Below are 115,343 nucleotides of genomic sequence, written 5' to 3'. Positions count from 1 at the left end.
TCTCGGACATCGAGACGTACGAGGACGGCCTGTACGCCTCGGTCCTCAAGGAGGCCGCGGAGGCCGCCGGCTACGACGCCGCCGACGTGACGGGCGATATCAGCGTGCTCGTCATCAACCAGATCGTCGCCGGCGTGAACGAGGGTTTGCCGGAGGACATGCAGATCCCGCTCATCGACGCCGCGGCCTCGGCGTCCTTCGATCGGGGCATCGCGTACGTGGATCTCGGCAAGTTCAGCGCCCACGGCGCGGTCGGGGCGCGCTACCTCGCGGTCAAGGACACGTTCGAGCTCTACGCCGCCTTCCGTTACAAGGAGACGCAGGGCGCGAGCGAGGACGTGATGGGCGCCGAACAGGAGGCCTGGTTCCTCGAGACCATGGAAGGCTCGAAGGCGACCTGGAAGATCTGGGGCAACGAGTTCTGCCTGCTCCCGCTCGCCGTCGATCTCTCCCCCTACGCCATCCCCGAGCAGTTCAAGCGGCGCTTCACCATGAACGTCGACGCCTGGGACGGTTTTCCCAACAAGCGGAACGAGCTCCTGGAACGGCTCGTGGACGTGGGCGGCGTCGTGGCGATCACCGGCGACATCCACGCCTTCTACGCGGGGACCGCGGGCCTCGCCGGCGACCCCTCGAAGAAGATCGTCGAGCTCGTGGGCGGCGCGGTCTCGTCGGGGGCCTTCCGCGAGCTGCTGATGAGCCAGGTGACCGGCGATCCGGTGCTGGGCTCGGTCCCGGGGGCCGCGCTGCTCGCCGCCGGCATCGACGATCTGCTCACGTCGGCCGAGACGAAGGTCAACCCGCACCTCGCGCACGCCGACAGCAACGCCCACGGCTACGTGGTGGTCGAGGCGAGCGGGGAAGAGCTCGTGGCCGAGATGCGGCGCATCGGCGCCGCCGACGCGCTGATCGACTACTCGGACAAGCGCGACGAGCTGGAGATCGGGAGCAAGCGCTTCCGCACCCTGCGCGGGGAGAGCGAGCTCTACCTGCACGACCGCGGCGCCTGGAAGCGCTGGGATCCCGACACGCAGACGTGGATCTGAGCCGGCGCGCGCGGAAGGCGCTGGCGCCGCGGCGGGATCACGGCGGGACGAGGGGGATCTGCGTCTCGATCGGATCGATCCCGCGCAGCACCGCGGCGCCGTGCGGCCCGGCGCGGCGACAGGCCTCCTCGACCGGGAGGCCGTGGGCGAGGTGGAAGGTGAGGGCGCCGGCGAAGCTGTCGCCGGCGCCGTAATCGCCGAGGACGCGGTCGGGCGCGGGCGGCGCGTCGACCAGCGCGGCGCCCCCGGGGCGGGTGACGCGGACCGGGCGCGGGCCGTCGGTGAGGACCAGCGCGCCGGGGCGAGGGTCGTAGGCGTCGAGCGGGGCGTTCTCGCGCGGGTCGGAGGCGCTGCCGAGGACGACGTCGGGCGCGACCGCCGCGGCCCGGAGCGCGGCGCCCCTGCGGGCGGTCACCACGAGGCGGCGGGCGGCGCGCGCGAGGCGCAGGCTCTCCGGGTCGGCGCCGGTGAAGTAGACGGCGTCGCAGCCGGCGAGGATCGACCAGGGGAGCGGGTCGGCCGCGGCGGGCTGGAGCGGGGCGCCGGTGACGATGATGGTGCGGCGGCCTTCGGCGTCCACGACGACGACCACGCGCGGGTGATCCACGGCGCGCACGGCGGCGTGGACGTGGACGCGGCCCGGCGCGACCCGGATGCGCGCCTCGACGGCGCGCGCCGCGGCGTCGTGGCCGAGCGCCGTGAAGAGGTGGATCTCGGCGTCGCTGCGGCAGAGCTGCGCGAAGGCGAGGCCGCCGCCCCCGCCGGGGACGAAGCGCGCGTCGAGCAGGTGAACGATGTCGCCCGGCGCGGGGACGCCCTCGGCGCGGCCGAGCGTCACGTGCTCGACGTGGCCCACGACGGCGATGCGCGGCGCTGGCATGGGGGGCGACATACCACGGCGGCGGGGGCGCGGCGGGAAAGGACGGCGAGGGCTGTCAGAAGCCGGAGGGACGCGGCGTAGGAAAGGGGGTGGCCCGAGAACTCATGTGCAGAGGAGATCATCCCCATGTCCCAGGACGCATTCGACAGACCCATTCCTCACCCAGCGTCACGCCTCGCCGCCGCGATCGTCGCGGGCCGCGAGAGGACGGACGCGTCATGAGGCGGCTCGGCAAGAGCGCGCTCCCAGCGGTCCTCGCCGCGCTGGGCATCTGCGCGAGCACGGGCGACGCGCGCGCGGCCGAGGGCGCCACCGCGTTCTGGAACAACGCCTTCGAGGTGCAGGTGGGCGACGGCGCGCTCACCCGCGGCCCGGGCTGGGGGTGGAGCGCCGGCGCGTCGTCGGTCCAGCAGATCGAGGCGGGCGACGGGTTCGTGGAGTTCTCCACGAACGAGGCGGACCGGACCAAGATCGCCGGGTTGAGCCACGGCGATGACAACCAGGCGTTCTGGGACATCGATTACGGGCTGCTCCTGCGCGCCGACGGGGGCGTGGAGATCCTCGAGCAGGGGTCCGGGAAGGGCTACTTCGGGACGTACCAGGCCGGCGACGTCTTCCGCGTCGAGGTGTTCGGCGGCCAGGTGCGTTATCGCAAGAACGGGGTGGTGTTCTACACGAGCGCCACGGCGCCCACCTACCCGCTCGGGCTCGACGCCAGCCTGCACGACGAGGGCGCGACCGTCACCAGCGCCCAGGTTTCGAGCTGCGCTGCCGGGGACACGAGCTGCATGCCGCCGGGGTTCTGGAAGAACGTCCGCTACGCCCCGGCCAACGGGACCTTGCTGACGCGCAGCCCCGGCTGGGGCTGGCACGCCGGGGCCTCGTCGGTCGAGCAGATCGAGGCGGGCGACGGGTTCGTGGAGTTCTCCACGAACGAGGCGAGCCTCCAGAAGATGGCGGGCCTCGGCAACGGCGACGCCGATCAGGGCTTCGGAGACATCGATTACGCCGTCTACCTGCGCGCCGACGGAGGCCTGGAGATCTTCGAGCAGGGAGCTGGGAAGGGCTATTTCGGGACCTACCAGGCCGGCGACGTCTTCCGCGTCGAGGCGTTCAATGGCCAGGTGCGCTACCGCAAGAACGGGCTCGTGTTCTACACGAGCCACACGCCGCCCACCTACCCGCTCGGGCTGGACACCAGCCTGCACGACGAGGGCGCGACCGTCACCAGCGCCCAGGTCGCGAGCTGCGCGGCCGGCGACACGAGCTGCATGCCGCCGGGGCTGTGGAGGAACGTCCGCTACGTCACCGCCAACGGAGGCTTGCTGACGCGCTCCGCCGGCTGGGGCTGGCACGCCGGGGCCTCGTCGGTCGAGCAGATCGAGGCGGGCGACGGGTTCGTGGAGTTCTCCACGAACGAGGCGAACCTCCAGAAGATGGCCGGGCTCAACCACGGCGACGGCGATCAGGGCTTCGGAGACATCGATTACGCGGTCTACCTGCGCGCCGATGGAGGCCTGGAGATCTTCGAGCAGGGGGCCGGACAGGGGTACTTCGGGACGTACCAGCCCGGCGACGTCTTCCGCGTCGAGGTGTTCAACGGCCAGGTGCGCTACCGGCAGAACGGGATGGTGTTCCACACGAGCAACACGGCGCCGACCTACCCGCTCGGGCTCGACACGAGCCTGCACGACGAGGGCGCGACCGTCACCAGCGCCCAGGTCATGAGCTGCGCGGCCGGCGACGCGAGCTGCATGCCGCCGCAGGAATGGAAGAACGTCCGCTACGCCACGGCGAACGGAGGCCTGCTGACCCGCGACGCCGGCTGGGGCTGGCACGCAGGGGGCTCGTCGGTCGGTCAGATCGAGGCGGGCGACGGCTACGTGGAGTTCTCCACGAACGAGGCGGATCTCCAGAAGATCGCCGGCCTCAGCAACGGCGACGTCGACCAGGGCTACGGGGACATCGATTACGCGATCTACCTGCGCGACGACGGGGGCGTGGAGATCCTCGAGCAGGGGGTCGGACAGGGATACTTCGGGACCTATCAGGCCGGGGACGTCTTCCGCGTCGAGGTGTTCGATGGCCAGGTGCGCTACCGCAAGAACGAGCTTGTGTTCCACACGAGCAACGCGGCGCCCACCTACCCGCTCGGGCTCGACACGAGCCTGCACGACGAGGGCGCGACCATCGCCAGCGCCCAGGTCATCAGCTGCGCGCCCGGCGACACGAGCTGCATGCCGCCGGGGCTGTGGAGCGACGTCCGGTACGTCACCGCCAACGGGGGCTTGCTGACGCGCAACGCCGGCTGGGGGTGGCACGCCGGGGCCTCGTCGGCCGAGCAGATCGACGCGGGCGACGGCTATGTGGAGTTCTCCACGAACGAGGCGAACCTCCAGAAGATGGCGGGCCTGAGCCACGGCGACGCCGACCAGGGCTATGGGGACATCGATTATGCGATCTACCTGCGCGCCGATGGAGGGCTGGAGATCTACGAGCAGGGGTACGCACAGGGCTACTTCGGGACCTACCAGGCCGGCGACGTCTTCCGCGTCGAGGTGTTCAATGGCCAGGTGCGCTATCGCAAGAACGGCCACGTCTTTCACACGAGCCTGACGGCGCCGACCTACCCGCTCGGGCTCGACACGAGCCTGCATGACGAGGGCGCGACCGTCGCCAGCGCCCAGGTCGTGAGCTGCGCGGCCGGGGACACGAGCTGCATGGCGCCGGGGTTCTGGAAGAACGTACGCTATGCCCCGGCGAGCGGGAGCTCGCTGACGCGCGCCGCGGGCTGGGGGTGGCACGCCGGAGCCTCGTCGGTCCAGCAGATCGCGTCGGGCGACGGCTACGCGGAGTTCTCCACGAACGAAACGAACCGGTACAAGATGGCGGGCCTCGGCCACGCCGACACGGATCAGGGTTACGGGGACATCGATCACGCGATCTACCTGCGCGGCGACGGGGGCCTGGAGGTCGTGGAGCACGGCTATGTCCAGGGCTACTTCGGGACCTACCAGGCCGGCGACATCTTCCGCGTCGAGGTGCAGGGCGGCCAGGTGCGCTACCTGAAGAACGGGACCGTGTTCCACACGAGCAGCGCGGCGCCCACCTACCCGCTCGAGCTGGACACAAGCCTCCACGACGAGGGCGCGACCATCACGAACGCGACGGTCTCGGGCGTCGGCGGCGGGGGGGACCCGACCACCGGCTGCGGCGAGGTGGGGCCCGGCGACGAGCTCAGCGACACGAAGACGCCGACGTTCTGCAATCACCCCACCACGATGCCGAACGGCGATGCGCCCCCCATGGGCCAGTACTTCGGCCACACGTGCACCTCCGTCGTGCTCCAGACCGTCTATTACACGCACACCTCCGGCAACCACAGCGGGCTCGATTTCTCCGTCCCTGCGCGCAGCCCCCTGTACTCGGTCGGCTATGGCAAGGTCATGTGCGCCGGGCCGAACGCCTGCACGAACCGGTACCCCACCGCCCGCGGCGCGCCCTCGCAGATCGATCTGACGATCCGCTATGGCTCGGTGTACGTCATCTACGGCCACGCCGCGTCGAGCCTCGTCGCGGAGGGTGATCTCGTCGTCCCGGGGCAGGAGATCGGCGAGTCGTCGGACTGGCCGAACAACGACCACCTGCACTTCGAGGTCCGCCGCGTCGCCGACAACAAGGCGCCGAATCCGGTGCCGTTCTTCTCTCAGGACATCCGGACTTATCTCGAGGGCACCGTCACCGACGCGCACTTCTGCACGGGGCACTTCGACGATCAGGCGGACGTGGGCTTCACGTCGCACACCCAGCTCGACGAGCGGCCGTGCACCGACGCGAACGACGGGACGACCGGCCCGATCCGCTGCGAGGGGGTGTGCACCCGGTACAGCCCCGCGAACTGCGAGGACCACGAGTACTGCAGCGTCTTCGACTGCGGCGGCGGCGCCTTGGTCTGCGGGCTCCGCCGGAACACGGCCGCCCAGGCGTGCCAGTGACGCCCGCGCCGTGACGCCGCCCCCCCACCCCGCCCGCTGAGCCGAGCTCGCCGGCGCCGCCGCCCCAGGGCCACGCGGCGCCGGCGAGCGAGCCGCTCACCGGGCCCGAAGCACAACGGCGCCGCTGGACAGCTCGCGCGCCGAAACGGAGGATCAACGCATGCGCCCCCGCACCTCTCGCATCCTTCAGCTCTCCGTCGGCGCCTTCGGTCTGGCGGGCCTGCTGCTCTCGGCCAGCATCCTCAACCGGGTGATGCGCTCGCCGGGGGACGACAACCCCATCGGCATGCTCGCGGCTTTCGGCGTCTATCTGTCGCTGATTCCGAGCTGGGGGCTCGTCCGCGCCGCCCTTGGACTGCCGCTCGGCTCCGGGAAGCTCGGGAAGCTGTGGGCGGCGGCCGCCGCGCTGTCGCTCGTGCCGCTCGGGCTCCTCATGACGATGTTCGCCGCGATCTGGATGGCCTGAGCAGGGCGACAGGCGCGCGCTCCGCCGGCGGCGAGGAGGCGGCCGCCCCCCTCCCCCGCCCGTGACATTCCGGTGACCTTCCCGTGCGATCCTGCGCCCGTGCTCTCCCCTCGGGCCAGCCGCCTGCGCGACTGGGCGCTCTTCGCCGCCGCCGCGAGCGTCCCCGCGATCTGCGTCGGCGTCCTCGGCCTGCGGGCCGTCTCCAACGAGGCTGACGGCGCCCGCCGCGAGGTGGCGCTCGGGCTGGCCACCGCCTCCGCGCGCCTGTCGCGCGCCATCGACCAGGAGACCGACCGCGCCGAGGCCGCCCTCGCCGCCCTCCCCCTCACCGGTCCCCTCACCGACCCCCTCACCGCCCCCCCCACCGCCCCCCCCACCGGCCCCCCCGAGGCCGCCGCGGCGGCGCTCGCCGAGATCGCGCCGCCGTTCGCCGCGCCGGTGCTGCTCGCGCCGGATCGCTCCGTGCTGCTGCCGCCCCAGGCCGCGCCGCCGGCCGCGCCCGCGCCCGACGGGTGCGCCGCGCTCGCCCGCGCCGCCGCCGGGCCCGACGCCCAGGCCCGCATCGCCGCGCGGCGCGACTTCCTCGCGCGCTGCGCCGAGGCCCGCTCGCCCGCGGGGCGGTGGCTCTGGCCCGTCCTCGCGCTCGACGCCGCGGCCGACCGCGCCGTCGACCAGGGCGCCGTCGCCGCGTGGCTCGAGGCGCACGCGGCGGGGCTCTCCGAGCCGGAGCGGAAGGCCGCCGCGCTCGAGGTCGACGCCGCGCTCTCGGGCGAGCCGCGCGAGCGGGCGCGCGCGGCCCTCGCGGCCCCGCGCCCCGAGCGGGACGCGCTCGTCGCCGAGCTCCGGCGCGGAGGCCTCGACGCCGCGCTGCGCGCGCGCCCCGACGCGCGCGGGCTCGTCTCCTTCCGCGCGGGCGCCGCCGCGGGCGCGCTGCGGGCGCTCCCGGACGGGCGCTCCGTCGGCTTCGTCATCCACGCGAGCTCGCTCGCCGGCTGGCTCCGCGGCGACGCGCGCCCGCTGCCGCCCGACGTCCGCGCCGACGTCCTCGCCGGGGCCGCCGCCGGGGCCGGCCGGGCGCCCGTCGCGCCCGAGCTCGGCGGCGCGCCCGCGACCCTCCTGCCGATCGCGCCGGAGCTCGCCGTGCGGCTCTCGCCCGCGGATCCGGCGGCCGTCGAGCGGCACGCGGCGCGCGGCAAGCGGCTGCTCGTCGGCGTCGGCGCCGCCGCCACGGCGCTCGCCCTGGGGCTCGCCGCGCTGCTGTTCGCGCGCATGCGCGCCGCCCGGCGCTCCAGCGAGCTGCGCACCGACTTCGTCGCCGCCGTCTCCCACGAGCTCCGGACGCCGATCGCGTCGGTGCGCATGCTCTCGGAGCTGCTCGAGGAGGGGCGGCTCGCGCCCGACGAGCACCGCGAGGTGTTCGAGGCGCTCGGCCGCGAGTCGCGGCGGCTCGGCGAGACCGTGGAGCGGCTGCTCGGCTTCAGCCGGATGATGGCCGGACGCGCGGCCGCCGAGCGCGCCCCGGCCCGCGTCGCCGACGCGGTCGCGGCCTCGATCGACACGTTCGAGGAGCGGAACCCGGAGATGCCCAAGGTCGTGCGCGATCTCGACCCGGCCGCGGAGGCGAGCATCGACGCGGGCCAGATCCAGCTCGCGGTCGACAACCTCCTCGCCAACGCCCTGAAATACGCGCCGCTCGCCGCCCCCTACCGCGTGCGCGTCGCCCGCGAGCGGGGCGGCGTCGCGATCGCCGTCGAGGACCGCGGCCCGGGCATCGCCCGGCGCGACCAGCGCCGCATCTTCGAGCCGTTCGAGCGCGCCGACGACCGGCTGAGCCGCGCCGTCTCCGGCAGCGGCATCGGGCTGTCGCTGGTCCGGCACGTCGCCCGCGCGCACGGCGGCGGCGCCCGCGTCGACAGCGAGCCGGGCCGCGGCGCCGCGTTCACCCTGTGGATCCCGGGACCCCGAGGGCCGAAGGAGCAGACGCCATGACCCAGAAGACGCCCGAAGGCAGGCTGGAGACCGTCCTCGTCGTCGAGGACGACCCGACGCTGCGCCTCGGCCTCCAGAAGACGCTGCGCTCCGCGGGCTTCCGCGTCGAGGTGGCGAAGACCGGCGCCGAGGGGCTGTCGATGGCGCTCGCCGCGCGGCCCGACCTCGTGCTGCTCGACGTGATGCTGCCCGGGCTGAACGGCTTCGAGATCTGCGAGGAGCTCCGCCGGCACGACGCCGACCTGCCCATCCTGATGGTCACCGCCAAGGGCGAGGAGCAGGACAAGGTGCGGGGGCTCCGGCTCGGCGCGGACGACTACATCGTCAAGCCGTTCGGCGTCTCCGAGCTCCTCGCCCGCGTCGACGCGGCGCTGCGGCGGCGGCGGCTCGGCGAGGCCGAGCGCGCCGTCGTGCGGTTCGCGGAGGTCGTCATCGACTTCCGCGCCCACCGCGTGGAGCGGCGCGGGGCGCCGGTCGAGCTCACGGCGCTCGAGATGAAGCTCCTCCGCTTCTTCGTCGAGCGCGAGGGCGCGCTCCTGCCGCGCCAGCGCATCCTCGACGCGGTCTGGGGCGCGGACTACTTCGGCACCGATCGCACGGTCGACAACTTCATCAACCGGCTGCGCGCGAAGCTCGAGCCCGACCCGAGATCGCCGCGGCACCTCGTGACCGTGCGCGGCGCCGGCTACCGGTTCACCCGCGCTCCGGCGCCGGAGACAGAACGGTGACATGGCGAAGACGGAGCCAACAAGGCCAGTGTGCAGACTCCCCTCACGCGCCGCCGCAAACGGGCCGCGCGCAGGAGGACATCGATCGTCATGAACATCATCCATCGCTCCGCCGCCGCCGCCGTCGCCCTGGGCCTGATCTCGCTCGCCTCGTGCGCGGAGGGGCCGGAGACCGCCGCGCCGGGCGCCGAGGCGCGCGTCGACCTCGCCGCCGGCGCGGACAGGCGGCCCGACGCCTCGCTCGCGATCGAGCAGGCCGAGCGCCGGCTCGACGCGGGCCGGGAGATCGCCGCCGCGCGGCAGGCGCTCTCCGAGGTGCTCGCCGATCCGGCGCTGACGCGGGATCAGCGCGATCAGGCGAGGCTCGCGATGAGCCGGGTGCTCGAGGCGGAGGGCGACCGGGAGGCCGCGATCGCCGCCGTGGAGTCGATGCTCGGCGAGCACGCCGTCGACGAGCCCTGGCCGCTCCAGCGGGCCGCCGAGCGGCGCCTGCGCCTCCTGGTCACCGGGAGCGAGGAGAAGCCGCTGCCGGACGAGCCGGCCGACGCGGAGCAGGCGTCGCCGTTCGCCCGCGCGCTCGCGCGGTATTTCCCCGTGCCTGAGTCGGGCCCCCGGGAGCTCACGGTCACCGTGCTCACGTTCGGCGGGAACCGGGAGGCGAGCGAGCGCCTCAAGACCTTCGCGATCCCGACCGCGATCCGAGCGCTCCGGCAGGAGGCCTGCCCGCGTTGCGACAAGGTGTCGATCAACCGCATGTCGCACGGGACCGACGGCTGGACCCAGATCCCGGCGGCCCGGCCGCTGCTCGGGTCGAGCCTCGCGGTCTTCTACTTCGATCTCGGCAACCAGCGCATCCCCGCGCGGTACGACGCGGACCTGCCGCTGCCTACGGCGGACATCGTCGCGCGGCTCGAGAAGGGCGAGGGGCTCATCGCGGTGCGCGAGCGCGCCGGGGCGCCGCCCGCGATCCTGATCGCCGCGCCGCGGAGGGCGCAGCTCCCCGCGGTCGAGGAGGCGCTCGCCGCGATGGCGGAGGTGCCCGCCGGGCCGATCGCGGTGCCGCTGCCGGACGGCCTCACGCCGGCGGAGATCCAGGCCGTGGTGCGGAGCGCCTTCCCGGCGTACCGGACCTGCTACGACGCGCTGCTCGCGCGGCGCCCGGACGCGGCGGGGAAGATCCCGCTCTCGTTCGCGATCCACGGCGACGGGACGGCGGCCGACGTCCAGGTCGACGCGGCGGCGGCGACGCTGCGCGACGCGACGACGGACCGTTGCATGGTGGAGGCGACGAGGGGGCTGCGGTTCCCGGCGATCGGGCAGAAGACCACGGTCGTCTATCCGATCGAGTTCTCGCCCGGCGACTGATGAGAGAGGGCCGGTGACCGAGGCGGGCGCGCCGGCGTCGATGCGCCGCGGCGCCGGCCTCGCGAGCGCGGCTGGGCGCGGCGCACCGCGCATCGACGCCGGCGCGCCCGCCCGCCCTCCAGCTTATTGCGCGAACGCGCCGATGGTGAGCTTCGCGCCGTCGCTGCGCCGCTTGGCCTGCTGGTGCGGCTCGTACTGGTAGTCGACCGCCGGGAGGCCTTCGAGCGCCGCGCCGGCCTCGATGAGCGGCGCGCCCGAGGCCGGGATGAAGTCGTGGCTCGCCGCCGAGGCGAACGCCGGGTCGACGCCGAAGATCGAGCTCTCCAGGCCGTCCACCCTCCCGATCACCTTCGGGCCCGGCACGGGGTCGAACGCCGTCCACCCCTTCCTCACCCAGTTGCCGGCGAGGACGAGCACCCCGGCCGCCACGTCGTCGCGATCGCCGAGGAAGGTGACCGCGCGGATGTCCGTCGGCTCCTGGGTGCTGGCGAACACGTTGTTGCGCGCGTGGATCCGCTCGTCGTTGGTCGAGGCCTCGAACACCGCGGAGCGCTGGTAATCCCGGTAGGTGTCGTTCTTGACGAAGACGGTGTTGGAGAAGAAGTGGAGCGTGCCCTTCCGGTAGTACTCCTTCTCCCCGCTGTCCCCGCCGTAGTGGATCATCGACGCGCCGTAGCCGGTGCGCAGGAGCACGTTGCCGTAGATGAAGGTCTCGTGGAACGACGGCAGCGCGACCGAGTCGGTCGCCTCCTGCGCGTCGACGAGGTCGATCAGGTGGGCGCCGTCCTCGATCCAGTTGTACCGGATGACGACGCCGGCCGAGCGCTCCTTGATGTTGTTGCCGTTCCCGCCGCGCGTGGGGCCGAAGCGGTTGAACTGGTAGATGACGTTCGACGCCTCGTTGTAGACGTTGTGCTCGTTGTAGTCGCTCAGGCTGCCGTTGTCGTGGATGTAGTTCGACTCGATGAGCACGTTCTCGGTGAGGATGTCGCCGCCGGCGGTGCCGACGAAGAGGCCGTTGGCGTTCTCGTGCACCTCGCAGGCGCGGATGGTCACGTGGTCGCCGCGCTCCACGAAGATGCCGGCCGCGTTGCCCGCGTAGGACGCCGCCGACCCCGACTTGTCGGTGAAGCGGTGGGGGGGCGAAGCGTTCTTGATCTCGAGCCCCTCGATGACGATGTGGCTGGGATCGAGATCGTACGGGTCGTCATGCTTGTGCCCGACGATGATGAGCCCCCGCACCTGGTGGCCGTCGAAGGGGAAATCGAGCTCGGGCCGGGTGGTGGCGCCCTCGCCGTCGATCACCGGCAGCTCGCCGTTCGGCCCAGGGACGCCGCACAGCCGGATCGGCTGCTCCGCCGTCCCCTGGCCGCCCAGCATGATCTTCTCGTGGTACCCCTCGGCGCGCCAGAAGACGCGCACCGTGTCGCCGGCGGCGAGCGTCTCGAACGGCACGTCGCCGAGCGCCTCGAACGCCTTGCCAGGACCGACCTGGAAGTCCCGGCCGCTCCCGACGTGCGTGCAGTCGATGCTGACCGGAGGGATGTTGACCGGCGGAGGCAGGGTCACCGGTCCGTCCTCCGCGGCTCCACCGAGCTCGCCGGTACACCCGGCCGTGAGGAGCAACCCGATCGCGCAAGCTCGAATTTTCACAGAAGCGTCCTCCTCGTCATGGGCTACAAAAGCTCCACTGTAATTTTTCAGAGACACGGTGAGGCATTCTCGCCGTGGCGAGGCAAGATGACACAACATTGCCCGTTGTCATGCGACCAGACACTGCTGTGGTGGCAGATCCTGCGCTTCCGGTAGCAGGATGTAATCCAGCCTGGGCGCTACGCGGCTTCCGCGGCCTCGTCACGGCGCGCCGACCACCGAGGATGGCAGTGTGCTGGCGACGAGCTGTCGAATCACCCAGAGCGAGAGGACACCGAGAGAGGAATATTCCTGAGCGCTCTCGGCGCCCCTGACCTCTCGGCGGCTCGCATCATCGGCCGCTTGTTCACTGGTTTCGAGGCGATGACGTGCGCCATGCACGGTGTGCATGCATCGCATGCGGCCTATGAGTTGGCTCGCACCGATGAGCTGGTTAGTTATCCAACCACGGAGACGAGCCCAGGCTCGGCGCTCGCTCGAACCCTGCCTCCGGCGGACCGACGGGCGCGCCGCGCAGCGCGGCTCGACAATTCCTGAGAGAATCCGTTAGGAGGACCATGCGCCCGAGTCCGCTGTTTTCCGCGCCCGTCGTGCTCACCGCGCTCGCCCTTGGGGGCGTCGCGCTCGCCTCCGCGCCTGGGTCGATCTTCACGACCCAGACGCCTGCCGTCTTCGCGAACGACGGTTTTTACGAGCTGGGCACCCGTTTCCACACGCTCCGCGACGGCAACATCACCAAGGTACGGATCTACACGAACGCCGCCGAGAGCGGCGCCCACGGGGTGCGGATCTGGGGCCTCGGCGCGGACGCGCCCCTCGCCTCCCACACGTGGAACATCCCCGGTGGAACCGCTGGATGGCAGGAGTTCACGCTGCCTGCACCGGTGCGGGTCGCGGCCAACAGGACCTATACGATCTCGGTGTCGACAAGCGGAGATCACTGGTACGCTGCCACGAACGGAGGGTTCAACGCCCCGATCGTGAACGGCGATCTCGTCACCGAAGTCGGCAGCGGCGTCTACGGCACCTCGGCCGGCGAGAGGCCCTGGATGGTGTACAAGAACAGCAACTATTTCCGCGACGTCGTGTTCGAGCCGGAGCCGCCGAGCGCGTTCGCCGACGATTTCGAGGACGGCGATCTCGACGGCTGGGACCAGTCCTACGCGGGCTTCCTCATCACGACGGACGGGAGCAACAAGGTGCTGTCGTACTCGACAACCACCTCGAACGCCAAGCTCTTCCCCGAGGCGACCAACTGGCAGGACTCGGTCGTGGAGGCCAGGATCAAGATCCCGAGCTGGTCGGGTCCGGGGAGCGTGGGGCTCAATTCGAGGTACAACATCTATGAGCTCGACCGGTATACCTTCATGTACAAGAGCACGGGCGAGCTCGAGATCGCCGTGCGCGATCTCGATGTTGTCGTGTCGTCCGTGTCGAAGCCGCTCACCCTGGCCCCGGGGACGTGGCACACCTTCAAGGCGGTGACGGTCGGAACCACGCTCGAGTTCTATATCGACGGGGTGCTGGAGCTGACCACCACGGACACGACCTACGCCGCCGGCACGTCCGGGGTCGAGGTCCTCCGGCAAGGGGGCGCGGCGTATTTCGACGACGTCTCGATCACCGCGCCGTGATTGGGCGCCGCGCCGTGAGGGCGCGGCGCTGCGATCCCGTCCCTAGCTTTCTCTTGCTCTGACCGCGCGAGGACCGAAGCCATGAAGCGAACGAAGCCGGACGGCGTGATCCCCCTCGAAGAACTCCGACGCTCGGACGCGCGCCGGCGGCGCGGGGCGGCGCTCCTCGGCGCGGCCGCCCTCGCGGCGTCGGGCGCGCTCTCGGGCTGCGTCGGCGACGTCGGCGGCGACCGCGACGGGCGCGACGGGGCGCAGGGCGACAGCGGGCTCATCGACGTCGCCAGCGCGGGCCTGCGCCGGATGACGCCGGAGCAGTTCACGAGCTCGATGCGCGACCTGTTCGGCGATCCGGGGCTCGAGCTCGACCTCGACCCGGACGCGGGCGAGGTCGCCTCGCTCCTCGCCGTGGACAAGCTCAACGCCGCGGCGGAGGCGATCGTCGCGCGGCGCGCGTCGTGGGGGACCCCGGTGTTCCCGTGCGACACGCGCGGCGCCGACGACGAGGCGTGCGTGGACGGCTTCGTGCGGACGTTCGGGCGCCGCGCCTTCCGGCACACGCTCGACGAGGCCGAGGTCGCGATGCTCAAGGGTCAGTTCGCCCGCGCGCGGGAGGAGCAGTCGTTCGAGGACGCCCTCCTCGTCGTGCTCAAGACCATGATCCAGTCGCCCAACCTCTATTATTTCGTCGAGCTCGGCCGCGACGGGGACGGGGGCGACGCCCTCGCCTCCGGCGTCCGCCCGCTCACGGGGTGGGAGCGGGCGTCGCGGCTGTCCTATTTCCTCTGGAACACGACGCCGGACGACGCGCTGCTCGACGCCGCCGAGTCGGGCGCGCTCGACTCGGCGGAGGGCGTGCGCGCGCAGGCGGAGCGGCTGCTCGCGCACGACCGCGCCCGCGCCACGGCGAAGCGCTTCTTCGCCGACTGGCTAGAGCTCGACGGCACGAACAAGCACGCTTCGCTCGAGAACGCGCCGAAGAGCCCCGAGCTCTACCCCGAGGACTCCCCCGCGCTGCGCGCCGCCATGCGCGCCGAGATCGAGGCGCTCGCCGAGCGCGTGCTCTTCGAGGGGGACGGCCGCTTCGAGACGCTGCTCACGACGACGGACGCGTACGTCAACGGGCCCCTCGCCGCCCTCTACGGGGTGGAGGGCCCCGCGGGCGACGGCGCGTTCGCGTGGGTCTCGCTCCCGGCCGATCAGCGCGCGGGGATCTTCACGCGGGCGGCCTTCCTGAGCGTGTTCGGCAGCGTCGAGGTCAAATCGCCGATCCGCCGCGGCGCGTACATCCTGAAGGAGGTGCTCTGCCGCCCCCTCGGCCCCCCGCCGCCCAACGCGAGCGACGTGCCGGTCAAGGGCGGCGCCGTCGAGGAGGACGGCGCGCTGGTGCACAGGACGATCCGAGAGGACGTCGAGGCCAAGACGTCGAGCGAGACCTGCGCGAGCTGCCACAAGGCCATCAACCCGATCGGGTTCGCGTTCGAGCATTACGACGCGCTCGGGCGCTGGCAGGCGCGGGAGACGGGCGGGGACGAGGAGAGCCCGTACGCGCTCGACATCGACGCGCGCGGCGTCCTCCCGGCGCTCGGTCCGGACGAGGAGAGCGTGGAGGTCGACGGCGGGGTCGAGATGTCGGCGGCGCTCGCGGCGAGCGCCGCGGCGCGCGCTTGCCTCACGAGGCACTTCTTCCAGACGGCGCTCCGGCGCGTCCCCGTCGACCAGGATCTCGCGTCGGTCGAGGCGGCCACGCCCGCGCCCGAGAGCGGCGGCAGCCTGCGCGACCTGATCCTCGACCTCACGACGAGCAATGCCTTCTTGCACCTGCGAAAGCCCGAGGGGTGAGCCCATGAACCGCGCCGCATTCAGCCGAAGGAATTTCCTCCGAACCGCGACCGGCCTGTGCATCGCGCTGCCGTTCCTCGAGGCGACCCACGGCGCCGTCTGGGCCGCGGACGGCAGGGCCAGGCGGTTCATCGTGTTCTTCAGCCACGGCGGCACGATCACGTCCCGCCACAACTCGGGGGAGCTGGGCGATCCGTGGAAGCCGGGCGCCTGGAGCATGCTCGACCTCTGGCGCCCGGGCGGCGAGGGGCAGGCGCTCGAGGTCCTCGGCGAGGAGATGGCGGCGCTCGAGGGCCACAAGGGCGATCTCACCTTGCTCCGCGGCGTCGACGACGCCGCCGGGTACGTCCAGGGAGACTACGGCGGGCACCACGGCTGCTCGAACGCGACCGTGCTCACGTGCGCCGACACGACCTCGGGCGGCGACGACGCCAGGGCGCGCGGCCCGTCGATCGATCAGGTGCTCGCGGAGCGGCTCGCGGCCGAGCGCCCGACGCCCTTCTCGTCCATCGATCTCATGGTCGACGGGCACAACTACGGAGAGCCGCTGTACCGCGCCTCGGGCGAGCCGGTGTCCACCGAGAAGGACCCGACGAGCGCCTTCGACCGGCTCTTCAAGGACGTCACGGAGACCGGTTCGGGTCCGACGCCCGAACAGCTCCGGATCCGCGCTCAGCGCAAGAGCGTGCTCGACGGGGTGAGCGAGCACCTCGCGGCCTTGAAGGGGCGCGTGAGCGCGAGCGACAGGCACCTGCTCGACGCGCACGCGGAGCACATCCGCAGCCTGGAGAAGAAGCTCGAAGGCGTCGCCAACCTGGCGGCGTGCACGAAGCCGGACGTCGGCGGCGCGCCCGTGTACCAGGGATACGGGTCCTACACGGGCGGAGGGATCAAGGACGCCGCGCCGCTCCTTGTCGACATCCTCCTGCACGCGCTCCGCTGCGGGCTCACGAACGTCGCCACGTTCCAGATCGCCGACGTCCTGACGAGCTGGCTGCCCCAGCCCTACAACACCGACCTGGGCCACAGCCTCGGCCACGCCGGCCTCGACGTCGGCCCGAACGGCGCGGAGCCCGACAAGCTCGAGGACTGGCGCGCGACCATCCTCGCGAACCGCGGCTGGCGCATGGAGATCTTCGCGCGCCTGCTCGACGGGTTGAAGAGCACCCCCGAGGGCGACGGCACGATGCTCGACAACAGCGTCGTGCTGTTCACGAGCGAGTTCGGGTGCGGCGGCGCGCACTCGCCCCGCGACATCCCGGTCCTGCTCGCCGGCAAGGCCGGCGGCAGGTGGCAGGGCGGACGGCACGTCAATTACAACAAGCGCGCGGGCGAGGATCCTGGGCAGTCCGCGTACGAGACGGACGTGTCGATGCACAACGTCTACACGTCGATCCTGCGCGCGTTCGGCTACGAGGACGCGCACTTCGGGAACGACACCGCGTACAAGAAGGGGCCTTTGGCGGAGCTGCCGTGAGGGCGCGCCGCGCGCTTCGCGCGAGGCGCGGACGTACCGGCCGCGCCTGGCTCCTTAGCTCCGTGCGTCAGAAATCCCGCTCGGACCCCGTACCTGCTCTTCCACCGCGCGGCGCGCGCAGCTCACGTCAACGGCTCAGGGCGCCCAGGTGCCGCCGCCGAGCTCGGTGATGTCGATGCCCTCGCACCCGCCGCCGGGGTTCGAGGCGGGATCGCTCACGCACTCGGGCACGGTGAGGCCGAGCACCTTCAGCGCGCCGGTGCTGCTGCCGCCGGTGAACGTGCCGCGCACGGTGGACGACGCCTCGTCGTAGCCGCTCACGTCGAAGCCGGTGATCCCGTACGTCGCCTCGAAGTCGTCGGGCGCGACGCCGCGCAGGTGCACGCTCTGGAACGAGGCGTCGACGAGGCGCCCCTCGGCGTCGGCGAGCGCGTACACGTCGACGTCGGTCTCGAGATCCACGCGTCCGTCCTCGGTCACGAGGTGGAGGCGCGCCGGGATGCGCACGCCCGCCTCGTCGAACTCCCCTCCGAGCGACACGCACGCGACGTCGTCCGCCGCCTCGAGCGACAGCGCGATCCGCGTCGTCGTCCCGGGGTCCCAGGTGAACGTCGCCGCGACCTCGGCGTTCTCCGCCAGCACGTCGGCGGCGGAGAACGCGAGCAGCGCGGTGTCGAGGGGCAGCGGCAGGCCGCCTCGGGCGCACGTCTCGGCGGTCGGCCACGACGCGAACGAGCGGAACCCCGCGCCTGTCACCTCGCCGTCCGAGTACTCGAGCCGCGCGCCGATCGATCCCCACGAGGCGCCGGCCGCCATGCCGCCGCGGATGGTGAGATCGGCCAGCGCCCAGCCCTCCCTCTGCGGCGTGAAGACCAGCGATCCGGAGAGCGCGTCGGGATCGAGCTCGGCCTCGAGGGCGACGTGGCGCGGATCCGACGACGAGAGGATGGCGGGCACCGTCTCCGCGAGCGCGCCGCCGCTCGTCGCGATCGTCAGCTCCACGTCGATCTCGATGCGGCTCTTGCACAGGTCGCCGGCGATCGCGGGGCCGCCCTCCGTTTCGTCGTTCGACCCCCAGGGCCGCGACTCGACGAACCGCGACTCGACGAACCGGATCGCGCCGCCGCCGTGGGCGACGTCGATCGTGATCTCGCCTTCGCCCTGCTCGGGGCCGGCGTTCACCATGTCGCCGGGTGGCGCCCACACGATGGGGCTCTCGAACGTCCCCTCGGCCTGGGCCAGCACCTCGCCGGCGGTGAAGCCGAGCGCGGTGGCCTCCTCGAGCGAGCCGACGACGATGGATGTCTCCTCGCAGGCGCCGTCGCCGGTCCCGAGGCCGTCGTGACCGGTCTGGCTGCCGCCCTGGGGGGCGGTGCACGCCGCCGCGAGGAGCGCGGCGACGACGAGGAGACCGCGCCCACCGGCGCGAACGGACGAGTGACGAAGCGAAGACGAGCGACGAAGCGAAGACGACACGGCGACCTCCCGGGCGCGCGCGTCACGCGGCGCCTCATGCGGTTCGAGACCAGCTGCGATCACGATGCTGTGCCTCGACCCCGTCTGTCGCAAGGGCCGTTTCGCACATATCGTGTGGTCATTCGGCCCTCCAGTGTGCAAACCTCCAAGACATGAACAACCTCGATCTCGACGTCCTCGCGAGCGAGCTCCTGCGCGCCGTGCGGGGAAAACGCTCGCAGCGCGCGTTCAGCCGCCGGCTCGGGTACCGCACGAACATCGCGTACACGTGGGAGTCGGGGCGCAGCTTTCCGACGGCGGCGAAGGCGTTCGCAGTGGCGGAGCGGGCGGGGGTCGACACCGCCGCCGGGATCGCCCGCTTCTTCGGCGCCGCGCCGCCGTGGCTCGCGCGGGCTTCGCTCGGAACCCCGGAGGGCGTGGTGCAGCTCCTCGGCGAGCTGCGGGCCGGGCGCACCATCGTGGAGATCGCGCGGAGCGCGGGGCGGAGCCGCTTCGCGGTCGCGCGCTGGCTGCAGGGCGACGCCGAGCCGCGCCTGCCGGACTTCCTCCGCCTCGTCGACGTGTGCTCGCTGCGCCTCCTCGACTTCCTGGCGACGCTCGTCGACCCCCGGGCCCTGCCGAGCGCGCGCGCGGCGTGGAAGCAGCTCGAGACGCGCCGGCGCGCTGCCTACGAGGTCCCGTGGTCGCAAGCGGTGCTCCTCGCGCTCGAGCTGCGCGCGTACGAGGAGCTGCCGCGGCACCGCGACGGCTGGATCGCCGAGCGGATCGGCATCACGCCCAAGGAGGAGCGCGAGTGCCTCGCGCTCCTCGAGCGCACCGGACAGATTCACCTGGTCGGCCGCAAGTACGCGATCGCACCGTCGCGCACGGTGGACACGCGGCGCGATCCGAAGGCGGCGCACCAGGTGAAGGTGTGGTGGAGCCAGCGCGCGGTGGAGCGGCTCGAGCTCGGCGCGCCGGGGCCGAGCTCGTACAACCTGTTCACTGTCTCCGCGCCCGACCTCGAGCGCCTGCGCGAGCTGCACCGCGCGTACTTCCAGCAGATGCGCGCCATCGTCGCGGCGTCGCAGCCGTGCGAGCGGCTCGTGCTCGCGTGCGCGCAAATGCTCGACCTCTCGGTCCAGCCGGCGCCGGCGATCAGCGGCGGATCGCCAGCACCGGCGTGAAGACCGCGCGCCGCCGGGCGACGGTGAGCCCGGTGCCCTGGCGGGCGTGCTTCCACTTCACGGCCCCGCCCTCCTTACGACTCCATAGACGGGCAGATCCGCCAGACGGCGGGACCGCTGTCACCCTTGATGCTTGATTCGAGTTGAGGCTGCCGCCGAGGGTGGCTCCGGGGTGGCCGAGCGGGGCGCCCTGCGCCGCCGCGTCGCCCGCGCCGCAATCCTGCCCGGCGCCGACGCGGTTGCCAGCGACATGATTAGCATGCTAATTGGTTGGCGTGAGCTTCCAGATCGACAGGAGCCTCGGGTTTCTGCTGAACCGCGCCGCCTCGACGATGCGGCTGGCGCTCGAGGACCGCCTCCGCCCGTACGATCTGACGGCGCCGCAGTGGGCCGTGCTCGAGCGGCTCGCCGAGGACGAGGGCCAGACGATGAGCAGCCTGGGGCAGAGCCTCGGGTTCGACCGGCCCACGACGACCGGCGTGGTGAAGCGGCTAGAGCTGAAGGGGCTGGTGGAGCGGACCGCCGACGCCTCGGACGGCCGCGTGGTCCGGCTCGCGCTGAGCGAGCGCGGGCGCGCCCAGGTCTCGGAGCTGCCGCCGCTCGCGGCCGAGGTCAACCGGAAGGCCGCGCGCGGCCTCTCCCGCGACGAGCGCGCTGCGCTGGAGCGGCTGCTCCTGCGCGTGATCGCCAACATGAAGGGCTGAGGGAGCGACGCGCCTCCGCGCCGCATTCACCAGGTTGTACCGTCGCCATCTAGTTAGCATGCTAATTATCGTGAAGGAGCACTCCATGCGTTCGACCCTGAAGCTTGTCCATTTCATCGGGCTCTCTGCGTTCCTGGGGAGCATCGCCGTGTACATCGTGGTCTCGAGCGTGTGCCCGCCCGGCGACCTCGCGGCGCTCGCGACCGGGCGCGCGCTGATCCGGACCGGGACGCTGTTCATCACCGTCCCGGGGCTGTGGGCGCTGCTCGTGTCGGGCGCCGCGCTCGCGGCGCGCCTCCCGGCCGCGCCGCGCTGGCTGAAGCTCAAGCTCGGGCTCGTGGCGCTCATCGCGCTGAACACGCACCTCGCGATCGTTCCCGCGACCGGCCGCGCGCTCGATCTGGCGCAGGCGTCCGTGCGGGCGCAGGCGCTCGATCCAGCCTACCGCGCGGCCTACCTGACCGAATCCGGGTGCGGGGCGGTGAACGTGCTGCTGTTCCTGGCGGTGATCGCGCTCTCCGTGTTCCGGCCGTCGCTGAGCCTGGCCAAGGGGAATCTCCCCGCGATGGATGCGAGGTGACAGGCGGCATCCGCCTCCCGTCTCCCGCCTCCGCCGAACGGGTCGGGGGAGCGAGCGCCGGTCTGCCCCCCTGGCGCGGCCTGCGCGATCGTGTATCCTCTGCGCTGCCGAGGTGGCGCCATGAAGGTCTTCCGGTAGCAGCGCGGTCCCTTTCGCCGGGCGGGTTCTTCTCGCCGCCCGCGTTGCTCGCGATCCGGCGTCCTCGAGGGAGGCGCGGTGGGCGTGCAGCTGCGCAACGCGGCGAGCGCCGTGCAGGGGCTCGCGCAGCAGGGGGACGTGCTCGGAGCCGAGGCGGCGTATGTCACGGTGTCGGGGGACGGGGCGGAGATCGCGGCGATGCTCGGAAGGGGCGGGCGGAGCTAGGGCAGTTTTCGATCGGGTTTCATGCAGACGTCTCTCGTCCCCGTCTCCCGTCTCCCGTCTTCGTGCGCGTCCTTCGTGCGCGTGCGCGTGCTCGCTGATTTCGGGGAATCGCGCACGCGCACGAGCACGGGAGACGGGAGACGGGAGACGGGAGACGGGAGACGGGAGACGGGAGACGGGAGACGGGAGACGGGAGACGGGAGACGGGAGACGGGAGACGGGAGACGGGAGACGGGAGACGGGATATTAGCCCCAGCTGAAAACCGCTCTAGGGCAACACACGGGCTGAACCCTCCTGAAACGAGCAGAATTTCGAACCACCAAGGCGCCAAGAAGAAGACCAGCGCCGTTACTGCATCGTGAGCGTGACGAGCTCCTTCGACGGGGCCTGAATCCGCCGCACCTTCACCTCCTGGTCGCTCACGGAGAGCACGTGATCCCCGGTCACGAAGCTGCGCTTCACCGCGGAGGACGCGCTCGACCACCAGGCGCCACAGAACGCCTGCCCCTGCGCCACGCGGCCGAGCGGCTGGAAGCCGCGCTGCGCGCTCGCCCGGTAGAGCAGGAGACCCGAGAACTGCGAGGTGCCGTGCTGGGGCCCCTGCCCTCCCTCGCAGATCGTCATCGGCAGACTCAAGAGCTCCTTGGGCGCGAAGTAGGTGAAGGCGAGGTGATTGGTGAGCGCCTCGGAGCTCGATCCGCGCGTGCCGATCACCGCGCGATGGAGGAGCCGCGGCTCGCTCGGTTTCTGTACGTCGAAGATCTGGAGGAGCACGCCCTGGAAATAGGCGAATTTGCCCTGATCCTCGGCGTCGTACCCGATCGTGAGCAGGTGCTCCGGGTCCATCAGGTGCATGTAGGTGGAGAACCCAGGGATCTTGAGCTCGGCGAGGACGCGCGGCGCGGTCGGCTGCGACAGGTCGAGCGCGAACAGGGGATCGGTCTTCTTGAAGGTGACCACGAACCCCCGCGCGCCGTCGAAGCGCACCGAGCGGATGTCCTCGCTCGGCGCGAGGCGATCGAGCACGCCGACCGTGGCGAGCTCGGCTCGCTGGCGGCGCAGCACGCTCACGAGGCTGTGGGCCGCCGGGTCCGGCGCGCGGCCGACCGTGGTGGCGACGCGCAGGTGGCCCTCGTGCTCGTCCATGGAGAACTGGTTCAGCAGGCGGCCGCGCACCACCCCGCTCGCCGCATAGGTCGAGGCGCCCCCGGCGAAATCGAAGGCGTGGATCAGCGTGTCGCCGGTGTGCGCCCAGTCGGGGTAGAGATCGCGCCTCGCGAGCTGCGGGACGGCCAGGTAGAGCGCGTCCTTCGAGGCGTACGTGAAGCCGGGCTGGGTCTGCACGATCTCCCGGTGGAACCCGCTGGAGGCGCCGAGATCCAGGCTGATGATCGAGGTGAAGCCCGCGGCGTCCGCCCCCGGCGCGACATGGATCCGGCACGCGCCGGCGCCAGGCTGCCCCGCCTCCCGCGCGGTCGGCAGGAACACGGAGGGGTCTGCGGCGAGGATGGCGCGCCGGTTCTCCTCGCGGAGCCGCGCGAACTCCCGCTCGGCGTCCTCGGGCCCGGCGAGCTCCCGCTCCGGCGAGAAGCGCAGCCCCGGCGGCCCGATCCGGTCGTCGTGGACGACGGTGTGCACGGCGTCGCCGACGCGCCGGGCCGCGATGAACGAGCCCGAGACGTCGATCGTGCGCAGCGTCTTCGGGGCGCCTGGCCGGGAGACGTCCAGCACGCTGATCCGCGTCGCGGCGCCGTCGCCGGCGGGCACGCAGTCGTAGCCGTACGTGCACTCGGGCGTGGCGGCGCGCCCCGCGGGCGGGTCCATGGACGAGTACACGACGAGGCGATTGCCGGCGGCGAACAGCTTGCGCGCGGGGCCGTCGAGCGTGGCCTCGCCGACGGGGCGCGCCCTCGCGGGCGCGGCGACGTCGAAGATGCGCAGCTTCGTCCCGCTGAGCGTGTAGAGGCGCGGGCCGTCGAGCTTCACGAAATCGGGCTCGTCCACCCCCGGCACCTGCACGTTGGTCCCGGACTGGCGCGCGGCCCACCCTTTTTCGGAGACAGGGACCAGGCGCGGAGGCGTGCACTGGAGCCGCAGGTACTCGCGGCGCGACGCCTCGAGCCGATGGTCCGCGGCGCGGAGCGCACCCTCGCGCAGGCGCGGCGCGTGCTCCGCGCAGCCGCGGGTGGACGGCGCCACCCCGGCGCCCGCCGGCCTGTCGACCCGCGGCGGCGGCAACGGCGCCTCGAGCTGCGCCACGAGCTCGGGGCTGCACTGCCAGCGCGGCGGCCCGGCGCCGTAGTCGAGGTCGCGCCGGGGGGCGACCGGCCGTGGCTGCGGCAACGGGCCGCTCGCGACCGCCGCAGGGGGCGCGCTCGCGCTCGCCGCGGGCGCGACCGCGCCGCGCTCCGCGACCCGCGCGCCGCAGGCCGCGGCGGCCACCGCGCTCCCCGCCAGGATCGCCGCGCCGGCGAGCCGCCATGTCCTCCCGTCCACCGTCGCGCGCCCTCTCGCCATACCCGCCTCCCGCAAGCGTCCAACCACGCCGCCCGATGCGGCTCGCGAGCATACTCCGGTGCTGGCCAGCTGCGCCCTGCGCAGCAGCGTTGCGCCGCGGCGCCCGGCGCGACGCCCTCGCCGCGGGGTGCCCCGCCGGAGATGGGGCGGCGGCCACACGCGCCGACGAGCGCCTCTCAAGGGGCCGAGCGAGCTCCGGCGCCGCAGCTCCGTCGCCAGGAGGCGCGAGCTCAGCTCAGAGGTGGACGCGCTCCGAGGGCGCCGCCGCCTCGAGCACCCGGGATGCCCCGGTGAAGGCGGCGTTGTCGCTCCTGAGGGGCATCTTGCTCATCGCCCGCTCGGCCATGGCGGTGATCGTGAGGGACGGGTTCACGCCCAGGTTCGAGGGCACCATCGAGCCGTCGACCACATACAGGTTCTCATGGCCGAACACCTGATTGCGCTGGTCGATCACCCCCCGCTCCGGGCTGTCGGCGATGGCGCAGCCGCCGAGGATGTGCGCGGTGGTCGGGACGTTGAGCACGGCCTCGTTGATGGCGTTGCGCGGGGTGCCGTTCATCAGCGCGCCGAGCCGCTTGCCCACCTCGTTGGCGATGGGGATGTACGCCGGCGGCTTCGGCTGCCCCGGCGGCCGGTGGGTGGTCATGGCGCCGCGCTTCCAGACGAGCTGCATGTAGTTGTCCACCGTCTGCATCACGAGGAGGATCGTGGAGCGCCTCGCGAACTTGAACGGCAGGAGCCCGAAGATCAGATCGATGGGGTGGAGCAGCCGGCGGCCGAGCCAGCGCAGCCAGCGCGGCAATCCCGGCCTGTCGTCGGTGAGCACCGTGCCGAGCGCGCCCATCACGTCGGAGCCGGCCGGGTAGCGCACCGGCTCGATGTGCGTGCGCGCGTCCGGGTAGATGCCGCTCGTGATCGCGATGCCGCGGGAGTAGTCGACCCGGTCGTCTCTGGCGGTCACCCCGAGGATGACCTCGCTGTTGGTGCGCACGTAATTGCCGAGCTGCCGGGAGAGACGCGGTAACCGGCCCTCGGCCCTCGCCTTGAGCAGGAGCTTCACGGTGCCCAGCACGCCGGCGCTGAGCACCACCCCGCGCGCCCGGAGCTTGCGGCGCCGCTTGTCGAGCAGCGCGGTGGAGCGCTCCAGGGTGAGCTCGTAGCCGCCGCCCGGGAGCGCGTCGATGGCGGTGACCATGGTCTCGGGCTGGATGGTGCAGCCCTTCTTCTCGGCCAGATATAGGTAGTTGAGGTCGAGCGTGTTCTTGGCGCCGAAGCGGCAGCCCACCATACAGCCGCCGCAGTGGACGCACGTGGCGCGCTCCGGCCCCTCGCCGCCGAAGAACGGGTCGGGCACGCGCTGCCCCTCCTGCTCGCCTTCCTTCGCGAAGAGCACGGCCACGCTCGTGACGTGAAACGTGTCCCCGCGGCCGATCTCGTCGGCGATCTGCCGGAGCTGCCGGTCCGCCGGCCAGAGCTTCGGGTTCGTGGTCACGCCGAGCATGCGCTTCGCCGTCTCGTAGAAGGGCATCAGCTCGTCGCGCCAATCCGTGGCGGCGGGCCAGCCCGGGTTGGTAAAGGCCTCGGGCGGAGGCACGAGGAGGGTGTTGGCGTAGACCAGCGACCCGCCACCGACACCCGCGCCCGACAGGATGAGCGTGTCCCGGAGCAGGGTCAGCCGCTGGATGCCGTAACACAGCAGCCTGGGCGCCCAGAGGAACTTCCGCACATTCCAGTTGGTCCTGGGAAAATCCTCCTTGCTCCAGCGCTTGCCGCACTCGAGCACCGTGACCTTGTAGCCCTTCTCGGTGAGGCGCAGCGCGGAGACGCTGCCCCCGAAGCCGGAGCCCACGATCGCGAAGTCGACATCGAAGTCCATGCACACCTGCTTCTCGGAGCGGAGTATGGTCCAGCCGCTCTCCGGCGCCTACCGCGCGGACGCAGGTCCGCCCCGCCGGTCGCCCGCGCGCCATCCCCGCCTCCCCTGGCGACCCGGGCTACTCCGGTGCTGGCCAGCTGCTCCCTGCGCAGCAGCGTTGCGCCGCGGCGCTCGGCCCCAAGCCCTCGCGCGCGGCTTCTGGCCCTGGTACGCCGCGTGCACTCCCATGCCAGCCGCCACGCCGTCCTTGCCTTCACCGCAGACCGGGAGACGCGAAGCATGGGCCATCCGACCATCTACCCCACCGGGGTCACCCTCTATGACCCCGAACGAAGCTGGAACGGCTACACGATCTTCCAGGCCGCGGGCCTCGGCGCGCTGCTCATCGACATGAACGGTCGCGAGGTGCAGCTCTGGAAAGGGCTGCACGGGTTCCCCAACAAGCTCCTGCCCGGCGGACAGGTGTTCGGCAGCACCGGCGAGCGCAACCCGAAGCACGGCACGCAGGACCAGATCGACCTCGTGCAGGTCGACTGGGAAGGCAACGTGGTGTGGCGCTTCGACCGCCTCGAGCACATCCACGATCCCGGCGAGGCGCCCCGCTGGTTCGCGCGCCAGCACCACGATTTCCAGCGGCAGGGCAATCCGGTCGGGTATTACGCGCCCGGCCAGGAGCCGCTGATCGACCGGGGGAGCACGTTCCTGCTCGTGCACGAGAACGTGCAGAATTACGCGATCTCCGAGCACCCGCTGCTCGACGACAAGATCATCGAGGTGGACTGGAAGGGGAACATCGTCTGGCAGTGGCGCGCCCACGAGCACGTCGAGGAGCTGGGCTTCGACGAGGCGGCGCGCGCCGCCCTGCGCCGCGATCCAAACCTGCGTACGCCGGGCGCGGGCGCCCTCGGCGGGAGCGCCGCGGCCGGAGGGGTCGGCGACTGGCTGCACATCAACTCGATGTCGCTGCTCGGGCCGAACCGGTGGTACGACGCGGGCGACGAGCGGTTTCACCCGGACAACCTGATCTGGGACGCGCGCGAGGCGAACCTCATCGCCATCGTCGACAAGAAGACGGGGCGGATCGTGTGGAAGCTCGGCCCGCGGTACGACGGCAGCGACGCGGAGCGCCGCCTCGGCTGGATCATCGGCCAGCACCACGCCCACCTCATCCCGCGCGGGCTGCCCGGCGAGGGCAACCTCCTCGTCTTCGACAACGGGGGCTGGGCCGGCTACGGCGCCCCGAGCCCCGGCGCGCCAAAGGGCCTCAAGACCGCCCTGCGCGACCACTCGCGGGTGCTCGAGATCGACCCCACCACGCTGGAGATCCGGTGGCAGTACACGCCCAGGGAAGCGGGCTTCGTGATGCCCCTCGACGCGTCGCGCTTCTACAGCCCCTTCATCAGCAGCGCCCAGCGGCTGCCCAACGGCAACACGCTGATCACGGAGGGCTCCGACGGCCGCATCTTCGAGGTCACCCCGGGGCACGAGATCGTCTGGGAGTACATCAGCCCTTACTGGCGCAAACCGCCGCTCAGCCTCAACCTGGTTTACCGCGCCTACCGCGCGCCGTACACGTGGGTGCCCCAGCTGCCCGCGCCGCGGCAAAAGCCGGTGCCGCGGCTCGACGTCGCCACCTTCCGCGTCCCGGGCGCGGCGCCCCTCGGCCGGGACCGGGTGGTGGAGCTCAAGGGCGCCGAGGGCTACGCCGCCGAGGGCGACTTCTGCGTCGCGCCCGCCCCGGGGAGCGGCGCGACGCGCCCCTGAGCCGGTCATGATAGAAGGGCGCAATGGCGTCCTTGAAGCCTCGTCCGGCGCCGGGGCCCGCGCCCGACGAACGCGCCCGAGCGCTGCGCGATCGCGTGACGGTGGGGCTCGTCACGGCCCTCCCCAAGGAGCTCGCGGCGGCGAAGGCGATGCTCGACGGCCCCGTCGAGCACTCGGCCGGGGGCGAAGGCGCGGGCCGGGACTACGTGCTCGGGGAGATCCCGGCGAAGGGCGGCGGCGCGCACGCGGTCGCGCTGGTGAGCACGGGCATGGGCAACAACCTCGCGTCGATCCGGGTGACGCAGATGCTCGAGCACTTCCCGCAGATCCGCAGCGTGGTGATGGTCGGGATCGCCGGCGGGGTGCCGCACCCGGACAAACCCGCCGAGCACGTGCGCCTCGGCGACGTCGTCGTCGTCGATCGGCGCGGGGTGGTGCAGTACGATTTCGACAAGGAGACCGCCCGCGGCAAGACCCCCCGCCCCTCGCCGAGGGCGCCGGGCGCGTGGCTCCTCGAGGGCGTCGACGCGCTCGAGGTCCTGGCCTACGAGCGGAAGGCGCCGTGGGTGAAGCTGATCGACCGCGGGCGCAGGCTCGTGGGCGCAAAGCGGCCTCCCGACGCGGAAGACGTGCTGCGCGATCCGCTCGACCCGTCGACGGTCCGCCCGCACCCGGCGGATCCGCAGCGCAAGAAGGGGCAGCCGCGCGTCTTCCAGGGGCCGATCGGGTCGGGCAACACGCTGCTCAAGAACGCGCGCCGCCGCGACCAGCTCCGCGACGAGCTCGGCATCAAGGCCGTCGAGATGGAGGGCTCGGGGCTCGCCGACGCCGCGTGGCAGCACGACGTGGGGTACCTGGTGGTGCGCGGCATCTGCGACTACTGCGATGAGCAGAAGGGCGACGCATGGCAGATGTACGCGGCCATCGTGGCGGCGGCCTACGCCCGCGCGGTGCTCGAGCGGATGCGGGCGAGCCGCGCGAGCGCGACGGAGCGCCCCGCCGCGGCCGACCGGGGCCCGCGGGCGCGCGACCACGGCGACCGCGGCGAGCGCGGCGAGCGCGGCCGCGCGAGGGACGACGAGCGCGACGAGGACCTCCTCGACCACGTCGTGCGCATCTGCCGGATGCGCGAGGAGGCGCGCGGCAAGCGCGTCACGATCGCCTGGCGGGAGGCCCCGCCCCCGTTTCATGCGGTCGCCGAGGTGGTCACGGCCGAGCCGCTGGGACCGGCGCTCCTGGGGCCGGCGCTGGCCTTCGCCGTGGGCGCCGTGGCGGGCCCCGTCACCCCCGCCGCGATCGAGCTCTTCCGGACCCGGGTGCACGCGCGCACCCAGCGGCGCAGCGCCGGGACGTTCTCCCAGCTCGTCTACGACGGCCCGCCGGCGCCCGAGGCGCTGGTGCGGGAGGCGCACCGCAAGGGCGTCTGGCTGGCCAGCATCGCCGAGTACCAGGGCCTTATCCACTTCGGGCCCTACGTCGAGCGGCTGATCCACCGGCTGGAGCGCGATCCGATCTACCCGCCGCGGCTCTATGTCCCCCAGCGCGCGGCGCTGACCGCCGCCGGCGGCCCGAGGCAGGAGGTCGACCACGCGCTGGACGCGATCGACGACCTGCTCGCCTCGCCCGCGGCCCGGTTCGTCCTGGTCCTCGGCGATTTCGGGACCGGAAAGACCTTCTTGCTCCACGAGCTGGCGCGCCGCCTCGGGGCGCGCGAGGGGCCGCCGTACCCGGTGCTCATCGAGATGCGATCGCTCGAGAAGGCGCACTCGCTCGACGCGCTGGTCGCCAACCACCTCGCGCTCTCGGGCATGGAGCGGTTCGATCTGCCGAGCTTCCGGTACATGCTCGCCGAGGGGCTGATCGCGCTCCTCTTCGACGGCTTCGACGAGCTGGCGCTCCGCGTGCGCTACAGCCGCGCCGCCGACCACTTCGACACGCTGATCCAGGCGGCGCAGGGCAAGGCCAAGGTCGTGCTCACCAGCCGGACGCAGCACTTCTATTCGGACGACCAGATCCGGACCAAGCTCGGCGAGCAGGCGGAGCGAATCCCGGGCCACCGGGTCGCCACGCTCACGACGTTCTCGCCGGTCCAGGTGCGCCAGTTCCTCGTCAACCTGCTCGGCAGCAGGGAGGCCGCCGACGCCCGGGTGCGGCTGCTCGACGACGTGAAGGACCTCCTGCGCCTGTCCGAGAACCCGCGCCTGCTCGGCTTCATCTCCGAGATCCCCGAGCGAGAGCTCCTCGAGGCGCGCGACCGGACCGGGAAGATCACCGCCGCCGGGCTGTACCAGAGCCTGATCGACCGGTGGTTCCGGAGCGAGGACGCGCGCGTCCACGTGCGGGGCGCGGCGGCGTCCCTGGTCGCGGAGGATCGATGGAAGGCCGTGACGACGCTCGCGCTCCGGCTCTGGTCCAAGATGGAGCCGAGCGTCCACGCGGACGAGCTCCCCGCCGAGGTGGCGAAGGCGATCGCCGACCTGAGCACGCGGCAGATCGATCTCGAGGAGGCGGTCCACGCGGTCGGCTCCGGCACGCTGCTGGTGCGCGATCCGGAGGGCAATTTCTCGTTCCTCCACGCCTCGGTGCTCGAGTGGCTCGTCGCGCGGGAGGCGGCGGCCGAGCTGCGGCGGGGCGGCGAGGCCACGGTGCTCGGCTGGCGCGAGATGTCCGACCTGATGGTCGAGCTCTTCACGGCGATGGCCGATCGCGAGGCGAGCGTCGCCTGGGCGAGGCGGGCGCTCAGCGGCACGTCGGGCGAGATCGCCAAGCGGAACGCCATCGGCGTGCTGAAGCGGCTGAACGTCGAGGCCGAGGAGCGGGTGAACCTCGCCGGCCAGGACCTGCGCGGCAAGGACCTCTCGCGCCGGAACCTCCGCGGCGCGGACCTCCGCGGGGCGGATCTGCGGGAAGCGATGCTGATCGAGACCGACCTCGGCGACGCGTCGCTCGCCGGCGCCGCGCTTGCGCGCGCGGACCTGTCCGGAGCGCGGCTCGCGGGGGCGGACCTGGAGGGCGCCGACGCGTCGTCCGCGCGGCTCCTCGGCGCCGATCTGCGCGGCGCGCGGCTCGCGTCGGCCCGGCTGCGCTACGCCCAGCTCGTCGGCGCGCGGCTCGACGAGGGCGCGCTCGCCGGCCTGGACGCGTTCGGGAGCGCGGCCCCCGGCGCCGCCCACGCCGACGTCGTGACGGCCGCGGCCGCGTCTCCCTGCATGGCCGTGGCGGCGAGCCCCGACGGGCAGCTCATCGCGTCGGCGCACCGGAGCGGCCCGGTGTGGCTGTGGGACGCGGCCACCGGCGCGGCGCGCCGCGCGCTGGCCGGGCACGCGGCGACGGTCCGGAGCGTCGCGTTCAGCCCGGATGGCGCCCTCCTGGCCGCGGGCAGCAGCGACACGACGATCCGGCTCTGGGACGTGGCCACGGGGCGGGAGGTCCGCGTGCTGCGAGGCCACGCGGCCCCGGTCACGAGCGTCGCGTTCGGCCCTGGCGGCGCCGTGCTCGCGTCGGGCAGCAACGACAGGACCGTCCGGCTCTGGGACGTGGCCACGCCGGCCGAGCCGCGCGTGCTGACGGGCCACACGGCCATCGTCCGGAGCGTCGCGTTCAGCCCGGATGGCGCCTCGCTGGCCTCGGCGGCGGACGACCAGACCGTCCGGCTCTGGGACGTGGCCAGGGCCGCCGAGCGGCGCACCTTGATGGGCCATGCGGGCATTTCGAGGAGCGTCGCGTTCAGCCCGGATGGCGCGTGGCTGGCCTCGGGCGCGCACGACAGCACCGTCTGGCTGTGGGATCTGACCGCGGGGGCCGACCCCCGCGTCCTGATCGGCCATGAGGCGTCGGTGAGGAGCGTGGCCTTCGACGGGAGCGGCCATCTGCTCGCGTCGGCCGGCAACGACAACACCATCCGGCTGTGGGACGTGACCCTGGCGGCCCAGCGCGAGGTCCTCCGGGGCCACGCGGCCACCGTCAGGAGCGTCGCGTTCAGCCCGGATGGCGCGACCCTGGTCTCGGGCTCCACGGACAGCGCCGTCGTGCTGTGGGACGTGGCCACGGGGGCGAGGCGCAGGGTCCTCCGGGGCCACGCGTCGACGATCCGGAGCATCGCCTTCAGCCCGGATGGCGCCTCGCTCGCGACGGCCTCGGAGGGGGGCGCCATTCGCCTCTGGGACACGGTCGCGGGGGCGGAGCGCGGCGTCCTCGAAGGCCACGTGGACCACGTGAGGAGCATCGCCTTCAGCCCGGATGGCGCCTCGATCGCGAGCGCCTCCGCGGACGGCACCGTCCGGCTGTGGGATGCGGCGACGCGGGCCGGGCAGCGCATCATGAAGGATTTCCCCCTGTCGGCGATCACCATCGCCTTCAGCCCCGATGGCGCCTCGCTGGCGTGGGGTGGGAAGGACAGGACGGTCCGGCTGTGGGACGTGGCCACGGGCGCCCAGCATCGCGTCCTGAAGGGCCACGCGGACGCCGTCCGGAGCATCGCCTTCAGCCCGGACGGGGCGTCGCTGGCGTCGGGCGCCGACGACGGGATCGTCCTCCTGTGGAGCGTGGCCGCGGGGGCGGTGCGTCACGTGCTGAAATGCCGCTCGGCGCTCGTCAGGAGCGTCGCCTTCCACCCGGACAGCGCCTCGCTGGCGGCGGGCGCGGGCGACGGCGCCGTGCAGGTGTGGGACGCGGCCACGGGCGACGAGCGGCTCGTCCTCCGAGGCCACGCGTCGGCCGTGTCCAGCGTCGCCTTCAGCCCGGATGGCGCCTGGCTGGCCTCCGGCGCCGAGGATTGCGCGATCCGCCTCTGGGACGCGCTCACCGGGGCCGAGCGCCGCGTCCTGCTGGCCCACGCGAGCGCCGTCCAGGGGATCGCCTTCAGCCCGGACGGCGCCTGGCTCGCGAGCGCCTCGGACGACGGGACCGTCCGGCTGTGGGAGGTGGCGACAGGGGCCTGCCGCGCGGTGCTCCTCTCGCGCGCCGAGGGCTGGGCGGCGTTCACGCCCGACGGCCGCCGCTACAAGCTCGGCGGCGCGCTCGCGGGGTCGTTCTGGTACGCGATCGGCCTCTGCCGGTTCGAGCCGGGGGAGCTCGACGCGCTCCTCCCCTCCCTCCAGCGCGTCCCCGACGGCGAGCCGCTCCTCCTGTCTCCGCACCTCACCGCCGCGGGGGGCGCGCCCGACGGGCGGCGCGCGGGCTCGCCGCTTCGACGATGAGCTGGCGCGGTGAGCGTTCAGGCGCCCGTCTTCCCGGACGCCGGCTCACGCTCGACGGCGGCGGCTTGCTGCTGCACCGCCACCGCGCCGGCAGGACGGCCACTTAACCGGTTTAGTTTTGCGAGCTCGGAGAGCAACCTTGCCTCTTCGATCCGGTTGCCGGTCTGTCCCGCGATCTCGAGCGCCTGCGCATAGAGGGTTCGGGCGGCGTCGAGCCGACCTTGGACGGCGTGTGCCATCCCGAGGCTCGCGAGCGTGTCCCCCTCGGTCGCCGGGCTGCCCGCCTCGCGCGCGGCGCGCAGCCCCTCTTCCCAGTACGCGCGCGCGCCATCCGGCTGCTGCATCGCCCAGCACGCGCGGCCGAGGCCGAGCAAGCCGAGCGCCTCCGACGCGCGATCGCCGAGCTTCTGCGCCTCATTGACCGCCTGGCGGTGCTCCTGCTGCGCCTCATGATACCGCCCCATCCGCTCGAGCACATCGCGCGCGAACTCGCAACGGACGGCGACGCTTTCGCGCGTCGGGCCCGGTGAGAGCTTGAAGTAGACGCGGTAGAAGCACGTCGCGTCCTCGTGGGCGTAGCGCGCGGCCGCCCTGCGCGCGCCCGCGAGGAAGTAGCGGCGCGCGTCGTCCACCTTGCCCGCGCGACGACAGTGGTGGCCGAGCGCCACGAGCTGGCCCTCGAGGTCGTCGCCGTGGACGCTCTCGATCGCCTCGGCAGCGAGCCGGTGGAGCTCCTGGAGCCGCGGGCGGGACTGCGAATCGTAGGCCGCGTCGCGCAGGAGCGTGCTGCTGAACTGAAAACGGCGCTCGCCCTTCGCCGACCAGATGCACTCCGCCTCGCCGATGCGCAGGTGCTCCTCCATCACCGACGCATCGGCGAGCATCAGCGCGAGCACGCGCAGGTCGAACTCGCGGCCGATCACCGCCGCGGCGGCGACGGTTTGCTTCACCTTCGCGTCGAGCCGCTCGATCCGCGAGGTGAGCAGCCTGCTCACGCTCCTCGCCGCCGTGAACGTGGTCGAGAGGGAGAGGGTCATGGAGGCGGAGCTCGAGCCCGATCCGTGTCCGTCGCGCCCGTCCTCGACCCAGTGGGCGAGGAACTCCTGCGCGAAGAACGGGTTGCCGCCCGCCCTGTCGCAGAGGGTCGTCGCGAGGATGTCCGGCATCGGGCCGCCGAACAGGGGGAGCGCGAGCGCGAGGAGCTGCTCGCGCGACAGCGGCTTCATCTCGATCGCCCGCACGGAGATGTCTGGGTCGAGCGGGATGCGCACCGGGCTGCCGTCCTCCTTGCCCCGCGCCGTGCAGAGGATCGCGAGGGGCAGCTCCTTGCATACCTGCGCGATCACCCGCACCGCCTCGCGCGAGCCCGCGTCGGCCCAGTGGGCGTCCTCGAGGTGGAGGATCACTGGCTGGAGCGACGCCTCGGCCATGAAAAGACAGCACAGCACCGAGAGCGTGCTCGTGTACCTGTGCTTCGGCTGCAGCCGCTCGTAGGGCGAGTCGTCCCAGCGGACACCGATGAGCGCCGCGAGGACGGAGCGCGCACGTTCGAGCTCCCGCTTCAGCGAGCGCTGGCTCGCTGGCAGCCGCTCGAGGAGGGATTCGAGCGCGTCGTCGAAGCTCGTGAGCCTCTCTTCCTTGCCGAGCTCGGAGGGCGCCCGAAAGTGCTCCTTCAGCGCGAATTCGAGCGCGTTCAGCGAGCCGCGGAGCGTCGGATCGCAGCGCGCGTCGCGCCACAGGAAGGGCCGATCGTGCCGGCGCTCCTCGCACCGGTCGCGGAAGCGCTGAACGAGGTAGCTCTTGCCCATCCCCGCCTCGCCGTCGATGTAGATGATCCCGGCGGGCTTGCCCTCGAAGATCGGCTCGACATGGCGCGACAGGAGCTCGAGCTCGGCTTCGCGACCGAGGAGGCCGAGCTTGTAGAACTCCTTATGAACCGAGATGCGCCGCCGCTGGAGCGAGTAGACGAGGACCGGCAGGTCGAGGCCCTCGAACCGGAAGAGGTTCTCCGTCCTCCACTGATAGCCCGCCTCGCTGACGGAGAAGACCTGCGCGTCGACCCAGACCGCCGACCAGGGGGCCTTCTCGGCGAGGCGCGCGGCGAGCCTCGTCGCGCGGCCGAGGCACGCGAGCTCGCGCCGCCCCGCGCCGCCGCTCAAGCCCACGTACCCGACGCCGCGGGCGATGCCCGCGCGGAGGCGCATCTGCCGCAGGCCGCGCTTCTTCAGCTCGAGCGCGAAGTCGAGCGCGCGATCGTTGTCGTTCCCGAGGGTGATCGGCGCGCCGAAGTGGATGAGCGCGAAGACGCCGAGATCGCCCGCCTCGACGCCGGTGAAGGTGCCGCCGTGGAGGTCCGAGAGCTCGTGCAGCAGGCGCGTGAGCTCCGCGACGCCCGGGATCTGCTCGAACGAGAGAGAGACGCTCGTGACCTCGCGGAGCTCCCCCTCCGAGGGCACGCCGGCGACGCCGCTCGCCACGAACGCGGCGCCATCGCCGGCGGGCGGGCACCTCGGGACCTCGGGCAGCTCGCGCACCGGCGCGTCGCCGACCTTGTAGACTTTCCGCCCGTGGCGCCCGGCTCTCCCGGGCCGAAGTCGCTCGTACAGGGCGCGACCGATGAGGAGATCCGCCTTCTGCGCCTGTCGCTCGAACGCGGCGCACTCGGACAGCGCCTGTCCACGAAAGTGGTAGTAAGCCCGCGCCGGGGAGATGCGCACGATCCCCCATTCGACCGCTCCCCACGCGATCCCCATCCGGAACGAGAGCGGGAAGCTGCCGAACGGCGTCTGTCGCGCCGGGCGCTCGGCGAAGAGGCGGCGCATCGAGAGCGCCGCGGCGAGCGCGTGCTCTGCGACGTCGCGCTCCGGCGCGTCCGGGAACAGCGCGGTGAACCCGTCGCCCGCGAGCCTCGCGATGAAGCCTCCGGCGCGATGCACCGCCTCGATCAGCGGGTCGAAGCAGGCCTGGAGAGCGCGCGCGAGCTCCTCCGCGCCCGCCCGCCCGTGCGGCATCAGCGCCTCGGCGATCTCGACGAGGCCGGCGAGTTCGATCCTCAGCGCCGCCCCCATGAAGCTCCCCTCCGCCCGACCGAGCGCGTCTTGCTGGAGGATGAAGTCGGGGACGAGCGGGTTCATTTCCTTGCTCCTCGGCCAGGCACGCCCTCTGGGCCCAACCCTCAATCCAGCGCTCCCGCGCCGCTGAGGCGAGCTGGACCTCGGATATCCACCCTACAGCAGCGCTCCGCCAGCCGTCCACGCTCGCCGCGGCGCGGCGCCGCAGGAAAGCGACACGCCGCGCAGGACTTCGGCGAAGATGAACCGATACCGATGGACTACCGGCTCGGGAGGGTGCTGTACACCGGCGTGGAGACGCGGGTCGTCGCAGGCGTCGACCTGACCAGCGGGGCCGACGTCGTGCTGAAGATCCCGCGCCACGAGGTGCCGGACGCCCGGGTCGTGGCGCGGCTCCGCGGCGAATACGCGCTGCTCCGCGAGCTCGGCCTGCCCGGGACCGCCCGCGCCCTCGACCTCGTGCCCTACGGCGCCGGGGTGGCCCTCGTGCTGGAGCGCTGGGGGGACTGCTCCCTCGACCTCGCTCTGGCCCACGGGCCCCTGCCGGTCGAGGCCGCGCTGCGCCTCGGCGCGTCGCTCGCGCGCCTGCTCGGGCAGCTGCACCGCCGGGGCGTCATCCACCGCGACGTCACGCCGCAGAACGTCCTCGTCGACGCCGAGCGCGCCCAGGTCCGGCTCATCGATTTCGGCCTGGCCGCGCGGCGGGCGGCGGCCGGCGACGCCGCCGAGGCGGACGGCGCGGTCGTCGGGACGCTCGCCTACGCGGCGCCCGAGCAGACCGGCCGCATGAAGCGCGCCCCCGACGCGCGCGCGGACCTCTACGCGCTGGGCTGCGCGCTCTACCAGATGCTCACGGGCAAGCTGCCCTTCGAGCAGACCGACGAGCTGTCGCTGATCCACGCGCACATCGCCCGGAGGCCGCCGCCGCCGCACGAGCGCGCGCCGGCGCTCCGGATCCCCGAGGCGGTCAGCGCCGTCGTGATGCGGCTCCTGGAGAAGAGCCCGGAGCAGCGCTACCAGACCGGCGACGGCGCGGCGCACGACCTCTCGCGCGCCCTCGAGGAGCTCCGCGCGACGGGCGCGATCCGGCCGTTCGCGCTCGGCGCGCGCGACTGGGAGGACCGCCTCCGCAGGCCGTCGCGGCTCGTCGGCCGGGAACGGGAGCAGCGCGCGCTCCGGGAGGCCCTCGCGCGCGCGCGCGGGGGCGAGACCGAGCTCATGCTGTTCTCCGGGCCGTCCGGCGTCGGCAAATCGGCGCTCGCCGGCGCGCTGCGCGAGGAGGCGCGCCTCGCCGGCGGCCTGTTCGCGCCCGGCAAGTTCGACGCTCTCCAGCGCGGCGCCCCCTGCGCGGCGCTCGCGCAGGCCTTCCGCGCCATCGCCCGCCGCAGGCTCTCGGACAGCGCCGAGGCGCTCGAGGGGTGGGCCGCGACCTGCCGCGCCGCGCTCGGCGAGAGCGCGCGCGTCCTCGTCGACATGGCGCCGGAGCTCGCGCGCATCCTCGGCGAGCCCCCGCCGCTCCTCGAGGTGAGCCCGGCCGACGCGAAGCACCGCTTCCAGCGCGCCGTGCAGCGCTTCGTCCGGGCGACGGCGAGCGCCGAGCCCCCGCTCGTGCTGTTCATCGACGACCTCCAGTGGGCCGACGCGCCGTCGCTCGCCCTGCTCGAGGCGATCGCGACCGACCCGGAGATGAAGCACCTCCTCCTGCTCGGCGCCTGCCGCGACGGCGAGGAGGGCGAGGCGCCCCCGCTGCGCGCGCTGCTCGAGGCGATCCGGGCGAGCGGGCGGCGCGCCGAGGTGCACGCGCTCGGGCCCCTCGACGGCGAGGCGCTCGCCGGGATGGTGCTCGACATGCTGCCGGGCGCCGGCGACGAGGCGCAGGCCCTCTGCGCGATCGTGCGGGCGAAGACCGACGGCAGCCCGTTGTTCGTCGAGCAGTTCGTGCGGGCGCTGCACGAGCAGGGGCTGCTCTCCCGCGACCTCGCCACGGGCCGGTGGCGGTGGGAGGCGGAGCGCATCGAGCGGGCCCCGGTCACCGACAACGTCGTGGCGCTCTTGACGGCGAAGATGGGGCGCCTGCCCGAGGAGCTCCGGCGGACGCTGGCCGCGGGGGCGTGCGTGGGGGCGGGCTTCGAGGCCGCCCTGGTGAGCGCCGCCGCGGGGCTCCCGGCCGCGGCGCTGCGGAGGGGGGCCGAGGCGCTGCTCCACGAGGGGCTGCTGGTGGCCGCGGGGGAGGGCGAGGGCGAGGCGTACGCGTTCGCGCACGACCGGGTGCAGCAGGCCGCGTACGAGCTGCTCGGGGACGGCGAGCGCCTCGACCTCCACCTCGCGCTCGCGCGCGAGCTCGATCGGCGCTGGTCCGACGGCGGCGGGGACGCCGAGCTGTTCGCCCTCGTCGACCACTACCTCCGGGCCGCGGAGCGCCTGAGCGCGCCGGCCGAGCGGCGCCGGGTGGCCGACCGCTGCCTCGCCGGCGGGCTGCGGGCGAAGGCGGCCTCGGCCTACGCCGAGGCGGCGCGGTTCCTGCGGGCGGGCCGCGAGCTGCTGGGCGGAGGCGTGGCGCCGGCCGGGGAAGGCGCCGCGCCGGCCGGGGAAGGCGCCGCGCTGGCCGCCGCGGGCGGCGCCCCGGCCGCCGACGGCGGCGCCCACGATCTCCACTTCGAGATCCTGCTCGCGCTCGCGGAGACCGAGTGGCTCGCCGGGCAGCCCGAGGTGGGCGAGCGGCTGTTCGCGGCGTGCCGGGAGCGCGCCAGGGACGCCGTCGCGCGCGGCCGCGTGGCGCTCGCGCAGGTGCCGCTGCTCACCGTCGCCGGGCGCTACCCCGAGGGCCTCGGCGTCGGGCTCGCCGCGCTCGCGGAGCTCGGCTGGTCGTTCCCGCGCGAGCCCGAGGCGCTGGCCGCGTTCTTCGCCGCCCAGGCCGCGCGCATCGCCCCGCTGATCGCGGCGATGAGCCCGGCGTCGTTCCGCGCCCTGCCCCGCTGCGCCGATCCGGTCGCCCGCGTGGCCGGCGAGCTGATCGGCGCCTCCATCACCGCGGCGGCGCTCAGCGAGCCGCCGCTCGCGGCGAGCCTGATCTTCGCGATGCCGGAGATCGCCCTGCTGCACGGGCTGTATCCGCGCGCGGCCTACGGGCTGAGCATGAGCGCCGTCGTGTTCACCGGCGTGCTCCAGGAGCTGCCCCTGGGGGCCCGGTGCGTCGAGCTCGTGTACGCCGCGGAATCGGCGCAAGGCCTGCTCCTCGCCGGCGCCCTCCACACGGGCAGCATCGCCGCCCAGTGCGTGCACCCGGACCTCGCCGCCGTCCACGAGCGCTGGCGCGACGTGCCCGAGCTCGGCGCCCGCGAGGGGGCCATCACCCACAGCGAGGTCGGCCAGGTCATCCTCCCCGCCGCGCGGATGGCCGCGGGGGCGCGGCTGTCGAGCTGTCCGATCCCCGCGAGGCCCTGGAGGGACCTCATCGCCGGCCAGAGCGCCCCGGCGTGCCGCGCCGTCCACGACCTGCTCGCCGAGGCGGGCGAGGCGGACGTTGCCGAGGCGATCCGCCGCATCGCCGCGCTCCCCGCCGGCTCGCCGATGCTGCGGGTCATCGTGCTCGGCGCCGCCGCGTTCGCCGCCGCGCACCTCGGCGAGGATCGCGAGGCGCTGCGGCTCGCCGCGGAGGCGAGCGCCGAGTGGACGGCCGGCTGGTGCAACCCGCCGGCCCTCTGGGCCCTCGAGATCGTCACGATCCTCGGCGCCGCGCTGCCGCCCGCCGCGGCCCCGGACGCCGCCGACGAGGACCGCGGCGCCCGCGCCGCCTTCGCCGCCCAGCGCGCGCGGCTCGCCCGGCTCTCGGCGTTCAACCCGGCGACCTTCCGCCACGCCCTCCTGCTCACCGAGGCGCGCGAGGCGCAGGCCGCGGGGCGGCACGAGGACGCCGAGCGCCTCTACGACGAGGCCATCGAGCACGCCCACCGGCGGGGCTTCGTCAGCGGCGAGGCCCTCGGCCTGCGCCTCGCGGGCGAGCACCTGCTCGGCCGCGGCCGCGCCCGGATGGCGCGCGCCTACCTCCGCGACGCGCACGGCGCCTACCTGCGCTGGGAGGCCGCCGGCGCCGCGGCGGTCCTGCGCCGCCGGCACCCCGAGGTCTTCCCGGCGGCCGAGGCGGCCCGCGACGAGCCGGCGGGCGCCGCGGCGCCCCCGGCCGGGGCGCCCGCCGCGACGACCGCGGCGGGCGCGGGCCCGGCCAGCAGCCGGATCGACGTGGTCTCGCTGCTCAAGGCCGCCCAGGCCCTGGCCAGCGACCGGGACCCGGGGTCGCTCATCGCGCGCATGATGCGGCTCCTCGCCGAGAACGCTGGCGCCGAGCGCGCCGTGCTGGTGCTCTCGCGCGGCGAGCGCCTCGTCGTCCGCGCGGAGCTCACCGTCGATCCCGAGCGGATCACGCTCCACCCCGACGAGCCGGCCCTGAGCTCGGCGCTCCTGCCCGAAAAGGTCGTGCGCTACGTGGCCCGCAGCCGCGAGCCGCTCGTGCTCGGGCGCGACGGCGGCGACGGGCGCTTCGACGACGACCCGTACCTCGAGCGCCGCGGCCCCGCCTCGCTGCTGCTCGTGCCGCTGCTCCACCAGGGCCGGCTGCTCGGCGTGATGGTGCTGGAGCACGCCGGCGTCTCGGGCGCCTTCCCCGAGGCGCGCGTCCAGGTGGTCTCGCTCCTGGCCGCGCAGGCGGCGACCGCCGTCGAGAACGCCGCCCTCTACAGCGAGCTCTCGAGCTCGCACCACCGCCTGGAGCAGCTCGTCGAGGAGCGCACCGCCGAGCTCAAGGCGGCCAAGGAGGCGGCCGACGCGGCGAGCCGCGCCAAGAGCGATTTCCTCGCGAGTATGAGCCACGAGCTGCGCACGCCGCTCAACGGCATCCTGGGCTACGCGCAGATCCTGGGGCGCCTGGACGGGCTGTCGCCCCGGCACCTGCGCGCCGTGCAGATCATCCAGTCCTCCGGCGAGCACCTGCTCACGCTGATCAACGACGTGCTCGATCTCGCCAAGATCGAGGCCGGCAAGCTGACCATGATCCCCGACGAGGTGCATTTCCCCTCGTTCGTGCAGGCGGTGCTCGGCATCTGCCAGGTGCGCGCCGAGGCCAAGGGCCTGACGTTCCTGTTCGAGCAGGAGGGCGCCGCGCTCGGGACCGTGATCACCGACCAGAAGCGGCTCATGCAGGTCTTGCTCAACCTGCTCGGCAACGCCATCAAGTTCACCGAGAGCGGCCGCGTGGTGCTGCGCGTGACGGCGGGCGAGGCCCCTCCGGGCTCGGGCGCGGGCGCCGCGCGGCCGGTGCGCTTCCGCGTGGAGGACACGGGCCCCGGCATCGCGCCCGAGCACCTCGAGCGGATCTTCGAGCCGTTCGAGCAGGTGCCGACCGAGGGCGCGCCGGTCGAGGGGACGGGCCTCGGGCTCGCGATCGCGCGGCGGATCGTGGAGCAGATGGGCGGCGCGCTCCGGGTCGAGAGCCAGCCCGGGCAGGGCAGCATCTTCGAGTTCGAGGTGCCGCTCGTCGACGCGAGCGCCGCGCCGGCCGCCGCCGCGCCCGCGCCGGAGCGCTGGGCGCGGGCGATCGGCGACGAGGGGCCTGGCCGCGCCGCGGTCGAGGCGCCGGGGCGCGCGCTGCCGCCGGCGGAGACGCTCGCCGGGCTGCTCGACCTGGTGAACCGAGGCCGGCTGAGCGGGCTGCTCCTGGAGATCGAGCGGCTCGAGCGCGAGGACGCGCGCCTCCGCCCGTTCCTCGACGAGCTGCACGGCCTGGCCAAGGGCTTTCAGGTCAACCGGCTGCGCGAGCTCCTCCGCGCCGCCGCCGGCCTCGCCCCGGCGGCGGCGCCGTCCGAGAGCGGCGCCGCGCCCCGGTGAGCGTCACCCGCGCGCCGGACGCCGCCGTGTCACTCGCGCGCCGCGGGCGCCGACGCGCGGCGCGACGGCGCGCGCGTCATACTCATCGCGTAGGCGATGCCGTCCTGGAGCGTGCTCTGCGTCACCATCCCCGTCATCTCGGCGCCGAGCGCCACCAGCTCCCGGGCGACCTCCGGGCGGATGCCGGTGATCACGACGCGCGCGCCGAGCAGGCGCACCGCTCGGGCCGCCCGCACCAGCGCCTCGGACACGCGCGCGTCGACGCGCGACACGCCGGTGATGTCGAGGATCATCACCGCCGCCCTGCGCGCGCTCACCCCCAGCGTCGCCGCGTCGACCATGCCTTGCGCGCGCTCCTCGTCGACCACGCCGATGAGGGGCATGACCAGGATCTGGTCGTTGATCGGGATGATGGGCGTCGACAGCTCGGCCAGCCTCGCCGCCTGCGCCCCGATGATCTGCGCCTGGAGCGCCGAGCGGGCCTCCTCGAGCGACGCCCGCTCGGCGAGCTCGCGCTCCAGCCGCTCGTTCGCGCGCTGCAGCTCGCGGGTGCGCCGCTCCACCGTCTCCTCGAGCGACTCCTTGGCGCGCTCGAGCTCCGCCACCGCGCGGGCGAGCGCCTGCGTCCGCTCCTCCACCCGGCGCTCGAGATCGTCCGTCAGCCGGGCGAGGTCCGCCTGCGCGGCGGCGCGCACCTCGATCTCGTTCTCGAGCTCGGCGTTCTTCCTGGCCAGCGCGGTCAGGGCGCGCCGGAGCGACAGCTGCGTCCTCACGCGCGCGAGGAGCTCGTCGCGCTCGAACGGCTTGGTCACGTAGTCGACCGCGCCGAGGCGGAACCCACGCAGCTTGTCCGCGATCTCGGCGTGGGCGGTCGTGAAGATGACGGGGATATCGGCGGTCGCCGGGCTCGACTTCAGCCGCTCGCAGACCTCGAAGCCCGTCATGCCCGGCATGGTGACGTCGAGCAGGATGAGGTCGGGAGTCTCGTACTCCAGGCGCTCGAGCACCATGGGACCGTCGGTCGCGACGCTGACCTCGATCCCCGCGGACTCCAGCGTGCTTGAGAGCACCTCGAGGTTCACGAGAACGTCGTCCGCGATGAGCACGAGCCCTGGCGACGGCTGCTCAGCCCGCATGCCTCACCTCCCCTGAGCGCCTGCGCAGGAACGCTCGCGTCCCCCCCGGCGTGAGTGCGTTATCCGATCAGCCTCGTCGCTGACCTCGGCCGCATCGTCACGTACCCGGTTTCGGCTGTCAAGCGCCTTACATCGCGGGCCTCATCGGCCGCAGTCTCGCCCTCGCGACGAGGGCGTGAGTCGCGCGCGACATGGGTGCTCGGCGGCTCATGCCTTGATGGATCCGCTGCGGGCCGGCTGACGGCGCGGGGCCCCGCCATTTGCGGCCAGGAGCGGGAGGCCGGTCGACCGGGCGAGCGCGTCGCCGTCGGGGGGCGGCGCCGCGGCGCCGGCGGGCGGGCTGGGCGCGGTGGCCACGATCGTCACCCCGGCGAGGAGCACGAATCCCGCGGCCGCGGTGCGCGCCGACACGGCCTCGCCGAGCTGGATCCACGCGAGCAGCGCGGCCAGGGGCGGCCGGAGGAAGACGTAAATGGCCACCAGCGTCGGCGAGGCGCGGCGGAGCACCCAGGCGTTCACCGCGTAGGCCATGACCGTCGGCACGAGGACGCAGAAGGCGACGAGGAGGGCCGCCGGCAAGGACCACGAGGGCGCCTCGCGGACGACGGCGACGCCGCCGATCGGCGCGAACATCAGTGAGCCCCAGCCGAACACCCAGGCCATGACCGTGACCGTCCCGAGGCGCTGGAGGGCCGATTTCGCGTAGATGACGTAAATGGCGGTCGAGAGGGCGTGGACGAGCGCGAATGCGTCGCCGAGCCGCGGGACGGCGAAGCCGGTGAGCATGGCGGCCCCGAAGAGCGCGACCGCGGTGCCGGCGCCGGCGCGGCGGGAGAGCGGCTCGCGGCCGGTGAGGGCGGCGATGGCGGCGGTGAAGACCGGGATCATCGCGATGAGGAGGGTGGCGGGGCGGCCCAGCGCGCGCTCGCGGAGCCGATCGCTCTACACAAGTATGCCCAGTTCGAGGTCGCGCGGCAGTGGGCGAGCCTGAAGCGCTACGCGAACGAGCGTCGCGTGTCGATCTTCGGAGATATCCCCATCTACGTGGCGCACGACAGCGCGGACGTATGGAGCCGGCCCGAGTGCTTTCAGCTCGATCCCGGAACGCTCGAGCCCGCATACCAGGCGGGGGCGCCGCCGGACGGATTCTCCTCCCAGACGGGGCAGAGCTGGGGGAACCCCGTTTATGATTGGGAGCGACTGGAGCAGGATAGCTACGCGTTCTGGGTCGAGCGGCTGAGGCAGTGCCTCACGCAGTTCGATCACATCCGGATCGACCATTTCCGTGGGTTTGAGGCGTTCTGGGTGATCCCGCCCGAGCGAGCGCCCAGGGATGGTCACTGGATGCAGGGCCCGGGCTCCGACTTCTTCTCCTCGATCCGGCGACAGCTCGGCCGCCTGCCGCTCGCGGCGGAAGATCTCGGGCTCATCACGCCGGCCGTGCACGCGCTGCGGAAGGAGCTCGCTATCCCGGGGATGTTCGTGCTTCAGTACGCGTTCGATGGCCCTGACAATCCCTACCTGCCGTACAAGTGCACGTCAGATTACGTGATGTACACGGGTACCCACGATACCGATACCACGGTGGGGTGGTATCGCGCGCTGCCGGAGAGGAGCCGGCGCGCCGTCGATGCGTACCTGGGCGCGATGGGACCTCACGGCGTGCACTGGGATCTCATCCGGCTGGCGTGGGCGTCGACCGCGGCGTGGGCGCTCACGCCGGTGCAGGACGTGCTGGGCCTCGGGACGAAGGCGCGGATGAACGTGCCGGGGGTGCACGTCCGGTCAAACTGGAGCTTTCGGCTCGGGGAAGGAGCGCTGACCGAGGCGCACGGCGAGCACCTCGCCGAGGTGACGCGGACCTACGGCCGCTGACGGGCGCGCGACGAGCTCGACGCCCCTGGGGCCGGGGTCGTTTTTCGTGTTTACGTCAAAAGTCACCTCGTCCTCTATTCCGACTTGCGCACAAGCCCTCGGCGTTCAGGTGTACACTTGCGACCATGACCTTCCCCTCTATGTTGTACTCGAGTGCCGGCAACAGGCGTTCTCGACGCTGGAAGCACGGCGTTCCGTGGGCGCCTGCTGCCGCACGCACGACATGCAACGGAGGGGGGTTCATGAAAACTCGTTGGATTATGTCGATCGTGATGCTGTCATCCGCCGCATGGATGAGCAGCGCCAGCCGCGCGGCGCAGGGAGATGAGCCAACGGTGAACAGTCCGGCAGTCAGCGAGGCTCCGCCGAACTACGCACCAGCACAAGACGTGATCGATGATTCGCCGGTTGAAGCGCCGGACCAGCATTGTACGCTGGACGGTTGTATCCGCGTTCATGGCCCCTGTCGTTGCAGCAACACCGGATGGGCCGGGTATTGTGGCTACGGCCCGCACCACCCGGGGTGCCTGTACTGCCGCTGCGACTGACAGGGGCCGCGATCGACGGGTTCATGCCGCGCCGGCGCGGGCCGCGGGCGCCGCGCCCCGCCGCCGCCGCGGCCACGCCCGGAGGGCGGCCTGCGCGACGCGCTCCAGCTCTTCCCTCGAGGCGCCGTCGCGCGCCTGCACCGACATGCCCTGGATCACCGCGCCGTAATACTTGGCGAGCGCCGCCGCGTCGGTGTCGGCAGGGAGGTCGCCGTCCGCGATCCCCTGCTCGATGCGCCGGCGGAGCGCGGCCTCGCTCGCCGCCCGGCGCTCGCGCAGCGCGGCCTCGACCTCGGCGGACCCCGGCGTGCAGTTGGCGGCCCCGTGGACCATGAGGCACCCGAGCGGATGATCCGGCGCGCTCGAGAACACCGCGAACTCCAAGAGCACGCGCGCCACCGCGGCGCGGGCGGTCGGCTCCTCGGACAGCGCTCGCGGGACGCTCGCCCCGTACATCTCGGCATACAGCGCCACCGCCTCGAGGAACAGCTCCTTCTTGCTGCCGAACGCCGCATACAGGCTCGGCGGCGTGATCTTCATCGCGGCCGTCAGCTCGGCGAGCGACGTCGCGTCGTACCCGTGCCGCCAGAACACGCGCAGCGCAGCCTCGAGGGCGACACCGCGATCGAAGGCGCGCGGCCGGCCGCGCGCCGCCCGGGGGGACGCGTTCTTCATAGCGATCACTATAGAATGCCTTGACGGGCGGGCTCCTCCAATTTACATAGCATTCACTATGAAATTCTTCCGTTCATCGGGTGTCGTGCTCGCCTCGGGCCTGTTGCTCTCGCTGCTGCCTGCCGCGCTGGCAGGGTGCGCGAGCCCGGCGCCGCCGGCCGCGGCCTCGGCGCCGGCCGCTGCCTCGGCGCCGGCCGCTGCCTCGGCGCCGGCCGCTCCTTCGGCGCCGCCGGCCGTGGCGGCCGCTCCTCGGGGCGATGAGGCGCTTCAACGCCGGCTCGACGAGGTGGTCGAGGCGGCCACGGCCCAGGGGCGGATCGTGGGCGCGGTCGTCGTCGTCGCGCGCGACGGCCAGGTCGTCTACCGGCGCGCCGCCGGCTTCGCCGATCGGGAGGCGCAGCGGCCGGTGCGCGAAGACACGGTGTTTCGCCTCGCGTCGATGACCAAGCCGATCGTGTCGGCGGCGGCCCTCGCGCTCGTGGACGCGGGCACGCTCGGGCTCGACGATCCGGTGACGAAATGGCTCCCTTCGTTCGCGCCGCGGCTCGCGGACGGCCGGGCCGCGACGATCACGGTGCGCCACCTGCTCACCCACACCGCGGGCCTCAATTACACCTTCATGGAGGCCCCGGACGGGCCTTATCACCGCGCGCGCGTGTCCGACGGGCTCGATCAGCCCGGCCTCTCCCTCGAGGAGAACCTCGCGCGGATCGCCAAGGCGCCGCTCCTCTTCGAGCCTGGCAAGGCGTGGCACTACTCGCTGGCCACCGACGTGCTCGGGGGCGTCGTGGCCAAGGCGGGCGGCGCGCCCCTCCCGGACGTGGTGCGCCGGCTCGTGACCGGGCCGCTCGGGATGGACGCCGCGTTCACGGTCGCCGACCCGGGCCGGCTCGCGGTCCCGTACGGCGACGCGGGCGCGCGCCCGGCGCGGATGGCCGATCCGCAGGTCGTGCCGTTCGGGCCGGCCAAGATCACGTATTCGCCGTCCCGGATCCTCGATCCGCGCTCGTATCCGTCGGGCGGCGCCGGCATGGTCGGCACGGCGGACGACTACCTCAAGTTCCTCGAGGCGCTGCGCACCGGCGGGGGGAAGATCCTGCGGCCGGCGACGGTCCAGGCCATGACCTCGAACCAGACCGGTGAGCTCGAGGTGCAGCAGCCGGGCGGGAAATGGGGGTTCGGCTTCGGGTTCGCGGTCCTGAAGGCGCCGGAGCCGGGCACGATGCCGTCCGCCGCCGGCACGTGGCAGTGGGGCGGCGCCTACGGCAGCAACTTCTGGGTCGACCCGAGCGCCAAGCTCACGGTGATCGTCTTGACCAACACGGCCCTTGCCGGCATGGCGGGCGAGTTCCCGGACGCCGTGCGGCGCGCGGTCTACGGCCAGGCGCAGCCGTGACACGGAGGCGCGCGCCGCTGCCGAGCGGCGCGGCCCCCGGCGGGGTGTACCGGCCCGCTACCGGCAAATACCCGTGACGCACATCTGTCCATCGGGACAGACGGTGCCGCAGGCTCCGCAGTTGCCCTCATCGTTGCTCAGGTTCACGCAGCGGCTGCCGCAGTACGCCAGCCCCGCATTGCAGGTGCACTCGCCGGCGGTGCAGAAGGAGCCGCCGCCGCACGCGTTGCCGCACGCCCCGCAATTGAACTGATCGAGGTTCGTGTTGGTGCAGAGCGGATCGCAGTAGGTCTGCCCCGTCAGCGGGCAAGTGCAGGCGCCGGCCTGGCAGGTCGAGCCTCCCGCGCACGTGGTGCCGCAGGCCCCACAGTTCGCGTTGTCCGATTGCGTATCGACGCACACGGGATCGCAGAACGTCTCGGTCGGGGCGCACGGCGATTCGCTCTCGCCGCCCTGTCCACCCGCGCCGCCGAGGCCACCTTGCCCCCCGGCGCCGCCGACGGCGCCCTCACCGCTCCCTCCTTGGCCTCCTGCGCCGCCGGCGCCGCCCTCACCGGCCCCGCCTTGGCCCCCCGAGCCGCCGGTGCCGCCAGCGCCGCCCTCGCCGCTCCCTCCTTGCCCTCCCGCGCCGCCCAGGCCCCCGGTGCCCCCCTGAACGTCTCCACCGCTCCCGGCGTCCCCTCCAGCGGCGCCGCTCGTGCTCGTGGCGGCGTCTGACGTGGTGCTCGTCGCTTGGCTGCTCTCGCCGCCGCCGCACCCGACCACCGGCACCGAACAGGCGACCACGCCCGCCATCCAACCCAGGATCCACATGCGTACGCGCGCACGATGCATCTCGTCCTCCAATGTAAGTGGAGCAATGCTCAAGATCTGTTCTGTCCTGGGGAGTCACCACGACTCCCACGCATCGCTGTTGCGGCAGGCCGCGCGCGCGGCTCAGCTTTTCTCATCTCCCGACCAGAGAAGCGACGACATCTGTCGGGAGAGCCACAGGGCACCCAGGCCGAGGCCCTCCGCTCGAGCCATCGAGTAGCCCCCGTAACATATGCAACGGTGTTTCCGCAGGAGAGATGAGCCAGGATACGGGCGGACCGGTTCATCCGTGCTCGCGGCGAAGAGGTGCTGTACCCCAGCTTGCGACATCACGTCGGAACCGGTCCACGACAGGAGTCGGCGGCGTACATGCAGCGAGGTGCGCCGCTCCGAGCGCAGGCTTGGCTTCCTCGCGCGATTCGGCAGCACCTGGATCGCTGACGTGCGGGCGCTGGCGAGACCAGAGAGCGAGCGGCCTCCGCCGCGCAGGCGGCGGTCCCCGCCCCGTGGTAATTCAGGAGCAGCCGCGGGGAGCTCCCGCAGACGGGGAGCGACGTCGAGGGCTCAGCAGCCCGTGCTCTGCGAGACCGTGAGCGTCGCGCTGTAGGCGTCGGGCGAGCCGGCCTGGAACACCACCACCTGCGTGGTCGCCGCCCCGACGAGCGCGCTGACCGGCACCTCCCAGACGTAGACGTCGTCCGTCGTGGAGACCAGCGGCGAGACGCCGCTCACCTGGACCCACGCCCAGCCCGGGCCGACGTACCGGTACAGCGCGCCGTTCTCGATCATGTGATCGACGCCGGCGGGCTGCCCCGGAGGGAGGTGATAGCCGGTGGTCGTGTCGTTGTCGCTGTCGATGAACACGCGGTGATGGGTGAACGGATCCACGTACGCGGCCTCGTAGCGCGCGACCGAGGCGCTCAGGCACGACGACGGGCTCAGGATCGACGTCGCGGCCGCCGCGGGCGTGGTCACGGTCAGCGGGTCGCTGAGGTCGCTCACGTTGCCCGCCGCGTCCCAGGCCTTGACCTGAAATCCGTAGCTCGTGGACGGCAAGAGGCCGGTCACCGTCATGCGGTTGTCGTAGGTCGTCCCGATCGACACACCGTCCTTGAACACCTCGTAGCCCGCGGTCGCGACGTTGTCCCAGGGGTTGTTCCACGTCAGGGTCGCGCGCGCCGTCGAGGTGCCCGACACGGCCGCCGCGCCGAGGCCGTCCGGCGGATCCGGCACGAGGGTGTCGTCGACGCCGGCCGCCTCGACAAGCTCGGCGTCCCAGTAGGCCGGGAGGGTGTCCCAGGGATGGCCGAGCGCAGCCCCGTTCGCGTCGAGGACGAGCTGGTCGTCGGTGACGTACACGAAGCCGGCGTTCTGCTGCTTGCTGCGCGCGACGACCGCGGCCATCGCCGCCGCGTCCGGCACGTCGTAGACGAGGTGCCAGAACTTCTCGGGATTCGCGCTCTCGAGCTGCCACGGCGCGGTCGGAAAGACGTCGTCGTCCATGTAGTTGGCGTAGCTGCCCTCGAACGTGACGATCGTATCAGCGATGTCCTCGTAACACGACTCCACCGGCATGCCGGGATTGAGGATGACGTACGCCCCGGGGTAGTTGTCGCTGATGTAGTCGCTGACGGCCGCGTACAGGTCCACGTAGAGGTCGGGATCGGCCGCGGTGCCGCACTGCGCGGTGACCTGGTCGAGGAAGATGCCGTCGACGCCGTACGCGCCGTAAAGCGCAAACCAGTCGTCGATGTCCTGCTGGATCTGCGCTGTCCAGTCGGCCACCGAGCTGCCCCCGCCCCCGGGGCCGTCCGGCCTGGTGGCGTGCGGCGCCGCCGGCGGGAAGCCGAAGCCGTAGTAGCCGGTGTCGACGTACACGATGGCGAGGGAGCCCGCGTCGTGGATCTTCGCGATCGCGTCGGCCCACGCCTCGTCGAACGGCGCCTCTGGCTTCGAGGCGCTGCCGTTGACGACGACGATGTCGCTCGTCGGGACGTTCTGCGCGAGCCGCGCGAACATCTCGGCCCCGCCGGCGGTGTCCGGCCCCCAGTACGCCGGGATCGCCGTGCGCTGGTGGGCCGCCTCGTTCGGCGCGGCCGCCGCGGGCGCCGACGCCAGCAGCGCTGCTCCGGCGAGCGCGGCAGCCGCCGCGCCCGGGGGGTTCCTGTGCTTCCAGGTCATCTCGGCCTCTTCAAGCAAGAAAGTCGACAATGGATGATGCCGGAGCCCCCGAGCCATGCCGGGGAGGCCTCCAGACATCGAGCCTCCGGCAGCGTACCGGCAAACGCTGCTCGGTCAAGCGACGATGGCGAGGCAGATCCCTCGCGGGGGCAGTCGCGAGCGGCGGAGCTCGCGTTTTCACCGAGAAAGTGAGCGCCGGCGGGGCTCTTTGAAGTAGTGCAAAGACCCGCGCCCCGCCCTGGGCTGTAGTACGCTCGGTCGATGCGGATCTCGTTCGGCGGTGTCCTCGTCGTGCTGTCCTCGATCGCGTGCTCCTCGAGCACGGGAGCGCCCGGCGGCGCGGACGGCGCCGGGGGTGGCGCGACGGCGAGCGCGGGCGCGTCCGGCGGCGGTGCGCTCCTCCCTGGCTGCCTCACCCCGGCCCCGAGCGAGTGGCCGACGGCGGAGACGACCGGCGTCCCGCCGGGCACGCCGCCGCTCACGCCGATCGCCGACACGACGCACACCGAGCGCGAGGGCCAGGTGTTCGATGCGGTCGAGCTCTTGGGCCGGCTCTATGTGGACCACCCGAACGTGACCATCCGGAGATCGCGCCTGGTGGGCGACGAGCATTATGCGGTCTACACGACGATCGAGGACGCGCATCTGACCATCGAGGACTGCGACGTCACCGGCGGCCTGCTGCTCACCGATCACAGCGTCGCGCGGCGCAACCACCTGCACGCCGGCGATGGCAAGGGCCGAGACGACGGCTTCATCTTCGGCGCCAGCCATGTCGTGCTCGAGCACAACCTCATCGACGGGCTGCTCGGCGGCGCGGGATCGCATATCGACGGCATCCAGGTCATGGCCGGACAGGACATCGTGATATGCCACAACTGGATCGATCCCTCGGCGCCGCCGGTCGACGACGGCGGCGTGAACGCCGCGCTCTTCTTCGGCCCCGACGACGGGCCCATCTCGGACGTGGTGGTGAGCCACAACCGGCTGCTCGGCGGCGGGAGCTGGTACACGCTCCGCCTCGACTGCGGCGGCACCATCGACGTGCGCGGCAACCGCTTCGATCGCGACGTGATGGGCACCCCGGTCCTGAACAACGGCGACCCGCCCACGACCTGGGAGGACAACGCGTTCGACGACGGCACGCCGATCCCGGCCCCGTGACGGGGGAAGGATGACGTGCCCTGTTCACCCGACCCGGCGCGAGGATCGCCCGCGACGACGGCTGCCGGAGAGGGCTTATCCGCCGCCCGCCGGCGCTCCGTCTCCGGCCCCCGCCCCGTCCCCGGCCCCCGCCCCGGCCCCCGCCCCGGCCTCGCGCGGCCGCCTGCGGTAGAGCAGCCGGCTCACCGGCAGCCCGTCGGCGATGGCGTGGTGCTCGCGGGGGCTCCTGGCGCCGTAGGGGTTCTCGCCGAGGTGCGGCGAGCCGGGCGCGTCGCCCGCCGGCTCGAACGCCGGGTGCGCGCCGATCTGCTCGGCGTACAGCGCGGCGCGCTCCTCCACGTCGGTCTGCACGAACAGCTCGCCGCCGTCCACGAGCAGGCGCGCGAGGCTGTCGAGCAGCGCCGGGCCCATCACCAGGCGCTTCTCGTGGCGCTTCTTCCACCACGGATCCGGGAAGTGCAGGAAGAACCGCGCGATCGACGCGTCCGGCCGCAGCCGTCCGAGCGCCTCGCGCGCGTCGGCGTTCAGCGCCCGCACGCGGCCGCCCAGGCCGCCTTTGCGCAGGCGCTCGTCGACGATGGCCGACCACTTGAGGCGGATCTCCAGCCCGAGCAGCCGCGACGCGGGGCTCGCCGCCGCGCGCTCGAACAGGAAGCCGCCGCGGCCGGGGCCGATCTCGATCTCGACGGGGCCCGTGCCCGGGAGCAGGTCGTCGATGGAAACGTCGTCCCCGTCGGGGAAGCGGGGCGCGTCGGCGTAGGGGTGGTTCGGGCGCGGCTGGAAGACCATGGAGCCCCGGCGCTCTACCAAATGCCGGCCACGCGCGCGCGGGAAATCGCGGCCCCGGGGCGGGGGCGCGGTGGTATTCGTCGGGCCCCATGGCGGCTCCCCAAGCGCCCTCCCCGCTGCGCGCCCTCGCCGCGCGCGCCCTCCCCTACGCGCCCGCGCTCGCCGCGAGCGGCGCGCTCGGGGCGCTGTGCATCCGGGCGGTCCTCGATCAGGCGGGGCGCCCGGCGCTGCCGCTCGACGACGCGTTCATCCACATGCAGTACGCCCGGCGGCTCGCGGAGGGCGGCTTCTTCAGCTTCGTCGCCGGCGAGGGGTACTCGACGGGCGCCACGAGCCTGCTCTGGCCGGTGCTGCTCGCCCCCTTCTACGCGCTCGGCCTGCGCGATCTCTCGCTGGTCTACGCGATCTGGGCGCTCGGGCTCGTGTTCCACGCCGCCCTCGCGGTCGAGACCGCGCGCCTCGCGCGCCCCCTGGCCGGCCCCGCCGCGGCCGCCGGCGCGGGCGCGATGTGCGCCGGGTTCGCGGCGTTCGCGTGGTTCGCGTGGAGCGGGATGGAGACGGTCGCGTTCGCGTGGATCCTCACCCGGACCGCCCGGCTGGCCGCCGGGCTCCTCGAACCGGCGAAGGCGGAGGCGGAGGCGGCCGAGGATGTCGGGGAGCCTGCGATGCCGGCCGGGTCCGGTGCGACGCTGGCCGGCTTCGCTGCGCCGCCGAGCGGCTCCGATGCGCCGCTGGCCGGCTCCGATGCGACGCCGACCGCCTCTGCCCTGCTGCCCTCCGCTTCCGCCGAGCGGCCCCCCGCCGCCGTCGCCCGCGCCCTCGCGCTCGCCGGCTTCACGGCGCCCCTGCTGCGCCCCGAAGGCGCGCTCACCTCCCTCATCGCCGCCCTCGCGCTCGCCGTCTGGGCGGCTCGCCCGGCGCCGCCATCGCCCCTCCCGGCGTCGCCGCCCCCGACGCCCTCCGCGCCGCCTCGCCGCGGCAGCGCCATCCCCCGCCTCCTCGACCGGCGCCTCCTCGTCCTCGCGCCGCTCCTCGGCCCGCTGGTCGTCCCGGCCTTGAACCAGCTGCTCGCGGGCCACCCGACCTCGTCGACGACCACGGTCAAGTGGCTGCTCGGCAACCCCAACTACGACGGACCGGCGCTCCGGGACGCCCTTCTCCAGAACATCCGGCTGCTCGTGACCGACGTCCTCGACGGCGGCCAGTGGACCGCCGTCTTCCTCCCCGAGGGCTCCGCCGTCGTCATCGCGCTCGGCGCCGTCGCGCTCGCCGTGGCCGCGCACCGGCGCGGCCGGCCCGCGCATGCCGCGATCGTGGCCGCGCTCGCGCTCGGCGCGCTGCTGCCGTGCACGTACCTGAGCTTCCTCTGGAACCGCGTGCGTTACGTCTGGCCGTTCGCCCCGGCGTGGCTCGTCATGGCCGCGTGCCTCGCGCGCGAGCTCGGCGACGCCGCCCAGCGGGTCCGGCGCTCGCTCCACTACGTGACGCCGCTCATCGCCGGCGCGTTCGCCGGCGCCCTGGCCGCGCGGCTCCCGTGGGCCATCCACGACCTCGCCAACTCCGCGCGCGCCATCGACCGGCAGCAGGTCTGGCTCGGCCGCTGGGCCGCGCAGCACCTGCCCGAGGACGCGCGGATCGGCGTCAACGACACCGGCGCGCTCGCCTACTTCAGCGGCCGGAGGACCTTCGACGTCGTCGGCCTGACGACCGAGGGCGAGGCGCGCTACTGGGTGGCCGGCGCGGGCTCCAGGTTCGAGCACTACGAGAAGCTGCCGCCGGAGCGCCGGCCGACGCACTTCATCGTCTACCCGCACTGGATGGCCTGCGCGCCGGTGCTCGGCCGCGAGCTCGTCGACGCCACGGTGGAGGATCAGGCGATCCTCGGCGGCACGACGATGATCGCGTACGAGGCGCGGTGGGACCTGCTCGGCTCGGGGGCGCTGCCGGTGCGGTCGGCGCCTGGCGAGCGGATCCTCGATGAGGTCGACGTGTCGGATCTCGAGTCGGAGGCGGCGCATGGGTATGCGCTGGAGCCGCTCGCCGACCAGCGCAACGTGGCGGTCGCGCTCGCGGCGCCGGAGAGCGACGCGCCCGGAGAGGTCGACAGGGCCCGCGCGGAGATCGCCGACGGGGGCCGGTACTACAGGGCGGCCGACCGGTTCGTCGTTCACGTCGCCGCGCCGCCGGCCGAGGCGCGCCTCGTGATGCGGGTGGCCTCGGACGACGGCGCCGAGCTCGCGATCTCCGTGGCCGGCGAGGAGGCCGGGACCGTGGAGGTGCCGGCCGGGACGTGGGTGGAGCGGGCGGTGGCCCTCCCCGCCGCGCGCCTCGCCGGGGCGACGCCGATTGCGATCACCCTGCGGCGCGGGGCCGGATTTCACGCCTTCCATTACTGGATCGTGGGGCGCTGACGCGCATGTCACGCGGAACGGTAGGTCGTGCCTTTCTCAGGCCTACGCCGGCTGCGCTTCACGATGAGCGGCCTCGGGTCACTTGGCCGTGGGGCCACGCAGGTGTCCTCTGACAGCATTTCGTTCTGCCGCGCGGGAACGTCACGGAGGCCGCCCGGTCGACTGGAGGGCGGCCACGAGGACCACCCAGAGCTTGCCCTTGAGCTCGGGTTCACCAGAGACCGTGGCGAGCGTGTGTGCGCACCCCACCAGCCAGTAGCCGGCATCGTCGTCGAATGGCGCCGGCTCATGCGATGCATTGTAGATGACCTTCGCAGCGTTCTCCGCGACGTGGAGGACGGCTTCATAGATCCTGTCGGACCGGTCGCGGGGAGCGTGCTTGAGGGTCAGCGCCCGAACGCCGCTGAAGGCCGCGTGCGCTTCGCGCCATCGGGAGCCGTCTTGGGCGATTGCGAGGACGCGACCGATGGCGGGCGGGACCGCCGGCAACAACTGGCAGCTCGTCGCCAGAAGCTCGGCTGCCAGCCGGACGCGACCTTGGTCGGACAGGGACTCGTAGATCGTCCAGCCGACTCGCATGGCGTCTCCCGAGTCCCATTGCGCTCTCACCACATCAATAGATATCGGATCCACCATTCGCGCCCCACCGGACCAGCATGCGCTCGATTCAGCTTGATTGAGGTTCAGTGCCAGACCAAAAAGCAAACGAGGACCATCCCGCCTCTCCACTCCCCTATGATTCCTGGCTCCAGTCGTTTCAGCAGCGCCGATTTGCCGAACAATAGCAGATCTGTGCGACGCGACAACGACTGCGCCGCTACGCTGGTTTCCGGAGATCTCGATCACACCGGGTCGCCACTCTCGCGGGGGTGTTCGGTTCGCCATCTCTTCGCAGCGATCAATAAAGCGACGACGGTGTGACCTTTGCGCTCCGAGTACGTCAGAAGGGTCCTCGCCCCACTCTGCCACGCTTCCTTTTTCGAGCGCGCATACTCGGCAGCCGCGTCCCCATGGGCCCGCAGGAAGTCCCGAAGGAGAAGGTTGTCGTGCCAGAGGCTGGCCCCCCACTCGACGACCGCAAGGTTGGTGTCGTGCGCGCCTCTTCGCCGGAAATACTCGCGTCCGGCTACGCCAGCTTCGCCGAGGTACTGGTACCCGAGCGCCTCGAGTGCTCTCCTGTCATGCGCGGCCAGCGGCCACTCGAGAGGCGCGACGAGAATGTCGATGATCGGCTTGGCCGCCATTCCGGGGATCGAGGTGCTGCCAAAGTGCTGCACCTCTCGGACCCGGTCGCCGAGAGCGTTCGACAACTCATCCGCATCTAGAGTGTACCAGATCGGCCATCGAGGGTCGTAGTCGACCACCTTGATCGGCTCATCGATGTCATCGTCATTTCTGCTCAGACGGCTCATGTTTGTCGCTATCCCCGGATGTGCGGACCCGGCCGCTGCACCGCACCATTTATCAGAAGCGCGACGGCTACGGGAGGCGAGACTCCGGCAGAGCGACCGCGCCGCACTGCGGCCACCTCCGCTCGATCTCGGGGGCCTCGGGGACGGCGCGTCTCGCACGTCAGGCGGGGGGGAGCGGCGCGCCTACGGTGCCCCTGCGGCGACTCCGGGGGCTCAGGAGGTTGCGGCGCAAACCAGGACGGCGAACGAACTCAGGTCGACGCTCGTAAGCACCGGTCGAAGCCCCTCCGGGCCAGCACACGGCTCGCGCCGCAGAGACGACGACAATGTGGACATAATCGCAGCCTGGGTTCCCCGTTGACGCCGGCTTCCCGTAGGAGGACGGTGCCCGTGGGGGTGGATGCATGGGGTACGGGCCGAAGGGGACGGCGGGCGCGCTCGTGTTGTGCGGCTGTGCCTGTGCGCTGGTCGTCCCTCCGGCGCCGGCGAGGGCGTTCGAGTTCAGCGGCGGAGTGAGCGTGGGCGGGCTCCAGATTGGGACCGGCCCGAGGCTCGCGGTGAGCCCCTTCGGCGGGTTGCTCTGGCGCCGAGAGAGCGAGCTTCAGCTCGAGCTCCACAACATGTTCAGCGTCGTTCCTGGCGCCCGCATCGGGATCTACGATCGAACGGCCATCTCCCTGGTGCACGTCTGGAAAACAGGCAAAGTCGGCCTTGGGCCGGCCCTGTCGATCTACTCGATGCCGGTGTGCGGCCCGATGAGCTGCAACCGAGTGGTGGGGATTGCTCCGGGCGGTCACACCCAGACCGACTGGTACTTCTCCGAGCCCTTGGGCGTGTCCGTGAGCGCCAACCTGGATTGGGCCGGCGGAGATAGTCGCGTACTTCATGGTGACTGGGTGGCGATGGTCACCGCTGGACCTGTCTGGAGATTCGGGGGAGAGTCGAGATGAACAGAGCTTTTGTCGTCCTGCCTCTCGGTCTTATCGCTTGCAACTACGACGTCGGGGAGTGTTGGCTCCCCGGTGATGACCCGAGCGGCGCCGGGGGCGGCATCATCAATCCGACAGGCGCCGGAGGCTTCGGCGATGTACCGAGGAAGCCGCAAAGCACCGACGATGACGACTACTCCTACGATCTATGTAGCTCGCAGCCGGCAACGTGTACGGTTACATGGAAAGCGGGCTCGGCCGCTTGCAGAGGAAGCACGTCCAGCTGCACGACCCTGTACCAGGGCCAGCATGCGTCGCTCGATGAAGCCGAGGAGGAGTGCGAGAGGGTCAGTGGGGTCGGAAACGGCTCCGGAGCGCAGTCGTGTGGCTCTTGTGGATGGGGCACGAGCTCGAGCTCGTCCGACTGCAAAGAGGCATGCAAGGAAAAGTGCGATCAGATATTAGGACTCTGCCGTGATAACTGCCCGAGGGGCGACAAAAACTGTCTAAAGGAGTGCAGCGACGAATACAGCCGGTGCCTCAAAGACTGCGACAGGAGGTGTAAGTAATGATCGAGCTGACGTTCAAGCTAACCCCAGAAGACGGCGACCCGCGCGAAATCCTAGTGCGCATCCACGAGCCGACGCGAAACCCTCCGGAGAAAAAGTGGCCTTGGGCTGTCGTTGTTGACATCGATGGGCGCCCGTCTACTACATACGGGGTAGATCCTCTCGATGCGGTCGAGAACGGAGCCCAGCACGCCGCGATCGTGTTGCGTGGGGTCCATGGCGATGCGCTCGATCCGCCCCTCGAGCCGCGAATGAAGGAGATCCAATGAGCGACTCACGGATGCGCCAAGCCTGCCCATCGCCGGGGCCGAGGCGTACTCCGCTTCGGCTCCCTGGGTGCTGCTCGAAGACGGACGGCTCGCTCGACGCTGAGGGTCAGCCTTCGGCAGGGTCTCGGTAGGTTTCCACGAGTAGACGAGCGCCACCCCCAGCGCGTCGGTGGCGCTCGCCCTCAGCGCGCCGCCAGCGCGAGGAGGCAGGCGCGCAGCTCCTCGGCGCACTCGGGGCACAGGTCGAGGTGCCGCGCGGCCTCGCGCAGCGCCTCCGGCACCGGGGCGCCCTCCGCGACGAGCTCGGCGTACTGCGCCGCATAGTCCAGCCATTCGTCGCACGTCAGCTCGTCGGGCTTCGTCGCGAGGACGGCCTTGGCCAGATCGCGGATCTCTTCCTGGGACAGGCGCTTCATGGCGCTCCTCTCGAGGGCATCCCTCCCTGGGACGGGGTATCGAACGCTTCTCTTACGTCGTCCTCGCCGAATCCGGCCGCAGCGAGGCCTTCTCGCAGCTTGAGGCGAGCGTCGTGGGTCAGTTTGTACAGGGCATTCCGGGTCGTCCCGAGCTGCTCGGCGATCGCGGCCTGGGGCATGCCCCTGAGCTCGGCGATCAGCGCCCGGCGCTGCCGATCGGTCAGCTCGGTATCGAGCACCCGGTACAGCGCGGCGATCACTCGCTCCCTGGCCACGTGGGCGCTCGCGTCAGGGGCCGCGATCGGGATCGGCCCGCCCGCGCTCTCGGTCATCTGATCCAGCGACACATCCTTCCACCGGGCCCGCCGCAGCTCGGTGAGCGCCACGCGGATGGCGATGGTGATCGCCCAGGTGGTGAAGCGGCTGGCGCCCCGGAAGGAATCGAGCGCGCCGAGCACCTTCAGCGTGGCGTCCTGGGTCAGGTCGTCGATCACGGCGTCCCCCACCCCGGCGCGTCCGGCGAGCGCCCTCCGCAGACCTCCCCGCACGACGTCCCGCAGCTCGGAGACGGCGGCGCTCGCCTGCGCCTCGGGCTCGCGGAGGAGCCGCAGCCACTCCTCGTTCGTCCGCTCACTCATCCCGCCGCCTCGAAAAGAGTCTCCCCGCGGAAGTAAGAACCGGAGCCCCCACGGCGTCCCATGGACCGAGAAGGGGCCGCCGACGAGGCGGGCCCGAGAGACCGAATCCACGAGGGAGAGACCACCATGTCGACCGCCGACCGTACCGCCCAGCTCGCCGACATCCACGTTACGAAGCGCACGGAGCCCAGCCTAGAACGCCGAACATGTTGAAAATCATCTAATTCCAATATGTTACGCAGCCTCCTGGATCAGCCGCTGAGCCGCCTCGAGATTCTGGATCGCTGCGGCGCGCCGGAGGTCGAACAGGTTTCTCCTGGCGCCGATGTAGCGCGCGCTGTGTCCTTTGCGTGCCGCGATGTGGGCAAGCGCATGCTCCACAGCTGTCCGCTGCCGGAGCACGGCGCGTCCTGGCCCGGTCTGCTGCAACTTCCGGAACTTGCCCTGCAGAGCTTCGTCCTCGGCGATGGACACGGTCCGCCCTCGCCCCGAGGCAGCTTGCGTGCACTTGGCTCGAAGGGGGCACGCGCCGCACTCCTCGGGATCGAACTCGACCGTGTCGCCCGGCTCGAACACCTCGACCTGTCCCGCTGGACACGTGATTGTCTTGGCGCGCAGGTCGATCTTGAAATCGCGCTTGCTGAACAAATCGGGGCTTCGAGCCCGCTGGCCCCAAGGCTTCGAGAACACCTGGCCACCCGCGCGGATCACGTCGTCGACGACGGGACTGTTTACGTAGGCGCGATCAATGTGGAGCTCGACGAGGCGCAGCCGCTGACGCTGGACGTCCTCGGCGATCGGTGCGGCACCCTCTTCTTCGGGCCGATTTGCAGGCGTGACCGCGCAGGCGACAATGACGGGAAGGTCAAGATCGCGTGCGATGTGTTCCTTGTAGCCGTCGAACCGCTTCGAGCGACTCTTGCGGCCGTGGCGCATCTCGGCGTCCTCAATCGAGACACGGCGGTCGGGCGCAACCCCTTGCCGGATGCGAACGGTCCCGTCCTCGGCGGTTTCCAGGTCCTGGTCTCCCACCTGTGTGAGCGCATCCAGATACATGCGCAGCGGCTGCTCGACGACGTCGTCCAGATGGCGGTCGACCCATTGCTGCAGTGACGAGACCTGCCGCTCCAGGATCTGAATCGCCGCTGCCTTCTGTTTCGGGTCGCTCCAGTCGAGATCGAGCCCGGCCTTGATGCTGGGAGCCAGAAGCAGCGGGATGCCCGCCTTGCGGCAGATCTCCTCACGCGGACGCTCCGTGATCTTTGACACGACGCGGACGATGCTGCGTGCAGCATGGCCGAGCAGGTTGATCGTGTCTTCAACCCGCCCGGCCCCCGCTAAAGGGCGGCTATCGATGGCTACCCGCAGCGCTTTGGATACCGCGCGCCTCTCGCCCTCCGTCATCGCGCCGGACCGAACGAGCGCCACGGTCCGCTCCAGCAGCACCCGGTCCATCTCGTGCGCGACCATCCGCTCTCGGAACGCCTGTAGCGCGCCCTGCGAGAACGGCGGCGTGGCCGCACCCAGGCAGCCGAGCACCATCTGCCAGCGCAGGTCAACTACGGCCAGCTCCACCGCCTCGGCATCCGATGCGCCGACGTAGCCTTGGAGCAGCGTAACCATGCACATCAGCGCCGGCGGATGCGGCGGCTCACCTGCCCCCGTCGTCCGGTACATGCCCTCCAGCTGCTCCTGGAAGGTCTCATCGAACAGCTCGTGCCGGTGCAGCCTGAGAAAGCCGAACAGTGCTCTCACGCGTGTCAGCCGTTTCATCAGCGCCTGCTCCTGCCGCGACAGCTCCACCGGCGGCGACCATCGTTCCATCCGTGAACCTCCGGACGCGGACGAGATCATGGTCCGGGCGAGACGGTCGAGCCTTCCATCGAAGCGCCCTGGATTATCACAAAATCAACCTGATCGGTCCTCTAGTGATTATTTCTTCGTGCCAACAAGCCCGGACTACTTTTGCTATCTCGCAATAAGTTCATTGGCAAAAGTGCTTCCACGATGGAACTCGTCGGTGTCGCACCTGCGCGGCACATCGCCAGGTCTGGCGTATCCTCTCCCTGATAATGGCCCCAAGTTCATGGGGATCGTGTCTCAGAGGTACAGACCTCGGTCAGGCGTGCCGGCTGCGTCGTTCCAAGGATGGATAAACCGCATTAAGGCCGAGGTTCGGAATGTCCTGGTTCCGAGCCTGGCGCAGCAGCATATGGTTGTGAGCGAGGACGAGTTTGTTCAGTCCGGGGCTGCGGACACGCCTTATAACTTGGCCAACGTTGCCGACTTTAACAGTCTCATAGCGATGTCGCACGAGCACAACACTCCGGCGTTTGCTCTGACGGATCAGCAAATCGGCCAGACGGGCATGGTGCTGGAAACAATGAGAGCTAGCAGGAACGAGTTTGCTGCCGTGTTCACACAGTTGGCCAATACTATAGCGCGCCTAGCGCGACTGTGAGCGGCGCCGTGTACATCGCAGGTGGCGCGCTGCTCATCGTCCAGATCTGCCCACGCGAATGTGTGCGGTCCAACTAAACCGTCGAGCGCGCCGTTTGTGTCATATGCGGCCGCTGGCGCCCTACCCGCCATCCTCGGCCATCTGGGCCATGACGGAGATCTCGCGCAGGACGTCGCCCGGGAAGCAGCCCTCGTGGAGGGCGATGGCTTCGATGACCCGCGCCAGCGTGAAGAACGTGTCCCTGGGGGACGGGATGTACTCGTAGATCCGCCGTCGGTAGTTGGTCGGCACGCTGGCTGGCCATCCGCGGCGCTTCTTGTGCTCGGGGTGGTACCCCCGAGCCACGAGGAAGCGCTCGATGTCCGCGGGCGAGATCTTGCCGGTCACGGGGCGCGCGGCGACGGTGATCTGGTAGCGCCGCGTCGGGCTGCGCGGCTTCATCGGCGCCACCTCCGAAGCCGTAGGGTCAGCGCTTCCCGAGCGATCCTGAGCCTGGACGCCGCGGTGCCCGGGCTCATCCCGCGCCGTCGGGCGTACGCAACGAGGCTCTCCGGGTCGTCCACGGAGAGCAGCGCCTCCCGCTGCCAGTCGGGCAGCTCGGCGAGCGCCTCCAGGACCTCGCGCGCCTCGATCTGGGCGTGGAGGTCTGTGCCGACGGGCTCGCGGAGCCTGCCGAATGGCTGCGCGTGAAGCACTGCCCGCCGCACCCACGCGCTGTTCAGGTAGTGCCCGGCCTTGCGCCACGCGATGCCGTACAGCCACGCGCGGAGCGCCTTGCGTGGCTCGACGCGGGGATCCGGCTGGTACATGCCGCGCTTCACCGAGCGCCAGGCGCCGAGCAGGATGTCCTGCGCAACGTCGTCGCGGTCGCGCTGCGGCACGCCGCTGGAGATGAGCACGGCGACGATGACGCCGCGCTCGGCGAGGATCGCCTGCATCGTCGGCCTCTTCCGGGGATGTCGCGCGGCAGGCGGGCGGCGAGCCCCCTTCCGCGGGCGCTTCATGCGCTCCTCCCGCATGAGGGGCAGCGGTCAGCCGCAACGAGCCCGCCGAGCAGCTGCTCGACGGTGACGCCGGCCGCCTTCGCGGCACGTTGCGCGGTCGCAGGGGAGCCGTTGTCGCGCCCGCGGGCGATGCGGCGCAGGCTGTCGCGCGAGACGCCCATGACGACGGCCAAGCAGCCCCACGTGCCGTACGCGGCGCGGAGGTTGCGCAGAGCTGCACGCAGCCGCTTGCGCTGCGTGGGGGTCAAGGAAAGACAAGGTGCGGCACGGCGGCGGCGCGCGGGCGCACCTCCGCCTTGCTCGCCCGAAGGCGAACGGACTACGGTCAGCATGTCGGACTCCGGGGATTCGGGGTTCGGCCACGCTGCCCGGTGCGTTGGCGCGCACGCGGGCAGCACTCTTCTGGCCGGAGCCTACGGCCCGGGATCCAACTGCGACCACCTCAATCAGGCGGAGGGGTCAAACGCGACCACTACCGGAAGGCCCGGCGTGAGGGGGTTCGAACCCCCCCTCGAGTAGATGTCCGGCCAGGCATGAGGGGGGGGTCGACCCCCCCTCGAGCAGGCATAAGGCCAGATCTGGCGGGGCTCGACCGCCGCTCCCACCCCTGCACGGCCAGGTCCGAAGGGGGGCGACCCCCTCCGTGTGCCGCTGCTGCTTCCACGGCCGCCGTCCCTCTGGTACGTGAGCCCCTGCGCGCCCTGGCTGCCGGCTCCGCGGCGCTCGCGCGACGTCGAGCCAGGCGCAAGGAGGGTCGTCTCCATGCCCAGGAACATCCGTCGTGCCGTCGCGTCGGCGGCTGCCGCCGCGCTCCTCTCCGCCTCGGCAGGCGCCGCGGCCGCGCCGCCGTCCGGCGCCCGCGACCGGCTTGTGGCGCAGGCGCACACCGCGGTCGACGAGGGGCGGCTCGCCGACGCGCGCGAGCTGTGGATGGCCGTGTGGAAGCTCGAGCGCTCCCAGGTGGCGGCCTGCAACATCGGCGCGCTGTCGTTCCGGATCGGCGACATGCCGGCCGCCGTGCGCTGGCTGTCGCTCTGCAAGGAGATCATGCGCGCGCCGCGGACCCCCGACGAGCGCGCGCTCTACGAGTCGCGGCTCGTCGACCTCGCCCGCGCGCGCCAGCTCGCCGGCGAGCTCCGCATCCTCGCGCCCGCGGGCGCGACGGTCACCATCGACGGCGCGCCGGCCGAGATCGAGGGCGACGCGCCCGTCCCCGTCGAGCCCGGGCGCCGCGTCGTGCGCGCGGCGCTGGACGGCAAGACGGCCTCAACCGAGGTCGACGTCCCGCGCGGCGAGACGCGGGAGGTGAGGCTCACCTTCCCCCCGCCGCCGGCCGAATCGCCGCCCCCCGAAGGCGCGCGCGCGGCGCTGACCAGCCCCCCGCCGCCTCCGCCAGCGTGGCCCCGGCCCGACGGCACCCTCGTCACGGGCGGCCTCGGCCTGTCCGCCACCCTCGCGGCGGCCGGCGGCGTGCTGCTCATCGGCGCCGAGAAGCGCGAGGAGGCGGTCCTCGCCGCCGCCCGCGCCGCGGGGCCGAACGGCTGCTTCCGCGTGCGCTGGCCGATGTGCCAGCAGGCCGCCGCGGCCCACGGCGAGATGCGCACCTTCCGGCAACTCGGGGTGGCCGGGCTCATCACCGGAGGCGCGGTCCTGGCGGTCACGCTCGGATACACGTTCTACCCGCGCGCTCAGGCCGATGTGCGGGTGTCCGCGGATGGCTTTACGATCAGCGGCGTCTTCTAACCACGGATTCGACATCGATCCTGGCCTGACCCGCGCGTGACCGGACGGCGGCGTCCGCGCGCCGCTCGCTGGCGAAAACTTGCGTGACGGCCGCACGCCGAGCGCGGCATAGTGAGCCCGTTCGAGGATCAGGCCAACGACTCTCCCGGCGGATTGGGGCCGCCGGGGCTGCCGGCTGCCCAGCCTTGTGCCGGAGGACTGGACGTACGATGAGCTCTGTCAAGCTTTGTATCGGTGGCTTTTTATTTCTCACAGGTGTGGCGCTTTCTTTTGCATGTGGTGACGAGCCGTACGTGGGGGGCGACTGCGCGACCACGGACGATTGCCTGTCCGAGGGGCAGAGCGCGCCGGGGACGGTGTGCATCAACGAGCGCTGCACGTGCGCCGAGCCGGGCAAGGTGGTCTGCTGCGCGCGCGGCGAGGAGGAGCCAGGCTGCTTCCTGATGTGCCGGCCCTGCGACGAGTGCGCGGAGGGGACGGCGGAGTGCTCTGGCGTGATCGACCCGTCGGCGCAGTGCGAGACCGACGCGGAGTGCCCTGGTCCGCCGGATCCGCGGTGCGGCGCGGGGCGCTGCGTCGAGGGGAAATGCGAGCTCGAGATCAAGCCGGGTCGGCTCGCCTCGCAGCTCCGCGGCGACTGCAAGCAGGACGAGTGCACGGAGGAGGGGCGCGTGGTCAGCGTGCCGGCGTACGACGTGTACAACGACGGCAACCAGTGCACGAACGATCTCTGCGATTATGACCGGCCGCTCAACGCGCTGCTCGACGGGGTGATCTGCCCGATCTCGGGCTCGGGTCGGTGCCATGAGGGGCGGTGCGTCGAGTGCCTCGATGAGGATCCCACGCTGCACTGCGCGGTCGGGCTGGCGTGTGATGGCGTGTTCTGCGTGCCGGCCCACTGCGTCAACATGGTGTTCGATGCTGGGCGCGGAGAGACGGCCCAGGACTGCGGTGGAGCGTGCAAACCGTGCAGGAACGGGGATCCATGCGACGCCGGTACGGACTGTCAATCAAAGGTCTGCGCGATGGCGCATTGCAAGGCGCCGACGTGCGACGACGGCGTGAAGAACGGCGACGAAACCGGCGTGGACTGCAGCGGTTCATGCCCCCGCCGCTGCCCGGACGGCGGCGGCTGCACGTCGGGAGATGACTGCGCGAGCGGCGTCTGCTGGGCCGGCGCGTGCGAGGAGCCGAGCTGCAAGGACGGCGTGGAGAACGGCGACGAGCTCGGCGTGGACTGCGGCGGCAAGGGGTGCGACGCGGCCTGTCCGGGGTGAGCGGTCGGCCGCGTCCCCGCGCTGTACCAAAGTAGGGGGACCTCGAGCACGATGTTGCGCGCGCCATCGACGAAGGACAGGCGAAGCGCGGACTCGCTCCGGTCGCGGTCGATGCTCTCGGGCCATGACCAGTCGACGTGCGACAGAAAGCGCGCTCCCGAATCAGCGCATCATCCAAGCGAGACATGATACCAGCAAGTCTCGCGTCAGGTTGCCGCCGGATGAATCCGACCTTACCGATGGCGGAATCGGCTGTCTGCGGCGCGCCCGCCCGGGCGCCGCTGCGCCGCTGCGCCGCGGGGCGCGCTCGGCTCGTCGAGCCCAGGGGCCCCCAGCGTGACATGTCACGTTGGGACCAGGACATGTCACGGGACACAGCGTGACACGTCCCCCCGGGACGCGGCGCGGCGTCATCGAGACGGAGCGCCTCCCGGGCGGCGCGCTCCTGGCCGTGGCAGGCGCCGCGCGCCGAGGAGCGCCTGGAGGCGAGGGCGACGCGCCTGCGGCGGACTGGCACGCCGCTTGTATAACGGCAAAACGGGCGCGCGCCCGGCGCCGGTCCGAACCACGGCGCGACGCCGGGCAGCCGCGGACCCGGGCCCGCCGGGGCCGCTCCCTCTACGTCCGTCGCTTCGTGCCGGTCTGGCGCTCCGGACCGGCCTGGAGGTGCTTTCCCTCATGTCCCTCGAAGCAGATAACGATTCTTTCGCCGTACGCTCGCGCGACGGCGATCCCTTCACCCCGCCCCCGCGCGATGCATCCGCGCGGAGGCCCTCTGTCTGGCTGGCGCTCGCGGCGGTCGCGCTGTCCGTGCTCGGGTGCCATGGAGACGAGCCCGGGCAGCTCGCCGCGGACGACTCCGAGCTCATCGCGGCCCCGCAGGCGCTCGTGTCGGACGACACGCCGCTCGACATCCGCGCCCGCAAGCCTCGCTTGAGCGTGGGCTATGCCCATGCTTGCGCGGTGAAGCCGGACGCCACGCTCGCCTGCTGGGGGGGCAATGCTCAGGGCCAGTCTACATGGTCTGACGAGAATGTCTATCAGGTGAGCGTAGACAGGTATCACACGTGCACGCTGTACGAGTATGGCACAGTATACTGCAAGGGGCGCAACAACGAAGGTCAGCTCGACGCGCCCAACGAGGAGTTCGTGCAGGTCGACGCAGGCCGCTTCCACACCTGCGGCCTGAAAGTGGACGGCACGGCGGTGTGCTGGGGAGATGACACGCTCGACAAAGCCTCGCCGCCCGTTGGCGTCACCTTCGTCCAGGTCGACGCGGGGCTCCACTTCTCGTGCGGGCTGAAGGCGGACGGCGATGTGGTGTGCTGGGGGCAAGGGTACACCGGGAATTCCTTGTCGCTCTCCTCGAGGTTCAGCCAGATCAGCGTCGGCGGTGGCCGCGGCTGCGGCGTCACGATGACCGGCACGATCGCTTGCTGGGGGTCGTCGTTGTTTTCGCCCCCTTCCGGCACGTTCACCCAGGTCGGCGTGGGAGATAACCACGTGTGCGGGCTGAAGACGAACGGAGAGATCGCGTGCTCGGGCAACAGCTCTGTGTACGATGTCTCAGTGTTGCCCCCCACGGGCACGTTCACCGAAATCAGCGTGCAGTACGGGAACAACTGCGCCACGCGGACTGACGGCGCGATGGTCTGCTGGGGCGTGGATGCCGGGGTGACGAACCCTCCCAGCGACACCTTCGGGCGGAACATCGTCTCGTCGGGCGGCTGGCACTCCTGCGTGCTGCGGCCGAACGGCGAGGTGCTCTGCTGGGGCAGCGACTCCTCTCTACAAGCGACGCCGCCCGCCGGGACGTTCACCCAGATCAGCGCGGGCGACAGTCACAACTGCGGCGTGAGGACCGACGGCACGGTGTCCTGCTGGGGCAGCGACCTCTTCGATAAGTCGACGCCGCCCACCGGGACGTTCACGCAGGTCAGCGTGGGCAGCAACCATAGCTGCGGGGTGAAGACCGACGGCACGCTGTCTTGCTGGGGCATCGACTCCTCTCTAGAATTGGCGCCGCCCACCGGGACGTTCACGCAGGTCAGCGCGGGCGGCAGCCATTCGTGCGCGCTGAGGACGAGCGGCCTGGTGGTTTGCTGGGGCGCAAACAGCGAGGGCCAGTCCGCCCAGCAGGTCGGCTCGTTCATCCAGGTCAGCGCCGGGGGCAACCATAGCTGCGGCGTGAGGCCGAACGGTACAGTGGTTTGCTGGGGCGCGGACGACGTGGAGTCCTCGACGCCGACCGGCACGTTCAGGCAGGTCACCTCAGGGATGGGACATAGCTGCGCAATCACCGATTCCGGGAACGTACGTTGCTGGGGGAACAACACGCACAACCAGACCTCGGAGCCGGTCGGCAAGTTCGTTCAGATCAGCGCGGGCAGGGATCATACGTGCGGCGTAGATATCCACATGGGGGTGCACTGCTGGGGATGGGAAATGTCGGACCGGACCGTGCCACCCACCGACGTGTTCACCCAGATCACCGCGGGCAGGGATCATACGTGCGGCTTGAAGGCCGATGAGAAGCTGAAATGCTGGGGCGCCAACTGGGACGGCCGGAGCGACGAGAGCCCGCACACGTTCACCCAGATCAGCGCCGGCCAGACCCACACGTGCGGCGTGAAGGTGGACGGCACGGTGGCGTGCCAGGGATCGCTCGAAGCCGATACGCTCACCGTGCCCAGCGGCCAATTCCTTCAGGTCAGCGCGGGCGGCTCCCACACCTGCGGGATCAGGACCGACCACACGGCGCACTGCTGGCAGGACCCCTACCACGACCATGGCCAGACGGTCGATACTCCCTCCGGCACGGTCGCCCAGATCAGCGCGGGGTTGTTGAACGCCTGCGCGGTGATGGCGGACGGCACGATCAACTGCTGGGGAGAGAACTATTCCGGTCAGAGCGCCGACCAGACCACGGGCTCGTTTACCCAGGTCAGCACGCGCTACGCGCATAGCTGCGCGCTGAAGGCAGATGGCACGATCAAGTGCTGGGGGATCGATCTGTACGGCCGGGCCACGCCGCCGTCGGGCACGTTCACCCAGGTGGGCGTCGGCAACTACTTCTCCTGCGGGCTGAGGTCGAACAACACGGTGACCTGCTGGGGGCACATCTATGGTGCTACCGCGAGCGCTCCGTCCGGCAGCTTCACCCAGATCGCCGTCGGCGCCGACCACGCCTGCGCGCTGAGGACGAACGGCATGGTCCAGTGCTGGGGCGCCAACTCGTATTACCAGATCGTGCCCCCCCTCCCGGAGTGAGGACCGCAGAGGGCGTTGACGAGGGTGGGCGAGGCGCGCCGAGCTCCTTGCTCATCGCCTCGAGCGCGAAGTCGTCGGCTCCACTGCAGGGCGCGCCTCAATCGGCTCCGGCGAGCAGCCGCTCGATCTCGTGCATCGTCTCGACGTCGTCGCCGACCAGCGCCTTCATCGACTGGATCCTGCGGCACACGATCGCGGCGATCTTCTCTTCGACGGTGCCGTCGGCATAGGCCCAGTAGACCTGCGCGAAACGTCCATCGCGGTGACAGCGGCCCTCGATCTGCGCCATCTGGATCGCCGACCACCGCAGATCGTGGATCACCTCCGAGCGCGGGACCTCGTTGTGCTCTCCCTGGTGGAGCGAGATCCCTTCTTCCACGGTGAAGAGCGCGACGCGCGGCTCGCCGCGCTGGAAGCGGAGGCGCTCGGCCTCCTTCTCGCCGGCCGGCATCGCGCCGTGGATCAGCGCGCACGGGACGCGCTCGCGGGCCAGCGCGGCCTGCACGGCCTCGAGCGTCTCCAGGAAGGCGACGGAGACCGCGACCTGATGCCCGTTGTCGAGCAGCTCACGCACGAGCTCCACGGTGCCCGCCACGCGGATGAGCGAGCTCTTCTGCCGCAGGCGCAGCGTCGCGGCGAGGGCCGACCTCGGGTTCGCGCCCTTCGGCACGAGCTCCATCTCCCGGCGGAACGCGGTCCACGCGCGCGCGTAGAGCTCGCGCGCGGAGGCGTCGAGCTCGATGGGGGTGAGGATGCGGTTGATCTCGGGCCAGCCGGCCACGTCCTCCGGGCGACGCCGCATCCCCACCGCGGGGCGGCCGTCGAACAGGAGCGCGCGCACCTTCTCGCAGTCCGCCGGATCGCCGCGCCAGTCCCACCTGCCGAACGCGCCGCGCGTGACCCCGAGCCCCTGGCCTTCGCACCACTGCTCGAAGTCCTTGAGATCCGCGGAGCGGCTCCCGGTCGCGCTCGCCAAGAGCGGCGCGAGATACGATAGCTCCAGCGGGTTCTGCCCCGCGGTGGCCGAGAGCCAAAGCACGAACCCTGCGCGTGCGTTGAGCTTCACCGCGAGCTTGGAGCGCGCCGCCGCCGGGTTCTTGCAGCGGTGGCTCTCGTCCCAGATCACCACGTCGAACTCCGCGGCGCTGCCGGCGCGCGCGAGGCCCTTCTTCGATCGGATCCTTCGCCGCGCCTCCGGGGTCACCTCGAAGAGCTTGCCGAGCCGATCATAATTGATGATGACGATCTCTTTGCCTGCGTCGCCCATCGCCTCGACCGTGCGGCGCCAGTGCGCGACGACGGCGAGCGGGCAAACGATCAGCACCGTCGCGACGTCCGGCATCCGGAGGACCGCGGCCCAGGCGGTGATCGTCTTGCCGAGGCCGACGTCGTCGGCGAGGAGGAACCCGGCGCGCCTCTCGCCCTTCGCGGCGGCGATGGCCCGCACGCCGTCCAGCTGGTGCGGGCGGAGGACGATCGCCCCCGTGGGGGCGGCCGGCGCGGGCGCTGGGTCGTCGTTGAGCTCGCGCTCGATGCGTCGCTCCCACGAGTATGGCGCGGCGCGGAACGGCGCGAGGGCCGGCGGGAGCGTCTCTGCGCGAGCGACGAACACGCCGTGCGCCGCGTCCCAGCGCGCGCCGCTCGCGGACGCGACCGCGCGCATCGCGAACGGGACGTCGAGCACATGGGCTCGCTCCGGCGCCGTACGCGGAGCAGCGACCGCTGGAGCGGCCGCGCCGGGGGCTCTACGAGGGGCCGAGACCGTTCGCTTGGCGCGCATCGTCGTCATGACGGCCCTGATACCAGCGCGGCCGCGCGATTGCGCAGGAATCGGCCTTCATGGCGAGGGGTCGAGCCTTCCCCAGCCAGCGCGCTGGGCCGGCCGGCCGCCACGGGTGGCCCCCGCGAACGCCCCTGGAGGAACCCGCTCGGGACCAGCGCGGGTACGGTGGGCGGACGCCGCTGCGAGCCAGCGCCGAGGGGGAGCTTGCTAGAGCGACAAACGGGTTGAAACCGCTCGAAAGAGCAGAAATTCGAACCGCCAAGGCGCCAAGGACGCCAAGATTTTGTTCTCTTCTTGGCGTCCTTGGCGGTTAATTTCTCGGTCGATCAACGTGATCGTTGTTCTAGCCGAGTGGGGCGTCCGGATCGAGGCCCTCGGCGGCCGCCTGCTCCGCGCCGGTCTGGCGCTCACGCTGCTGTGGATCGGCGGCATGAAGTTCACCGGGCTCGAGGCGCAGGCGATCCGCCCCTTCATCGAGAACAGCCCGCTGTTCTCCTGGACGTATCCCGTGCTGGGGTTCCAGGGCATGTCCAACCTGCTCGGCATCACCGAGATCGCGATCGGCCTCGCGATCCTGTCCCGGCCGTGGTCCGCTCGGATCGCGGCGGTCGGCAGCCTGCTCGGGGTGCTGACGTTCCTGAGCACGCTCAGCTTCCTGATCACGACGCCCGGGGTGTGGGCCGATGACATCGGCGGGTTCCCCGCGATCGGCGCGCTCGGTCAGTTCCTGATCAAGGACGTGGCCCTGCTGGCGATCTCGGTCTGGTCCCTCGGGGAGGCGCTCCGCGCTGCACGTCGCGAGGCGTAGGGCCAAGCCGGCGACGATGGCGACGAGCGTCCGTCGAGCGGCTCGCGACCGATCACCTGCGCCGTCCGAGGGAGAATCCATGACGGGCCACGGTGCCCGGAGAGCCGTGATCCGGACTCGACCATCGCGAAAAAGCGTTGAACGATCCGGCGCGCTCCGGGCACGGACGGGGAGCCATCGCCCGTCGCTTCTCACCGACCGCCCGGCCCCTTCCTTCGTGAAGGGCCCGGCTGCCCGGAGGTCTCATGCTCGCTTCATCGCGTTCGCGTTCCGCCGCCCGAGCCTCGCTGCCCGTCCTCGCCGTCGCCCTCGCCCTCCCTGTCGCCGCCTCGTTCACCGGCTGCTCGGGGGGCGACGAGCGCACGGAGCCTCACGCTACCGGGAGTAGCCCCACGTTTCACAAAGACGTCGAGCCCATCCTGCAGAGGAGCTGCATGGGCTGCCACTCCGCGGGCAACATTGCCCCCTTCAGCATCACCTCGTACGACGACGCCAAGGCCGTCGCGGCGCTCATGGTCCAGACGATCAAAGCGGGCACGATGCCGCCCTTCGCCGTGCGTGACACGGACGAGTGCTCGACCCGCCACGCGTGGAAGGGCGACATCCGCCTCTCCGACGAGGAGATCAGCACGCTGGAGGCCTGGAGCGAGGCCGGCTGCCCCGAGGGAGATCCGAAGGACGCGCCCGCCGCGTTCGTGCCGAAGAGCCCGGACCTGCCGGGCACGACCCTCGAGGTCCATCCGAAGGAGCCCTACGTCACCTCCGGCGAGCGGGACGAGTTCCGCTGCTTCGTCATCGATCCCGAGCTCGCCGAGGACCAGTACCTGAATGGTATACAGATGGTTCCCGGCAACAACAAGGTCGTTCATCACGGGGTGATCGCCATCGATCCGGCGCGGTCGGCCGCAGACCTGGCCGGCCCCGACGGGAGCTTTCCGTGCGGCGAGGGCGATGTCGAGGGGGACGCGATCGTGGGGGATCTCCGGTTGCTCGCGGCCTGGGCTCCCGGCGCCGACCCCGTCGACCTGCCCGACGGGGTGGGTCAGGCGATCCCGAAAGGGTCGCTCATCGTGATGCAGATCCATTACCACCCCGCCGGCACGACGGCCGACCCGGACCTGACGCGCATCCAGCTCAGGCTCACCAGAGAGAAGCCGAAGTACGGCTTCCTGTACCACCTGATCGGCAACTACGATGAGCCGGTCAACGAGTTTGGCTTCGGGCTGCTGCCCGGGCCGGGCGACAAGGCCGGCGTCGAGTTCCTGATCCCCGCGGACAGCAAGGCTCACGTGGAGACGCAGCAGTTCACGGTCCCGGCCGCAGACTCGCCCGTGGCGGAAGAGGTACCGATCCCGCCGGGCACGCGCGTCTATGGCCAGCTCCTGCACATGCACTACCTGGGCTTCGACCAGAAGGTGACGGTCACGCGGGCGAACGGCTCGCCCGATCAACCCGAGGAGGAGTGCCTGGCGCACGCGCCGAAGTGGGAGTTCGCGTGGCAGCGCTCGTACGCGTACGACGCGCCCATCGAGTCGCTGCCGACGCTCGATCCGGGCGATGTGCTCCAGATCCGGTGCACGTTCAACAACTCGACGGAGAACCCGTACGTGGTCAAGGCGCTCAAGGAGGCTCACATGACCTCGACGATCGACGTGGCCTACGGCGAGGGGAACACGTTCGACGAGATGTGCGCCGCTGGGGTCTCGCTCGTGTACCCGATGCCCTGACGAGCGCGTCGCCACCCACGCCGAGCGTCGATGCGCGGTGGCTTCAGGTCGCTGCGCAAGAGGAAGCCCATGTGAGCAAGCGAGCGCACGGGGCCCTGGTCTTCGCGCGCACGGGCGTGCTGCGTGAGCTCCTGAAACATGAGCCCGTTCGTCGAGCCCTGCCGCCCTGAGCAGGCGATGGCTCGCTCGAGCAAGCCGCACGGCGGAGCGCGCCTCCACGCGAGGCGCCCCCCACCCTCCAGGCACCTCCCAGGCTGAGCCGCGCCTCCTCGGGTTCACCGCGCCAGGCGGCGCATGGAATGGACCGTGCAAAGTCCCCCGCGGCGGCGCCAGCTGCCGCGTTCACGCTACCACGTCCAGAAGCAAGCTCATCACGGCCTAGGGCGCGCCGGCAGGGACCCACGAGCCGCTCGCGCTCGCCGCGCGCCTGACCGACGACACATTTTGCGCATCAAACAGAAAGGAGACTCCAATGAAACGTTTCATGCTGCTGCTGACCGCCACATTGCTCGCCGCGCCCGCTTCCGCCTACGACGTCGAGAATCTGAAGCCGTATCCGCAGACGATGAACGGCAAACGTCGCATCGTCATCGATCTCCCTCAGCTCGCGGACGAGGACCGCGCGCGCGTGGAGATCTCGTTCTCCAAGCTGCTGGAGAATTCAGACTGCAATCTCAAGTCGGTCAGCGGCACGATCAAGGAAGGCACGATCGAAGGCTGGGGTTACCCCTACTGGGAGGTGAACAGCAACGGCGCGATCGTGGGCACGCTCGTCGCCTGCGGAAACACGCCGACAAAGACCGAGCGCGTCTTCGGTGAGAGAGAGATGGTCCGTTACAACTCCAAGCTTCCGCTCGTGATCTACGTTCCGGATGGCCTCGACGCGGCCTTCCGGACGTTCACCACGCCTGGCGGGTTCCAGACGAGGAGCTGAAGCCGCTTCCATGACGGGATCCGGCCGTGGAGCATCGCGCACGCCGAGCCGAGCCGCCTGGACCACCATGTCGGCGCCTCGGCCGAAGCCGCTCACGGACGCCGCCAGGCGTCCAGCTGCACTGGGGTCAGGCTCGCGCGCGGGCGTCACTGCGCGCGCGCTCAGCCAGCGCGCCGCCCGGGCCCGGCGCAGCGCGCCACCCCGAGCGCCGCATGGGAGGGAGAGGGCGCCGCAGGACAGCGCGGCTGGCCTGGTGAGGCAAGCGCGGCTGGCCTGGTGAGTCAGAAGACGCCCGATACCGCATGAATCCACGAGGGCGAGCGCAAAACCAGCTCCCCGGCCTCAGCCGTTGTGGTACACCGAGGACACCTTGTCCGACGCGCTCACGCACGTTCACGCGCTGCTCGACCTGCGCGACGACGCCCCGGACAAGGGGCCGCGCGAGAGGGCCGCTGTCGACCTCCTGCTCTTCGAGCTCGGCCCGGTGACCTTCGCCCTGAGGGCGCAGCAGGTCGAAGAGGTGATCGCGTGGCGCACGCCCCTGCCGCTGCCGCGCGCCGATCCGCGGGTGATGGGCATCCTCCAGGACCGCGGCAGGATCATCGTGATCGTGTCGGCCCCGCTCGCCGCGCCGGCGGCCGCGCCGCTCCGCATCGTCGTCTGCCGCACGCAGCGGGGTCACCTGGGTTTGCCCGCCGGCAAGACGCGGTGTGTTGCCGCGGTAAAAGTGTTCGGAGAGCTCGCGCCGAAAGCTGTGGTCGACACCAGCGAGGGAGTAGTAACCTTCCTCGACGTGATCCACCTGCTCGACGCTTCCGAGGGCGCGCCGCAGCCGTCCGTCGCGCCGCGCGGCGATCCGGCCGCCTGGTTGGGTCGATGAGCGATCCGAGCTCCCGGCCTCCCACGACGAGGCCCAGACCGCCGGCCGATCCGGTCGATGAAGCGGGGACCCCCGCGAGCGCGTCTCCGCCGCCGAGATCGCCGTCGAGCCCGCCGCCGAGCCCGCCGGTGCTCGTCATCGATGACAGCGAGATCGCCCGGGAGGAGGTCTCCCGCTTGCTGCGCGCGGCCGGCTTTCAGGTGGTCGCGCTCCCCTCCCCCATCGGGGCGACCCAGGCCATCGTCCGGCATCAGGCGCGGATCGTCGTCGTCGACGTCTTCATGCCGACCATCCGCGGGGACCGGCTGCTCACCCTGTTCCGGAAGAACCAGCGGCTCGGGCACCTCAGCGTCATCCTGATGTCCGGGCACTCCGAGCGCGAGCTCGAGCAGCTGCAGATGGAGGTCCAGGCGGACGCGGTCCTCTCGAAGCGCAACCTCGATCGCCTGCCGGCCCTCGTCCGGCGGCTCGCCGGCAAGGAGCGGTGACGTGGGGGCCGTGGTCGCCATGCTGCACGCCGGGGTGCGATGCGCGGTGCCAGCGCAGCAGGTGCTCCTCGCCGAGGGCGACGCCGCGCCAGAGCCCGGCGCCTGCCTCTGGGGCGACCCCGCGCCAGAGCCCGGCGCCTGCCTCTGGGGCGACCCCGCCCCGGGCCGCGCGGCGGACGCGGCCCCCGAGCCGGCCACGCGGACGGTGCGCCTGTCGACCGGCGGCGCCCCCCGAGCGATCGCCTGCGCGCGCCCCCGGCTCGTGGAGGTCGACCGGGAGCGCGTGTGGCCGCTGCCGGAGCTCCTCGCCGAGATCCTGGCGCTGCCCCACGTCGTCGGGCTCGCCGAGATCGACGGCGCCCTGCACTGGGTGCTCGACGCCCGCCGCCTCCCCGACATCGGCGCCTGATGCGGCGCGCATCGAAGATCCCGTTCGAGGTCGTTCAAGGCTGATCAGAGACACATGGCGTTTCCGAGCTCCTCGATTCGAATGCTGACGGCCCTCCTGCTCGTCACCACCGCGAGCGCCGAGGGCCGCTCGGCCGCTTCCGTCCCGTACGAGCTGAGGGGCGCCATCCTCCTGCGCTCGATCGGCTACGAGAGCGGGTTCGCGAGCCGGAAGGGCGCGGCCGTGCTCGCCGTCGTCGGGGGGGAGTCGGGCGAGAGCGCGGACGACGCGAACGCGATGGCCGCCGTGCTCTCGAAGCTGGCCGCGAAGACGACCGTGGCCAGCCGGCAGGCGACCGTTCTGCGCGTGACGTACACCGGAAAGGCCCAGCTGCAGGAGGCGCTGCGCGCCGGCGGCGCCGAGGTGGTCTACGTGGCGCGCGGGCTCGCCGCGGCCATCCCGGACATCCCGCCGCGCGAGGGCGCCGTGGTCCGCATCGTCGTGTGCGGCGACGGCGACGACACCAAGCGCGGCTGCGCCGTGGCCGTGGGGCTCGCCGGCACCAAGCCCGAGGTCCTCTTGAACGTGAAGCACGCCAACGCCATCGGCCTCCGCTTCGATCCGCAGTTCCTCCGGCTCGCCCGCATCGTCGACTAGGGCCCTCGCGACGCCGGCCGCCGGCCGGCCGACACGGCGCGTCGCCCCTCTCAGGATCCACGGTTCACGGCTCGCGACTCACGATCTCTGCTCCAGCGTCCGCCATCGATCAGCGACCCTCATCGATCCTCATCGCTCGTCCTCCTCCGCCGCCATGCTCAATTTTCGCTCCATCCGCTGGAAGATCGCCGCCCTCGTGGCGTCGGTCGCCATCGTGCTGTCGGCGCTCGATCTGTGGCTGATCCCCGACCGCACGGCGCGGGCCAGCGAGGCCGAGCTGCGCGAGCGCGCCGGGATCCTCGCCACGATGCTGAAGGAGCCCATCGGCGTCGCCATGGACCTCGAGCAGCCCCCAGAGACCTTCCCGGACACCCTGCGGACCGCCATGACCGATCCCCTGGTCAGCTGGGTGTCCGTCTACGACGCCAAAGGCGCGCGCATCGCCGCGATCGGCGCGGTGCAGGCGCCCGGGAGCGCGGCGGACGTGCAGGGCGAGGGCGACGGGGGCGTCGTCGTCAGCGAGGCGCCGATCCGGTCGCGGAACGGCGACCGCCAGCTCGGAACGCTCGCCGTGGGGCTGCGCAGCGACCGGATCGCCCAGCGCCGCGCCGACGCGCGCAGGACCATCGCCCTCCAGTCGGCGGGGATCATGCTGCTCGGCCTCGGCCTCGCGTGGGTCATCTCGGCGCGCATGACCCGCTCGATGGCCCACATCAAGGAGGCGGCCGACCGCATCGCCCGCGGCGACGTGTCGGCGCGGCTGTCGCTCCGGATCTCGGGCGACGAGCTCGGGGACATGGCCAGCGCCTTCGAGCGGATGAACACCCAGCTGCGCGAGCTCCAGGAGACGGCGAAGCGGGTCGCGGGCGGCGATTTCACCTGCAAGATCACCGGCGACGGGGAGCTCTTCGCCGCCTTCCGGGCGATGGTCGCGAGCCTCCAGGGGCTCGCCACGCGCATCGGCAACACCTCGTCGGAGGTCGCGTCGGCCGCGGCCGGGATGTTCTCGTCGGTGCGCGAGCAGGAGACCACCGCCAACCAGCAGAACGCGGCGCTCGAAGAGATCCGCCGGACCGTGGAGGCCCTGACCGCCAGCGCCGATCACATCGCCAAGGACGCGGCCACCGTGCACGAGATGGCCCAGCGGAGCCTCGTCAGCGTCCAGCGCACCGCGGAGCAGACGCGCCTCGTCAGCTCCCACTCGGACCGCATCGGCGAGATCCTGTCGCTGATCCAGAGCATCGCCGACAAGTCGGACCTGCTCGCCCTGAACGCCGCGCTCGAGGGCACCAAGGCCGGCGAGGTGGGGCGCGGGTTCTCGCTCGTGGCCGCCGAGATGCGCCGGCTGTCCGAGCACGTCATGGACTCGGTGCGCGACATCCGCAAGCTGGTGGCGGACATGCACGCGGCCTCCCACGCGTCCGTGCTCGCGACCGAGGACGGCATCAAGCTGGCCCGAGACACGGCCGCCGCCGCCGCCAAGATCTCGGACGCCGTGGACCACCAGCGCGAGGGGACGGCGCAGGTGAAGACCGCGATCGTCGACATCGTCGGGGCGGTGAACGACACGCTGACGAGCAGCGCGGACGCGACGCGCTCGGCCGAGTCGCTGCTCCAGCTGTCGCACGCGCTCAAGGCGACGGCGAGGGCCTTCCGGGTGAAGCCGGCCGGGGCGAAGCGCGAGACGGCGGCGACGACCAGCGACGAGGCGGACGCGGATGAGGAGCCGGGCTGACCTCGTCGCCGCGTTCCACCGGGCCATGCCGGACCGCGTGGCCCAGGCGACCGACCTCTGGCTCGGCTTCGAGCAGGGCCAGGCCGGCAACCTCCCGGTCCTGCGCCGCCTCCTGCACACGCTGAAGGGCGAGGCGCACATGCTGGAGCTCGCCGCGTGCGGCGACCTCGCCGAGCTGACCGAGACCGTCATCGACGCGGTGCGGGGCGGCGCGCGCCCCACGCAGCTCACCGGCGACAGCCTCCTCGGCGCGCTGGAGGCGCTCGGGCTCCTGTCGGCGAGCGCCGGCGAGGCGGCCCCGCTCGACCTCGGCCCCGTGCAGGAGACCCTCCGCGCGGCGCACGCGGAGCTCACGGGCGCGGGCGCCCCCGCCGGGGAGGCCGCGCCGCCGCGCGCCCCCGCGACCGAGAGCGCCCTGCCGCCGCGGTTCGACCCCGCGGCCGCGCCGGACCCGGCCGCCCCGCCCGCGGCCCTCGACGCCGCGGCGGTCGGGGCGCTCCTGCACGAGATGCAGCGGCTCCACGGCGAGCGGGAGGTCCTCCAGCGGCGGCTCCGCGAGGCGCAGCGCATGCTCCGCGCGCTGCTCGTCGAGATCGACCCCCGGGGGGCCGCCGCGGACCGGGTCGCGGAGCGGATCACGAAGACGCTCGGCTACGGCGCGGAGATCGAGCGCCTCCTCGGCGCCGTGCGGGCCGACTGGTCGAGCAACGAGTTCGCGGCCGGGCGCGCGCTCGGCGAGCTCGACGAGGTGGTCCGCAGGGCGTCGGTGGTGCGCACCGAGCGCCTCCTGAACCAGGTGTCGCTCGCCGCCCGGAGCGCCGCGCGCATGCTGGGCAAGGACGTCGAGGTGCGCGTCGAGGGGACGGGGCTCCTCGACGCGGCCGTGGAGCGCCGCCTCGAGCCGGCGCTGCTGCACCTCGTGCGCAACGCCGTCGACCACGGCATCGAGCCGGCGGACGTCCGCGCCCGCCGCGGCAAGCCCGCCCGCGGCGCGGTGGCGGTGACCGTGGTCCAGACCGACGCCGCCGTGCGGGTCGAGGTGAAGGACGACGGCGGCGGGGTCGATTTCGCGCGCCTGCGCGAGGTGCTCGCCGAGGCGGTGCCGGACGTCGCGTCCCTCGACGACGCCGAGCTCATCCCGTACCTGTTCGCGCACGGGCTCACCACGACCCGCAGCGTCGGCGCGATCTCGGGCCGGGGCGTCGGGCTCGACGTCGTGGCGCGGGAGATCGGCGCGCTGGGCGGGCAGGTCCGGGTCGACTCCAGGCCCGGCCTCGGGACGACGATCCTGCTCGTCGTGCCGAAGAGCCCCCACGGCGAGGAGGTGGTCCCCGTCACCTGCGGCCGGTTCCGGTGCGCGGTGCCGACGCACGCCGTGCACTCGGTGATGCTGCTGGAGGAGCTGCTGCACACCTCGGACGGACCGCGCGTGCGCCTGGCCGGCGGCTCGGGCGTGGAGCTCGTGCCGCTCTACGCGCTCGGGGCGGTGCTCGGCGACGGGGGCCAGCCCGCGCCGGGGGACGCGGCGCTCGTGCTGCACCACGCCGCGGGCCTGTTCGCGGTGAGCGTGGACGGCTACGAGAACCCGCGGCTCGTCGCCCTCGTCCGGTCGGAGGAGCTGCCGTGGAGCTCGCCGCTCGTGCGCGGCGTGGCGCCGACGGCGGACGGCGAGGCGATGCTGCTCCTCGACGTCGAGCGGGTGTTCGCGTGGGCGCGGCAGGCGCCCCGGGAGGCGCCGGCGCGCGCCGCGGCCGCCGCGCCGAAGCGCGAGCCGCTCGCGCTGGTCGTAGAAGACGCCCCGGTCGCGCGGGAGCTGCTCTCCGGGATCCTGCGGGCGATCGGCCTGCGCGTGGAGGAGGCGAGCGACGGCCGGGAGGGGCTCGCGCGGGCGCGGGCGGCGCCGCCGGACGTGGTGCTGACCGACATCGAGATGCCTTACATGAACGGCCTCGAGATGGTGGCGGAGCTCCGGCGCACGCCCGCGCTCGCCCGGGTGCCGGTCGTGGTGCTGACGACGCAGACCGCCGCGACCCACGCCGAGAACGTCGCCGCGCTGCGCGAGCTCGGCGTGCGGGCCGTGCTGTCGAAGCAGCGGTTCGTCGAGGAGGAGCTGCGCCGGATCGTCGCGGAAAGCCTCGGTGGCGCGTGACGACGCGGGTCGTGATCGCCGACGACTCGGACATCGCCGCGGCCCTGCTCGAGGCGATCCTCGAGGAGGACGCGGGGATCCGCGTGGTGGGCCGGGCGCGGACCGGGGCGGAGCTCCTGGCGTTGCCGGCGGTCGCGATCGCCGACGTCGTGCTCGTGGACCTGCTCATGCCCGAGCTCGACGGGCTGTCCGTGATCCGGGCCGTCGCCGCCCGCGCCGGGGTGATCGTGGTCAGCTCGCTCCCGCGCGGCTCGGCCGCGGTCCGCGAGGCGCTGGCGCAGGGCGCCGTCGACGGCCTCGAGAAGCGCGACCTCGCCGGCGCCCCGGCCCGGGCGCGGCTGCGCGCCGCGGTGCTCCGCGCGGCCCGGCGGCCGGTCGCGGCGCGGGGCGGGCGCGTGATCCTCGTCGCGGGCTCGACCGGGGCGATCCCCGCGCTGGAGGCGCTGGCGCGGGGGCTCGGGCCCCTCGAGGTGCCGGTGCTGGTCGTGCAGCACCTGCCGGATCGGCGGGAGCGCGACCTCGCGCGGGCGCTCCGCGCGCTGGGCGCGCGGGCGCGGCCGGCGCGGGCCGGCGACGCGCTCTCGCCGGAGTTCCTGCTCGCGCCGTCGGGGTCGCACATGGCCCTCGACGGGCGCGGGCGGATCCAGCTGACGGGCGACGGGCCCGTGGGCGGGCACCGGCCGTCGGCGGAGGTCCTGTTCGCGTCGGCGGCGCCGCTCGCCCGGCGGGTCGCCGCGCTGGTGCTGTCGGGCCTCGGGAGCGACGGCGCCCGCGCGCTGCCGGCGCTCGTGGACGGCGGGGGCCTCGGCTTCGCGCAGCATCCCTCGGAGTGCAGCGCGCCCGCCATGCCGCGCGCGGCGCTGCTCTCGTCGCCGCGCGTGAGGCCGATCCGCGTCGCGGATTTCGTCGAGCTCGCGCGGAGGTGGGTGCTCGGTGATGGATGATCGCCCGCTGGAGCGCGCCCTCGCGCGGGTCCTGTCGCCGCGGCTCGGCCACGCGCCGTCGCGGTGGCCCGAGACGCTCTACCTGCACGTGCGGGAGCGCGCGCAGCGGGCCGGGCTGGGCGAGGCGGAGTACGTCGAGCGCGCGGGCCAGGCCGGGGAGGCGGCCTCGCTGGCGATGCTGCTCGACGCCGCGACGATCGGGCACACGGCGGCTTACCGGCACCCGGAGCAGTTCGAGCGCCTCGGGCGCGTGCTGGCCGACCTCGCGCCGCGGCGGCCGGGCCCGCTGCGCCTCTGGTGCGCGGGCTGCTCGACGGGCGAGGAGGCGTACAGCGCCGCCGCGTGCGCGGAGGCGGCGGGGGTGGACGCGGCGGTGCTGGGCACCGACGTCAACCCGGTCGCGATCGCGGTGGCGCGGAGCGGCCTGCTGCCGCAGCGGCGCTCGGTGGGCGCGCCCTTGCCGGCGCCGTGGGCCGAGGGAGTGCCGGAGGCGCTGCGGCGGCGCGTGCGCTTCGAGGTGGCGTCGCTGACGGACGCGCAGCCGGCGCTCGGGGCGGGGCCGTTCGACGTCATCCTCTGCCGCAACGTCCTCATCTATTTCGAGCGGGACCAGGTGCCGCGCGTGCTCGGGCGGCTCGCCGCGGAGCTCGTCCCTGGCGGCCACGTCGTCCTGTCGCCGGCGGAGGGTATCTTGCCGCTGCCGCCGGAGCTCCGGCGGGGCCCGGCGCCGGGCTGGCTGCAGCGGCCGGAGGGCGGCGACGGGGCGGCGCCGGCGAGCCGGGTGGAGCCGTCGAGCGGGGTCGAGCCGGCGAGCTCGCGGGCGCCCGGCGCGCAGGCCGAGGAGGGGCCGGCGTCAGCGGGCGCGGGCGCGGGCGCGGCGGCGCGGGAGCCCGGCGCGGAGGCGGCGGCCCGGCTGCTGGGCGCCGGGCGCGCCGACGAGGCGGAGCAGGTGCTGGCGGCGCTGCTCAACGCCGATCCGGAGCACCTCGAGGGGTGGTTCCTGCTCGGGGAGGCGCTGCTGGCGCGGGGCGAGCGGGCGCAGGCGCGGGCGGCGTTCCAGCGGGTGCTCCGCTGCTCGGCCGCCGGCGCGCGCCACGTCGACGCGGGCGCGCTGCGGCGCGCGGCGGCGCGGCGCGCCGAGGCGCTGCGCGACCCGCGCTGAGCCGCGGGCGCGCCGCGCCTCCGCGCGCCGGTCACTTCGCGTCGCCCGGCTCGCCCGGCAGCGCGATGGAGATCTCGACCCGCCCCGCGGGCAGCTTGCTCTCTCCGAGCGCGGCGCCGGCGGGGTCGTGCTCGGCGTGCCCGACCGCGGACAGCCGGGCTCCTGGCAGCGAGCACGCGTCCTGGAGGGTCTGCGCGACGCTCGCCGCGCGGGCCGCGGAGAGCGCCCACGGCGTCGGATAGCCGCTCTGCAGCGCGGGCGACTCGAGGTCCGGAGGGCCGCTGACCGCGCCGACGCGGATCGGCGCCTGGCCGATGGCCGCGACGGCGCCCGCGACATGGCACAAGAGGGCGCGGCCCTGCGGGCTCACGTCGAGCTTGTGGGGGAGGAACACCGCCGTCTCCGGGAGCGCGACGAGCGCCTGACCGTCCGCGACGGCGACGACCGCGGTCCCCTTCTTGATCTGCTTGTCGAGCTTCCCTGCGAGCTCGGTCTTGAGCTGCTCGACCCGCGCGAGGCCCGATTTCTTGGCGTCCTCGGTCTGCCGTCGCTCCGCTTCGAGCTTCTCGACCTGCGCCGTCTTCTGCTGGAGCTCTCCGCGCACCTGGCTCAGCGTCTGTTCGAGGTCTTTGCCCCGCTGGTTCGACCTTCGCTGCTCCTCGATCAGGAGCAGGTGAGCGCGGCGGAGCGGAACGTAGTAGGCCGCCACGAACGTCGCGCTCGCGACGAGGAGGAGCGCCGGCACGAGCCGGACCCAGCGCCGGAAGCCGGACGATCCAGCGCTGTTGCTGGCCCCGACCTCATCCGCTGTGCTCATGAATGCCTCCATGCTCCGCCCCCATCGGCCGCGAGAATACCTACATGGCGAGGATCCCGCCAGCGCCACGGGTCGCGCCTCAATTCGCTGAAAAAATCCGTACCGTCTCGAAAGCGCGCCGCGCCGCATGTCGGTGTGTACAGGTGCGCTCGGACCGTGGCATCCTCACGCGCGCAAGGGAGGACTTTGTATGAAACCGCCGCCCCTTCCGGCCAGGCGTCCGGCGCCGCCCGCTTCAACTACCCGCTCTGCGCCGCCCGCTTCGACCATGCGCCCGGCGCCGCCTGCTTCGACCATGCGCCCGGCGCCGCCTGCTTCGACCATGCGCCCGGCGCCGCCCGCTTCGACCATGCGCCCGGCGCCGCCCGCTCCGGCGACCGATGATCGCGAGAGCCTCTGGCACGTCGCGATCGCGCCCGACGACATTAAGGTGCTCACGTTGGAGAAGCTCGACGATCTGTTCCGGCTCGACGTCATCGACGAGTCCACGAAGATATGGAAGCCCGGGATGGCCACCTGGCAGCCGCTCGGCGTGGTGGCGGGGCTCGACTCGGACCCGCCGGCCGAGTCGGCGCGGGCCCCGGCTCCGGCCAGCACGGCGCGGCGGGTCCCGCCGCCGCCGCCCAGTCCTCCGTCGCGGAACATGGATTCCGATCATCCGACGCCGGTGGTGTCGAGCCTGTCGTCCATCATGTTTCCGACCTCACCCACGATGCCGATCGGGGAGCTGGACAGCTCGCCGCATCTGGTGACGCGGACCGAGGTGCAGGCGCCCCCGGCGGCGATCCTCGCGGCGTCCCGGCCGACGCCGCCGCCCGGGATGCCGGATCTGCGCGCCCCGCTGCTCATGATCCAGCCGGCCGAGGCGGTCGAGGCGCCGCCCCCCGCGCGCGCGCGCGACACGGGCCGCGCGCAGCGCCTGATGCTCGCGCTGTCGGTCGTGACGGGGCTGACGATGACGCTCTACCGCAATGACGTCCTCCTCGACGCGGCGCGCTCCGCGGGGCGGGAGGGCGTGTATCAGAAGATCGAGACCGCGCTCGGCGGCCCCGGGTTCGGGACCCCGCGCTCGATCGAGCCGCTCCGCGCGCCCGCGGAGCCGGCGCCCACCAAGTAAGCGCGCGGCGCTCCTGCGCGCCTGCAACGAGCGGCGCTCAGCCCTCCCGACATCGCCCCCCAGAGAAGAAGACCGCCGAGGCGCGAAGGACGCCGGGGGAATCGAGCGATTCTCTCCTTGGCGTCCTTGGCGTCCTTGGCGTCCTGGCGATTTATCGTCTTCTCACCAGAACGCCTCGAACGAGAGAGCCACAAAGGCGCCGAGGGCGCCAAGAGAATGAAGAGAGAGGCTCTACGAGAAACGAGGCGAACAGCGCCTGTCCATCATCACGTTGGCAGCTGTCCGCCTGCGGTTACGCGCGTTTGCCGACACGCCCTAACAGGATGGCGATGTCTTGCGGCTTGATCCCGTCCTTCGCGGCTCGAGCTCAAACTGTTTTTCGGATCAGCGTTGCGCCGATGCCAACGCTCGAGCGCGCTGACAAGGGCCGCGACGAGCCTGCCCAACGCTGCCCCGAGGCCAGGCGAAGGCTCGTCGCACAGCGTCGGCGCGACCGAGAGTCGCAGCCGGTCCTGGAGGATCTCCTGAGCGCGGCGAATGGATCGTGGATCCCGGCGGTCGAACCAGATGGCCTCGCCAAGCGACTCGTTGGCCTCGGGGCCCTGGTCCTCCGCGGGCCCGAGGTACAGGGTCACGGTGTGTCGTCCCAGCGTGGCTGGTGGATCGATCAGCATGTTCCTGGGGAACAGCTTGGCTCCGCGCTCGTGACAGATCGGTGGCGCAAGCGAAGACTCTCCGTTACAGCGCGGCGCTCGCCCCGCAGGTCGTGGAGCGTCGACGTCGCGACGTCAGTCGACGGAGAGCTCGACCGCCGAGTCGTCCGGGTACGTGAACCGCTGCTCGACGGTGAACGGCTCGCTGAGGGAGCATAGACCCTCGTCTTCACACGTGGCCGCGCCGAAGAGCTCGAGGGCGATCTTGAACGCTCCGGGCTGCACGGCGACGGCGCGCGGGCAGTCGTCGGCGAAAGGATTGTCCGGCTGCGCCGCGCAGCGATCGAGGGGCGGCGCGCGGGCGCGCCGGCGTCAGGGCGTCAGCGCAAAGCAGTAGATCCCGCCGTAACCGCCGCCGGCGCCGACGCTGGTCGAGCCCTGCTGCGGTCCCCCCGCGTCCACGAGGTTGACGCCCGGGGTGCACCCGGGCGCTTCGTGGGCCGACATCCAGTGGGCCATGTTGATGCCGCCCGGGCCGCCGCCGCCGAAGTTCCTCGGCCACGAGTGCCCGAGACGCGGTTTCGAGTTCCTGTCCGCTACGGCGCTCGTCCAATCGCTGCACGTGGCCGTCGGGCCATAGAGCCGCCCCTCCGCGTTGCTCCCGGTCAACGTGTCGTGGTTGTCCACCTCGGGCTGGCTCGGCTCTGGCTGGTGGTTGGGGACGCCGTCCTCGTTCGGCAGATCGTCGGCGACCGCCTCGTCGGCCCCGGAGGGGCGCTCGTTCAAGAGCTCTTCCTTGTTGTTGGCGACCAGCCGGCCGAGGCGGTCGTACCAGGGCCCCTCGCCGATCCGATCGATCGCGTCGGCCTGCTTGCCGTCCTCGCCTGCCGCGGCGCTCAGGAACGCGCGCCACGTCTTGCCCCCCGCGCCCGGCAGGCTCTTCTCGGCGATCGTCGCGCAGATCTTGTCCGCGCCGCGGAGGCCGGCGCCCGGGCCGGTCTCCCCGAAGCGGAGATCGCCCCCGAAGCCGTCCTGGGAGCCCGACAGCTCCCGCATGGCGGCGAGGCTGGTCACGAAGAAGCTAAACTTTTCGGTCGTCCCGCCGCCGGTGGACGCGGTGGTGGTGCCGCCTCCGGTGGTCGCGGTGGTGCTGCCGCCGCCGGTGGTCGCGGTGGTGCTGCCGCCGCCGGTGGTCGCGGTGGTGCCGCCGCCGCCGGTGGTCGCGGTGGTGCTGCCGCCGCCGGTGGTCGCGGAGCCGCCGGAGCTCGACGACGCGCCGGTCGCTCCGTCGCTCGAGGACCCGGTGTCCGAGCCGGAGCAGCCGAGCGCGGGAGAGAGCAGCGCCAGGGTGAGGGGGAGCAAGGAGAGGGGATAAGCGCGTTTCATGGTCTCGTTTCCTTGTCTTGGTAAGCTGGACTGTCGGTCGCGCCGCGATCGGCGAGGCTCACTGGCAGGTGAGATCGGGCTGGCAGGTCTGGCCGTCGGGGCACGTTGCGCTGTCGTTGCAGGAGGTGAGCCCCGCGCTCTCCACCGGTCGCTCGACCTGCGACGAGACGACCAGATCGACGAGCGGGCTCACGCCTTGGCCTCCACGCCGGCGCGGCCTCCGCACCAAGGGGAGAATTTTACAATTCCCAGGCGTTTTCTGCGACATCTCGATGACGAAGTGGAGGTGTCGCAGGAACGGGCGTCAATCTTTTTTATGGGCGCCGCGCCCGCGCGTTCGAGGCGCGGCGCTTCGCCCGCGAGGCCATGGGGTCTCCCGTGCGACGTGGGACGGGGCTCCGTCCCAGATCAGGTGCACGCGTCGCGCGTTGCAGCACTCGTGGCGTAACGGGCAGGATCGCGCGCAGGCGCTCGTTATCGTTCCGGTCGGGGCCCCCATCGAAACGATTGAGATTTCTGCCGTGGCGCCTCGGCGCCGGAGAGGTCCTCACGGCGCCTCGTCGATTCATCTCTTCGCGTGCGAGCATCGCTATCGTGCGCTCGCCGCCAGCGATGGCTCGCTCCGAGGGTCGCCTCCGCGTCGCGCTCCGCGTCGCGCTCCACGTCGCGATCGCGTGACGCGCTGCCCAGAACAGCAACCTCCGTGCCACTGGACTCGTCGTCTCGGCCACGCGCTGTTACTGTACCGGCGTCGTAAATCAACCTTGACAGTGCGGACGACCTCTGCGCTTGCTATAGTAAAGACCTTACCCTAATCGGGGGTCCAACTTACCGGAAGCCATGCGGTCCCCGGTAGATGCCGGAGCTTTGTCCAGCGCGTCCACCGCGCCTGGAGCGGTGGCATTTGGTCGGCAACGTCACTTGAAACGAAACAGTGAGGTAGTCCTATGTCGCTTGTTATCTCACGCGGCCCAGCTGTTTTCCTGGCTCAAGTCGGTTTGCTCGCCACGGCTTCGTTGGCCGTCATCGGGTGCGTCCAGGCGGATCCCCTGGACGAGCCGGTCGAAGCCGACGCCGCTGCCCTCTTCGCCCATGATTTCGACCATGACCATGACCAGGCCGGCGCCGCCGCCGACGACACGTCCTTCACGTCGCGCGAGATCACCCGGGGTTTCGAGTATCCGATGCGGCTCGTCTGGGGGCCGGACGACCACCTGTGGTTGACCGAGCGCACCGGAAAGCGCGTCGTGCGCGTGAGGCCGGAGGACGGCGTGCGGACCACGGTGATCACCATCTCGGAGGTGTACCAGGCGGGGGGCCAGGACGGCCTCCTGGCCCTGGCGCTGCACCCGGATCTGCTGAAGGGCAAGGGGAGAGACTACGTGTACGTCTCGTACACCTATGACGCCGATCCCGGCACGGCGGTGGACCTCAGGACGAAGATCCGCCGCTACACGTACGACCCGGCGACCGAGACGCTGGGGAGCCCCTTCGACCTGATCAAGGGCCTGCCGGGGAGCAACGATCACAACTCCGCGCGGCTCCTGTTCGGCCCTGATCAGAAGCTCTATTACACGATCGGCGATCAGGGGAACAACCAGTTCGACAGGAAGTGCCTCCCGATCCGCGCGCAGGCTCTGCCCACGAAGGCCCAGGTCGCGGCGAAGGACTGGTCGACGTACGTCGGCAAGGTCCTGCGCTTGAACCTCGACGGCTCGATCCCGCACGACAACCCGCGGATCGACGGCGTCCGGAGCCATGTCTACTCGTACGGCCACCGCAACCCGCAGGGCCTCACGTTCGGGCGCGGCGGCAAGCTGTATGCAAACGAGCACGGGCCGAAGACCGACGACGAGCTGAACCTCATCAAGCCCGGCAAGAACTACGGCTGGCCTCACGTCGCGGGGTATCAGGACAACCAGGCCTACACGTACGACAACTGGTCGGCCTCGAGCCCGACGCCGTGCGAGGAGCTCGCGTGGAACGACTACCAGGCCCCGCCCTCGGTCCCGCAGCAAGAGGAGAGCGCCTTCAGCCATCCGGACTTCAAGGAGCCGCTCCTCACCTTCTTCACCGTCGAGGACGACTACCAGTTCTTCGATCCGGCGTGCGGGTTCCTCCAGTACATGTGCTGGCCCACGATCGCGCCCTCGTCGCTCCACTACTACCCCACCGGGTGGCACGGCATCCCCGGGTGGGGGAACTCGCTCCTGATGACCAGCCTGAAGAAGGGCGCGCTCTACCGGGTGAAGCTGAGCCCGAACGGGAAATCCGTGGTCGGCGAGCCCGTCGTCCACTTCGACACCACGAACCGCTACCGCGATCTCGCGTGGAGCCCGGACCGCCGGACGCTCTACGTCATCACGGACACCGCCGGAAACACGGGCGGACCGAACGGCGGCGCCACGACGGCCCTGGAGAACCCGGGGGCGCTCCTCGAGTTCAAGTACACCGGCTCGCCCTGAGCCAGCGCCGGAGTCGCGGGCCCTGCGCCGGTGCGGCGCAGGCCCGCGACCGCGCCCGGTCCCGCGCTCGGAGATCCCGCTCGGCCCGCGCCTGGCCCCTCCCCTGCGCGGCCGCGGCTCACGCCAGGCGCTCGAGCTCCAGGGTTCCCGCGGAGCGGCCCCTCGACGATCGCCCCGCTCAAAGCGATGGCGATGCGCGCCGACCATGGCAGCATGCGTCGCACATTCCCCGTCGCACCGCTCCTGTGAACACGATTCCCGTCTGCACCGATCACGGGGCGTCGTCCCGTTATGCCATCGTCGCGGTCCTCCACGAGGGTTCAGACACCCTTCTTTACCGGGCCGTGCGCGAGGACGACGGCCTCCCTGTGGTGCTCAAGGTCCTGCGGCGCGACCACGCCGACGCTCGCGCCCTCGGGCGGCTGCGCCACGAGCGCGAGGTCGCCGCGGCGCTGAGCACGCCGGCCATCGCCAAGGTCTACGCGCTCGGATCGGCCGGCGGCCAGGCGGCGCTGATCCTGGAGGATTTCGGCGGCCGCTCGCTCGAACGGCTCCTCGGAGAGCCGATGCCGCTCGAACGCTTCTTCCCCCTCGCCCTGCGCCTGTCCGACGCGCTCGCCGAGCTGCACCGGCACCACGTCATCCACAAGGACATCAAGCCCCAAAACCTGCTCTACAACGCCGAGACCGGGCAGGTGAAGATCACCGACCTCGGGATCGCCTGCCTCTCGCCCCGGGAGCCCCAGGACGTCGTCCACCACGGGCTCATCGAGGGGACGCTGGCCTACATGGCGCCCGAGCAGACAGGCCGGATGAACCGCTGGATCGACGAGCGAACCGATCTTTACTCCCTCGGCGTCACCTTCCACGAGATGCTGACTGGCACCTTGCCGTTCCGGGCCGGCGATCCCGTCGCGTGGGTCTATTGCCACATTGCGAAGAAGCCGCCGGCGGCGCACGCGATCGTCCCCTCGATTCCCCCGCTCCTGTCCGCGGTCGTGCTCAAGCTGCTCTCCAAGGCCCCCGAGGAGCGCTACCAGAGCGCGCTCGGGCTGCGGCACGACCTGGACGAGTGCTTCGCCCGGTGGCGGGCGAGCGGCGCCATCGAGCGCTTCCCGCTCGGGCAGCGCGACCTCTCGGACCGGTTCCAGGTCCCGCAGCGGCTGTACGGGCGCGAGCGCGAGGTGGAGGCGCTGCTCGCCGTGTTCGAGCGGGTGGTGACGCAGGACCGGCCAGAGCTCGTGCTCGTGTCGGGCTATTCGGGCATCGGCAAGTCGTCGCTCGTCGCCGAGCTGCACCGGCCGGTCGTGAGGGAGCGGGGGTTCTTCCTCTCCGGCAAGTTCGATCAGCTCGAGAGGGAACGCCCGTACCACGCCTTTCTCCAGGCGTTCCGGGGGCTGGTGCAGGAGATCCTGTGCGTGAGCGAGGGGGAGATCGAGCGCTGGAGGCAGCGCCTCCGGGAGGCCCTCGGACCGAACGGCGGGCTGCTCGCCGGCGTGCTCCCCGAGCTCGAGCTGCTCCTCGGCCCGCAGCCGCCCGCGCCGGAGCTCCCCGCGGTCGAGGCCCGGCACCGCGTCCACGCTACGCTCCAGCGCTTCGTCGCGGCGTGCGCGCAGAAGGAGCGCCCGATGGTGCTCTTCCTGGACGATCTGCAATGGGCCGACGCGGCGAGCCTCCAGCTGCTCGATCAGCTCATCACGCACGCCGAGGCCGAGCACCTCCTCTTGATCGGCGCCTGCCGGGACAATGAGGTCGGCCCGGCGCACCCGCTGTCGCTCATGCTGGCCGACGCGCGGAAGCGCGGCGCCGCCATCAGCGACATCGTCCTCGCGCCGCTCTCGACCTCCGACGTCGCCGCGCTCGTCGCCGGGGCGGTCCACGCAGGCGCCGACCGGGTCGAGCCGCTCTCGCGGCTGGTCTACGAGAAGACCGGCGGCAACCCGTTCTTCGTGCTCCAGTTCCTGCTCGCGCTGCACGAAGAGGGGCTCATCGCCTTCGACGCGGGCGAGGCGGCGTGGCGGTGGGACATCGCCGCGATCCGCGACAAGGGCTTCAGCGACAACGTCGTCGACCTGATGGTGGGCAAGCTGAAGCGGCTCTCGGCCTCGACGCAGGACGCGCTCAAGCTCGCCGCGTGCCTCGGCAGCAGCCTCGCCCTCGACACCCTCGCGGTGGTCGCGAACCGCCAGGCGGCGGAGCTCCGCGACGCGCTCGAGGAGGCGGTGCGCGAGGGGCTGCTCCTCCGCCGGAACGGCGACTACCGGTTCCTCCACGACCGCGTGCAGCAGGCCGCCCACGCGCTCATCCCGGCGGCGCAGCGCGCCGAGGTGCACCTCTGCATCGGCCGGCTGCTCCTGAGGGGTCGAAGCGCGGGAGAGCGCGAGGAGACGCTCTTCGACATCGTCGGCCACCTCAACCGCGGCGCCGCGCTCATCCGCTCCCCGGCGGAGCGGGGCGACCTCGCCGCGCTGAACCTCCGCGCCGGCAGGCGAGCCCGGGCCGCGGCGGCCCACGAGTCCGCCGCCGCCCTCTTCGCCGCGGGCATGGCCCTCCTCGGCGAGGATCGCTGGGAGACGCAGTACCAGCTGACCTATGACCTGAGCCTCGAGCGCGCGCGCTCCGCGTACATCACCGGCAGCGTCGAGGAAGCCGAGCGGCTCCTCGAAGAGCTCATGGATCGCGCGAGGACCAAGATCGAGACGGCCGCCGTCGTCGAGCTCGCCGCCGCCGTCTCCCAGACCCGCGGACAATGCGCTCGCGCGGTGGAGATCGGGCTCTCGTGGCTCCGCGCCTGCGACATCGATCTTCCGCTTCACCCCTCGAGCGCGCGGCTCGAAGAGGAGACGAAGAGCGTCTGGCAGGCCCTGCGCGACCGGCCGATCGAGGACCTGATCCGCCTGCCGCCCATGACGCACCCGGAGATCAAGGTCATGATGGACGTGCTGCAGGGGGTGACGGCCCCTGCGATCTTCGTGGACCACGACCTGCACTGTCTGCTCGTCATGCGCATGGTCAAGCTCAGCCTGCACCACGGCAACGCCGAGAGCTCCGCCCTCGCGTACGCCGCGTTCGCGAGGCTGATCGGCCCGAGGTCCGGGCGCTACCAGGAGGCTTACCTGTTCGGCAAGCTCGGCCATGACCTGGCGGACAGGAGCGGCTCTCTCACCACGAAATCGCAGGTGTTCACCCTCTTCGGACAGATGGTCGTCTTCTGGACACGCCACTACAGGGAGACGTATCCGTATACGCGCGCCGGCTTCAGCGCCGCGACCGAGTCCGGCCATCTGAACATGGCTTGCTTCAACGGCATCTGGGCCGCGCTGTTCCCGCTGCTCTCTGGCGAGCCGCTCGAGGACGTGCTCCACGAGGTCGAAGAGCGCCTCGGCTTCGTGCGCAGGGCCGGCTACGCGTTCGCGCACAGCGCCCTCGTCGGCGTCCACGCCATGATCCAGACGCTGCGAGGTCGGCCGGTCGGCTTCCCGGTGCTGGATGGCTCCGATCTGGATCGGCCGGCGTTCGAGGCGCGGCTGGAGGAGGGGGATCTCCAGGGCGCTCGCGGGCTCTATTACAGCCTGGAGGCCCAGGCGCACTTCGTGCTCGGCTCTCCCAGGGAGGCGCTGGCGGCGGCGACCCGCGTGACGGTCGAGCACCCCTGGAGGACCGAGCCGTACGCGCTCATCGCCGAGAACGTCTATTACCTCGCGCTCTCGCTGGCGACCCTCGGCGGCGAGGCGCAGCCGTCCCCGCTCGGGGCGCTCCCCGCGCAGCTCCTCGACTGCGAGCGGCAGCTCGGCGAGTGGGCGAGGAGCTGCCCCGACAATTTCCTCCACAAGCACGCGCTGGTCCGCGCCGAAATCGCCCGGCTCCGAGGGCACGACCCGGAGGCCGCCCGGCTCTACGAGCAGGCCATCGCGTCGGCGCGGGAGGGCGGCTTCGTCCAGCACGAGGCCATCGCCTGCGAGCTCGCCGCGGGGTTCTACCGCGCGCGCGGCCTGTCCATACCCGAGGGCGCCTACCTGCAAAAGGCCCGCGCTGGCTTCTTTCGCTGGGGCGCCCACGCCAAGGTGGAGCAGCTCGACCAGCGCTATTCCCACCTCGTCGACCGCAAGCCGATCGCGCCCACCGTCACCTTCGCCGTGCGGGCCGAGCAGTTCGACGTCCTGTCCGTGGTCAAGGCCTCGCAGCGCATCTCCGGCGAGCTCAAGCTCCCGCGCCTGCTCGAGATGCTGCTGCGCATCGTGGTCGAGCACGCGGGCGCCGAGGTGGGATGCGTGGTCCTGGTCCGGGGTGAACACGCGTGGACCGCGGCGATCGAGGCGCCGAGCGGCGCGGTGCGGCTGCTCGGCGCCGACGAGGCGTCTTCGGCCGCGCTGCCGCAGTCGGTCTTCAACTATGTTCGCCGCAGCCACGAGCGCGTGCTGCTCGACGACGCCGCCGCCCGCCACCCCTTCATGGAGGACGAGTATTTCAGGCGCAGGCGCCCGAGATCGGTGCTGTGCCTCCCGATCGTGCGCCAGGACCGGCTGCTCGGCCTGCTCTATCTGGAGAATAACCTCGTCACCGGCGCCTTCACCCCCGGGCGGCTCAGCGTCATCGAGCTGCTCGCCTCGCAGTCGGCGATCTCGCTGGAGAACGCCCTGCTCTATGCCGAGCTGGAGCAGGAGAACGCCGAGCGACGGCGGGCCGAACAGGCGCTGAAGACCAACCAGCAGATCCTCCAGGCCATCATCGACAACTCACCGGCGTCCATCTACGTCAAGGATCACCGAGGCCGGCATCTGCTCGCCAACCGGCGCGTGAGCAACACCTTGCGCCTGCCGCCCGAGCAGATCGTCGGCAAGACGATCGCCGATGTGTTCGCCGCTCCGCTCGCCGCGGCCATCGAAGACCACGACCGGCGGGTGCTCGCTGCGGGCGTGCCGATGGAGTGGGAGGAGGAGGTGCCGCTGGAGGACGGGCTGCACACCTTCCTGTCGGTCAAGTTCCCTCTCGGCGAGGGGCCGACGCCCTCCGCGCTCTGCGGCATCTCCACCGACATCACGGAGCGCAAGCGCGCCGAGCGGGCCGAGCGCTTCCTGGCCGAGGCGAGCCGCAGGCTGATGGCCCTCGGCTACAGCGCGACCCTCGAGAGCGTGGCGCAGCTCGCGGTGCCCGAGCTGGCCGACCAGTGCGTCATCGAGGTCGACCTCGCCCGCGGCGGCCTGGGACACACGGTGACCGCAGGGGTGCCCGCCGAGCTGGCCGACGCGGTCGTGGACGCGCTGCGGCCCCTGGCAGCGGCGTCGCTCGACCGGCCCGAGGTGGGCGACCTCCGCGCCGCGCCCCGGCTCCAGCAGCTCGATCTCCACGCGTTCCTCCGGGTCCCGCTGGTCGCGCGCGACCGGTGCTTCGGGGTCATGACCCTGCTCTCGACCACGCCCCGGCGCCGCTACGGCCCAGCCGACCTGCGGCTGGCCGAGGAGCTCGGGTACCGCGCGGCGCTCGCGCTCGACAACGTCCGTCTGTTCGCCGACGCCCAGGAGGCCATCGCGCGGAGGGATGAGTTCCTCGTCGTCGCCTCCCACGAGCTCAAGACGCCGCTGACCTCCCTGCAGCTGCAGGCGCAGCGCGTCGAGCTGCTCTTGCGTCGCCACCAGCGCGCGGAGCTCGCCCCGGAGCGGATCGAGGGGGCGCTCCGCGTCTTCCATCGTCAGCTCGCGCGGCTCGGACACCTCGTGAACGAGCTGCTCGACGTCACGACGCTGAACGCCGGGCGGCTGACGCTCGCGCGGGCGCCCGTCGGTCTCGCGGAGCTGATCCGCGACGTGATCGAGCGGCTGAGCCAGCAGCTCGCCGACGCAGGCTGCCGGACCGAGCTCGATCTGGACGAGCCCGTGATCGGGCGCTGGGATCCGTCTCGCGTGGAGCAGGTCGTGCTCAACCTCCTGTCGAACGCGATGAAATACGGCTCCGGCGGCCCCATTCACGTCAGCGTGCGCCAGCGGGAAGGCCGCGCCCTGCTGGCGGTCCGAGATCACGGGATCGGGATCGCGGAGGCGGATCAGGCCAGGATCTTCGAGCGCTTCGAGCGCGCGGTGTCGGTCTGCAACTTCGGCGGCCTCGGCCTCGGGCTGTATATCGCGCGCTGCATCGTGAGCGCGCATGGCGGATCCATCCGCGTGGAGAGCCAGCCGGGCGCCGGCGCGACGTTCATCGTGGAGCTCCCGCTGAGCCCCACAGAGGCGGACGAGCGCGGCGCCGAGCCGGCCTAGCGCTGCTCTTCGAGCGCCGCTGCGACGGGGAATTCGTTGGACGAATCCCTGTGCCGCCTGCCGAACGGCGCCCGGCGCGCCGCTCCTCGGGCGCAACCGTCACCGCGCGGGTACGCCGGCCGGCAACCCCGGGGGCATCCGCATTTCGCCGGCCGTGATGGAGACGGCCGCCCCGCGCGAGAGCCCGAGCGTCACCTGGGTCCCGGCGGGCACGGTGGAGAGCGGCCGGTAGAGATACGCCATCTTCCCGCGGACATCGTGGCCGTCGACGGACACGATCGCGTCGCCCACCTGGAGGCCCGCCCGCGCGGCGGGCCCTCCGGGGCGCACCTCGCTCACCTCCAGGGTCTGCGCGGGCAGATCCATGGCGAACGCGTCCTTGATCGAGAACCCGAGATCGCCGGGCGGATTCTCCGGCCCGACGCGGCGCTTCGCCATGACGACGCGCCCCACGTCGGTCGCCGCGCCCGGCTGCGCGTCCACCGGGAGCACGGCGATATCGTAGGGTGAGCCCATCGGATCGGACGGCGCACAGACGAGCATGATGGGCCCGGAGGGGGCCTGATTCACCTCGAAGCGCCCCGCCTCGTCCGTGCGGATCTCCTGCTGGAAGCTGCCCGGGCCCACGGACGGCCCCCCCTTGCGAGGATAGACGTTGATCCGCACCCCGGCGATCGGCGCGCCGCCGTCGAGCGACACCACCTGCCCTGTCAACGAGGCGCGCGGCGCGAGCGCGAGCACCACGCCGCTCCGCTGCTCCCCTGGCGCGAGCGCGACGTCCACGGCCGCAGTCCCTTCCTGCGTCTCGGTGGAGAGCTCGTATTTCCCCTCCGGCAGGTCGCTGATCGTGAATGCGCCTCCCGTGAAGGCGAAGGTCTCGGCGCGGAAGAGCGCCGTTTCCCGCTCGAGCGCGCGGACGGTGAACTGCTCGGGGACCTTCCCGGACGGCACGGAGAGGGTGCCCGAGATCGCGCCGGCCGGCTTCAGGGTGAGGGTCACGCTGTCGCCGGTGTGGACGTGCTCGGCGAAGGCCTCGCCCCCTCCCTTGCGGTACGCGTGGACCGTGTAGGTGCCCTGGGGCAGGCTCCCGACGACGAACTTGCCCTCGGGATCGGTGAGCACCGGCGATTGCGCGAAGGCGCCCCACCGCGCCCTGCCCTGGTTGCGCGCCCCCGGCGGGCTCGCGCCCCCGAGCTCGCGCTCGGCGTGGACGAAGGCGTCCGTCACCGGCTCGCCGATGTCGTCCACGACGCGCCCGTGAATCTCGCCGTTCCGGCGCTCCACGACCAGCGTGACGCGCGCGCTCGCCCCCGCCTCCACGCGCGCGGAGACCGCCTGCGGCGCCGCGCCGAGCGCGCCCGGGCCTGGCGGCGGCAGCGCCGGCGGCGCGTCGCTGGCCGAGACCCGGTAATCGCCCGGCGGGAGCCCCCGCATCGCGAAGCTCCCGTCGTCGAGCGATCTCGCCATCCCGCCCGCGGGCGGCCGCATGGGCCCCATCGCCGCGCCCGGCGCCCCCATGTCCGGCGGAGTCCCCAGGATCGAGACGTTCACGCCCGCAACGGGCTTCCGGTCCTCGTCGACGACGATCCCCTCGATCGCGCCCCCGCGGTCGACAACGATCGTCACCTCGGGGGCACGCTCGTCGCGGAGCTCGACCTCGACGGGCGCGGGCTCGGCGTGGCTCACCGGGCGCGTCATGATCATGTACTTCGCGGGCGCGAGCCCCTTCAGCGCGAAGGTCCCGTCGGCCTCGGTCCGGGCGGCCGCTCCGGTGGCGCCTCGGGCTCCCATCATCGCGGGCGCGTACGCGTGCACGGCGGCGAGGACCGGGTTCTGGTCGCGGTCCACGACCCGGCCGCGGATCGCCAGGCCGGCGCGCACGGTCCACACGAGGTCTTCGATGTCGGCGTCCCCCACCTCCACGACCGGGTAGGTCGGCTCTGCGACGTGGTCGGCGCAGGCCACGAGCACCTCGTAGGAGCCGCGGAGCACGGCGTCGAAGAGCACCGAGCCGTCGGCCTCGATGGCGGCGCTCTGGATCCCGGCCTGCCCCGGGCTCAGCAGGGCGACGTTGCCGCGCTTGCAGGGCGCGCCGTCCAGCGCGACGTCCACGCGGCCCGCGACGACGCGCGCGGGGTGGACCTCGATCACCACCTCGCGCGAGGTCTGGCCCAGGCCGAGGAGCACGCTCTCGCGCGCCTGGCCGAGCTTGCCGAGCGCGCGGGCGACCAGCCGGTAGCGCCCCGGCGCGAGCCGATCGACGCGGAAGCGGCCCTCCGCGTCGCTGCGCGCCGCGGGCATACCGTGCATCGGCCCCCACGCCCCCTCGCTGTCGAGGGAGATCGTCGCCCCCTCGACCGGCGTCCCGGTGCCTGCCTCGACGACCCGCCCGACGAGCGCGGACGCCGGCGTCAGCAGGAGCTTGAGCGAAGGCCCCGGCGCCACGCCGTCCCTGAACGCCTCGGCGTAGCCGTCGGCCAGAGCGCGCGCGAAGTAGGGCCCCTCGTCGATCCACGCGGCGTAGCGGCCCTGGGCGTCGGATCTCGCCACCACCGAGCCCATCCCTGGCTCGAGCCAGTCGAGCGTGACCAGCGCGCCGGAGATGGCGCCGCCGCCGATGTCCTCGACCTGCCCCCGGACCTCGACCCCGCCGGCCGGGAGGACCAGATCGACGCCGGCGCGCGCCTCGCCGGCGCCGAGCTCGACGAACGGTGTGCGGGCGGCGTCGGTCGAGGCGTAGCGCGCCGGGCGGTGATGCGGCGCCGAGGCGGTGATCGTCCAGCGCGCGGGCGGCAAGCCGGAGAGCGCGTAGCGGCCGTCCTCCGCGGAGGGCGCGCACACCGGCTCGCGCGCCTCCGCGGGCGGCGGCGCGCCCGGCGCGGCCGGCTCGACGGCGGCGCAGACCAGGGCGCCGGCGACCGGCGCGCCCGCGGGCTCGGCGACGCGGCCGGCGATGCTCCCGGGCTCGCGCGGCTTTGGCTCGGTGGCGCGCCGGCGCGCCTTTCCCGCGGCCGGCGCCGCGCTCGCGGGCGGAGGCGCGGCGCTGCTCGGCGGCGCCGGGGTGGAGCGGGAGCAGGAGGAGCGGACGAGGAGAACCAGGAAGGCGAGCCAGAGCACGCCGAGCACGCCCATCGTCTTGGTCCAAGGTCGTTTCATCGAGCTTTCTCCGGGGCGGTCGCGAGGGCCGCCAGGGTAGGGCACGGGAAGCGAGCGGAGCACGAAGAGCACGTCGCCGGCGCGGAGGCTCCTTCGTGATGCCGTCCACGCGCACCGCCGCGGCGTCGCGGGGGCTGCGGAACGCTCGCTGCGGCGCCTCGTCGTCGATACCGTTTGTCAGGGGCGGAGCGCTGGCGCACGATTCGACCGAGGCAGGGACGACGTGAAGTCATCGGCGAGAGCAGAGAAGCCCGAAGCGCAGGGGCCTGCGGCGCGGGGCGTGCGCGCCGACGCCCAGCGCAACCTCGACGCGCTGCTCGAGGCGGCCAAGGCCGTCTTCGGCGACAAGGGCGTGGACGCGCCCGTGCGTGAGATCGCCGCGCGGGCCGGCGTCGGCGTCGCGACCGTCTACCGTCACTTCCCGCAGCGCTCCGACCTTGTCGCGGCGGTGTTTCGACGCGAGGTCGACGCATGCGCCGCCGCCGCCCCCGCGCTTTCGCGCGAGCACGAGCCGGTCGAGGCGCTGGCGCGTTGGCTTCGCCGATACACGAGCTTCATCGCGACGAAGCGCGGGCTCGCCGCGGCCCTGCACTCCGGAGACCCTGCCTTCGACGCCCTGCCGGAGTACTTCCGGCAGCACCTCGAGCCGGCCCTCCAGTCGCTGCTCGACGCGGCGGTGAGCGCGGGTCAGGTCCGCGCCGACGTCGAGCCGTACGAGCTGTTGCGCGCGGTCGGCAACCTCTGCATCGCCACCGGCGAGGACGGAGCTCTCCACGGTCGGCGCATGGTCGACCTGCTGATCGACGGGCTGCGCTACGGCGCCCCGGGGGCGGGTCTCGCTCCGGGAGAGCGACGCCGCGCGCGCTGAAGAGGCGCGACGACGTTCTGCGCCAGCCGTGGCGCCTGGGGAGCGGCGGCGACGCCGAACACGTTGGTATCGAACACCGCGCGCGGCGCATCGAGGGATGCGTTGCTCACGAGGGGCGACTTGGCGTGGTCGTTGAGGCTCCCGTTGATTTCGGACTAGCCCGACGCCAATGCGCGCTCTCTTGTGCGCGAGTTGCTCCGGGTCCGGTCACGCGCACGCGCACGCGGGTGGTGGCCGGATTTGAACATGAAGGCGGGAAGGCGGGAAGGAAACATCAATGATCTTCCTGCCTTCCCGCCTTCATGGGAATCGCTCCGGGGCAAATGGGGCCACCACCCGCACGCGCACGGGAGACGGGGGGTCCGAGGCTCGCGACGGAACGGGCGTAAGGCAGAATACGCGACTTTCGCGCACATGGGCTCCCAATGCCTCAGATGGGGACCTCGCCCACGATCAGGGTATCTGCCGCGCTCGTCTTCATGCTCTCATGAAAGGAACCAAGAAAGGTCCGGTGTAACGAGATGCGCGTGTTGTCTTCCTTGACCGTGGGGCACCTGCTCCTGCGGCTCTCCTTGCTCCTGTCCGCCGTCGCCGGAACCGCCTGCGGCGCCGATTCGCCGCCGGTGGAAGGGGAAGACCTCCCGTCGTCGGCATCGTCCGGTGGGGAGGGCGGCACCGCGGGCGCCGGCGGGCTGGGCGGCGGCGGCGATGCCAGCGGCGGGGGCGGCGCCGGCGGGCTGGGCGGCGGCGGCGGCCAAGGCGGCCAGGGTGGCGCCGGTGGTCAAGGCGGAGACGGCGGCCAGGGCGGCGCCGGCGGCCACGGCGGCCAAGGCGGCCAAGGCGGCACCGGCGGCCAGGGCGGCCAAGGCGGCCAAGGCGGCCAAGGCGGCCAAGGCGGCACCGGCGGCCAGGGTGGCGCCGGTGGCCAAGGCGGCGCCGGCGGCCAGGGTGGCGCCGGTGGCCAAGGCGGCGCCGGCGGCCAGGGTGGCGCCGGTGGCCAGGGTGGCGCCGGTGGCCAAGGCGCTGGCGGCGAGGCCGGCTCCGGTGGCTCCGGCGGCGAGGCCGGCTCCGGTGGCTCCGGTGGCTCCGGCGGCGGCGAGGACCTCCCCCCGGTGCGCGTCCGGCTCATGGCCGCGAATCTCACGAGCGGAACGCGCCAGAGCTACGACCCCGGCCACGGCCAGCGCATCATGCAGGGGGTCAGCCCGGATATCGTCCTGCTCCAGGAGCTCAACTACGGCACCAACGGCGCGGACGCGCTCCGCTCCTTCGTCGACGACACCTTCGGCAGCGCGTTCAGCTACTACCGCGAAGCGGGCGCGCAGATCCCGAACGGCATCGTGAGCCGGTATCCGATCCTCGAAGCCGGCGAGTGGGAGGACAGCGAGGCGCCCAACCGGGACTTCGCCTGGGCGCGCATCGACATCCCCGGGCCGATCGACCTCTGGGCCGTCAGCGTGCACTTCCTGACCGCCAGTTCGAGCGTGCGCCAGGCCGAGGCGCGGCAGCTCGTCGAGCGCCTCCGCGAGCGCGTGCCCGAGGGCGATTACCTGGTCATCGGCGGCGACTTCAACACCGATAGCCGGACAGAGCCGTGCATCTCGGCCCTGTCGGATGTCGTCGTCACGTCCAGCCCCTACCCCGCCGACAGGAACGGCGACACCGATACGAACGCCGGCAGGAGCAAGCCGTACGACTGGGTGCTCGTCGACACCGACCTGGATGCGCACGAGACCGCCGTCGTGATCGGCGAGAGCAGCTTCGCGAACGGCCTCGTGGCGGACACCCGCGTCTACACGCCGATCGCGGAGCTCAGCCCCGCCCTCGCGACCGACAGCGGCGCCGAGCAGATGCAGCACATGGGCGTCGTGCGCGACTTCTTGATCCCCGTGGACGCGTCCCCCGTCGATCCGACGCCGGGCACGGCCGCCGTCTTCCTCAACGAGATCCTCGCCAACGAGCCCGCGAGCGTCACGGCCAGCGAGTTCGTCGAGATCGTGAACCTCGGCGCGTCGGCCGCCGACCTCGGCGGGTGGACGCTCTCCGACCGCGTGTCGGTGCGGCACACCTTCGCCGCCGGGACGACGCTCGCGCCCGACGCGGCCATCGTGGTGTACGGCGGCGCGACCGCCGTACCCCCCGGCGCGAGCTGGGCCGTGGCCGCGTCCACGGGGCGCCTCGAGCTCTCCAACGCGGGCGACACCGTGACGCTCAAGGACGCGTCCGGCGCCACCGTGGACGCGATGACGTACGACGCGACCCTCTCCATCGACGGCGTCTCGATGAACCGCGACCCCGACGCCACCCCGGGAGAGCCCTTCGCGCTGCACACCGCCCTCGCCGCGAGCGACAGCTCACCGGGCACGCGCGTGGACGGCTCGCCGTTCTGAGCCGCGGCGGCCCGCCGGGCGCCGCCCCCCGCCGCGCCCGGCGGGCCGCCGCGCCCGGCGGGCGGCCGCCGCGACGCCGCGCCCAGAGCGCGCCCGCGCTCAGTTCCAGAGCCGCGCGACGAGGCCGTACGTGGGGAACGTCTGCCGCGTGCCGGCCACGAGCAGCTTGCCGTCGGCCGAGACCGTCATCGACTGCACGGCGTTCTCCTCGCCGAGGAACACCGCCTGAACCCCGTTCTCGCCGAACGTCGGATCGAGCGCGCCGTCGGGCAGGAAGCGCGCGAGCGTGGGCCGGCTGGCCGCGTGCTCCCCCACGTTGCCGGCGACCACGACGCGGCCGTCGGGCTGGAGCGCCATGTCGACCGCCGCGCCGCCCGGAACCCCGGCGAGCGCTTGCCCGTCCTCCCCGAAGGTCTCGTCGATCGTGCCGTCCGCCTCGAACCGCACCACGAGATAGTCGCTCGAGCCCGCCTCCTCGCTCCGCGCGGCCACGAGGATGCGGCCGTCGGGCTGGACGGCCATCGCGACCGGCTCCTGAAGGCCGGCGCGCTTCACCTGCGTCATCCCGAGGCCGCCGATCGCACCTTCCGCGGTGAGCTCCAGCAGCACGAGGTCCCGATCGCCGCCGTCCTCCACCCAGCCGGCCACCAGCGTCGAGCCGCGCGCGCCCGCCGCGAGCGCCGTGCCCGCGCTCGCGCCCGGGCTGCCCATGAACGGGACGGTCCACCCCCCCGCGCCGAAGTCGCGGTCGAGCCACCCGTAGGTGGGGTTGATGGCCGCCACGAAGAGCTGGCCGTCGCGCTGGCCGGTCACGAGGAGCCGCTCCGAGGCCGACAGATCCATGGCCGCGACGCGCTCCTCGCCGCCGAGATCGAGCAGATCCATGCCCGTATTAGCCGAGTCGACGCGGTCCAGGGTCCCGTCGTCGCGGTAGCGGAGGAAGGCGATGTCGTCCGTCGTGTCTCCGGGGGCGTAGCCGACGAGGAAGACGGAGCCGTTCAGGAGCCGCGTGATCCCGCGGAGCTCCTGGTATTTGGTGCACCCGCAGAAGCGCTCCGACACGCCGCCGCCGCCCGCGAAGGACGGGTCGGCCGCGCCGTCGCCGAGCAGGCGGAAGCCCTCGAGGCGGGCCCCGCCGAGGCCGTCGATGCTGTTGCCGGCGGTGAGGATCTTCCCCTGCGCCGTCTGCCGGAGGTCGTGGAGGCCCCCGCCGTCGGAGCCGAGGTTCCAGGCGGAGATGCCCGCCTCGCCGAAGCTCTCGTCGAGCGTGCCGGGCTTTCCCGTGACCACGGCGCGCACGGCGTCGGTGCGCACGGTCCCGCCGGAGGTCGCGATGAGCTCCAGGTCGAACGCGGTGCCCAGCGTGAGCGCGCCGGAGGCGCCGACCTCCAGCCTGCCCGCGCTGCTGCCCGGCGGGATGGTGATCGCCTTCGCGACGAGGCCCGGGGGCGGCGCCTGCACGTCGACCTCGACCGGCCCGTCGAAGCCGCCGATCCGGGTGATCGCGACGTCGACGTGATTGACGCCGTTGTAGGGCACGTTGACCCCGGTCGACTGGATGGCGAACGTGAAGTCGCCCTGGGCCTGGCCCCCCTGCCCTCCGCCCCCCTCGGCCGGCCCCCCGCCGTTCGTCGAGGCCGAGGCCGAGGACGACGACACGCTGGCGCCGCCGCCGCCCGCGCCCGGGTCGAGCGACACGTCCTCGATGCCGAGGAGCGCCTCGCAGCCGAGGAGCGCCGCGGCGCCCCCGAGGAGGGCCGTGCGGGCGATGGAGGCCAGGAAGGCGGTGGTTCGACGGGGTGTGCGGTTCACGGCATCGAGCAGGCTAGGCCACCGGCGCCACCGCGTCGAGACGGCGGCCGCGGCGCTCGCGCTCGGGGGCGCTCGCGCGGGCAGCCCGACATGCCCCGCCCGGGCCCCCTGACCTGCTCCGCCGGCGCCGTGACATGTCACGGCGCCGGCTCCGCAGCGGCGACCTGATCGCCGGCGCCCGGCCCCGCTCGCGCCGCAGCTCACGGAGGTCGTCGACGGGGATCCGTACGAGTTTCGATTGAAGGTCACCGACCTGGTCCAGCCCGGGATGAACCAGCTCTCCTTCCGTGTGCCGTGTGAACCACTATCTCATCTCGGATCCCGGGCTCCAGGTGGAGGTCGAGGACCTGCGGGTCCTCGAGCCGCGAGCCGGGCGCCGCGCGCGCGGCTCCGCCCGAGCGCACCGCCACCCGAGACGGAAGCCACCATGATGAAAAAAAACGCAAGCAATGCAGTGGAGCGGAGCGCGCCGGAGTCGAGCCGGAGCCTCCGTGTCAGCCCGAGACGAGCGTCGCGATTCACCCTTGACGCCGGCAAACCGCTTTGGTCTTGCTTCTCCCTGGCCCCCTCCACTGGAAAGGCTGATGCAGATGACGCCTCCTTCGGAAAATGAGATTTCAAATCGCTCAGGCCCACCGCCAGCAAAGCGATCCCCTTCGATGACGATCTGGAGAGCCCCGCTCCTGTTCGTCGGGCTCCTCGGCGTCGCGCTCGCGAGCGCCTGCTCCTCGAGCGGCGCCGATGGGCCGAACGGGACGACCGGCAGCGGCGGCGGGTCCAGCTCGACGGGAGGCTCCACCGAGGCGACCGGCTCGACCAGCGCGAGCGGCGGCTCAGGCGGCGGCGCCACGACCGGCGCCGGCGGCGATGGCGCCGGAGGCGAGGGCGGAATGCTGGGCTCCGACGAGGAGTACCCCCTGCCGGACTCCCTGCCGGACGAGACCGGAGCAGACCTCTGGCTCCGGTACCCGAAGGTCCCGATTCCGAGGCGCCTCGCCGAGTACCAGGCTGCCTTCAAGCGCGTCGTCAAATCGGGCAGCGGCGCGAGCCTCGACATCGCCGAGGCCGAGCTGGTCAAGGGCCTGAGCGGCCTGACCGGCGGGACCGTCGAGACCGGCGCGGCCGTCGACGGCCCGGGCGCCGTGGTGATCGGCACGGCCGCCGCCGACATCATCAAGGGCCTGCCGCTCGCGGCGCGCCTCGGCGACCTGGGCCCCGAGGGCTACCTCGTCGAGGCCGCGGACGTGGGAGGCCAATCGGTGATCGCCGTGGCGGGCAACACGGAGGTGGGCGTGCTCTATGGCGCCTTCGCCCTCCTCCGGCACCTCCAGAGCCACAGCGCCCTCGCCGGGCTGTCGCTCGGGGGCTCTCCCAAGATCGAGCATCGCATCCTGAACCACTGGGACAACCTCGATCGCAGCGTGGAGCGCGGCTACGCGGGCCGCTCCATCTGGGACTGGAGCGCGCTGCCGGGCACGCTCTCCCCCCGTTACAAGGACTACGCGAGGGCCAACGCCTCCCTCGGCATCAACGGGACCGTGCTCACCAACGTAAACGCCAACGCGCAGGTCCTCACGCCGTCGTACCTCACGAAGGTCAAGGCGCTCGCCGACGTCTTCCGCCCTTATGGCATCAAGGTGTACCTCACGGCCCGCTTCAGCGCTCCGGTCGAGATCGGCAACCTGAGCACGGCCGACCCGACCAACGCCAACGTCAAGCAGTGGTGGGCGAACAAGGTCGACGAGATCTACCGGCAGATCCCCGACTTCGGCGGCTTCCTCGTGAAGGCGAACTCCGAGGGTCAGCCGGGGCCGCAGGACTATAACCGCACGCACGCCGACGGCGCCAACATGCTCGCCGACGCCCTCGCGCCCCACAAGGGCATCGTGATGTGGCGCGCCTTCGTCTACTCGGACACGAGCCCTCCGGACCGCATCAAGCAGGCGTACGAAGAGTTCAAGCCCCTGGACGGCAAGTTCAAGGCGAACGTCCTCGTGCAAGCCAAGAACGGCCCCCTCGACTTCCAGCCTCGAGAGCCGTTTCATCCGCTGTTCGGGGCCATGCCGAAGACGCCGCTGGCCCTCGAGCTCCAGATCACCAAGGAGTACCTCGGCGAAGATACGCACCTCGCCTACCTCGGCCCGCTCTACGAGGAGGTCCTCAGGGCGGACACCCACGCGAACGGCGAGGGCTCGACCGTGGCGCGGGTCATCGACGGCTCCCTCCACGACTACGCGACCACCGCGATCGCCGGCGTCTCCAACGTCGGCGACGACGCGAACTGGACCGGGTCCCACATGAACCAGGCGAACTGGTACGTGTTCGGGCGGATGGCATGGAATCCGGACCTCTCCGCGGAGGCCATCGCCGAGGAGTGGGTCCGCCAGACGTTCTCGAACGACCCCGCCGTCGTCGAGCCGGTCGTTCAGATGATGATGAGCTCTCACCAGACGCTCGTCGACTACATGACGCCGCTCGGCCTGGTTCACATCATGGGCAGCGACCACCACTACGGGCCGGCCCCCTGGGTGAACAACCTGGGCCGCGCCGAGTGGAACCCGGTCTACTACCACAAGGCGGACGCGACCGGCATCGGCTTCAACCGCTCTCCCTCGGGCAGCAACGCGGTCGCCCAGTACGCCGCGCCCGTGGGGCAGCAGTTCGGGAGTCGGGACACGGTGCCTGACGACTTTCTGCTCTTCTTCCACAAAGTCGGCTGGCAGGACGAGCTGAGCTCCGGGCGGACGGTCTGGGAGGAGCTCGTCCATCGCTACAGCCTCGGCGTGGACGGGGTGGGGCTCCTGCGAGATGCATGGAAGTCCGTCGAGGGCCGCATCGACGCCAAGCGGTTCAAAGACGTGACCGATTTCCTGCAGATCCAGCACTACGAGGCGCGCTGGTGGCGCGACGCGTGCCTCACCTACTTCGCCCAGGTCGGGAGGCTGGAGGTCCCGAGCGGCTATGCTCCCCCGGCGAACTCGCTGAGCTTCTACCAGGGGCTCGGCTGCCCCGCCGACGCAAAGAAGCCCCGCTGCTCGCAGATCTACAAGGGCGAGCCGTCGCCCGCCATCCTCCCATGAGCTCGTCCGGCGAGCTCGGCCCGGCCCGAGCGGGCTGAGGCGCGACACCGGATCATCCATAGCAACCGGGCTGTGCGGCGCGCCGCCGCGCCCCTCCACGTCTCTCGCCACGCGCACCGGCGCACTCGGGGCGACCAGGTGCCCCGGTCTCCTCCTCGCTCACGCGGCGACGCCGCGGGGCCGCGCGCGCTTGGCCATGTGGCCTGGCCCTCTGTCGAGCGCGCGGCGAGTCGACGCTCAGCGCCGAAGCTGATACGGATAGACGGCACATGACGGAATCATGGCAGCTGGACGAGCTCGGCCGCTTCTTCGAGCTGTCCGTCGATCTGGTGGGCATCGCCGGCTTCGATGGGCACTTCAAGCGCATCGGCCAGGCCTGGGAGCGCACGCTCGGCTACTCGCGCGAAGAGCTCCTCTCCAAACCCTTCCTCGACTTCGTCCATCCGGACGATCGAGAGCGCACCCTCGCGGAGTCGGCGCAGGCGTTCGCCGGCACCGGCAGCGTCACGTTCACGAACCGTTACCGGTGCCGCGACGGCTCGTACCGATGGATCGAGTGGAACTCATCGGCCAGCCAGGAGGCGCAGGTCGTCTATTTCGTCGCGCGCGACATCACGGACCGCAAGCGCGCCGAGGAGGCGCTGGTCGCGGCCGAGGCCCGGTTCCGGGCGGCGATCGACGGCAGCCTGGACGTCTTCTGCGTGCTCCGGCGCGCGCCGGGCGAGCGCGGCGCGGACGGGGGCTTCGAGTTCACCGAGGCCAACGCCAAGCTGGTCGAGATGTTCGGGAGGCCGCGCGAGGCCGTCATCGGCCGGTCGGTCGACGAGATCACGCCGGAGACCCGCCAGGTGGGGGTCGTGGCGCTGATGGAGCGCGCCCTCCGGACCCGCGAGCGGGTGCTCGAGGTGATCGAGTTCCGCGCGCCCGACGGCGGGAGCTTCTGGCTGCACTACCAGATCATCCCGCTGAGCGACGACGACGTCGCGGTCACGGCCAGGGACATCACGCCGTTCAAGCGGCTGGAGGGCGACCTCAGGGAGTCGCTCCAGCGCCGCGAGGCCGACGCCGAGGAGCTCGAGCAGAAGAACCGGATGCTCGCGCTGGAGAACGCCGAGCGCGAGCGCGCCGAGGCGCTCTTGCGGCAGCAGCAGGACACGATGCTCGCCATGTCCACGCCGATCATCCAGGCGTGGGAGGGGGTCCTGGTGCTGCCGGTCATCGGGACGGTGGACACCGCGCGGGCGGCGCAGATCATGGAGCGCCTCCTCCCCGAGATCGTGCGCACGCAGGCGCGTTATGCCGTCCTCGACCTGACCGGCGTCAGCGCCGTGGACGCCGCGACCGTGTCTCACCTGCTCGCCGTGGTGCGCGCGGCGAGCCTGCTCGGCAGCAGGTGCCTCGTCTCGGGGATCTCGCCCGCGATCGCCCGGACCATGACCGAGATCGGCGGCGCCGAGGGGGCGTTCATGACCTTCGGCCTGCTCCAGAACGCCCTGCGCTACGCGCTCTCCCGTTGCACGGGCGGCGGCGCGGGCTGACGCGGCGCGCCCGGAGACGTCTATTCGGTCAGCGTCATCGACGCCGACACGCAACGCGAGCTCGTGAGCTTCGAGCGCAGCATCCTCTACGGTGAATTCCAGCCCAACGGCGAGGGCCCCTTCTGCACGTCCTGCAACGTCGCGGACGTCGAGCTCCCTCCGCCCGCGGCGCCGTGATCGCGAGAGCGCCGCCGGCGGCGGCGCTCCGCGGCCGGCGGGGTCAGCTGCGCTGCAGCCGGCTGACGGCGAACGCGCCGTCGCCGAGCAACGCCTGCGCGCCGAGCCCGATCATCAGGAAGGCGACGTACTCCCAGCCGCCCCCCTGGCCGGAGAACATCCAGCCGTTCGGGAGGTGCACGAGCAGCGCGCCGGCCATCACGGGCAGGAGCGCCAGCGCGACCAGGCGCGTCCGGAGCCCGGCCAGGAGCGCCGCGCCGCCGAGCAGCTCGGCGAGGAACACCGGGTACGCCGTCCAGCCCGGGAAGCCGCTCGCCGCGAAGAACGCCACGGTGCCCGGCAGCGTGAACACGAGCGGCTTGGCGAGCGCGTGCGCCAGGAACACGGCGCCCAGGCCGAGGCGCAAGAGGAGCGCGGCCAGGTCGGTCGAGCGGGGGGCGGTGAGGATCGTGTCGATTCGGTTCATGGGTGATGCCTCCATGCCCCGAGGAGTAAGCCCCGGCGCGGCGCGCCGGTAGAGCGCGCCCCGGAACGAATTGTTCTCTCCAGAGAACGATTCGCCGCTACGCCCACGAGACCCCGCGGAACGCCGCGGCCAGGTGCTCGACGAGCCGGCGCACCCGCGCGGGCGGGCGCCGGCCGGCGGCGTGCACGGCGTAGATGCCCATGGGCCGCGGCGCGAAGGCGTCGAGCAGCGTGACCAGGCGCCCGGCCCGGAGATCCTCGTCGACCATGAAGCGCGGCAGCACCGCGAGGCCGATCCCGGAGACGGCCGCCTCGCGGAGCGCCGTCCCGTTGCTCGCCGTGAGCGGGCCCGAGACGGGGACGGAGATGCGCCCCGAGGCGCCGTAGAAGCGCCACTCGTCCTCGACGCGCAGGTGCAGGTACCGCAGGCAGTCGTGGCGCAGGAGGTCTCCCGGCTGCTCGGGCCGCCCCCGCCGCTCGAGGTAGCCGGGCGCGCCGACCACGTGCAGCGCGGTCGTGGCGAGCTTCTGCGCGACGAGGCTCGAGTCCTTGAGCTTCGTGATCCGGATGGCCAGGTCCACGCGCTCCTCCACCAGGTCGACGAGCCGGTCGTTCAGCGCGAGCTCGACGTGCGCCCCCGGGGTCGCCCGCAGGAACCGCGCGAGCGGCTCCGCCAGGTACATCTGCGCGAAGGTGACCGGCGCGTTGAGCCGGATGCGGCCGCGGTCGGCGTCGGACGCGCCCCGCACCGCCGCCGCGGCCTCCTCGAGCACGCGCGCGCAGCGGGCGTAGAGGTTCATGCCGGCGTCCGTGACGGTGAGCTTGCGCGTGGTGCGCACGAGCAGCCGCTCGCCGAGGCGCTCCTCCAGGCGCGCGACCCGGGTGCTCACCATCGACTTCGACACCCCGAGCTCGGCCGCCGCGGCGGTGAACGAGCGGCGCTCCACGACGCGGGCGAAGCACAGCATGGCGGGCAGATCGTCGAAGAGCGGGTCGAGCATGCGCCCACGGTGCACGGCGGGGCGGATTGTTCGCAAGGGAGAACGAGACCCGCGGCCGCGAGGACCGGGGCGGCTCCGGCTTGCCTTCGCCCCTCCCCCTCCGGTAGCGTCGGCCCCGGGTAGAATTATCGTGGCGGCCCCGATCGTCGTCGACATCGCGTCGGGCCCTGCCGTGCAAGGCGAGCTCCCGGCGCTCCTCGTTGAGGCGTGCTCCCGCGCTGCCGGGGGCGGCGGGTGCGCCCTCGGCGACCCGAAGCGCACCGGGACCCCGATCCGGGCGCTGGCCGTCGTCTGGCTGGACGGGCCGGACCACCGCCGCCTGCGGGTCGACGTCGCGTCGCTCGGCGCGCCCGGGGGCACGCTGTCGTCGCGCGAGATCGAGTTCCGCGAGGAGGATCCGCTGCCCGACCGCTACCGCACCGCGGGGCTCCTGGTCGCGGCGCTGGCGTCGGAGCGCGCCGGCACCCCGGCCGACGCCGAGCAGGCCGACGCCGAGCAGGCCGCGGGAGCGCCGCCGCCGCGCCCGCTCGGCTGGTTCGTCGGCGTCGGCGGGCTCGCCGGCAGCGGGGTCGAGGGCGGCCCCGCCGGCGTCGGCGGCTGGGTCATGGCCACGGCGCTCGACCGGCGCTCGGGCTTCTTCGGGACGCTGTCGGCGTCCTATGCCACGACGTTGCGCGAGCCGGCCCCGGAGCTGTCCGTCCAGTGGCTCGGGCTGGGGGTCGGCGGCGGCATCGCCGCGCCCGTCGCGCCGCTCGACGCGCTCGTGCGCGCGAGGATCCAGGCCGCGGCCGAGTGGGTGATCGCCTCCCCGAGCGACCCGAAGAAGCCGGAGGAGACAGGGCACGGGTGGACCTTCGGGACGCGCACGGCGATCGACCTCGCGTGGCCCGCCGAGGGAAGCGTGGCCCTCCTCGGCAGCGCCGAGGCCTTCGTGCGGATCCATCAGAGCGACCTCCACGCGCCCCCGAAGCCCAAGGCGACGCTGCCGAGCGGCGGCTTCACGGGGATGCTGGGGGTGCAGCTGCGCCTGCGCTAAATTCCCGATCCTGATTCGGGAACGCCAGCAATTCCAAGTGCTTGGACGGAAAGCTTGCCGCGCATCGCCGCGCGGTGCTGCCTGCGCGCGTCGTTCCGGCACTTCCGCGCCGATCGCATCGCGAGGATCGCGCTCACCGCGCAGCCCTACGGCAAGCCGCGCCGGACGCTCACGAAGGAGTGGCAGCAGGCCTGGGAGCAGGCCTGGGAGCGCGAGGGCAAAGCGCCGGCCTGAGGCCGGCGAGGACGCGGCGCGACCGCGTCGCGCGCGTTGCTGCCACGGGTTGTCAGGAGGGGTGGCGCAGGCTCTCGGGTGCAGCCGCCGGGAGGAGCCCGCGAGGGCGCGGACGCCGTTCACCCGCTCCGGGCGCTGAAAAGCCGCTTCGAGCCATCGAAGCCAACCATCGACAGGCCGCCGGAACATCGGCGGCGTTTACACTTACACGGGAAAAATCCATAAAGATCCTTGTCACAGGCGCGACCGGCACCGTCGACCGCGAGATCGTCAAGCAACTCGCCGAGGGCGGTCACCACGTCCGCGCGCTGAGCCGCAATCCGGGGAGGGCGAAATTCCCCGACGGCGTCGAGGCCGTGGCCGGCGATCTGGCCGCGCCGGAGACGTTCGCGGCCGCCTTCGAGGGCGTCGAGGCGCTGCACCTGATCAACTTCGGCGGCGACGACTGCGCGCCGCTGCAGACGGGGGAGCAGCTCGTCGCGCTCGCGAGGCAGGCCGGGGTGCGGCGGATCACGGTGCTGCTCGGCGGCTCGTCCACGCCGCTCGACGCGGCGGTCGCCGCCGGCGGGATCGGATGGACCTTCCTTCAGCCGGTGGAGTTCATGGCGCGCGGTGGGCCCGAGAGCACGCGGCGGCGTTCGCGGGGAGCCCAGGGCGGCGGAGCCGGCGAGGGGCTCGGGTAAGCGTCGCCTGACGAGCAAGAAGGCGGCGTGCGATGTCAGCCCCGGAGGGCGCCGCGCATAAACCTCCATCGAATACGGGGAGGCGGCCGGGGCCCGCGGGGCGGGAGCGGCTGAGCGCCACCTCACGACCGTCAACACAGCACGAACGTGGACCTCATCATGATGCGAATCCGATTCCATGTAGCACGCTCCGTCGTCGCGGTCTCAACGCCGTCCGGGCTCGCCGCGGCGTGCTCCAGCGCCGATCCGGAGCCGGAGCAGTCCGAGATGCGCCTATTCGTTGGACTGCGCCGGGACCTCGCCGCCGCTGCTTCGAACGTCACGGAGTGAACCATGGAACTTGCGACGAACATCGAGCCGCGGCCGGGCGCCGTGGTCAGTGAGGTTGAGCAGCGGCTCGGGCATCTGATGATGCGCCACCACCCGTTCTTTCAGCGCGCCGACGCCAAAGACCCTCGGTTCTTGCGCACGATGTTGCAGCTCGGCTTCGAGTTCAGCGAGGTGCTGGGCCGCTACCTCACTCTGCTGGCGCACCGGCTGTGGGACACCAACAAGCCCGTGGTCAGCATTCTCGTGAGCCAGGTGCACGACGAGCTCGGCCGGGGCAAGTTCACCGACGACGGCCACCCCAACCTGTATCGCGACATGGTCAAGGGGCTCGAGGCTTGGGCCGACGGCGCGGCGATGGAGTTCATGCGCGAGCCGCAGAAGCGGCTGATTCAAGAGCTGAAGCAGTGCCTCGGCTCGGACGACGTCGACCAGAGCCTCGGCGCCTACGTCGGCACCGAGATCATCGCTTCGGACATCACCGTTCATATCAGCCAGGTGATGGGGCGGCTCGGGCTGTCGGAGGAGGCCATGCGCTGGTCGCAGTGCCACGACGTCGTCGAGCTCGAGCACGTCCAGGGCATCTACGAGGTGCCCCACCACCTGCCCCAAGACCCCGAGCGGCTGCGCCAATTCTGGGGCGCGGCCGAAGAGATGATGCGCGCCATGTGGCGGTACTTCGACGCGCTGAACCGCTTCTCGTTCGCCTGAGGCCTCGGCCCGCGGGGCCGGCGAAGCGCGATGGGCCGCGCACCTGCGCGAGCGACTGCGCGCCACGCGCGACATAATCGCGATTGCTCGCATCAAATTGAGTATGAGAATGAAAAGTTATTTTGGACCGGATCCTAACGACCTTACGAGCAAAACCGGCTTCGGCCGTTCGGGCGCGACGACCGCGGCTTCGCCGGCGTTCCGAACGACCATTGCGCAAAGCCCAGCCCGCCGCCGCGCGCCTGGCAGGACCACCATGCCGACTTCCTCGCTCCATTCGCCGCCTTCCGTTACCGTTTCGCGCCCCACGAGCGCCGCGCGCCCGCCCCCTGCCTTTCTCGGGCTGTGGCGCGCGGCGCGTTGGAAGAAAAACCTGCCGCTCACCCTTCTCCTCTTCGGCGGCATGCTGGTCTCGCCCGCGCCCGTCGACGCCGGCGCCGCCGCCGTCGCGCTGCTCACGTTGCTCGCGAGCTCCGCGTTCATGACCCACGTCAACGTCCTCACCGACGCCGAGCTCGACGCGAGCGCCAAGCCCGAGCTGTACCGCTGGCTGTCGGTGAGCCGCACCTTCACCGCCCGCGCCATGGCGGCCGAGCTCTTGGCGAGCGCGGCCGGCATCGGCTGGCTGCTGGCCCGGGGGCGCGCCTTGGCCGGCCTCGGGCTCGGCGCGTTTCTCGCGCTGACGGTGCTTTACTCCTACAATTACCTGTCGCCCGGCGCCGCGGCCGCCAGGCGCTTGAAGGCGTACTGGTGGGGGCACCTTCTGACCTGCCTGGTCAGCTACTTCGCCCTCTGGGGCGCGGGCCTCGGCCTGCACACCTCGGGCGACGCGCGCGCGCTGGCCGCGTGGGGCCCGGCCTTCTTGTTCGTCTCGCTGTCCGAGTACGCGGTGTTCCTCTCCGAGAGCGCCGTCGACGCCGCCGAAGAGCGGAGGGCGGGCCTCAAGACGCTCGCCGCGCTGCTCGGGCGCAGGGGCAGCAGCCTCGCCGCGGCCTTGCTCTGGCTCGCCGCCGCGGCGGGGCTCTCGCTCGCCGGCGCCCTCGCCAGCCCCGAGCAGCGCAGGCTCTTGCTCGTCTGCTTCGCGCCCGCCGTTCTCTGGCGGGGTAGCGTCGTCGCGCTGCTCGCGGCGCCGCTCGATCAACACCGAGACCGCGTGCTGCGCTTGGCGGTCCCCGACGTGACCTTCTTCGGGAGCCGGCTGCTGACCGTCGTCAGCCTCGTGGTGCTCGACGCCGCCTCGTAGGCGAAAACCTTGCGGGAGAATGACGTGACACTCTTCGAACACGAGAACACGGGCCCCTATGACGTGGCCATCATCGGGGCCGGCCTGGCGGGCCTGGCGGCCGCGCACGCGCTGCGCGACCGGAACATCATCGTCCTCGAGAAAGAGCCGCGCCCGGGGGGCCGCGTCTACACGAAGTCGGCGGGCGAGAGCTTCTACGACCTGGGCGCGGTGTTCGCCTACGATCCCGCGGCGGCGCCGATCGCCCTGCGGACGCCCGCGCTGCACCCCGAGAGCGAGCGCATCGGGCTCTTCGCCCAGGGCAAAGTTCACTACGGCACCTCGGTGAGAGAGTGCCTGCGCCAGCTCGACCTGGCGCCGCACGAGCTCGACACGCTCGACGCGTTCGAAACCGACCCCGAGAAGGACGCGAGCACCCTCTTGCCGGGCGCGTACCGGCACCTCAACAGCTTCTTTCGCCTCATTCATCCGGGCGATATGAGAGAGTACCTGCCGCAGCGGCAGCACGACGCCTTCATCAAGTTTCCCACGCGGCACTACGAGACGGCGAACGGCTCGCTCGTCGAGGGGCTGGCGCGGCCGCTCGAGGGCCGGCTCGAGACCGGCGTCGAGGTGCTCTCGCTGACCGAGAAGGGCGGCTCGGTCGAGGTGGTCTTCCGGCGCGGCGAAGAGACCCACACCCTCGCCGCCCGCGCCGCGGTGTGCACGGCGCCGGCGCCGGTGGCGAGGCGGCTCGTCACCACCCTCACCAACGATCGGTGCCGGGTCTTCCTCGATTCGCTCCGGTACGGCGAAGGCACCGTGGTGGTGCTCGGCCTCGAGGGCGCCGACCTCGCCGACTTCAGCTACATCGTCACCCCCGACCTGCCGTTCAACACCGTCATCAAGCACCGGGGGCGAGACGGCAAGCCCGACACCCTCTTCGTGTACTACGTGGGCGAAGCGTCCGAGGCGCTGAGCGGCCTGCCGCACGAAGAGATCGTCCGCCGGACGCTCGAGCACGCCCGCGCGCTGAAGGTCGGCGCGCTCTCCGAGAAGACGCTCCGCTTCGCGGACGTGCACCGCTGGCCCACGGTAGGCCCTCGCATCTCGCCCGCGAGTTACGCCAAATGGACCGACTGGGAGGCCCGCGCCTGCGAGCGCATCTTCTTGGCCGGCGACTACGTCTTCGTCGAGCCAGACAACGTTCTGCCCTTCGGCACGACCCAGGCCTTGCAGTCTGGCAAGAGGGCGGCCGAGAAGGTGCGGGCGTACCTCGACGTGCCGGCCGAGGTCGAGGCGTTTCGCTCGCAGACCTTGATCGAGACGACCATCTACCGACTGGCAGGCGAGCGGCCCGCGTTCGTTCAGACCAAGAGCGAGTGCAACATTTCTTACTACGGGCTACTGCTGCAGGCGAACCCGAGCCGGCCGCTCACCGAATATCTGCTGCAAAGCGCGCGCGAATCGTTGTGGGAGTATCAGGTTGGCTTCGGCGTGACGGCCGACGACAGCCTGCTCGTCTTGGAGGGCCTGGTCGCGGCGGGCGTGGGCCGAGACGTACTTCAGCCGAAGCTAGACCGCCTGGTCGAGCTCTTTTACTCTCGGCCGCAAGGCGCGTTTCACAGCCTGTCGGAGCGCCGGGCCGAGATCAA

80 protein-coding genes and 1 pseudogene (2 of these 81 only partly in view) are annotated in these 115,343 nt (G+C 72.1%); 51 read left to right on the top strand and 30 right to left on the bottom strand.

Going from position 1 to position 115,343, the window contains the following annotated elements:
- Positions 1 to 1,046, top strand: partial view of an alkaline phosphatase D family protein gene (locus WMF33_RS05940; protein WP_437336230.1) — the 3' portion only. The gene continues 1,135 nt to the left of window position 1, outside the view; only the last 1,046 of its 2,181 coding nucleotides appear in the window; its start codon lies off the left edge, out of view; it ends in the stop codon at positions 1,044 to 1,046.
- A 37-nt stretch (positions 1,047 to 1,083) separates the two neighbouring features.
- Here WMF33_RS05940 and WMF33_RS05935 read toward each other — a convergent pair whose 3' ends face one another.
- Positions 1,084 to 1,926, bottom strand: a complete 843-nt coding sequence (locus WMF33_RS05935; RefSeq protein ID WP_437336229.1) for a PfkB family carbohydrate kinase — start codon at positions 1,924 to 1,926, stop codon at positions 1,084 to 1,086.
- Positions 1,927 to 2,144: 218 nt separating this feature from the next.
- Between WMF33_RS05935 and WMF33_RS05930 the strand changes: the two genes are divergently transcribed.
- The 5 genes from WMF33_RS05930 to WMF33_RS05910 all read left to right on the top strand — a co-directional run bounded on the left by WMF33_RS05930 (position 2,145) and on the right by WMF33_RS05910 (position 10,469).
- Complete coding sequence (locus WMF33_RS05930; RefSeq protein WP_437336228.1) at positions 2,145 to 5,921, top strand: M23 family metallopeptidase; 3,777 nt, start codon at positions 2,145 to 2,147, stop codon at positions 5,919 to 5,921.
- Positions 5,922 to 6,081: 160 nt separating this feature from the next.
- Positions 6,082 to 6,387, top strand: a complete 306-nt coding sequence (locus WMF33_RS05925; RefSeq protein ID WP_437336227.1) for a hypothetical protein — start codon at positions 6,082 to 6,084, stop codon at positions 6,385 to 6,387.
- Positions 6,388 to 6,486: 99 nt separating this feature from the next.
- Entirely contained in the window at positions 6,487 to 8,376 is a 1,890-nt protein-coding gene (locus WMF33_RS05920) for a sensor histidine kinase (RefSeq protein WP_437336226.1), read from the top strand.
- Positions 8,373 to 9,104 carry a response regulator transcription factor gene (locus WMF33_RS05915; RefSeq protein WP_437336225.1) on the top strand — a complete coding sequence of 244 codons (732 nt, stop codon included), beginning with the start codon at positions 8,373 to 8,375 and terminating at the stop codon, positions 9,102 to 9,104. The genes WMF33_RS05920 and WMF33_RS05915 overlap by 4 nt, the downstream gene beginning before the upstream one ends.
- A gap of 90 nt (positions 9,105 to 9,194) precedes the next feature.
- On the top strand, positions 9,195 to 10,469 hold the full coding sequence (locus WMF33_RS05910; RefSeq protein ID WP_437336224.1) for an AgmX/PglI C-terminal domain-containing protein: 1,275 nt from the start codon (positions 9,195 to 9,197) through the stop codon (positions 10,467 to 10,469).
- 123 nt (positions 10,470 to 10,592) lie between these two features.
- Here the strand turns inward: WMF33_RS05910 and WMF33_RS05905 are convergent, their stop codons facing one another.
- The gene (locus tag WMF33_RS05905; RefSeq protein ID WP_236644460.1) at positions 10,593 to 12,122 is read right to left on the bottom strand and encodes a right-handed parallel beta-helix repeat-containing protein; all 1,530 of its coding nucleotides are present in this window, start codon (positions 12,120 to 12,122) and stop codon (positions 10,593 to 10,595) included.
- Positions 12,123 to 12,679: 557 nt separating this feature from the next.
- Here WMF33_RS05905 and WMF33_RS05900 point away from each other — a divergent pair.
- The 3 genes from WMF33_RS05900 (at position 12,680) to WMF33_RS05890 (ending at position 17,072) form a co-directional block, all read left to right on the top strand.
- Positions 12,680 to 13,756 (top strand): DUF4082 domain-containing protein, encoded by a 1,077-nt coding sequence (locus tag WMF33_RS05900; protein ID WP_437336223.1) that lies wholly within the window; start codon positions 12,680 to 12,682, stop codon positions 13,754 to 13,756.
- Positions 13,757 to 13,837: 81 nt separating this feature from the next.
- On the top strand, positions 13,838 to 15,595 hold the full coding sequence (locus WMF33_RS05895) for a DUF1592 domain-containing protein (protein WP_437336222.1): 1,758 nt from the start codon (positions 13,838 to 13,840) through the stop codon (positions 15,593 to 15,595).
- A 4-nt stretch (positions 15,596 to 15,599) separates the two neighbouring features.
- Positions 15,600 to 17,072: a DUF1552 domain-containing protein gene (locus tag WMF33_RS05890; protein ID WP_437336221.1), complete on the top strand. Its 1,473-nt coding sequence runs from the start codon at positions 15,600 to 15,602 to the stop codon at positions 17,070 to 17,072.
- 135 nt (positions 17,073 to 17,207) lie between these two features.
- On the opposite strand, the gene WMF33_RS05885 is transcribed toward WMF33_RS05890, so the two are convergent.
- On the bottom strand, positions 17,208 to 18,548 hold the full coding sequence (locus tag WMF33_RS05885) for a hypothetical protein (protein WP_437336220.1): 1,341 nt from the start codon (positions 18,546 to 18,548) through the stop codon (positions 17,208 to 17,210).
- A gap of 152 nt (positions 18,549 to 18,700) precedes the next feature.
- On the opposite strand from WMF33_RS05885, the gene WMF33_RS05880 reads away from it, so the two are divergent.
- The 4 genes from WMF33_RS05880 (at position 18,701) to WMF33_RS05865 (ending at position 21,361) form a co-directional block, all read left to right on the top strand.
- On the top strand, positions 18,701 to 19,714 hold the full coding sequence (locus tag WMF33_RS05880; protein WP_437336219.1) for a DUF4423 domain-containing protein: 1,014 nt from the start codon (positions 18,701 to 18,703) through the stop codon (positions 19,712 to 19,714).
- A gap of 275 nt (positions 19,715 to 19,989) precedes the next feature.
- Positions 19,990 to 20,418: a MarR family winged helix-turn-helix transcriptional regulator gene (locus tag WMF33_RS05875; RefSeq protein ID WP_437336218.1), complete on the top strand. Its 429-nt coding sequence runs from the start codon at positions 19,990 to 19,992 to the stop codon at positions 20,416 to 20,418.
- An 85-nt stretch (positions 20,419 to 20,503) separates the two neighbouring features.
- Positions 20,504 to 20,998, top strand: coding sequence for a DUF2269 family protein (locus tag WMF33_RS05870; protein WP_437336217.1), 495 nt, complete (start codon positions 20,504 to 20,506; stop codon positions 20,996 to 20,998).
- Between the two features lie 216 nt (positions 20,999 to 21,214).
- A complete protein-coding gene (locus WMF33_RS05865; protein ID WP_437336216.1) occupies positions 21,215 to 21,361 on the top strand; it encodes a hypothetical protein in 147 nt (48 codons plus the stop codon).
- Positions 21,362 to 21,710: 349 nt separating this feature from the next.
- Here the strand turns inward: WMF33_RS05865 and WMF33_RS05860 are convergent, their stop codons facing one another.
- Together WMF33_RS05860 and WMF33_RS05855 are read right to left on the bottom strand one after the other, a co-directional pair.
- Complete coding sequence (locus WMF33_RS05860) at positions 21,711 to 23,879, bottom strand: beta-propeller domain-containing protein (protein WP_437336215.1); 2,169 nt, start codon at positions 23,877 to 23,879, stop codon at positions 21,711 to 21,713.
- Positions 23,880 to 24,114: 235 nt separating this feature from the next.
- Positions 24,115 to 25,755 (bottom strand): GMC oxidoreductase, encoded by a 1,641-nt coding sequence (locus WMF33_RS05855; protein ID WP_437336214.1) that lies wholly within the window; start codon positions 25,753 to 25,755, stop codon positions 24,115 to 24,117.
- Positions 25,756 to 26,034: 279 nt separating this feature from the next.
- On the opposite strand from WMF33_RS05855, the gene WMF33_RS05850 reads away from it, so the two are divergent.
- Together WMF33_RS05850 and WMF33_RS05845 are read left to right on the top strand one after the other, a co-directional pair.
- Positions 26,035 to 27,519: an aryl-sulfate sulfotransferase gene (locus WMF33_RS05850; protein WP_437336213.1), complete on the top strand. Its 1,485-nt coding sequence runs from the start codon at positions 26,035 to 26,037 to the stop codon at positions 27,517 to 27,519.
- A 23-nt stretch (positions 27,520 to 27,542) separates the two neighbouring features.
- A complete protein-coding gene (locus tag WMF33_RS05845; protein WP_437336212.1) occupies positions 27,543 to 32,717 on the top strand; it encodes a phosphorylase family protein in 5,175 nt (1,724 codons plus the stop codon).
- A 17-nt stretch (positions 32,718 to 32,734) separates the two neighbouring features.
- On the opposite strand, the gene WMF33_RS05840 is transcribed toward WMF33_RS05845, so the two are convergent.
- Positions 32,735 to 35,851: a tetratricopeptide repeat protein gene (locus WMF33_RS05840; RefSeq protein WP_437336211.1), complete on the bottom strand. Its 3,117-nt coding sequence runs from the start codon at positions 35,849 to 35,851 to the stop codon at positions 32,735 to 32,737.
- Positions 35,852 to 36,043: 192 nt separating this feature from the next.
- Between WMF33_RS05840 and WMF33_RS05835 the strand changes: the two genes are divergently transcribed.
- On the top strand, positions 36,044 to 41,668 hold the full coding sequence (locus tag WMF33_RS05835; RefSeq protein WP_437336210.1) for an AAA family ATPase: 5,625 nt from the start codon (positions 36,044 to 36,046) through the stop codon (positions 41,666 to 41,668).
- Between the two features lie 29 nt (positions 41,669 to 41,697).
- Here the strand turns inward: WMF33_RS05835 and WMF33_RS05830 are convergent, their stop codons facing one another.
- Together WMF33_RS05830 and WMF33_RS05825 are read right to left on the bottom strand one after the other, a co-directional pair.
- The gene (locus WMF33_RS05830; RefSeq protein WP_437336209.1) at positions 41,698 to 42,804 is read right to left on the bottom strand and encodes a response regulator; all 1,107 of its coding nucleotides are present in this window, start codon (positions 42,802 to 42,804) and stop codon (positions 41,698 to 41,700) included.
- A gap of 207 nt (positions 42,805 to 43,011) precedes the next feature.
- Positions 43,012 to 43,692, bottom strand: a complete 681-nt coding sequence (locus tag WMF33_RS05825; RefSeq protein ID WP_437336208.1) for a DMT family transporter — start codon at positions 43,690 to 43,692, stop codon at positions 43,012 to 43,014.
- Between the two features lie 30 nt (positions 43,693 to 43,722).
- On the opposite strand from WMF33_RS05825, the pseudogene malQ reads away from it, so the two are divergent.
- Positions 43,723 to 44,679, top strand: a pseudogene (malQ, locus tag WMF33_RS05820) (4-alpha-glucanotransferase); the annotation flags it as partial.
- Between the two features lie 569 nt (positions 44,680 to 45,248).
- On the opposite strand, the gene WMF33_RS05815 reads toward malQ, so the two are convergent.
- A complete protein-coding gene (locus tag WMF33_RS05815; RefSeq protein ID WP_437336207.1) occupies positions 45,249 to 45,902 on the bottom strand; it encodes a TetR/AcrR family transcriptional regulator in 654 nt (217 codons plus the stop codon).
- Between the two features lie 58 nt (positions 45,903 to 45,960).
- Here WMF33_RS05815 and WMF33_RS05810 point away from each other — a divergent pair, with 58 nt between their 5' ends.
- Complete coding sequence (locus WMF33_RS05810; RefSeq protein ID WP_437336206.1) at positions 45,961 to 47,298, top strand: serine hydrolase domain-containing protein; 1,338 nt, start codon at positions 45,961 to 45,963, stop codon at positions 47,296 to 47,298.
- Positions 47,299 to 47,355: 57 nt separating this feature from the next.
- Here WMF33_RS05810 and WMF33_RS05805 read toward each other — a convergent pair whose 3' ends face one another.
- Together WMF33_RS05805 and WMF33_RS05800 are read right to left on the bottom strand one after the other, a co-directional pair.
- The gene (locus WMF33_RS05805) at positions 47,356 to 48,132 is read right to left on the bottom strand and encodes an MXAN_6577-like cysteine-rich protein (protein ID WP_437336205.1); all 777 of its coding nucleotides are present in this window, start codon (positions 48,130 to 48,132) and stop codon (positions 47,356 to 47,358) included.
- A 543-nt stretch (positions 48,133 to 48,675) separates the two neighbouring features.
- The gene (locus WMF33_RS05800) at positions 48,676 to 50,292 is read right to left on the bottom strand and encodes a spherulation-specific family 4 protein (protein ID WP_437336204.1); all 1,617 of its coding nucleotides are present in this window, start codon (positions 50,290 to 50,292) and stop codon (positions 48,676 to 48,678) included.
- Between the two features lie 261 nt (positions 50,293 to 50,553).
- On the opposite strand from WMF33_RS05800, the gene WMF33_RS05795 reads away from it, so the two are divergent.
- A complete protein-coding gene (locus WMF33_RS05795; RefSeq protein WP_437336203.1) occupies positions 50,554 to 51,456 on the top strand; it encodes a right-handed parallel beta-helix repeat-containing protein in 903 nt (300 codons plus the stop codon).
- Between the two features lie 75 nt (positions 51,457 to 51,531).
- Here WMF33_RS05795 and trmB read toward each other — a convergent pair whose 3' ends face one another.
- Positions 51,532 to 52,245 (bottom strand): tRNA (guanine(46)-N(7))-methyltransferase TrmB, encoded by a 714-nt coding sequence (gene trmB / locus WMF33_RS05790; RefSeq protein WP_437336202.1) that lies wholly within the window; start codon positions 52,243 to 52,245, stop codon positions 51,532 to 51,534.
- Positions 52,246 to 52,334: 89 nt separating this feature from the next.
- Here trmB and WMF33_RS05785 point away from each other — a divergent pair, with 89 nt between their 5' ends.
- Positions 52,335 to 54,656, top strand: a complete 2,322-nt coding sequence (locus WMF33_RS05785; protein ID WP_437336201.1) for a hypothetical protein — start codon at positions 52,335 to 52,337, stop codon at positions 54,654 to 54,656.
- 141 nt (positions 54,657 to 54,797) lie between these two features.
- Here WMF33_RS05785 and WMF33_RS05780 read toward each other — a convergent pair whose 3' ends face one another.
- Together WMF33_RS05780 and WMF33_RS05775 are read right to left on the bottom strand one after the other, a co-directional pair.
- Positions 54,798 to 55,235 (bottom strand): hypothetical protein, encoded by a 438-nt coding sequence (locus WMF33_RS05780; protein ID WP_437336200.1) that lies wholly within the window; start codon positions 55,233 to 55,235, stop codon positions 54,798 to 54,800.
- 263 nt (positions 55,236 to 55,498) lie between these two features.
- The gene (locus tag WMF33_RS05775) at positions 55,499 to 56,068 is read right to left on the bottom strand and encodes a GrpB family protein (protein ID WP_437336199.1); all 570 of its coding nucleotides are present in this window, start codon (positions 56,066 to 56,068) and stop codon (positions 55,499 to 55,501) included.
- Between the two features lie 620 nt (positions 56,069 to 56,688).
- On the opposite strand from WMF33_RS05775, the gene WMF33_RS05770 reads away from it, so the two are divergent.
- Positions 56,689 to 57,018 carry a hypothetical protein gene (locus tag WMF33_RS05770; protein ID WP_437336198.1) on the top strand — a complete coding sequence of 110 codons (330 nt, stop codon included), beginning with the start codon at positions 56,689 to 56,691 and terminating at the stop codon, positions 57,016 to 57,018.
- Positions 57,019 to 57,565: 547 nt separating this feature from the next.
- Positions 57,566 to 57,835, top strand: a complete 270-nt coding sequence (locus WMF33_RS05765) for a hypothetical protein (protein WP_437336197.1) — start codon at positions 57,566 to 57,568, stop codon at positions 57,833 to 57,835.
- A 182-nt stretch (positions 57,836 to 58,017) separates the two neighbouring features.
- On the opposite strand, the gene WMF33_RS05760 is transcribed toward WMF33_RS05765, so the two are convergent.
- The 6 genes from WMF33_RS05760 to WMF33_RS05735 all read right to left on the bottom strand — a co-directional run bounded on the left by WMF33_RS05760 (position 58,018) and on the right by WMF33_RS05735 (position 62,686).
- Positions 58,018 to 58,251 carry a hypothetical protein gene (locus tag WMF33_RS05760; protein WP_437336196.1) on the bottom strand — a complete coding sequence of 78 codons (234 nt, stop codon included), beginning with the start codon at positions 58,249 to 58,251 and terminating at the stop codon, positions 58,018 to 58,020.
- The gene (locus WMF33_RS05755) at positions 58,248 to 58,889 is read right to left on the bottom strand and encodes a sigma-70 family RNA polymerase sigma factor (RefSeq protein ID WP_437336195.1); all 642 of its coding nucleotides are present in this window, start codon (positions 58,887 to 58,889) and stop codon (positions 58,248 to 58,250) included. The genes WMF33_RS05760 and WMF33_RS05755 overlap by 4 nt, the downstream gene beginning before the upstream one ends.
- A gap of 234 nt (positions 58,890 to 59,123) precedes the next feature.
- Positions 59,124 to 60,713 (bottom strand): IS1182 family transposase, encoded by a 1,590-nt coding sequence (locus WMF33_RS05750; protein ID WP_437336194.1) that lies wholly within the window; start codon positions 60,711 to 60,713, stop codon positions 59,124 to 59,126.
- 757 nt (positions 60,714 to 61,470) lie between these two features.
- Complete coding sequence (locus tag WMF33_RS05745) at positions 61,471 to 61,791, bottom strand: hypothetical protein (protein WP_437336193.1); 321 nt, start codon at positions 61,789 to 61,791, stop codon at positions 61,471 to 61,473.
- On the bottom strand, positions 61,788 to 62,354 hold the full coding sequence (locus tag WMF33_RS05740) for an RNA polymerase sigma factor (RefSeq protein WP_437336192.1): 567 nt from the start codon (positions 62,352 to 62,354) through the stop codon (positions 61,788 to 61,790). The genes WMF33_RS05745 and WMF33_RS05740 overlap by 4 nt, the downstream gene beginning before the upstream one ends.
- Positions 62,351 to 62,686 (bottom strand): transcriptional regulator, encoded by a 336-nt coding sequence (locus tag WMF33_RS05735; RefSeq protein WP_437336191.1) that lies wholly within the window; start codon positions 62,684 to 62,686, stop codon positions 62,351 to 62,353. Before WMF33_RS05735 ends, WMF33_RS05740 begins: the two co-directional genes overlap by 4 nt.
- Positions 62,687 to 63,116: 430 nt before the next feature.
- Between WMF33_RS05735 and WMF33_RS05730 the strand changes: the two genes are divergently transcribed.
- The 3 genes from WMF33_RS05730 (at position 63,117) to WMF33_RS05720 (ending at position 68,644) form a co-directional block, all read left to right on the top strand.
- Positions 63,117 to 64,097 carry a hypothetical protein gene (locus WMF33_RS05730; RefSeq protein WP_437336190.1) on the top strand — a complete coding sequence of 327 codons (981 nt, stop codon included), beginning with the start codon at positions 63,117 to 63,119 and terminating at the stop codon, positions 64,095 to 64,097.
- Positions 64,098 to 64,306: 209 nt separating this feature from the next.
- Positions 64,307 to 65,374, top strand: coding sequence for a hypothetical protein (locus tag WMF33_RS05725; RefSeq protein WP_437336189.1), 1,068 nt, complete (start codon positions 64,307 to 64,309; stop codon positions 65,372 to 65,374).
- A 678-nt stretch (positions 65,375 to 66,052) separates the two neighbouring features.
- Positions 66,053 to 68,644 (top strand): RTX toxin, encoded by a 2,592-nt coding sequence (locus WMF33_RS05720; RefSeq protein ID WP_437336188.1) that lies wholly within the window; start codon positions 66,053 to 66,055, stop codon positions 68,642 to 68,644.
- Positions 68,645 to 68,741: 97 nt separating this feature from the next.
- On the opposite strand, the gene WMF33_RS05715 is transcribed toward WMF33_RS05720, so the two are convergent.
- Positions 68,742 to 70,328 (bottom strand): SNF2-related protein, encoded by a 1,587-nt coding sequence (locus WMF33_RS05715; RefSeq protein ID WP_437336187.1) that lies wholly within the window; start codon positions 70,326 to 70,328, stop codon positions 68,742 to 68,744.
- Between the two features lie 430 nt (positions 70,329 to 70,758).
- Here WMF33_RS05715 and WMF33_RS05710 point away from each other — a divergent pair, with 430 nt between their 5' ends.
- The 11 genes from WMF33_RS05710 (at position 70,759) to WMF33_RS05660 (ending at position 82,299) form a co-directional block, all read left to right on the top strand.
- Positions 70,759 to 71,235, top strand: a complete 477-nt coding sequence (locus WMF33_RS05710) for a YkgB family protein (protein WP_437336186.1) — start codon at positions 70,759 to 70,761, stop codon at positions 71,233 to 71,235.
- 434 nt (positions 71,236 to 71,669) lie between these two features.
- Positions 71,670 to 72,962 carry a hypothetical protein gene (locus WMF33_RS05705; RefSeq protein ID WP_437336185.1) on the top strand — a complete coding sequence of 431 codons (1,293 nt, stop codon included), beginning with the start codon at positions 71,670 to 71,672 and terminating at the stop codon, positions 72,960 to 72,962.
- 484 nt (positions 72,963 to 73,446) lie between these two features.
- Positions 73,447 to 73,896, top strand: a complete 450-nt coding sequence (locus tag WMF33_RS05700; protein ID WP_437336184.1) for an ecotin family protein — start codon at positions 73,447 to 73,449, stop codon at positions 73,894 to 73,896.
- 370 nt (positions 73,897 to 74,266) lie between these two features.
- The gene (locus WMF33_RS05695; RefSeq protein WP_437336183.1) at positions 74,267 to 74,776 is read left to right on the top strand and encodes a chemotaxis protein CheW; all 510 of its coding nucleotides are present in this window, start codon (positions 74,267 to 74,269) and stop codon (positions 74,774 to 74,776) included.
- Between the two features lie 128 nt (positions 74,777 to 74,904).
- Positions 74,905 to 75,264, top strand: a complete 360-nt coding sequence (locus WMF33_RS05690) for a response regulator (protein WP_020733091.1) — start codon at positions 74,905 to 74,907, stop codon at positions 75,262 to 75,264.
- A 1-nt stretch (position 75,265) separates the two neighbouring features.
- Positions 75,266 to 75,673, top strand: coding sequence for a hypothetical protein (locus WMF33_RS05685; RefSeq protein ID WP_437336182.1), 408 nt, complete (start codon positions 75,266 to 75,268; stop codon positions 75,671 to 75,673).
- Between the two features lie 81 nt (positions 75,674 to 75,754).
- Complete coding sequence (locus WMF33_RS05680; RefSeq protein ID WP_061624974.1) at positions 75,755 to 76,309, top strand: YfiR family protein; 555 nt, start codon at positions 75,755 to 75,757, stop codon at positions 76,307 to 76,309.
- Between the two features lie 154 nt (positions 76,310 to 76,463).
- A complete protein-coding gene (locus WMF33_RS05675) occupies positions 76,464 to 78,044 on the top strand; it encodes a methyl-accepting chemotaxis protein (protein ID WP_437336181.1) in 1,581 nt (526 codons plus the stop codon).
- The gene (locus tag WMF33_RS05670) at positions 78,028 to 80,193 is read left to right on the top strand and encodes a response regulator (protein ID WP_437336180.1); all 2,166 of its coding nucleotides are present in this window, start codon (positions 78,028 to 78,030) and stop codon (positions 80,191 to 80,193) included. Before WMF33_RS05675 ends, WMF33_RS05670 begins: the two co-directional genes overlap by 17 nt.
- The gene (locus WMF33_RS05665) at positions 80,190 to 81,137 is read left to right on the top strand and encodes a chemotaxis protein CheB (protein WP_437336179.1); all 948 of its coding nucleotides are present in this window, start codon (positions 80,190 to 80,192) and stop codon (positions 81,135 to 81,137) included. Before WMF33_RS05670 ends, WMF33_RS05665 begins: the two co-directional genes overlap by 4 nt.
- Positions 81,130 to 82,299 carry a CheR family methyltransferase gene (locus WMF33_RS05660; RefSeq protein ID WP_437336178.1) on the top strand — a complete coding sequence of 390 codons (1,170 nt, stop codon included), beginning with the start codon at positions 81,130 to 81,132 and terminating at the stop codon, positions 82,297 to 82,299. Before WMF33_RS05665 ends, WMF33_RS05660 begins: the two co-directional genes overlap by 8 nt.
- A 31-nt stretch (positions 82,300 to 82,330) precedes the next feature.
- Here the strand turns inward: WMF33_RS05660 and WMF33_RS05655 are convergent, their stop codons facing one another.
- Entirely contained in the window at positions 82,331 to 83,116 is a 786-nt protein-coding gene (locus WMF33_RS05655) for a hypothetical protein (protein WP_437336177.1), read from the bottom strand.
- Positions 83,117 to 83,272: 156 nt separating this feature from the next.
- On the opposite strand from WMF33_RS05655, the gene WMF33_RS05650 reads away from it, so the two are divergent.
- Together WMF33_RS05650 and WMF33_RS05645 are read left to right on the top strand one after the other, a co-directional pair.
- Positions 83,273 to 83,500 (top strand): hypothetical protein, encoded by a 228-nt coding sequence (locus WMF33_RS05650; RefSeq protein WP_437336176.1) that lies wholly within the window; start codon positions 83,273 to 83,275, stop codon positions 83,498 to 83,500.
- 55 nt (positions 83,501 to 83,555) lie between these two features.
- Positions 83,556 to 84,233 carry a DUF4339 domain-containing protein gene (locus tag WMF33_RS05645; RefSeq protein WP_437336175.1) on the top strand — a complete coding sequence of 226 codons (678 nt, stop codon included), beginning with the start codon at positions 83,556 to 83,558 and terminating at the stop codon, positions 84,231 to 84,233.
- Positions 84,234 to 85,021: 788 nt separating this feature from the next.
- Here WMF33_RS05645 and WMF33_RS05640 read toward each other — a convergent pair.
- Together WMF33_RS05640 and WMF33_RS05635 are read right to left on the bottom strand one after the other, a co-directional pair.
- Positions 85,022 to 85,171: a hypothetical protein gene (locus tag WMF33_RS05640; protein WP_437336174.1), complete on the bottom strand. Its 150-nt coding sequence runs from the start codon at positions 85,169 to 85,171 to the stop codon at positions 85,022 to 85,024.
- An 87-nt stretch (positions 85,172 to 85,258) separates the two neighbouring features.
- Complete coding sequence (locus WMF33_RS05635) at positions 85,259 to 85,960, bottom strand: hypothetical protein (RefSeq protein WP_437336173.1); 702 nt, start codon at positions 85,958 to 85,960, stop codon at positions 85,259 to 85,261.
- Here WMF33_RS05635 and WMF33_RS05630 point away from each other — a divergent pair.
- Entirely contained in the window at positions 85,941 to 86,261 is a 321-nt protein-coding gene (locus WMF33_RS05630) for a hypothetical protein (RefSeq protein ID WP_437336172.1), read from the top strand. The genes WMF33_RS05635 and WMF33_RS05630 overlap by 20 nt on opposite strands.
- A gap of 69 nt (positions 86,262 to 86,330) precedes the next feature.
- Here the strand turns inward: WMF33_RS05630 and WMF33_RS05625 are convergent, their stop codons facing one another.
- Entirely contained in the window at positions 86,331 to 86,465 is a 135-nt protein-coding gene (locus WMF33_RS05625) for a hypothetical protein (RefSeq protein ID WP_437336171.1), read from the bottom strand.
- 823 nt (positions 86,466 to 87,288) lie between these two features.
- Here WMF33_RS05625 and WMF33_RS05620 point away from each other — a divergent pair.
- Complete coding sequence (locus WMF33_RS05620) at positions 87,289 to 88,737, top strand: glucose/sorbosone family PQQ-dependent dehydrogenase (RefSeq protein ID WP_437336170.1); 1,449 nt, start codon at positions 87,289 to 87,291, stop codon at positions 88,735 to 88,737.
- A gap of 245 nt (positions 88,738 to 88,982) precedes the next feature.
- Positions 88,983 to 94,988, top strand: coding sequence for an AAA family ATPase (locus WMF33_RS05615; protein ID WP_437336169.1), 6,006 nt, complete (start codon positions 88,983 to 88,985; stop codon positions 94,986 to 94,988).
- Between the two features lie 99 nt (positions 94,989 to 95,087).
- Here the strand turns inward: WMF33_RS05615 and WMF33_RS05610 are convergent, their stop codons facing one another.
- The gene (locus WMF33_RS05610) at positions 95,088 to 98,144 is read right to left on the bottom strand and encodes a carboxypeptidase regulatory-like domain-containing protein (protein ID WP_437336168.1); all 3,057 of its coding nucleotides are present in this window, start codon (positions 98,142 to 98,144) and stop codon (positions 95,088 to 95,090) included.
- A gap of 223 nt (positions 98,145 to 98,367) precedes the next feature.
- Between WMF33_RS05610 and WMF33_RS05605 the strand changes: the two genes are divergently transcribed.
- Positions 98,368 to 99,012 carry a TetR/AcrR family transcriptional regulator gene (locus WMF33_RS05605; protein ID WP_437336167.1) on the top strand — a complete coding sequence of 215 codons (645 nt, stop codon included), beginning with the start codon at positions 98,368 to 98,370 and terminating at the stop codon, positions 99,010 to 99,012.
- Between the two features lie 485 nt (positions 99,013 to 99,497).
- Here WMF33_RS05605 and WMF33_RS05600 read toward each other — a convergent pair whose 3' ends face one another.
- Entirely contained in the window at positions 99,498 to 100,031 is a 534-nt protein-coding gene (locus tag WMF33_RS05600) for a hypothetical protein (RefSeq protein ID WP_437336166.1), read from the bottom strand.
- A 108-nt stretch (positions 100,032 to 100,139) separates the two neighbouring features.
- Here WMF33_RS05600 and WMF33_RS05595 point away from each other — a divergent pair, with 108 nt between their 5' ends.
- A complete protein-coding gene (locus WMF33_RS05595; RefSeq protein ID WP_437336165.1) occupies positions 100,140 to 101,402 on the top strand; it encodes a lamin tail domain-containing protein in 1,263 nt (420 codons plus the stop codon).
- 99 nt (positions 101,403 to 101,501) lie between these two features.
- On the opposite strand, the gene WMF33_RS05590 is transcribed toward WMF33_RS05595, so the two are convergent.
- On the bottom strand, positions 101,502 to 103,214 hold the full coding sequence (locus WMF33_RS05590) for a delta-60 repeat domain-containing protein (RefSeq protein ID WP_437336164.1): 1,713 nt from the start codon (positions 103,212 to 103,214) through the stop codon (positions 101,502 to 101,504).
- A 659-nt stretch (positions 103,215 to 103,873) separates the two neighbouring features.
- Here WMF33_RS05590 and WMF33_RS05585 point away from each other — a divergent pair.
- Both WMF33_RS05585 and WMF33_RS05580 read left to right on the top strand, forming a co-directional pair.
- Entirely contained in the window at positions 103,874 to 106,294 is a 2,421-nt protein-coding gene (locus tag WMF33_RS05585; protein ID WP_437336163.1) for an alpha-glucuronidase family glycosyl hydrolase, read from the top strand.
- A gap of 269 nt (positions 106,295 to 106,563) precedes the next feature.
- Positions 106,564 to 107,832 carry a PAS domain S-box protein gene (locus tag WMF33_RS05580; RefSeq protein ID WP_437336162.1) on the top strand — a complete coding sequence of 423 codons (1,269 nt, stop codon included), beginning with the start codon at positions 106,564 to 106,566 and terminating at the stop codon, positions 107,830 to 107,832.
- Between the two features lie 220 nt (positions 107,833 to 108,052).
- On the opposite strand, the gene WMF33_RS05575 is transcribed toward WMF33_RS05580, so the two are convergent.
- Together WMF33_RS05575 and WMF33_RS05570 are read right to left on the bottom strand one after the other, a co-directional pair.
- Positions 108,053 to 108,475, bottom strand: a complete 423-nt coding sequence (locus WMF33_RS05575; protein ID WP_437336161.1) for a DoxX family protein — start codon at positions 108,473 to 108,475, stop codon at positions 108,053 to 108,055.
- Between the two features lie 97 nt (positions 108,476 to 108,572).
- Complete coding sequence (locus WMF33_RS05570; RefSeq protein ID WP_437336160.1) at positions 108,573 to 109,490, bottom strand: LysR family transcriptional regulator; 918 nt, start codon at positions 109,488 to 109,490, stop codon at positions 108,573 to 108,575.
- Between the two features lie 115 nt (positions 109,491 to 109,605).
- On the opposite strand from WMF33_RS05570, the gene WMF33_RS05565 reads away from it, so the two are divergent.
- The 6 genes from WMF33_RS05565 to WMF33_RS05540 all read left to right on the top strand — a co-directional run.
- Positions 109,606 to 110,511 carry a hypothetical protein gene (locus WMF33_RS05565; protein WP_437336159.1) on the top strand — a complete coding sequence of 302 codons (906 nt, stop codon included), beginning with the start codon at positions 109,606 to 109,608 and terminating at the stop codon, positions 110,509 to 110,511.
- 54 nt (positions 110,512 to 110,565) lie between these two features.
- Positions 110,566 to 110,745 (top strand): WYL domain-containing protein, encoded by a 180-nt coding sequence (locus WMF33_RS05560; RefSeq protein WP_437336158.1) that lies wholly within the window; start codon positions 110,566 to 110,568, stop codon positions 110,743 to 110,745.
- Positions 110,691 to 111,428, top strand: a complete 738-nt coding sequence (locus WMF33_RS05555; protein ID WP_437336157.1) for an NAD(P)H-binding protein — start codon at positions 110,691 to 110,693, stop codon at positions 111,426 to 111,428. Before WMF33_RS05560 ends, WMF33_RS05555 begins: the two co-directional genes overlap by 55 nt.
- Before the next feature lie 333 nt (positions 111,429 to 111,761).
- Positions 111,762 to 112,466 (top strand): iron-containing redox enzyme family protein, encoded by a 705-nt coding sequence (locus WMF33_RS05550; protein ID WP_437336156.1) that lies wholly within the window; start codon positions 111,762 to 111,764, stop codon positions 112,464 to 112,466.
- A gap of 103 nt (positions 112,467 to 112,569) precedes the next feature.
- Positions 112,570 to 113,709: a UbiA family prenyltransferase gene (locus tag WMF33_RS05545; RefSeq protein ID WP_437339448.1), complete on the top strand. Its 1,140-nt coding sequence runs from the start codon at positions 112,570 to 112,572 to the stop codon at positions 113,707 to 113,709.
- 24 nt (positions 113,710 to 113,733) lie between these two features.
- Positions 113,734 to 115,343, top strand: the 5' portion of a protein-coding gene (locus tag WMF33_RS05540; RefSeq protein ID WP_437336155.1) for an FAD-dependent oxidoreductase. Its footprint extends 553 nt past the window's final position; the window shows 1,610 of its 2,163 coding nt (coding positions 1-1,610); it begins with the start codon at positions 113,734 to 113,736; the stop codon falls past the right edge of the window.

It is taken from the genome of Sorangium sp. So ce394 (assembly GCF_051474665.1).
GTDB classification, from domain to species: Bacteria; Myxococcota_A; Polyangia; order Polyangiales; family Polyangiaceae; genus Sorangium; species Sorangium cellulosum_D.
The sequence above is the reverse complement of the archived record's forward strand: the minus strand, read 5'-3'. Positions and strand labels throughout refer to the sequence as shown.

Excerpts from the sequence above, each read along its gene's own strand:
- WMF33_RS05935 (WP_437336229.1), bottom strand. The coding sequence starts at position 1,926 with ATGCCAGCGCCGCGCATCGCCGTCGTGGGCCACGTCGAGCACGTGACG.
- WMF33_RS05930 (WP_437336228.1), top strand. The coding sequence starts at position 2,145 with ATGAGGCGGCTCGGCAAGAGCGCGCTCCCAGCGGTCCTCGCCGCGCTG.
- WMF33_RS05925 (WP_437336227.1), top strand. The coding sequence starts at position 6,082 with ATGCGCCCCCGCACCTCTCGCATCCTTCAGCTCTCCGTCGGCGCCTTC.
- WMF33_RS05915 (WP_437336225.1), top strand. The coding sequence starts at position 8,373 with ATGACCCAGAAGACGCCCGAAGGCAGGCTGGAGACCGTCCTCGTCGTC.
- WMF33_RS05910 (WP_437336224.1), top strand. The coding sequence starts at position 9,195 with ATGAACATCATCCATCGCTCCGCCGCCGCCGCCGTCGCCCTGGGCCTG.
- WMF33_RS05900 (WP_437336223.1), top strand. The coding sequence starts at position 12,680 with ATGCGCCCGAGTCCGCTGTTTTCCGCGCCCGTCGTGCTCACCGCGCTC.
- WMF33_RS05895 (WP_437336222.1), top strand. The coding sequence starts at position 13,838 with ATGAAGCGAACGAAGCCGGACGGCGTGATCCCCCTCGAAGAACTCCGA.
- WMF33_RS05890 (WP_437336221.1), top strand. The coding sequence starts at position 15,600 with ATGAACCGCGCCGCATTCAGCCGAAGGAATTTCCTCCGAACCGCGACC.
- WMF33_RS05880 (WP_437336219.1), top strand. The coding sequence starts at position 18,701 with ATGAACAACCTCGATCTCGACGTCCTCGCGAGCGAGCTCCTGCGCGCC.
- WMF33_RS05870 (WP_437336217.1), top strand. The coding sequence starts at position 20,504 with ATGCGTTCGACCCTGAAGCTTGTCCATTTCATCGGGCTCTCTGCGTTC.
- WMF33_RS05860 (WP_437336215.1), bottom strand. The coding sequence starts at position 23,879 with ATGGCGAGAGGGCGCGCGACGGTGGACGGGAGGACATGGCGGCTCGCC.
- WMF33_RS05855 (WP_437336214.1), bottom strand. The coding sequence starts at position 25,755 with ATGGACTTCGATGTCGACTTCGCGATCGTGGGCTCCGGCTTCGGGGGC.
- WMF33_RS05850 (WP_437336213.1), top strand. The coding sequence starts at position 26,035 with ATGGGCCATCCGACCATCTACCCCACCGGGGTCACCCTCTATGACCCC.
- WMF33_RS05845 (WP_437336212.1), top strand. The coding sequence starts at position 27,543 with ATGGCGTCCTTGAAGCCTCGTCCGGCGCCGGGGCCCGCGCCCGACGAA.
- WMF33_RS05840 (WP_437336211.1), bottom strand. The coding sequence starts at position 35,851 with ATGAACCCGCTCGTCCCCGACTTCATCCTCCAGCAAGACGCGCTCGGT.
- WMF33_RS05835 (WP_437336210.1), top strand. The coding sequence starts at position 36,044 with ATGGACTACCGGCTCGGGAGGGTGCTGTACACCGGCGTGGAGACGCGG.
- WMF33_RS05830 (WP_437336209.1), bottom strand. The coding sequence starts at position 42,804 with ATGCGGGCTGAGCAGCCGTCGCCAGGGCTCGTGCTCATCGCGGACGAC.
- WMF33_RS05825 (WP_437336208.1), bottom strand. The coding sequence starts at position 43,692 with ATGATCCCGGTCTTCACCGCCGCCATCGCCGCCCTCACCGGCCGCGAG.
- WMF33_RS05815 (WP_437336207.1), bottom strand. The coding sequence starts at position 45,902 with ATGAAGAACGCGTCCCCCCGGGCGGCGCGCGGCCGGCCGCGCGCCTTC.
- WMF33_RS05810 (WP_437336206.1), top strand. The coding sequence starts at position 45,961 with ATGAAATTCTTCCGTTCATCGGGTGTCGTGCTCGCCTCGGGCCTGTTG.
- WMF33_RS05805 (WP_437336205.1), bottom strand. The coding sequence starts at position 48,132 with ATGCATCGTGCGCGCGTACGCATGTGGATCCTGGGTTGGATGGCGGGC.
- WMF33_RS05800 (WP_437336204.1), bottom strand. The coding sequence starts at position 50,292 with ATGACCTGGAAGCACAGGAACCCCCCGGGCGCGGCGGCTGCCGCGCTC.
- WMF33_RS05795 (WP_437336203.1), top strand. The coding sequence starts at position 50,554 with ATGCGGATCTCGTTCGGCGGTGTCCTCGTCGTGCTGTCCTCGATCGCG.
- trmB (WP_437336202.1), bottom strand. The coding sequence starts at position 52,245 with ATGGTCTTCCAGCCGCGCCCGAACCACCCCTACGCCGACGCGCCCCGC.
- WMF33_RS05785 (WP_437336201.1), top strand. The coding sequence starts at position 52,335 with ATGGCGGCTCCCCAAGCGCCCTCCCCGCTGCGCGCCCTCGCCGCGCGC.
- WMF33_RS05780 (WP_437336200.1), bottom strand. The coding sequence starts at position 55,235 with ATGCGAGTCGGCTGGACGATCTACGAGTCCCTGTCCGACCAAGGTCGC.
- WMF33_RS05775 (WP_437336199.1), bottom strand. The coding sequence starts at position 56,068 with ATGAGCCGTCTGAGCAGAAATGACGATGACATCGATGAGCCGATCAAG.
- WMF33_RS05770 (WP_437336198.1), top strand. The coding sequence starts at position 56,689 with ATGTTCAGCGTCGTTCCTGGCGCCCGCATCGGGATCTACGATCGAACG.
- WMF33_RS05765 (WP_437336197.1), top strand. The coding sequence starts at position 57,566 with ATGATCGAGCTGACGTTCAAGCTAACCCCAGAAGACGGCGACCCGCGC.
- WMF33_RS05760 (WP_437336196.1), bottom strand. The coding sequence starts at position 58,251 with ATGAAGCGCCTGTCCCAGGAAGAGATCCGCGATCTGGCCAAGGCCGTC.
- WMF33_RS05755 (WP_437336195.1), bottom strand. The coding sequence starts at position 58,889 with ATGAGTGAGCGGACGAACGAGGAGTGGCTGCGGCTCCTCCGCGAGCCC.
- WMF33_RS05750 (WP_437336194.1), bottom strand. The coding sequence starts at position 60,713 with ATGGAACGATGGTCGCCGCCGGTGGAGCTGTCGCGGCAGGAGCAGGCG.
- WMF33_RS05745 (WP_437336193.1), bottom strand. The coding sequence starts at position 61,791 with ATGAAGCCGCGCAGCCCGACGCGGCGCTACCAGATCACCGTCGCCGCG.
- WMF33_RS05740 (WP_437336192.1), bottom strand. The coding sequence starts at position 62,354 with ATGAAGCGCCCGCGGAAGGGGGCTCGCCGCCCGCCTGCCGCGCGACAT.
- WMF33_RS05735 (WP_437336191.1), bottom strand. The coding sequence starts at position 62,686 with ATGCTGACCGTAGTCCGTTCGCCTTCGGGCGAGCAAGGCGGAGGTGCG.
- WMF33_RS05730 (WP_437336190.1), top strand. The coding sequence starts at position 63,117 with ATGCCCAGGAACATCCGTCGTGCCGTCGCGTCGGCGGCTGCCGCCGCG.
- WMF33_RS05725 (WP_437336189.1), top strand. The coding sequence starts at position 64,307 with ATGAGCTCTGTCAAGCTTTGTATCGGTGGCTTTTTATTTCTCACAGGT.
- WMF33_RS05720 (WP_437336188.1), top strand. The coding sequence starts at position 66,053 with ATGTCCCTCGAAGCAGATAACGATTCTTTCGCCGTACGCTCGCGCGAC.
- WMF33_RS05705 (WP_437336185.1), top strand. The coding sequence starts at position 71,670 with ATGGGCTGCCACTCCGCGGGCAACATTGCCCCCTTCAGCATCACCTCG.
- WMF33_RS05700 (WP_437336184.1), top strand. The coding sequence starts at position 73,447 with ATGCTGCTGCTGACCGCCACATTGCTCGCCGCGCCCGCTTCCGCCTAC.
- WMF33_RS05680 (WP_061624974.1), top strand. The coding sequence starts at position 75,755 with ATGCTGACGGCCCTCCTGCTCGTCACCACCGCGAGCGCCGAGGGCCGC.
- WMF33_RS05675 (WP_437336181.1), top strand. The coding sequence starts at position 76,464 with ATGCTCAATTTTCGCTCCATCCGCTGGAAGATCGCCGCCCTCGTGGCG.
- WMF33_RS05670 (WP_437336180.1), top strand. The coding sequence starts at position 78,028 with ATGAGGAGCCGGGCTGACCTCGTCGCCGCGTTCCACCGGGCCATGCCG.
- WMF33_RS05660 (WP_437336178.1), top strand. The coding sequence starts at position 81,130 with ATGGATGATCGCCCGCTGGAGCGCGCCCTCGCGCGGGTCCTGTCGCCG.
- WMF33_RS05655 (WP_437336177.1), bottom strand. The coding sequence starts at position 83,116 with ATGAGCACAGCGGATGAGGTCGGGGCCAGCAACAGCGCTGGATCGTCC.
- WMF33_RS05630 (WP_437336172.1), top strand. The coding sequence starts at position 85,941 with ATGGCGGCGAGGCTGGTCACGAAGAAGCTAAACTTTTCGGTCGTCCCG.
- WMF33_RS05610 (WP_437336168.1), bottom strand. The coding sequence starts at position 98,144 with ATGAAACGACCTTGGACCAAGACGATGGGCGTGCTCGGCGTGCTCTGG.
- WMF33_RS05595 (WP_437336165.1), top strand. The coding sequence starts at position 100,140 with ATGGCCGCGAATCTCACGAGCGGAACGCGCCAGAGCTACGACCCCGGC.
- WMF33_RS05585 (WP_437336163.1), top strand. The coding sequence starts at position 103,874 with ATGACGATCTGGAGAGCCCCGCTCCTGTTCGTCGGGCTCCTCGGCGTC.
- WMF33_RS05580 (WP_437336162.1), top strand. The coding sequence starts at position 106,564 with ATGACGGAATCATGGCAGCTGGACGAGCTCGGCCGCTTCTTCGAGCTG.
- WMF33_RS05575 (WP_437336161.1), bottom strand. The coding sequence starts at position 108,475 with ATGAACCGAATCGACACGATCCTCACCGCCCCCCGCTCGACCGACCTG.
- WMF33_RS05550 (WP_437336156.1), top strand. The coding sequence starts at position 111,762 with ATGGAACTTGCGACGAACATCGAGCCGCGGCCGGGCGCCGTGGTCAGT.
- WMF33_RS05545 (WP_437339448.1), top strand. The coding sequence starts at position 112,570 with ATGAGAATGAAAAGTTATTTTGGACCGGATCCTAACGACCTTACGAGC.